We start from the raw sequence: 112,274 nt of genomic DNA on the forward strand, positions 1-112,274 counted from the left end.
CTGTAGAAGGTAAATTAACTACTAGAAGTTACCAAGATAAAGAAGGAACTAAAAAGTATAGTACAGAAGTTGTAGTAAATGAATTGTTAATGCTAGGTAAAAATAAAAGTGCTTAGGTATTAATTTTAAAAGAGTATGTATTAAAAACAAAAACTAAGACTTTTTAACTGGTCTTAGTTTTTGTTTTTTTATAGTTATGTAAAATTACGTTTAGGGTATTTTCTCTTAAATTAAAACACCAAACCTAATCTTAGAATTACTCTTCTTTATTTTCTTCTATAGATTTTTTCGTTTTTTTTATTTTAATTGTTAACTCTTGCTTTTCTTCATCTAAATCCATAAAAATAGAGTCATTTTCTTTAAGTTTAGCATTTACAATTTCTTCTGCAAGAGCATCTTCAATATATTTTTGAATGGCTCTTTTTAAAGGTCTTGCACCATATTGACGATCAAAACCTTTATCAGCAATATAATCTTTTGCTTTTTCACTTAAAGTAAGGTGATACCCTAAACCATCTATACGATTTAATAATTTTTCTAATTCAATATCAATAATGGCATGAATATCTTTTTTTTCTAAAGCATTAAATACAATTACATCGTCAATTCTATTTAAAAATTCAGGAGCAAAACTTTTCTTTAAAGCGTTTTCTATTACACTTTTAGCATTTGCATCTGCTTGTTGTTTTTTAGAAGCTGTACCAAAACCAACACCAGTACCAAAATCTTTTAATTGACGAGCTCCAATATTAGAGGTCATAATTATAATGGTATGTCTAAAATCAATTTTACGACCTAAACTATCTGTAATATAACCATCATCTAAAATTTGCAATAGCATATTAAATACATCAGGATGAGCCTTTTCAATCTCGTCTAGCAATACTACAGCATAAGGTTTACGACGTATTTTTTCAGTCAATTGTCCGCCTTCTTCATAACCAACATATCCTGGAGGTGCACCAATTAATCTAGAAATTGCAAATTTCTCCATGTATTCACTCATATCAATCCGTACTAAAGCATCTGGAGAGTCAAACAATTCTCTCGCTAAAACTTTAGCCAATTGCGTTTTACCAACACCTGTTTGTCCTAAAAAGATAAAAGAACCAATTGGTTTATTGGGGTCTTTTAATCCAACTCTATTTCTTTGAATAGCTTTAACTACTTTAGAAACAGCTTCGTCTTGTCCAATTACTTTACCTTTAATTAAGTTGGGTAAATCAGCCAATCTTGCACTTTCGGCTTCAGCAATTCTATTTACAGGTATTCCTGTCATCATAGAAACTACTTCAGCAACATTATCTTCAGTTACAGTTTCTTTATGTAATTTTGATTGTTCTTCCCATTCTTTTTGAGCAATTTCTAACTCTTTTTCTATACGTTTTTCATCATCGCGTAAGCGTGCAGCCTCTTCGTATTTTTGACTTTTTACAACGCTATTTTTTAGCTCTCTAACTTCTTCTAGTTGTCTTTCTAATTCAAGTACTTGTTTTGGTACAACTATATTGGTAATATGTATTCTAGAACCAGCTTCATCCAAGGCGTCAATTGCTTTGTCTGGTAAAAACCGATCTGTCATATACCTATTTGTTAAGGTAACACAAGCTTCAATAGCTTCGTCAGTAAATACTACATTATGATGATTTTCGTATCTATCTTTGATATTGTTTAATATTTGAATGGTTTCTTCAACAGAAGTAGGTTCAACCATTACTTTTTGGAAACGACGTTCTAAAGCACCATCTTTTTCAATATTTTGTCTAAACTCATCAAGAGTTGTAGCACCAATACATTGAATTTCACCTCTGGCTAACGCAGGTTTAAACATGTTAGATGCATCTAAAGAGCCCGTTGCACCACCGGCACCAACAATGGTATGTATTTCGTCTATAAATAGAATAATATCATCATTTTTCTCTAATTCATTCATTAGAGCTTTCATGCGTTCTTCAAACTGACCTCTATATTTTGTGCCCGCAACTAAGCTAGCTAAATCTAAAGATACAATACGTTTGTGAAATAAAATACGTGAAACCTTACGTTGAATGATACGCAATGCTAACCCCTCAGCAATGGCAGATTTACCAACGCCAGGTTCTCCAATTAATATTGGGTTGTTCTTTTTTCTACGACTTAATATTTGAGAAATTCGTTCAATTTCTTTTTTTCGTCCAACTACCGGATCTAGTTTTCCTTCCTCGGCCAATGCGGTTAAATCACGACCAAAATTATCTAATACAGGAGTTTTAGATTTAATATTAGATTTAGTAGGTTTGGCACCGCCAGTACTTCCAAACGGATTTTGTTTAGGTTCGTCAAAATCATCTCCTTTATCAGTTTCAGCAGTTGGTGTTTCAGTGACATCAACATCTTCTGTAAATAATTGTGTAAATAGTGTTTTTACTTCGTTGTAGTCAATGTCAAACTTATTTAACAATTTAGTTGTAGGGTCGTTTTCATTACGCAATACACATAATAATAAATGAGCTGTGCTTACCGCATTGCTTTTGAATAATTTAGCTTCTAAAAAAGTTGTTTTTAACGCTTTTTCAGCTTGTTTTGTTAAATGTAAACTTTTTTTATTGTTACCTGTCGTATTGTCAGTATTTGCTGGACTCAAACTTTCAATTTTTTTTCGCAGCATAGCTAAATCAATATCCAACGCATTTAGTATATCAATTGCATCACCGTTCGCTTTACGTAATAAGCCAAGCATTAAATGTTCCGTACCAATAAAATCATGTCCTAGTCGTAATGCTTCTTCTTTGCTATACGCTATTACATCTTTAACTTTAGGTGAAAAATTATCGTCCATTTTTTATATTTTATAAGGTAAAATTACTGGATTTTTTTGAATAATAATTGCAAAAGTTGTACCGAACTTTTAACATGTCAGTAAATTTATGAAAAACAGTATGTTTACTAGTGTTAATTGTTAATAAATAATGATAATAAATACAAAATTATATAACTTTAAAAAATCAGATTTGTTGTATATTGCTCTCTTAAATTTAAAACAAAAAATAGATAAAGTTTTATGGAAGAAGGTGAAAAATTAATCCCAATTAATATTGAGGATGAAATGAAATCGTCTTACATTGATTATTCAATGTCAGTGATTGTATCTAGAGCGTTACCTGATGTCAGAGATGGTTTAAAACCAGTACACAGAAGGGTATTGTATGGGATGCATGAATTAGGAATTAAAGCAACTGGGGCACATAAAAAATCTGCTAGAGTAGTAGGTGAAGTTTTAGGTAAATATCATCCACATGGTGATACATCTGTTTATGATACCATGGTGCGTATGGCTCAAGATTGGAGCATGCGTTATCAAATGGTTGATGGTCAAGGTAACTTTGGTTCTGCTGATGGTGATAGTCCTGCAGCAATGCGTTATACCGAGGTGAGAATGAAAAAGATATCAGAAGATATGCTTGCTGATATTGAAAAAGATACCGTTGAGCATCGTCTAAATTTTGATGATACCTTACAAGAACCTACTGTTTTACCAACTCGTATACCTAATTTATTAGTAAATGGTGCTTCTGGTATTGCCGTAGGTATGGCTACTAATATGGCTCCTCACAACCTTACGGAAGTAATAAATGGTATTGTAGCTTATATTGATGATAAAGATATTGATGTTGATGGATTGATGCAATATATTAAAGCTCCTGACTTTCCTACTGGAGGTACAATTTTTGGTTATGATGGTGTAAAAGATGCTTTTCATACAGGACGTGGACGTATAGTTATGCGTGCAAAAACTGTATTTGAAGAAGTAAATGGTAGAGAATGTATTGTGGTTACCGAATTGCCATATCAAGTTAATGGTGCCGATTTAATGAAAAAAACGGCAGAATTAGTTAATGAAAAGAAAATTGAAGGTATTGCTTCTGTACGTGATGAGACTAGTAGAAAAGGACGTCGTTTGGTATATGTATTAAAAAAAGATGCTATTCCTAATATCGTTTTAAATAAACTATTCAAATATACTGCATTACAAACTTCATTTAGCATTAATAATATTGCTTTAGTTAATGGTAGACCAGAATTATTAAACTTAAAAGATTTAATAAAACATTTTGTAAATCATAGACATGATGTTGTAACTCGTAGAACTCAGTTTGAATTAAATAAAGCAGAAGCTCGTGCTCATATTTTAGAAGGATTAATTATAGCTTCTGATAATATTGATGAAGTAATACGTATTATTAGAGCTTCTAAAAATGCTGACGAAGCAAGAGCGAATTTAATAGAAAAATTTGAACTTACTGAAATTCAAGCTAAAGCAATTGTTGAAATGAGATTGCGTCAGCTTACTGGATTAGAGCAAGACAAATTAAGAGCTGAATATGAAGAGATAATGAAATTAATTGAAGACTTAAAGGATATTTTAGCCAATGAGTCTAGAAGGATGAACATTATTAAAGATGAGTTAATTGAAATAAAAGAGAAATATGGTGATGAGCGTCGTTCATTAATTGAATATGCAGGTGGAGATGTTAGTATTGAAGATATGATTCCAGATACGCAAGTTGTTGTTACAATTTCAAATGCAGGGTATGTAAAACGTACTAATTTAGATGAGTACAAAGTTCAAAATAGAGGAGGACGTGGACAAAAAGGTGTAGCTACTAGAAATGAAGATTTCTTAGAACACTTATTTGTGGCAACAAATCATCAATATATGCTGTTCTTTACTCAAAAAGGTAAAGTATTTTGGATGCGAGTTTATGAAATTCCAGAAGGTAGTAAAACCTCTAAAGGAAGAGCCATTCAAAACTTGGTAAATATTGATCCTGACGATACGGTAAAAGCATTTATATGTACTCAAGACCTTAAAAATGAAGAGTATGTAAATAGCAATTACATTATTATGGTTACCAAAAATGGTCAAACCAAGAAAACGCTACTAGAACAGTACTCAAGACCAAGATCTAATGGTATTAATGCAATCACTATTAAAGATGATGATGAATTGTTAGAAGCTAAACTTACTGATGGTAACAGTCATATTATGATTGCTGTTAAATCTGGTAAAGCAATCCGTTTTGAAGAAAGTAAAACAAGACCAATGGGTAGAAATGCTTCTGGTGTAAGAGGTATTCGATTACAAGATGAGAATGATGAAGTTGTTGGAATGATTTCATTAAATGATATGGAGAGCGATGTGTTGGTTGTTTCTGAAAAAGGATATGGTAAACGTTCTAAATTGGATGATTATAGAATTACCAATAGAGGAGGAAAAGGAGTAAAAACCATTAATCTTACAGAAAAAACTGGTAAATTAGTTGCTATAAAAAATGTTACTGACGAAGATGATCTAATGATTATTAATAAATCAGGTATTACTATTAGAATGGCAGTGTCTGATTTACGTGTAATGGGTAGAGCAACACAAGGTGTTAAGTTAATTAATATTAAAGGTGATGATTCTATTGCGGCTGTGGCTAAAGTAGTACGTGAGGATGAGGATGAAGACGAAGTTCAAGAGCTTGGCACGGATATTGAAAATAACCAAACCGATCAAACTAGTGATCAAGAAGAATAAAAGAAAAGTGAACACTAAATTTTAAACAAAGATGAAAAAAGTAGTATTATCGATGTTGGCAGTTTCTATGAGTTTGTCAATATTCGCTCAAAAAGATGAATTAAAGAGTGCGGAAAAAGCATTAAAAAAGGATGATTTAGCTACAGCTAAAGCTGCCGTTGATCAAGCCGAAGGATTAATTGCTAATGCTGATGAAAAATTAAAAGCAAAATTTTATTTTTTAAAGGCTAAAACATATTATGATATAGGTAAAAAGAAACCTACTTTAGATGCTAATGCTTATGATGTAGCAGCTAATACATTTACTGAACTTCTAGATTATGAAAAGAAAATAGGTAAAGCAAAATATACTGAAGAAGCTCAACCTTTATTAAATGCTTTAATAAGTGATGTTTCTAACAAAGGTATTAAACAGTATCAAGATAAAGATTATGGTGCGGCTAAGAAAACACTTTTTCAAACTTATGAATTAAGTAAAAAAGATACAGTTTTCTTAGAGTATGCTGCAACAGCTGCTTATTTAGATAAAGATTTTGATACTTCTTTAAAATATTTTGGACAATTAAAAGAATTAGGATATACTGGTATTGCTACTACATATTCAGCTACCAATGTTGAAACTAAAGAAGTTGAGAATTTTGGCTCTAAAGCACAAATGGACTTAATGGTTAAAAGTGGTAAATATAAAGATCCTAAATCAGAAACTTCAAAATCTAAAAAAGCTGATATTGTTAAAAATATTGCTCTAATTCTAGTAGAAAAAGGAGAAACTGAAAATGCTATTACAGCTGTTAAAGAAGCTAGAAAAGTAAATCCTGATGATTCTGATTTAATTTTTACAGAAGCTAATATTCAATTAAAATTAGGAAATAAAGATGAATTTGCAGCTTTAATGAAAGAAGCTATTAAAAACGACCCTACAAATCCTAGTTTACATTTTAATGTTGGTGTAATTAATCAAGAACAAGGTAGATTAGAAGAAGCTCAAGCTAATTATGAAAAAGCTATTGAGTTAGATCCTAATTATGCTGATGCATATTTAAATATGGGAGCTTTAGTTTTAGAGGAAGATAAAGTTTTAGTTGAAGAAATGAATAAAAACTTAAGTAACTTTAAAAAATACGACGAAATTAAGTTAAAACAAATGGATTTGTATAAAAAAGCATTGCCATTTTTTGAAAAAGCACATAGTCTTAATAAAGATAATATAGATGTGGTTAGAACATTAATGAGTATGTATGAGAATCTGGAAATGACAGATAAATACAAAGAAATGAAAGCTATTTGGGATGCTTCTAAATAATTAATAGTATTTAATTAGAGTATAAAAAATGCCCTCTGATTTCAGAGGGCATTTTTTTGTTTATAGCTAAACACTTTTGCGTTTAAAAAATTTTCTTAATAACTCGTAACTTGTGTGTATGTTTTCTTAATTCTTTATTATAAATCCCACTGTGATCTAACAAATCAATTCTAACTTTTCCACTACAGTGAATTATATGATGATTGGCTAAAATAATACCTACATGTGTAATTTCACCTTCACTATCATCAAAAAAAGCTAAATCTCCAGGTTCTGATTCTTCAATAAAACTTAAAACTTCACCCTGAGAGGCTTGTTCAGCAGCCTTACGCTTTAAAAAATAGCCATTTAAACGATAAATCATTTGAGTAAAACCAGAACTGTCAATGCCAAAAGGTGTTTTGCCTCCCCATAAAAAAGGAGTGTTTGCATATAAAAAGGCTGAATTAACTATAGATTGTTTAGAGCGTTTATTGGAGGTTACATTTCCTTCAAATCTAAAAGATTTATCTAGTATGTTAAAAGACTCATTATTGTAAAATGGCAAGCGAGACCCTAAAACAACTGAAGTCAATTGGTGATTTTCATCTTCAATAAAATCAACTAAATTATTAGAAACAACAAAGTCTGAATTGTTTAAATCATCAAAATAATCTTTAGAAATTTCAGTATGTTGTTTATTTTCTATCCAACCTTCACACTGATCAATTTCCAATCTAACTTTTACCCACTCTTTATTTTCTTGTATTACTTTATAATGATCGCCAAAGAGCAATTGAGAAATCATTTCGCTAGTATGATCAGAAATCATGCGAAGTGGTATCGTACTTAAGTTGCAAATGCCGTATTTCATTAAGAATGCTTAGTTGTTTTCAATTACTATTGCACTTGCACCACCACCACCGTTACAAATAGCTGCAGCACCAAACTTACCATTATTTTGTTTTAAAACATTAATAAGAGTAACTACAATTCTTGCTCCAGAACACCCTAATGGATGCCCTAAAGAAACGGCACCTCCATTTACATTTACTTTTTCACTATCTAAGCCTAAAATTTTAGTGTTTGCTAAGCCAACAACAGAAAAAGCTTCATTAAATTCAAAAAAATCAACATCTTTTAATGTTATATTGGCTTTTGCTATTGCTTTAGGTAATGCTTTTGCAGGAGCAATAGTAAACCATTCAGGCTCAACAGATGCATCAGCATATCCTTTAATTGTAGCCAATGGAGTTAAATTTAATTCCGTAGCTTTTTCTTTACTCATTAATATTAAAGCAGCAGCACCATCATTTAATGTAGAAGCATTGGCAGCAGTTACTGTACCTTCTTTACTAAATACTGGTCGTAAATTTGGAATTTTATCCATCATTACGTTTTTATACTCTTCATCTTCATTAATAACTAAAGGATCTCCTTTACGTTGAGTAACCTCAACAGGTACAACCTCATCTTTAAATTTACCTTCTTGCCATGCCTTAGCAGATCTTTTATAAGAGGTAATAGCAAAATTATCTTGGTCTTCTCTAGAGAAGTTATGTTCAGTTGCACATAAATCGCCACAAGTACCCATGTGCTTGCCGTCATAAACATTAGTTAATCCATCTTTTAAAAGGCCATCTTCCATTGCAATGTTGCCCATTTTTTTTCCAGTTCTTCCATTGAGATAATGTGGTACCATTGACATATTTTCCATACCTCCAGCTACAACAATTTCAGCATCACCAAGTTTAATTGCTTGAGCGGCTTGCATAATCGTTTTCATACCAGATGCACAAACTTTATTAACTGTAGTACAAGGAACCGTATTTGGAATGCCGGCATAAAGTGCAGCTTGTTTTGCTGGGGCTTGACCTAAATTGGCTTGCAAAACAGAACCCATTAAAACTTCATCAACCATTTCTGGCTTTAAATTAATTTTATCTAAAGCACCTTTTATAGCGGTAGCACCCAATTTAGTGGCAGTAATACTAGATAAACTTCCTAAAAAACTTCCAATAGGAGTTCGAACTGCTGAAACTATAACAACTTCTTTCATATTTAAAAATAGATTTATATATCTGTATCTCTTTTTATAAATAAAGTAAAGAAACCAATTTCTTTATACTTTAGTTCTTAATAAAGGATTGATTTTGCGAATTTAGTTATTTTTACAGTTATTATTAAATAAATGCAGTACTTTGTAAATTATTATAATTACTAATTTAGTTTTAAATTGCAGTAGAAGATAAACTAATGAAAAAATTCAACTTCAAAAATTTTTTAAATACTTTATATCAAAATCATGCTTTAGCTTATAAAATAGTTTTATTTATAGTAACTACAGTTGCTATTGTATATCTATTTCCAAAAGGTGGTCATTTTAAATACGAATTCCATAATGGAAAACCTTGGCAATACGAAAATTTATATGCTCCTTTTGATTTTGCCATTCAAAAATCTGAACAAAAAATTGAAGAAGAGCGTAAAAGTATTACTTCAAATAAGAAACTTTACTTTACGTATAAAGAAGAAATAAGCAATAAAGTAAAAAAAGAAATAGAAAATAAAATAACTAATAACACACAAGACTCAATCCTTAAAAGTTATTCTAACAAACAGGTACTTAATTTTGTAAATAATATAGTTGATATTATTTATAAAAAGGGATATATAAATGAAAACGATGTTAATAGGGTAACGGAAAAACAACTTGTAGCTTTAAGAAAAGGCAATGTTATTTCTGATGTTGTTTTTGATAATTTTTTTACTTCAAAAGAAAAAGCACAGTTTATTAACGATTATATTGAAAAATCGAAGTATAAAACTTTAGATACTTATTTAACACCATTACTTGTTCAATATTTAGAACCAAATATTTTTTTTGATGAAGAATTGACGGATAAAATTTTACAAGATCAGTTGAATAAAATATCATTAACAGAAGGGTTAGTTAGAGAAAAAGAACGAATTATTTCTAAAGGTGATGTGGTAGAAGGACTTAAGTTTAGAATACTTACTTCGTTAGAGAAAGAATATATTTCTCAAGTATGGAATCAATCAAATTATAATTGGATTGTTTTTGGTTATGCGTTATTGGTAGCTCTTAACTTATTAATGTTATTGCTTTTTTTACAAAAATACAGGTCTTTTATTTTTGAAGATAATACAAAAGTTACTTTTATATTTTTTAATATCGTGTTAATGATACTCCTTGTAACTTTGGTAGTTAAGTATAAAGTAGATTATTTATATGTGGTTCCATTACCAATTTTGCCTATTGTTATTAAGGCCTTTTTTGATGCAAGATTGGGATTATTTACACATGTATTAACGGTTTTACTGCTAGGTTTTATTGTACCTAATAGCTTCGAATTTATCTTTTTACAAATTATTGCTGGTATTATAACCATTTTAACTGTGTCTGAATTACATAGAAGAGCTAATTTATTTATATCTATTAGCCAAATTACGTTGGTTTATATGGTTGCCTATTTTGCTTTTTCTATAATTCAAGAAGGTAATATGTTAAAGATAAATTGGGAGTATTTTATTCTTTTTGCTTTAAATGGAGTATTGTCTTTTATGGCTCTATTTCTAATCTTAATTTACGAAAAGGCTTTTGGGTTGGTTTCAGATGTGTCGTTGTTAGAACTTTCCAATACAAATTCTAAATTATTAAGAGAATTGGGAGAAAAAGCCCCAGGTACTTTTCAACATTCTATACAAGTAGCAAATTTGGCAGAAGCATCTGCAAATGAAATTGGTGCAAATGCAATGTTAGTTCGAACAGGAGCTTTGTATCATGATATAGGAAAAATGGTAAATCCTAAGTATTTTACAGAAAATCAAACCACTAGTGTAAATCCTCATAACGATTTAACTCCAAAAGATAGTGCTAAAATAATTATAGATCATGTTATTGATGGGGTAGAAATTGCAAAAAAATATCGATTACCTGAAAGAATAATAGATTTTATCAGAACACATCATGGTACTTCATTAGTGTATTATTTTTACAAGCAACAAGAAAAGGAAAATCCTGAAGATTTAAAAATTGAAGACTTTTCTTACAAGGGACCTATTCCTTTTTCAAAAGAAACAGCCATTTTAATGATGTGTGACGCTTCAGAAGCAGCGTCAAAAAGTTTAAAAGAACCTACTGCACAATTAATTGACGACCTTATAGAAAAAATTGTCGATAGCCAAATGGCCAATGGTCAATTTATGAATGCTGATATTACTTTTAAAGAAATACAAACCATAAAAAAAGTAATTAAAAAGAAATTAAATAACATTTATCATTTGCGTATCGAGTATCCTGAGTAGGCTTTTAAAGTTAAAAAAATGTAACTTTTTAAGAGATTGTTCTAATTTTATGAAAGACTAACGCATCAATTGTTGTATCTTTAAAGATAGTCTTGAATATATATTATATGCTAACCCTTTTATTTGTTGTTTATTTTGTAATTGCCTTTATTGCTGTAGGTAGTATAATTCTATATGGTTCTAATCCGTCAAGATCTTTAGGATGGATATTGGTAATTATTTTTATTCCATTTGCGGGTGCTATAGCTTATTTACTGTTTGGTGTTAATAGAAGAGAATTTAAAATTTTTACATTAAAACGTACTGTTCAGAGAAAGTTATACGACAAAAAACATTTAAAACACAATTTGTCAAAGAATAAAGTTTTATTTGAATCATTAGAACATAGAAAACTAGCTGAATTATTAGAAAATAGTTCAAAATTTCCGGCAATAGAAGGTAATAAAGTTACAGTACTTAATAATGGTGCTGATGCTTATAGAACTATGTTTCAAAAACTAGAAACTGCTAAAAAGTTTATTCATATTCAATTCTATATTTTTGAAGATGGAGATGTTTTAGAGAAAATTTATCAAATTTTTAAAAAAAAGATTGCAGAAGGGGTAGAAATTAGAATGATTTATGATGCTATTGGAAGTTTTGGTTTAAAAAGAAAATCAATAAAAAAATTTAAAGAAATAGGAGTAGAGGCTTATCCAGTTATGCCTATTAAATTTGGTTCTATACTTTTTGCTATTAATTTTAGAAATCATCGAAAAATTATAGTTATAGATGGTGATATTGGATTTACAGGAGGCGTGAATATTAGTGATAAATACGTTAGTTCTCAATCAGAATTAGGTATTTGGGATGATGAACATTTGTGTATTGAGGGACCTGCAGTAGAAAGTTTACAAAACATTTTTATTAAAGATTATTATTTTGCTTCAAATAATGAAGAATTATTAGAAGACAAATATCATCCCGTAATTGAAAATAAAGGAGATTCAGTTGTACAAATTGTTGCAAGTGGACCAGATTCTAATTATCCTACAATTTTGTATCAATATATTGGGCTAATTGATATTGCTAAGGAGTCAATCTATATTGCAAATCCCTACTTTATGCCAAGTAGACCTTTACTAGAAGGTATTAAAATGGCCGCTTTAAGTGGTGTGCAAATTAAGTTATTAGTACCTCAAAAATCTGATTCTATATTGGCCAAATATAGTATGCAGTCTTACTTTAAAGAGTTGTTAAATGTTGGTGTGAAAATTTATAGAAGTAGTAATTTTTTACATAGTAAAATTATTATTTCAGACAATGAAATTGTATCTGTAGGCTCGGGTAATTTTGACCATAGAAGTTTTGAGCAAAATTTTGAAACTAATGCTTTGATATATGATAAAAAAGTAGCTAAAGAGATCTCTAAAAACTTTTTAAGTGATTGTGATAAGAGTAGTCTATTAACATTAAAAGAGCATAACAATCGAGCGTTTTATAATAAAATTTTGGAAGGGTTTGCAAGGTTGTTTAGCCCATTGTTATAATAAAAAAAGGATAAGCATCCTATATAAATGACTTATCCCTTCAAATTAAAATCAACACTACAAAATTAATGCTAATTGATAATTTTTTCGTAACTTTTGTTACAGAGTTCAAATGTTTGTTTTGCTATTTCAATCTCTTCATTAGTTGGTACTACTAAAATTTTAACTCTTGAAGATTCTGTATTAATTGCTCTCAATTCCTTTGACCTAATTTCATTTTTAGCAGAGTCTAAGTTTATACCAAAATAATCCATATTGTTACAAATCATTCCTCTTAAAATACTTGAATTTTCTCCAATGCCAGCAGTAAAAGCAATGGCATCTAATCCGTTCATAGCAGCAGTATACGCTCCAATATATTTTTTAACACGATACGCATTCATTTCTAAGGCTAATAAACATTCTTCATTTCCTTTTTCAGCTTGAGCTTCAATTTCCCTTAAATCGCTATAACCTGTTAGCCCTAGCATACCACTTTTCTCTGTTAAAATTTTACTTACTTCATTTAAACTATAACCTAAATGATTTACTAAATGAAAAATAATAGAATGATCAATATCGCCACTTCTAGAGCCCATTATTAATCCATTACCAGGAGCAAAACCTAAACTATGGTCAATACTTTTTCCATTTTTTACAGCTGTTATACTACAACCATTACCTAAATGAATAACAATTAATTTAGAATTCTTTTTATTAAGATAAGATAAGGATTTTTGAGTTACATATTTATGACTAATTCCATGAAAACCATATAGTTGAATTTTATTTTCTTTGTAAAAAGAATTATTAATAGCATATTTTTTTGCTTTTAAAGGTATGGTTTGATGGAAAGCGGTATCAAAAACAGCAATCTGTTTTGCACTAGGAAAAATTTGTTCTGTAAGTAAAATGCCTTCTAAATTATGAGGGTTATGCAAAGGAGCTAAAGCGTTTAATGATTTTATTTTATTTTTAATTTCAGATGTAATTAATGTAGTATCAGAAAAATCATTTCCTCCATGAACAACTCTATGACCTATAGCATCAATATCCTCGGTATTATAGATTACGCCTTTCTCAGAATCTAATAAATAATCAGCAATTTTATGTAAACCTACTTTATGCGAGGATATTTTTTCGACAATACGCAAATCATCTTTATCTGTTTTAAAGTTAAAAATAGAATCTTGTTGACCGATGCGTTCCACAAGACCTTGACAGAGTACCTTTTGAATTGGCATATCAATCAATTGAAATTTTATAGAAGAGCTCCCCGCATTAATAATTAGTATTTTCATAGTTATTGTTAGTTTGAGTTATTCATCATTAATCATAACTAAAATGATTAATAGTAGAATGAATATATTTTAACGTTAATAATTTACTCTTTATTTTTTTTCAGAAATAAGTTTAATTCTCTTAACGAATTAAAACTCTTGAGCCTGTATGGCTGTAATAATTACGGTATTATAAATGTCGTCTACAGTACAACCTCTACTTAAATCATTTACAGGCCTGTTTAAACCTTGCAATACTGGACCAATGGCTAAAGCTTTTGTTTCTCGTTGTACAGCTTTATAGGTATTGTTTCCTGTATTTAAATCTGGGAATATAAATACAGTTGCTTGTCCTGCTACTTCTGAATTTGGTAATTTGCTTTTGGCTACATTCATATCTACAGCAGCATCGTATTGAATAGGACCTTCAATTTTTAATTCAGGACGCATTTCTTTTACTATTTCTGTAGCCTTTCTTACTCGATCTACATCTTCGCCAAAGCCCGAATTTCCTGAAGAATAGGACAACATGGCAATTTTAGGTTCAATACCAAATGCCATACTTGTTTCAGCAGATGAAATAGCAATAGCAGCTAATTGTTCTGACGTAGGGTTAGGATTAATAGCACAATCTCCATAAACAGTAACTCTATCTTCTAAACACATAAAGAAGACCGAAGAAACTACGGATAATCCAGGTTTTGTTTTTATAAATTGTAAAGCAGGTCTAATAGTATGTTGTGTAGTGTGTACAGCTCCAGAAACCATTCCATCAGCATCTCCTTTATACACCATCATACTTCCAAAATAAGAAACATCAGCCATTAAATCTTTAGCCATAGCTAAATTTACGTTCTTATGTTTTCTTAACTCATAAAGGGTTTGAGAATAATCTTCAAAATACTCAGATTCAATAGGGTTTATAATTGAAATTTTATTTAAATCTAAAGGAATGTCTAAGTGAGTTAATTTATTTTCTATTTCTGCACGATCTCCTAATAATGTAATGTCTACAGCATTTGTATCCATTAATTGTTTAGTTGCTAAAAGTACTCTATCATCATTACCTTCTGGCAATACAATATGTTTTTTATTAGACAAAGCTCTTTTTAACATGTTGTACTGAAACATTCTAGGCGTAATACCACTAGCTTTAAAAGTTATTAATCTTTCCGCTAATTCATCAACAGGAATGTGTTTTTCAAATTCTTGTATAGAACCAGTTATTTTATTAACATTTTCAGCATAAATTTTTGGCTGAATGGCTCCAATTTTATTGGTAATAGAGTAGGTACCTCCTTTAACAGAAACTATAGGAACAACATCGGATAAACCTTCAATTAGTTTTATAATAGGCTCTTCTGGTAATAATCCTCCAGTTAAAATAACTCCTGAAATTGGTGGATAATTGGCTGATATATTAGCTTGTAATGCTCCTAAAATTACATCAGCTCTATCTCCAGGAGTAATAACTAAACTGTTTTCTTTTAAATGTGTAAGATAATTTCTTAATTGCATAGCACCTACACTAAAAGCCCCTGCTTCATTATTAATGTGTTCTTTTCCAAATAAAACAGTTCCTTTTAGTTCTTCAATAATTTCTTTTACTGTAGGGTTAGCTAAAGTGCTATTTTTAGGAATTACACCAGTTAATACATTTTCAGGAAGCTTTTTTTCTAATGCATTTTTAACTAAGGAAACATTTTCTGGTTGTATTTTATTAGCAGTTACCATTAATACTTCCACACCATTATCTTTAAAGGAATCATAGGCCATATAAAGATTATTGATTAACTCTTCTAAAGATTTTCCAACACCTGTTGTAATTAAAATTGTAGGAATACCTAAATTTTTAGCAACATGGACATTAATATCCCATTCAACAATTGCTCCTTCTCTAGAAAAATCTGATCCTTCAACTAAGATAAAATCGAAACGATCTTCAATAGATTTATATTTTTCAATTATTTTAGTAATAATTTCATCACCCTTATTTTCATTGTTTTTACGAATAATTTCACTTCTGGTAAAACCATAGGTGTCTTCGTAATCCATTTGAATGTCAAAATAACTTAAAATAGTGTTTATATGATTGTCTTTTTCACCCTCAGGATAACCATCAATAATAGGTCTAAAATAACCTACTTTAGCAGTTTTTCCTAATAACATTTGCATTAAACCTATGGAAATAATTGATTTACCACTTTTCGCTTCGGTAGTGGCAATGTATACGGCTTTATTCATTAGAGTTTTTGTAAAAATTTGAGGTTGTAAATTTACAAAATTAACTACTTATTTATGCCATAAATGGACTACTAAATACGTGTTTTTATCATTTTTTTTGAGTTTTTTATAAATAGAAACTCAAGACTTATTAAAGGATAAATTTACTGAATTACTAACGTGAATCTTGTTTATTTTGTGAGATATTGTATTATTATAATTAGTATATAATTTTAAGTTCATTTATTTAATTACTTCAATTTCCATGTATACATCTTCTAAGGGCCATTCATCTCTACCAGTTTTTACTTTTGCTATTTTATTTAACACATTAGTTCCTTTAATTATTTCACCAAAAACAGTATGCTCTCCATCAATATGGTGTGCACCATTTTTTGCTTGTATGAAATAAAATTCAAAAGGGTCAGATTTTTTACTAATATTATTTTCCCAATCTCTAGCAGCAGCTAAAGCTCCAAATTTATGTTTACGATGATTCCGAAATTCAGGAGGAATTGTGTAATTTTCGTATTTATTTTTAATGCTCATGGTTTTGTAGCTTTCTGAATTTCCGCCCTGAACAATAAAGTTTGGTACCACACGATGAAAACAAGTGGTATTAAAATAGCCTACATTTACCAAAAAAAGAAAACTAGCTCTATGCAAAGGGGTATCATCATATAATTTCACTATCATGTCTCCTAATCTGGTTTTTATACGTACTTTATTCTCCTTATGTAATTTGCCATAAGCAATTAAAAAATCAACAGCATTTTTATGATTTATAGTATCTAAAGCTATGGGGTTGTCTTTTTTATTTGTTTGAGCCTCTGTGTTCATTTTTTCTTGCTTTTTTGGAGGATTTTCAGGTAAACTTTTGGTTGTTGTTTCTTTTTTACAACTAAAAATCAATACTATTAATAAAATTAAGGAAAAGAATAATTTAAAATTCATAAATGCTGTAAGTTTTAAGTACTTCAAAATTACTAAAAAGATAATGATTATAATTTGTAACTTTGCATGAATTCTATATTTATGGCTGAAGAACAAGTAATTTTAGTAAATGAAAATGATGAGCAAATTGGCACTATGGCCAAGATGGAAGCTCATGAAAAAGCACTGTTACATAGAGCATTTTCTGTATTTATATTTAATAAAAACAACGAGTTGTTATTGCAACAACGTGCTGCTAAGAAATACCACTCTCCATTATTATGGACAAACACATGCTGCAGTCATCAACGGGTTGGCGAAACCAATATAGAAGCCGGTAAAAGACGTTTGCAAGAAGAAATGGGCTTTACTACAGAGTTAAAAAATGTATTGTCTTTTATTTATAAGGCACCATTTGATAATGGATTAACAGAACATGAACTTGACCATATTCTAATTGGTAATTTCGATGAAGACCCTAAAATTAATGCAGAAGAAGTTCAGGATTTTAAATGGATGACTTTAGAGAAAGTAAAAGCCGATATTAAAAAACAACCTGAAATTTATACAGAGTGGTTTAAAATTATTTTTGATAGATTTTACTCACATATTAATAAATCATAAAATATGAAGGTAACTGTAAATAGAAAAGCTCATTTTAATGCAGCACATCGTTTATACAAACCAGAGTGGTCTGATGAAAAAAATTTTTCTGTTTTTGGAAAATGTAGTAATCCTAAATATCATGGTCATAATTATGAATTAACAGTATCGGTTACTGGTAAAGTTGATCCAGAAACTGGATTTGTAATGGATATGAAAGTCTTAAAAGACTTAATTAGAAAAGATGTAGAAGAAGTCTTTGATCATAAAAATTTAAATGAAGAAGTTCCTGAATTTAATAATGTTGATGGATTAAATCCCACTGCTGAAAATATTGTTATTGTGATTTGGAATAAATTAAGACCACATATTAATCCTAATCATAAACTTTCTGTTACTTTATATGAAACCCCTAGAAATTTCGTAAGTTTTAATGGTGATTAAATAGATTTTTATAGTTTTAAGTAACGATTTATGAGAATTTGTTCGTTTAATTAATCTTGTAAAGCTTGTTTTAAATCATTAATAATATCTATTGGGTTTTCAACACCAATAGAAAGTCTAATTAAAGTATCTGTAATGCCCATTTTTTTTCTATGCTCAGCATCTACACCCGCATGAGTCATGGTAATTGGATGCTCAGCTAAACTTTCTGTACCTCCTAAACTTACAGCCAATTTAATTAATTTTAGTTTGTTTAAAAATTTAAAGGCTTCTTTTTCAGACCCTTTAATGTCAAAAGAAATCATTGCTCCTGGAGCTGTACATTGTTTTTTATAAATTTTATAAGCTTCCGTATTTTTGTCTAATAGACCTAAATAATTAACCTTTTCTATTGCAGAATGTTCCTTTAAAAATTGTGCAACTTGTTGAGCATTTTTAGTTTGTTGATCCATTCGTACTTTTAAAGTTTCTAAACTACGCATTAACAACCATGCCGTATTAGGATTTAACATATTTCCTAAAAATGTGCGTAAAGTTTTTATACGAATCATTAAGTCTGAATTACCTAAAACAGCACCTGCTATTAAATCACTATGACCACCAATATATTTTGTTGCGGAATAGATAATTAAATCTGCACCGAATTGTAATGGATGTTGCCATAATGGTCCCATATAAGTATTATCTACAGTACATAGCACTTTTTTTTCATTAGAAGAAAAATGAGTGGCGATACTGCTATAAGTTTCAATATCAACAATTTCATTGGTTGGATTGGCAGGGGTTTCTAGATAAATTAAAGCCAATTTATCAGCTTTTCCTGATGCATTGATTAATTCAATTATTTTTTCTTTAGACTCATCAGGATGGACACCTAAAGTGTGTATTCCCATTTTTGGTAAAAATGTATTAATAAAATGGTCTGTGCCTCCATAAACAGGATTGCTATATACTAATAAATCGCCTGGGTTTAAAAATTCTAATAAAACGGTACTAATTGCAGCCATTCCACTTTCAAAGACAGCACAATCTTCTGTTTTATCCCAAAGACTTAATCTTTTTTCTAAAATTTTTAAGTTTGGATTGTCTATACGACTATAAATATATCCTAAATTTTCATTTGATAATTTTTCTCTTAATCCGTATGCAATTTCAAAAAAAGCTTTTCCTTCTTCAGCTGTTTTAAATGTAAAAGTAGAAGTTTGAAATATAGGACATTTTACAGCTCTTTCAAATGATTCTGAATTATAACCATAGCTCATCATTAAACTTTCTGGATGCATTTTTCAGATTTTTAAGGGATTAAACTTATATCTCAAAATTAACACAAATAGTTTATATTACTATTAAAAAGATTATATTTAGAATATAATTCTATATATTTACCTTTTAATAATTTTAAAATCTATTTAGATCATTGTAAAATGATTTTTTTAGAATAAAATACTACTCGAAAATGATAGATTCCGTTGATAAATCAATACTTAAATTATTACAATCTGATGCTAAGTTGACTATAAAAGAAATAGGCAATAAATTAAACTTAAGTGCCACACCAATTTTCGAAAGAATTAAACGATTAGAGCGTTCGGGTTATATTACTTCTTATAAAGCTTTAATTGATAGAAAAAAAGTTGGTTTATCTTTAATGGTATTTTGCGATATTTCTCTAAATCAGCATCACGCTTCTCATATTGCAAAATTTGAAAAAGACATTCAACAATTTAATGAGGTTATAGCGTGTTATCACATTGGAGGATCATTTGATTATTTAATCAAGGTTGTAGCTAAAGATATGGATGAGTATCAAAACTTTGTATCTAAAAAATTAGCTTCAATAGATAATATTAGAAAGGTGCAAAGCTCGTTTGTAATGCGTGAAGTAAAAACTCCTATTGGACTTCCAATAAATTAATTGTCAATTTTTTTTACAATTTTAGCGGGGTTTCCTCCCACTAATACGTCATTAGGAACATTTTTGGTAACAACAGCTCCAGCTCCAATAACAGCACGATCACCAATATTAACACCTGGGCAAATGATAGCACCTCCTCCAATCCAAACATCATTGCCTATTGAAATAGGTTTAGCAAATTCTAACCAAGAATTTCTAGTTTTGGCATCGAGTGGGTGAGTGGCTGTATAAATTTGAACATTAGGTCCAAACATTACTCTATCGCCTATAGTTACTTCTGCAACATCTAAAATGCAACAGTTATAATTCATAAATACCTGATTTCCTAGTTTTATATTGTAGCCATAGTCGCAATAAAAAGGAGGTTCTATAAAAAGTCCTTTTCCTGTTTTTCCAAATAGTTGACGAAATAGGGAGATGATTAGTTTTGTGTCATTAGTTGATATTTGATTTATTTTTCTAAAAAGTAATCTTGCATTATGGCGTTCTTCTAATAGAGTCTTATCATTAGGGTTGTATAATTCCCCTGCTAACATTTTTTCTTTTTCAGTTTTCATACTATGATGTATAATAAATGATATTGTAAAAATAATTATATAAAAGTTTAGAACAATAAATAACTAGAAAGGGTAAGGTATAAAATAAAAAAAAAGCCTATCAACTGATAGGCTTTGTAAGTAAAAAAATTAAAAGATATATATTTAAATCACTTTTACATTTACTGCGTTTAGTCCTTTTCTACCTTCCTGTAAATCGAATTCAACTTCATCACCTTCACGTACTTCGTCGATTAATCCAGAAATGTGTACAAAATGTTCTTTGTTAGAGTCTTCTTCAGTTATAAAACCAAATCCTTTTGATTCATTGAAGAATTTTACTGTTCCTTTACTCATGTTTTAAAATTATAAATTAATATTAGGTACAAATATAATCTTTTTTATTGAATAATAGGAATTTAACATTTTATTTTATTGTTTTTTAAAATTTACCTCAAAAATTTAAAAGCTTTACAATTTACAAATTGTCTAATTTTAGATTTGCATTTTTGTAGGATTCACAGGTTTCTAAGAGCTCGTTGTGTAGCCTTTCTATTAATTTATTTTGAGCTTCTTCTTTTGTAATATTAGGATTCTCTTCTAAAATATTTTCAATTTCTTTAGAGGCCATTTTACTGTAGTTTACAAAATTATCTCTAAGGCAATCTCCAATTTCAAGTTTTAGAGATTCTTTATTAGAGGATTCAATATTATCAATACAATTACAAGAATTGAGAAGATATTCGTCTTTTGTTATTGATTTACAATTTGTAAGAATTAGTGCAATAACAAGTATACCTAGCTTTTTCATTTAAATAAAATCTTTAATCTTTAAAAACACGTGTTTTCTTCAAATCAATAATTAATGAATCGTCTATATTTAAAACGCGTTTGGTACGTAGGTATCTATCGTAATTATATTGATCAAAGTCAGGTGAGTTTTTATCAAAAGTACTAATATGTACACGACCAGCAGAATGTATAAATTGATTATTTCCTATCCACATACCAACATGAATAATTCGTTCTTTTGATGTTTCAGTTGCCGGTTTACCAAAATAAAGCAAATCTCCAGGTTGCATATTATCAAAACTTTTATCGTCATCAATTAATTCACCAGCTTGTATTTGTTGAGATGCATCTCTTGGCAATACCAATCCATTTAAAAAATATATGGTTTTAGTAAAACCACTACAATCTACTCCTTTTGCTGATGTTCCTCCCCATAGATAAGGTAAGCCCATTAACGATTTAGCAGTACTTACTAATGATTCTTGAGTTGGGTTTAAGCTTTTTAGCCAATCATTGTAATTCATAGCTTTGTTTTTTTCAATATAAGCCATTCTGCCATCTGGATATTTCACTTTGTAAAACAACCCTGTTTCTTCAACCAACTCAAAAACATTACCTGCTACTACGTCAGAAACAATAGTACTATGCTTTGCCATAGAATCAAAAGACTGTCCGTATGTACTTAAAAATATAATTTTATCTGCTAATTTCCATGAAGCAAATTCATCATCATTCATTAACTGAATTCCTCCACTATCAACCCAAGCTAGGTATTTATCTGGAGTCTGAATTAAATACCAATTACTTTTTTTTGTATAAACATTTAAAGGAGTGCCCAATGTTGCTTGTGTAGACAATTCAGCAGAATGTTTAGGGTTGCTGCGTAAATTGGCGACTGAAATTTTTACTATAGCTTTTGTTTTACCTTCTAAAATGGCATCAGGATACATTTGAATGCTATCGATAAATGCTATTTCTTTATTTTTTAAGTTTTCTTTTAACTTGTTAACGGCTTCAGGTAAATTTGATGTTCCTTTAAGTATAATTTGATTGCCTTGTTTTGAAGAACTAATGTCAAATAGAGCGACACGTTTATCTGGAGCAAATTGTTCTTTGACAATAGAAATTTGATCTTTTAAAGGATTGTTATCTGTTTCTTTAATTACACTTTCACAAGAAGAAGTAAAAACAAATATGCTTATTGTGATAATAAAGAGAAATTGGTTTTTTAATCTCATATTGATGGTTTTATAATTTTCTTTTTGAAGCAATTGCAGCACCTACTATACCTGCTTCGTTTTCAAATTGTGAGGCTACAACAGGAACATCTACAGTCAATTGTTCTTCAAACTTATGTAGTTTTTTACTGGCTCCACCTCCTAAAATAATTAAATCAGGAGAAGCTAAATATTTAACAAAGTTTAGAAATTCATTAAATCGTTTGCCCCATTTTTTATAAGATAGTTCTTCGCGTTTACGAACAGAATCTGCTGCATACTGTTCAAAAGTCATATTTTTTCTAAATGGTGCTGTTCCTAATTCTATATTCGGAATAAGGGTACCGTCATAAAACATTCCTGAGCCTAATCCTGTACCAATAGTAATCATTATTACCAATCCTTTTTTGTCTTTTCCAGCTCCAAAAGTCATGGCCGCTAAACCTGCAGCGTCAGCATCATTAACAATATGAAATTCTAGGCCTGTACGTTTAGAAAATAATTCATCAGCATGTATCATTTTCCAACTGTCGTCAATATTTGTGGCAGTTAATACCTGTCCGTGATTTATAATGGCAGGAAATCCACAGCCAACTTCACCTTTCCAATTAAAATGTTGTACAATTTTGGCTACGACATCGGCCATGTCATCGGGTTTGGCTCCTTTTGGTGTTGGTATTCGATACCTTTTAGTTACAAGTTCACCTGTTTCTACATTTACTATTGCTCCTTTTATGCCAGTACCACCAACATCAATACCTAATATTTCCATTTATTGGTTTTTTTCAATTAAAATCGTATTTCAAAATGAGCTCATAAAATTGCTAATAATTGTTGAATTACACAAGCTTGTATTTCAAAAACCTTTTTAACTTTGTTGCATGATAAATATAGTTTTTGCCACACACAACCAAAATAAGCTTAAAGAAGTTCAACAATTAGTGCCAGAAAATATTAATTTGTTAAGCCTGGATGATATAAATTGTAATGAAGATATTTTAGAAACGGCAGATACGTTATTAGGTAATGCACAGCTGAAAGCGAATTATATTACCAATAATTATGGTTATGATTGTTTTGCTGACGACACCGGATTAGAAGTTAAAGCCTTAAATAATGAACCTGGTGTTTATTCTGCAAGGTATGCTGGGCCTTCTAATGATGCTACAGCAAATATGTCTAAATTATTAACGAATTTAGAAGGTGAAACGGATAAATCAGCTCAATTTAAAACCGTTGTGGTTTTAAACTTAAAAGGCGAACAGTATATTTTTGAAGGAATTTGCAAAGGTGAAATATTAAATAAGCCACAAGGTACTGAAGGATTTGGGTATGATCCTATATTTAAACCTTCTGGATTTGATAAGTCTTTTGCAGAAATGTCTTTAGAAGAAAAAGGTAAAATTAGCCATAGGGGAAAGGCAATTCAGAAATTAGTAACATTTTTGAAATCTGTTTTTTAGAGGTTTATATTTAATAAAAAAGCAACAAAGTGACAGAAAATTCACTCTATTGCTTTTTTATTATTAATTGTATTTTAATTGAGTTTAAAATGATATGGTTTTTTACTTATCCATAACCAAATGTTCAATAAAAAATTCCATCATCCTTGCTCTATTCACAGCAGTGTGACCTTGGTCAGGACCAACTTGAACTTCAAAACTTTTACCAGCTTTTTGTAATGCTTTTATCAACTGTAAAGAGTTAGCTGGATGAACATTATTGTCATTTGTACCAAAAAATATCATCAATTCCCCTTTTAAATTTGGAGCGTAAGTCATTAAACTAGCAGCATCATAACCAGCTTTATTATCTTCAAGGGTATTCATATAACGTTCTGTATAAATATTATCATAATTTCTCCAATCGGTAACCGCTGAGTTTGCTACAGCAGCATGATAAACATCTGGAAAACGCAATAAACTAGCGGCGGCAGTTGTACCTCCATAAGATGTACCAAAAACTCCAACACGGGTTTTGTCAAAATAGGGTCTGTCATATAAAGATTTAATACCTTCTGCAAAGTCATCTTGTTCTACAATAGTTAAATTACCATAAAGCTGATCTAATAATTTTTTACCACGACCTTTTACATTTCTACCATCAATATTAGCCACTAAGAATCCAAATTCAGTTAATTCATCTGGAGTTCTAAATGTTTCTCTAAATGCATTGGTTGCCGGTCCTCCATAATTACTTAATAGTAATGGATATTTTTTATTTGGGTCAAAATTAGAAGGGAAGTGTAACATTCCATGTAATTCAGTTTTTCCATCAGCAGAAGTAAACGTAAAAACTTCTACTTTTTTTAGACCTAATTTTTCGAAATTAGTCATATCACTTTTATACAACTTCTTAATTAATTTACCTTTTATATTCAAAATATTGGTAAATGGAGGAATATTATGAGTCTGAGAGACATCAATAATATATTTGAAATTAGGTGAAATACTTACATTATGATGGTATTTAGGATCTGTTAGACGTACATCACCTTTACCATTTAATTTAACTTTGTGCAATTGCATTTTCATGTGATTTTCACCACTTCTAGCCATATAGTATAAAACACCTCGTTTTTCGTCAACATCTACTATTCCAGAAACTTCAAAATTATGATTTGTTAAGGTATTTATTAATTTTCCATTAAAATCATACAAGTAATAATTGTTAAATCCATTACGTTCTGATGCCCAAATAAATCTTTTGCCATCTTTTAAAATATGCATTTCTGGAGAATTTTCAGTAAAGCTAAGGAGCCATTCTTCTCTAACAACTGTACGGCTTTTTCCCGTAACAGGGTCAGCGGCTCTTAACTCCATTATATTTTGTTTTCTATTGGTACTATGATAAAGCAATTCTTTACCATCTGGAGTCCAAGAAATATCATATAAATAAGTGCCTAATTCCCCATCCACAAAAGGTTTACCATCGCGAGTGTCTAATGTAATCATCTTTTTTGTTTCCAAATCATACATCATTAAATCTACTGGTAAATTTTTTGCACCCACTTTAGGGTATGCTTCAATCTCTACTGAATCTTGAATTTTAGTTTGATTGTATAGCACATAGTATTTTTTAGCTTCTTTTTCATCAAAACGATAAAATGCTATTTTTTTACTATCTGGTGACCACCACATAGCGGTATTTTGACTCAATTCTTCACCATAAACCCAAGTGGCAATTCCATATTTTATTTGGTTTTCTTCATTGCCTTCAGTAGTTATAGCTATAGTATTATTACCATCTATATCACTTAAATACATATTCCTGTCCTTGGTAAATGCTGTAAGCTTTCCATCAGGAGAGTCGGCAGAAGCATATTGGCGTCCGCGTTGAGGTCTGTTTGCCCATCTTGCTCGCCAATCTGGATAAACTGCATCACCAATTTCATTTTTTTCATGAATTGATATGTCGTATAAAAATCGCTTTCCGTCTTTGTTATACTCAAAAGAATTTCCATTTGGATGCCATTCTGCATCAATTGCCCCGCTTTTAACAGAACCTCTAATTTGAGGAGCAATTTTTGAATATCGCTCATAACCAGGCATACTTTTTAATTTGTCTTGAGCAAAAAGAACGTTAACACTTAAAACAACTGTTAATAGGAATAGATTTTTTAAATAATTTGAAAATTGCATAAAAAAAAGATTAGTAGATAAATAAAATTTTAAAGAGCTGTAAAAATAGTTAATTATTTATAGTTGAAACAACCCTTTAGGAATTGCATGAAAACCTAATTTTTTTACTACGTTTTGAATGGCTTCTATTTCAACTACTTTAGTGGTATGTACAGTAAATTCTAAGGGGTGTTTTTCTATGTCAAAGAGAAAACATTTTATTCCTTCAATTTCAAGAATAGCTTTTCTCATTTTATTTAAATCAACACTACTTTTAGCATCGGTTCCAAAAACTTTTCCATGATTTCCAGGAATTACATTATCTGATAAAAAACTCATATTTAATTTGTTTAATTATTAAAAGTAGTAATTTCAAATGGTGATTCAAAATTATCAGGAAATTAGTTTTCTTTATTTTTCTTACTTTTACAAGAATACTAGAATAACCAATGCTAACCTAATTACATAGAAATTTACTAATCACTATAAACGATCCAAATGATGAAAAACAGAACTATTTATAAACTTTTTTTTGTTTTCTATATTTTTATAGAAAGTCTTTCTTTACATGCACAAAATAGTGAAAATAATCCTTATAAAGAATTAGAACAAATTTCCATAATTGATCAAAAAGTTATGATGCCTATGCGTGATGGAATTCGTTTGGCAACAGATATTTATCGTCCTAAAGGAGAAGGTAAATATCCAATTATTTTTTCTAGAACACCTTATAATTTTAATAGATGGGTAAATGGAAAAGAAAGAACAAGAACTGCGAAACAAGCGTTAGAAGCTGTAAAAAGAGGTTATGCGTATGTGGTTCAAAACGAAAGAGGTAGATATTTTTCTGAAGGTGAATGGGATATTTTAGGTGTACCTTTAACAGATGGATATGATGCGTTTACTTGGATGAAAAAGCAAGAATGGTCTAACGGTAAAATAGGCACAATTGGTTGTTCTTCAACAGCGGAATGGCAAATGGCTGTTGCAGCATTAGATCATCCATCACATGCCGCTATGGTACCACAAGGTTATGGAGCAGGAGTTGGAAAAGTGGGGCCATATAATGAACAGGGAAATTGGTATAGAGGAGGCGTAGAGCAAATGCTATTTTTTTCATGGTTATACGGTGTAGAACATGATAAATTTAAACCAAGAATCCCTGCAGGGGCAACACAAGAAGATTTAATCAGAATTTCTCGTTTTTATGATTTAGCTCCTAAAAATCCTGCTGTTGATATGACGGAGGCATTAAAACACTTGCCTCTTCAAGATATATTGAAAAATATAAACGGAAAAGAAGAAATTTTTGATAAAATGATTAGAAGAACACCTAATCATGAAGATTGGTTTAAAGGAGGACTCTATCATGCAGATGATAATTTTGGTGTACCAAGTTTCTGGTTTGCTTCATGGTACGATGTTTCTGTTGGACCAAATGTGGCTCTGTTTAATCATGTAAGAGCTCACGGGAAAGATGCTGAAGTGAGAGATAATCAATACTTAGTAATTGCACCAACATTACATTGTGGTTATACCAGAGCTACTGAAAATACTGTAGTAGGAGAGCGTTCTGTTGGAGATGCTCGATTAAATTATGAAGAGCAAATTTATGCTTGGTTTGATTTATGGTTAAAAGGAGAAAAAAATGATTTTAAAGAAAAAACACCACGTGTTCAATATTACACAATGGGTAGTAACAAATGGCAGTATTCTGAAACCTTTCCACCAAAAGAAGCTAAATTTTTTACTTATTATTTAAATAGTAATGGTAATGCCAATACCTTAAATGGAGATGGAACTCTATCTACAAAAAGACCTGGTAAAGATAATCCAGATTCATATATGTATGACCCTATGAATCCAGTTACTTCATATGGAGGTAATGTTTGTTGTACAGGTAATGCTGTAAAAGGAGGTGCGTTTGATCAGAGTGAAATGGAAAAAAGAGAAGATATTTTGGTTTATACTTCAGAACCTTTAAAGAAAGGGATAGAAGTTACTGGTTTTATAGAATCTACACTTTATGTATCTTCAGATGTTAAAGATACTGATATTACCATTAAAATTATTGATGTTTATCCTGATGGAAAAGCATATAATTTAGATGAAACTATACAGCGTGCCAGATATAGAGAGGGGTATGATAAAGAAGTGTTTATGGAAAAAGATAACGTTTATAAAATTCAGTTAAGTCCAATGACAACAAGTAACTATTTTGAAAAAGGACATCGTATTCGTATAGAAATTTCGAGTAGTAATTTTCCACGTTTTGCAAGAAATTTAAATACAGGTGGTAAAAATTATGATGAAAAAGAAAGTGTAATAGCTCACAACAAAATACACCATTCAAAAAAGTACCCATCACATATTAAATTACCAATTGTTTTAAAATAGTTGCTTTTATGCAAAAGAATGACCCCTATGCGGCATTGCGTTTTAGAGAATTTAATATTTTTTTAATAATGCGTTTTGCCATGGTATTTGCATGGTCTATGCAATTTGTAGTAATTGAGTGGGAAGTTTATAGTATTACTAAAGATCCATTATCTTTAGGTATAATTGGTTTAATGGAGGTAATACCTGCTGTTTCTTTGGCACTTTTTGCAGGTCATATTGTAGATCAAAATGAGAAAAAAGGACTACTTATTAAGTGCCTTTTAGCATTTTCTGTAATTAGTTTTGGCCTGTTTTTATTAACCTGGCCAGAAGTTGTTTCAAATTGGTCTTCTGATTTAATTTTATATTCCATTTATTTTTTAGTTTTTTTAGGTGGATTTATTAGAGCTTTTTTAGGACCAACTATTTTTTCTTTATTTGCTTTAATTGTTCCTAAAAAAATATATCCTAATGCAGCAACATGGAGTAGTTCCGTTTGGCAAATGGGAGTTGTACTTGGTCCTGCATTAGCTGGATTTGCAATCAATTGGATAGGTGTACATTGGTCGTTGTGCTTAGTTTTTGCTTTTTCTCTTATAGCTCTTATAAGTCTTTCTTTTATTTCTAAAAAGCCAATACTAAACCCTAAAATTGGTGAAAATGTTTTTAAAAGTTTAAAAGAAGGGATAAAATTTGTATATTCTACAAAAGTAATTTTAGGGGCAATTACCTTAGATATGATAGCTGTTTTATTTGGAGGAGCAGTAGCTTTACTACCAGTATTTGCTCAAGATATATTACATGTTGGGTCAGAAGGATTTGGTATTTTAAGAGCTTCTCCTGCAGTTGGTGCTTTATTGATAATGTTTACTTCGGCTTATTTTCCTTTAAATAAAAATGCAGGTATGAAATTGTTAGCTGCAATTTTTGGATTTGGAATATGTATCATTGTATTTGGTTTGTCTTCTTGGTTTTGGATATCAGTAGTGGCACTATTTTTAAGTGGAGTAACAGATGGTATTTCTATGATTATTAGACAAACTATTTTACAATTAAAAACTCCTGATCATATGAGAGGTAGAGTGGCCTCTGTAAACTCTATGTTTGTTGGTTCTAGTAATGAATTAGGTGCTTTTGAAAGTGGACTCACTGCTAAACTTATGGGAACTGTAAGAGCTGTTGTTTTTGGTGGAGTAATGACTTTAATTACCGTCTTGATGACAGGAACTTTCTTTCCTAAATTAAGAAAATTAGATCTTCGTAAAGATATAGAAGAACATGAAAAAAAATGAAAGGATAGTAATTATTCTATTCATTTAAAATTAGATTAAAAAAATACCTATAAAAATTACATATATCAGTACATTTGGCATCCTTATTTTTAGTGATGTTAGCAGTAAATAAATTCTCTATTATAAATCCTAAAAAAGTACCATTCTTTTATGGATATGTAGTATTGTTTATAGGAACATTAGGTATTTGGGCAAGTATTCCAGGACAAACTGTTGGTGTTTCGGTTTTTACAGATCCGGTAAAAGATGCCTTGGGCCTGACTAGAAATCAGTTTAGTAATGCATATATGATTGGAACTTTTATAAGTTCTTTTTTTGTGCCTAAAGCAGGATTTTTATTTGATAAATATGGAGCCAGATATGTAGCTTTTTTTGCTGCCATTCTTTTATCTTTATCTTTATTATTTGCTTCATTATCAGCCTCAATAAGTGAGTTTTTTAAGCAAATACTCAATACAACTTCTTGGGTAGTTCCATTTTTTGTGATAACCATTTTATTTTTCTTTATCCGATTTAGTGGACAAGGCGTATTAACGATGGCTTCACGGAATATGATTATGATTTGGTTTGATAAAAATAGAGGAAAAGTTAATGCCATCAGTGGTATTGCTGTTTCATTAGGTTTTTCAAGTTCGCCCTTATTTTTAAATCATATTATAGATACTAATGGATGGCAATTAAGTTGGCAGCTCATAGCTCTTTGTTTGCTAATATTTAGTATTTTAATTTTGCAATTTTATAGAAATAACCCTGAAGATTTCAATATGAAACCTGATGGCTTTGTTAAAAAAAACTAATAAAATTAAAATTAAAAAAAATGAACATCATTTTACATTAGATGAAGCAAAAAGTACTAGAGCGTTTTGGATGTTTGCTTTAATATTAGCATTTAATAGTTTTTTTATTACAGGATTCACTTTTCATGTGGTATCTATCTTTTCTAGTCAAGGTTATCCCAAAAGTGAAGCCATTTCGATTTTCTTGCCAATATCAATTATTGCGATTTCAGTAGGTACATTGTTTAATATTCTGAGTGATTACGTACGTCAAAAATTACTATTATACCTGATGTTATTTAGTGGTTTATTGGCTTCTGCTGGATTATTAATGTTGTCTAATAAAATAGGTATTTATTTTTTGATTATAGGACTTGGATGTTTAGGAGGCTTATTTTCAGTTGTAAATGCGGTTACTTGGCCTAGGTATTACGGAAGAAAACATTTAGGTTCTATTACAGGTAAAACGATGAGTTTTTTAGTTATCGCAAGTGCTATTGCTCCAAGTTTATTTAGCTATTGTTATACTAACTTGGGTTCTTATACTTATATAGGTTATCTAAATATTATTTTTCTCGCAGTGCTTATTATAGCATCTATAAAAGCAAAAAATCCTCAGTAATTCTCTAAAAAATAATTATTTATCCTATATTTAACAACATAATCAACAACCTAAAGTTATATCAATAACCATTGTTAATTATTATATTAAAATGACAATGTGTAGTTTGGTATTTTTTACTAAAAAATATATTTACAAAAAATGAAATCATTTACAATTGAAGAAATAAATACTATTCTGGGCGGAGAACTTGTAGGTTCTACTACACTTAAGATTACTGGACCTGAACAACTCGATAAAGCAGAACCACATCATATTAGTTTTATAGGTAGTACAAAATATATTAAATACTGGAATAACTCTAAGGCTTCAGCCGCTATAGTTAATGAAAACTTGACTGTAGATTTAGAAGAAAACAGAGCTTTAATTAAAGTTAAAAATGCTGATTTGGCTATGGCTAAATTATTAGAGGTTTTTAACCCACAACCACCTGTTTTTGATCATGAGATACATCCTACTGCTATAATTCATGACTCGGCAATTATAGGTAAAGGATGTAAGATTGGTGCAGGTTGTTATATAGGTAAAGATGTTGTATTGGCAGAAGGTGTAATTTTATACCCTAATGTAACTATTATGGACGAAACCACTATTGGTTCTCATACTATTGTTTGGTCAGGAACAGTAATTCGTGAAAGAACCGAAATAGGAGCTTACTGTATTTTTCATACTAATGTAAGTATAGGGGCAGATGGGTTTGGATACAGGCCTAGTGAAGATGGTAGGGGATTGGTAAAAATTCCACAAATAGGCAATGTAATTATTGGTAATGGAGTAGAAATTGGTGCCAATAGTTGTGTTGATCGAGGCAAATTTAGTTCAACTATAATTGGTGATGGTTGTAAAATAGATAATTTGGTTCAAATTGCTCATAATTGTGAGCTGGGCAGATCATGTATAATGGCTGGTCATAGTGGTTTGGCGGGTTCTGTTACATTAGGCGATGGCGTTATTATTGGAGGAAGTGCGTCTATAAAAGATCATACAACAATTCATTCTGGTGCAACAATAGGGGCGGGATCAGGAGTAATGGGTGATGTAGAAGCAGGAAAAACAATGCTAGGGTATCCGGCTACTGAATCTAGAGAAATGCTAAAACAATGGGTAGCTTTACGAAAACTAGCAAAGCAATAATAATGGGTATAAAAGGTGTAAATTTATTTCTAAAAAGCTAATAAATTGAATTGTATTTCACCATCTATAAAGTAATAAAAACAAATTAACAAATTAAAATCCCCTTAAAATCACTACCTTTGTAGGATAACCGCTTGAAAAAGCACTAAAACAGTTTTAAGATAAAGAATGGCAAGAGCACAAGAAACCTTTGGTAAAAAAGAAAGAGAAAAGAAAAGATTAAAAAAACGTGAAGAAAAAAGGAAACGTAAAGAGGCTCGTAAAGCGGGTGAAAAAAATGATACGTTTATTTATGTAGATCAATTTGGACAATTGACTGACACCCCTCCAGATCCATCTCAAAAAGTAAAGATTGATGCTGAAGATATAGTAGTAGGAGTACCTAAAAAAGAAGATTATGAAGAAGAAGATCCTATCAGAAAAGGAAAAGTTAATTTCTATGATGATAAAAAAGGTTTCGGATTTATTATAGATTTGGAAAACAATGAAAAATATTTTTGTCATGTAAGTGGATTGCTTGATGAAATTCAAGAAAATGACAAAGTAACTTTCGAACTAGAAAAAGGCCAAAAAGGATTAAATGCTGTTAGAGTTAAAAAGCAGTAGATAGATTATATAATAATTAACTAATAAAAAAGCCTGATGATTTAAATCATCAGGCTTTTTTATACTTATAAATAGATAGAATTATTATTTTTCAGCCATTAAAGCAAAGAATTTATCAATATTTGGTAAAATAACGATACGTGTTCTTCTGTTTTTAGCTCTATTTTCTTTAGTATCATTATCTACTAAAGGTTGGTAGCTACTTCTACCTGAAGCTATTAATCTAGAAGGATCTACACCAAATTTATCTTGCATTCTTCTTACAATAGAAGTAGCACGTAAAACACTTAAATCCCAGTTGTCAGCAACACGAGCGTTACTAATAGTTCTTGAATCTGTGTGTCCTTCAACCATTAAATCTAAACTAGGTTCAGATTTTAATAAGTCAGCTATTTTTTGTAATACACCATCAGCTTTGTTACTCATTCTATAGCTAGCTGTTTTAAATAGTAAATTATCAGCAATCGTAATCATTACAACAGTTTCATTAATGTTGATATCAACTTCACCGTTAGAATCTTCACTTAATTCACTTCCTGCCATAGTTTGCTTTAAATTATATGAAACTGCTAAATTCATAGAGTCTTTTAAGGTTTTTGCACCTTTAACTGCCTCTGGATCCATTTTAGAAATAGTAGCTCTCATTTGTTTTTTAGCATCATTAGAAATTACACTACCATCTGAAGTGGTTAATTTTGCATCATTTTCTTCTTTAAGAGCATTAATTTTGGCATTGTAGGCATCAACTTTAGCTTCAATTGCAGCAAACTTAGCTTCTAATTCGTCTTTTTCAATTGCCGTTTTATGTAATTCTCCTTTAATTTGGTCTCTGTCCTGTTCTAGTGCAACATATTTCTTTTTTGATACACATGCAGACAATAAAACCATTGTCAATACTAATACTGATACTTTTCTCATAATTTAGTGTTTTTAATTTAATTTAGAATTTAACTTGTGTTTTTTGTAGTTGCAAATTTATAATAAACTATCTATTAAACAATTATAAATTAGTACATTTATTAAAAACCTTCCTTTTCTTAAGTTGTTAATTTTTAAAGAGTTGTTTGTTATTTAGTTGATAACAAGAATAATACATACTGCAATAGTTGTAATTATTATACTAGCAGAGATTGTAGTTTACACATGATAAAGTTTAGAAATAATAATTTTTATTGATTAGCTTAAAGATGCATTGATATCAAATTATTGTATAATTTTGGCAACTATTTTAAAGCGAATGAGTCAACAACCTAAAACAATTCTTGTAGTATTAGCATTTTTCTCTATATATGTTATTTGGGGATCTACTTATTTAATGAATAAGATTGCTGTTACGGAACTTCCTCCTTTTAAATTAGCAGCTATTCGTTTCTTAAGTGCTAGTTTCCTCATTTTTATTATATCTAAAATAATGGGTATTTCAATAAAAATTACACGTAAACAATTTAAAAATACAATAATTGCTGGTTTTCTATTTTTAACTTTTGGAAATGGTGTTGTGGTTTGGGCTCTAAAGTATGTAGATAGTGGTTTCGCAGCTCTTGAAATTTCTGCTCAGCCTTTAGTAGTTTTACTGTTGATGAGAATTTTTCAACGAAAAAAAATTCAACCAATGTCTTTAGTTGGTGTTTTTTTAGGTATGATTGGAATTTATCTTTTGGTAAGTCAACAACATTTAATAAGTAATGAGAACTCAATTATTGGTTTGACTATGATATTCGCTTGTATGATAAGTTGGGGGTGTGGTAGTATATTTGTAGGTAAAGCGGATTTGCCTTCTAATTATTTTATTAATACAGGGTATCAAATGTTAATGGGTGGTATCATGTTACTTATTGCAAGTACTGTATTTGGTGAAAACTGGATAAATCCGATGGAATGGAGCTATGAAGTCCAACTCTCTATGATTTTATTAATCACTTTTGGAAGTATTATCGCTTTTACGTCATTTAATTATCTATTAAAATTTGTTTCACCTGAAAAAGTAGCTACTTCTACCTATGTAAATCCTATTATTGCCTTGATATTAGGATGGTATTTTTTAGAAGAACAAATTACAACACAGTCAATTGTAGCGGCTGTAATTCTTCTTACTGGAGTGTATTTTATTAATACAGCAAAAAAAATAACACTACATTCTAGATTTAAAAAGTAATTGAATTATTTATTAGAATAAAAAGTAGTAGACTGCTCCAAAACATTATTAAATAATTTCAATCAAGGTTCCTTGAATATTAACAACATCTCCTTGTACTAATTTGTTTCTAACTCGTGTCTCAATAAGGTTATTTACAAGTACTTCTTCATTTTGGATGATGAGTTTTGCATGTCCTCCAGTTTGGGCATAGCCTAATACCTGCAATAACTTATTTAAAGGGATATATGCTTGGTCTGATCTTAATTCGAATTTTTTTTCAATCATTTTCTTTCCTTTGAATTTGAGCTGTTTAGTGTTCTTTAATTAATAAATCAGTTTAAGGCAAACCTATAATCAATCTTCTGCCTATTCTTAATGTAGTATTTCTTTTTATACCATTTGCTTTACATATAGCAGAAATTGATACTCCGTATTTGTTTGCAATTCCAGAAAGTGTATCTCCCTTTCTTATTTTATGTGTTTTAACTGGGGCTACTTTTTGAAGTTCAGCTTCTTCAAATGAATTGGCAATAACAATTTTACTTTGTCTTCTAGAGCTATGTAAATGTGGACTTGTCCATTTGTTAGTTACCCATAATTCCTTATTTCTAATTCTATTTTTATTTCCAAAATCAAATAAATAATCAGGGTTTATATAGTTTCCTTTATAAATAGCTTCAAGATGTAAATGGCTGCCTCTAGCGTTTCCCGTTGTACCACCTAAGCCTATAGGTTGTCCTTTAAAAACCAATTGATTTTCTTTAACTAATTGTTTAGATAAGTGAGCGTAAACTAACTCTAATCCATTACTATGTCTTACAATTACAGTTTTGCCATGTCCTCTGCTATATTTTACATAACGTACTTTTCCATCTAACATTGATGTTACTGTATCTCCTGTTACTAAATCAATATCTATCCCTTTATGGGGTCTTCTATGTCTCCATCCAAATCTTGATGTAATTACTTTTCTATCTGTTGGTATAGGAGAAACATATAAACTGTCTCTAAATAATAGTTGAAAATGAATGTTTTTTATTGGAATAGGGAAAGGATTGTAACGACTATTGTCCCAATATTCATTTAAATTAGGGTTTTCACTAGAATAATTAACTATTAAATCTAAACTTTCTTTGCTAAGAAAATTTATATGTGTGTTTATTTTTTTTTCTAGATTTTTTATAAACAATGGGTCAATAGCTTTATTTTGACCATATGATGTATAACTAAATATTGTAAGAAAAACTAAGGGGAAAAATCTTTTCATATAATGGAATAATTCATAACTTAAAAAATAGTTGCGTAGATGTTGATGTTTTATACATATAATCACAAAACCTTTTTTACAAAAGTAGTATTTTTAATTATATAGAAAATTAGGAATAAATTATTACAACTTTTTTTACATTTAATATGCAGTATGTTAATAGTTTATGTGTTATTATTTAACTAATAATTAACGGATTTCTAACAATTTTTTTTATCATTATCCATGTTTATATTTGTTCCAAGTATGTCTATAATTGAGAATAATTTATTCTAATTTTTATTTATGATAGGTATTGATTGAAAGTGTTTAATTGTCAATTATATCTTTTTCCATATCTTTACAATACTTAAAAAAAATCTACTTTTTATGAAACTTATTTTAAAAATTTTATTGCTTTCTATAGTGGTTACATCTTGTCAAAAAAATCAAAAAGATACTTTATCAAATATGAATACAGAAACAAACCCTTTGTTGTCAGAAAGCAATTTGCCATATTTTGCTCCTGATTTTAATTCTATTAAAAATAAACATTTTAAACCAGCTTTATTAGAAGGAATTAAACAGCAAAAGCTAGCTGTAGAAAAAATAGCAAATTCAAATGAAACACCTACTTTTGATAATACAATATTGGCATTAGAAAAGAGTGGAGCTTTACTAGATAGGGTGTCTAATGTTTTTTATGCACTTACTAGTGCCCATACTAATGATTCTATAAAAATTATACAAGAAGAGATTGCTCCAAAGCTGTCGGAATTAAATGATGCTATTTATTTAAATGGAGAATTGTTTAATCGTGTTAAAGAATTATATAATAAAAAAGATAGCTTAAAATTAGATTCAGAATCTTTAAAGTTGTTGGAAAACTATTTTGAAAATTTTGAAATTGCAGGAGCTAATTTATCGCCTGATAAAAAGGAGATTTTAAAGAAGTATAATACAGAATTAGCAACTCTCACAACTAAGTTTAATCAGACATTATTAGAAGCAAATAATGCGGGAGCTATTTTAATTACTAATCAAGAGGAACTTGAAGGATTGTCAGATTCTCAATTAAAATCATTAAAAGATACTGCTAAAGGTGGCTGGGTAATTCCATTACAAAATACTACGCAACAGCCTTTATTACAATCATTAACAAATAGAAAAACTAGAGAAAAGATTTTTATGTCTTCATGGAAAAGAGCGGATGGTACTGAAAATGACACAAAAAATATTATTAAAGAAATTGCTAAAATTAGGGCTTCTAAGGCTGCTTTATTGGGTTTTAATAATTATGCCGAGTGGAGTTTGCAAAAGACTATGGCAAAAAAACCAGAGAATGTATTTAATATGTTTAAAGGGCTAATCCCTGCAGCAACAAAGAAAGCACAGAATGAGTCTGATGAAATACAAAAGATGATTACGGCAAAAGGAGAAGATTTTACTCTTGAGCCTTGGGATTGGAATTACTATGCAGAAATGGTTCGTAAAGCTAAATATGATTTAGATGAAGAACAGATAAAACCATATTTTCAATTAAAAACTGTATTGGAAAAAGGAGTTTTTTATGCTGCAGAAAAACTTTATGGAATTACATTTAAACAAAGAACAGATATTCCGGTATATCATGAAGATGTGTTGGTATATGAACTTTTTGAAGAAAATGGAGATCAATTAGGGTTGTTTTATGGCGACTTTTTTGCTCGTTCTAGTAAACGAGGAGGAGCATGGATGAGTAATTTTGTAACTCAATCTAAACTTTATAATAAAAAACCTGTAATTTATAATGTGTGTAATTTTTCTAAACCTATTCAAGGAGAACCTGAATTATTGACATTTGATGACGTGATGACGATGTTTCATGAGTTTGGGCATGCATTGCATGGCTTTTTTGCAAATCAGCAATATCCTTCTTTGTCAGGAACATCTGTAGCTAGAGACTTTGTGGAATTTCCATCTCAATTCAACGAAAATTGGGCCTTACATCCTGATATTTTAAAAAATTATGCTTTACATTACGATTCAGGACAATCAATACCACAGTCACTTATAGATAAAATTAAAAAATCAGGTACATTTAATCAGGGGTATAGTTTAACAGAGAATTTAGCAGCTTCTAACTTAGACATGCAATGGCATACGATTAACGCAGATGATGATATTAGTGATGCTAATGATTTTGAAAAGGAAGCATTGCGTACTACTAAATTAGATGTTGTGCATGCGGTACCACCTCGTTATCGTTCTACTTATTTTTCACATATTTTTGGTAGTGGTTATGCCGCAGGATACTATTCTTATTTGTGGACAGAAATGCTTCACCATGATGCTTATAATTGGTTTGAAAATAATGGTGGTTTAACTCGTGAAAACGGACAGCGTTTTAGGAATATGATTCTTTCTCGTGGAAATACTATTAATTTAGATCAAATGTATAGAGATTGGCGAGGTGGAGACCCAAAAATAGAACCAATGTTAAAGGCAAGAGGATTACAATAAATTGATATATTTTAGTGATAATGTGTTGATATTGCTTTTATTGTTTTTTAATTAGTTTCGGCATGTTTTTTGTGCTTATTAATTTGATTATATAGCATCATTTTAAAATTACAATCTAAATATTCACGTCGTAATTAAATAGCAATAAAATGAGAACAGTTTATTTTTACTTAATGTTGATGCTTGGACTCTTGAGTAGCTGTGCAAGTACAAAGAGTGTGAATACAGATCAAATTAAAAATATTGTAGAAAAGCAATATTTTAATATAGAATCGGACATAGCTCAACCTTCTGCATCAGTTGGTATGGCTAACTTACAAAATTCAGGACTGTTAGGTATTGGTAATTCAGCTAGCAATATTAATTTAATAGGAAATAGTAATTTTTTAGAAGTAAAAGGAGATTCTATTACATCATATTTACCGTATTACGGAGAAAGATATTCTAATGTGGGTTATGGAAGTGATAATGGAGGAATAGAATTGGAAGGAGATGTTAAAAATTATGTTGTTGTATGGAATGATAAAAAACAACATTATACAATTACTTTTCAGGCAAAGAGTAAAAATTCCAATGAATTATTTGATGCTAGGTTGGTATTGTATCCGAATTTAAAAAGCTATTTAACTTTAAGTAGTCCTTCTAGAACAAGCATAACATATATTGGAAAAGTAAAGGAAATCTATGATAAAACGTCTAGCTAGTTTTTCCGAGTATAATAAATTTTTTTACTTAAATTATTAATAGATATCACTGGCTTTAATTATTTTTTTATCAGAATATTGTATTTTTTAATATTTAACTCCACCATACTACAAAAAATTTATTAGTAATTCCATTTGGAAATTTTACCCAACACAAAGGAGAGGTGTTTCCTTTTAGTATAGGAGTAACTTTTTTAGAAAATATGCTAAATGGTAACCAATCAATTTGTATTTGAATTTCAGAAAGCCAATTTTGTTTAGATGGGATGTGAAATTTACAATCTTTTAGCTGTTCAATTTCAGATAATTTAATGTAGAATCCATATAAACAATCTTTGTTTAATAATTTAAAGGTGGGAATTTCTTCGTTATAAGGGATAAATAATTGAGCTTTAAAATAAACCTGTTGTTTTATTTGTTCTGCATTTAAGTTCAACTTGTCTAAAATTGGTTTAGTATATTCTGAATACAGTAAAGGAAGTTGTTTTTCTTTTAATTTCGTTAATTTTTTAAGTAAATTATCATTTCTATTCGGTCCAATCCAATGGTCTATTTCTTTTAATCCTACACGATTATCGTATAAATAGAATTTATAAACTACTTCTAAGTGAATAGGAATTTTATTATAAGTTAAAATACAATCAAGCTCTCCAATAGTTCGTTTATTAACCTGTATTTGCTTATTTTCTAAAACTATTTTAACATTATTTATTTGTTGTAAATCGTAACTTAGAAATTGCTCTACACGTTTTCCTAATCGTAAATTATTTGGAAGTAGTTTATTAAAAGTAACCTGTTGTTGTTTTGGCATTTGAAATTGCTTAAGCCCTAAAACGGTATGATTTATCCATAATTGAGGAGTTTTAGTGTAGCCTTGGTATTGATTTAATATATAACTATTGAAGGGGCTCATACCGGCTAAATTAAATCAAATTTATAAATAACCTTTAGAAATTTAGAAAAGATCATTTTTAGGTTAAAGAACGGTACTAAAATAGTAATTTCAACAAATTTAAATACTATTTTCCACTCAATATGTTGTAAACTAATTCTTTTGTTAGTTTTTTGTCGCCGGCTCTTCTTCTTATTTCATTAAAAGGAAATTTAAAATCGCACCCTAATTTATAATTACTACAGCCATAAGCTTCTTTTCCTTTTATAATGGTTCCTTTTTTACATTTAGGACAAATTAATTGGTCTAAAGTTGATTTTTTTCCTGTCTTTTTTTCTTCAAGAACAAGGTTAAATTGCTCATCAAAACGGATTAAACCTTCTACAGTGCCGTTTTCTGTTTTAAAACCTTTTAAGTTAACAGTAGATTCTTTCTTAAGCAATCGGATAAATTGTTTTTCTGAAATTTTTTTCCCCATAAATTTAAATGGAAGTATAAAATTACATCCATTTTTATAATTACTACAGCCGTAAGCACTTTTACCTTTTAAAAGTAATCCTTTTTTACATTTAGGGCATGTTTCTGCTGTAATTCTTGAAACCTTTTTGGTTTGTTTTTTCTTTTCAAGGTTTTGAATAATTGTGGCTTGTGAAATGTTAGCACGTTTTGTTTCACTTCGTACTTCATAGACCAATTGATCTACCATACGTTTCATATTTTTTATAAAAGTACCTGCACTATATTCACCTTTTTCAATATCTTTTAGTTGTTTTTCCCATTTACCAGTCAATTCAGCAGATTTTAATAACTCATTTTGAATGGTATCAATTAATTTTATTCCTGTAATAGTGGGTAAAATCTGTTTTTTATTACGCTTAATGTATTGTCTTCTAAATAAAGTTTCAATAATATTTGCTCTTGTTGAAGGTCTTCCTATTCCATTATCTTTCATTAAATCACGCAATTCTTCGTCATCTACTTGCTTTCCTGCAGTTTCCATAGCACGTAGGAGGGAGGCTTCTGTAAATTGATTGGGAGGTTTTGTTTGTTTTTCTAAAAAAGAGGGTTCATGGGGTCCTTTTTCTCCTTTAACAAAGTTAGGTAATATCCCTGTTTCTTTTGATGTCTTGGACTCATTCTTATTTTCAAAAACTACTCGCCATCCTTTTTTTATAATTTCTTTACCTGTAGTTTTAAAATTGACATCTGCCGCTTTTCCAATTACTGTTGTGTTTGAAACTTCGCAATCTTCATAAAATACGGCAATAAAATGTTTTGTAATAATATCATATACCTTCTGTGGGTTTTCATGTAAGGGTATTTGTACACCTGTAGGTATAATAGCATGGTGGTCTGTTACTTTTTTATCGTTAAAAACTCTACTAGATTTCTTAATTTTTTTTCCTAATAGAGGTTGGGTTAATGCTGCATATTTAGTCAAATTTTTTAGAATTCCAGGTACTTTCGGATAGATATCATTAGGTAAAAAAGTGGTATCAACTCTAGGGTAGGTAACTACTTTTTGTTCATATAATTTTTGAACTATTTTCAATGTGTCATCAGCTGAAAATCCAAATTTTTTATTACAATAAACTTGTAATCCTGTTAAATCAAATAGTTTAGGAGCATAATCTTTTCCTTTCTTTTTTTTAGCAGATACAATTTCAAATTCATGTTCTTTAACTTTATCAGCTAAAACTTGACCATCTTCCATTTTTAAAAACCGACCTTCTTCATAACTAAATAAGGTATTACGATATAAGGTTTGCAGTTCCCAATAGGGTTGTGGTTTAAAATTTTCAATTTCCTTAAAACGATTTACAACCATTGCTAATGTTGGCGTTTGTACTCTGCCAACGGAAAGTACTTGTTTATAACCGCCATGTTTTACAGTGTATAATCGAGTAGCATTCATACCAAGCAACCAATCACCAATAGCACGTGAAAAGCCCGCATAATAGAGATTATTATATTCCTCAGCTGGTTTTAGGTTATTAAATCCTTCTTTTATCGCTTCTGTAGTTAATGAAGAAATCCATAAGCGTTGTACTTTTCCTTTGTAATTAGCCTGATCTAAAACCCATCGCTGAATCAGTTCTCCTTCTTGGCCAGCATCACCACAATTAATTACAACTTCTGCTTTATCAAATAATTGCTTAACAATATTGAATTGTTTTTTTATACCTGAATCATCAACCACTTTGGTTTTAAACTTTTCAGGGAGCATAGGTAAGTTGTTTAAATCCCAACTTTTCCAATGTGGTTTATAATCGTTAGGTTCCATTAATGTACATAAATGACCAAAAGTATAGGTGACTGCATAGCCATTACCTTCAAAATAACCATCGTGCTTGGTTTTGGCACCCAATACATTGGCTATTTCTCTAGCTACACTTGGTTTCTCCGCAATACAGACCTTCATTTATTAGCACTTTTTAGGGTCGCAAATTAGTGATAAAAAAGTGTTGTAACAAGAGTTATTTTATAGAGTTTGTAATATTTTAAAGAGATTTATAATTTCTATAACTTTTAATTTTTTGAAAAAATAAGTGCGGTTTTTATATTTGCTTCCATAAAATTTATAAGTATCTGAATAACCCAAATTTTTTAATTGTAATGAAAAAATATGTTGTAGCTTTTTTACTAACTATTTGCTCTTTTTCTTTGTTTTCACAAAATATTTCACCTGATGATATTAAAGAAGGCTCTGAATTTAAAATAGGAAAACCACTTGTTGAGTCTTATAAACATATCAATTTTCCAAAACCAAATTTTATTATTAAACGTGGAGGAATTGTAAACTACAAAAATATTGAAGGAAGTTCTGTTTTAGTAACAGACATTAAAGAAAAGAAAAATGGGACTACTATAGCTAAAATAAAACGTAAAGATGGAAAACGATTTTTTGGTAGTTATAAAGTAGTAACCGTAGATATTGATAATGCATTGACTTCTGGAGAGTTAATTGCAGATTGATTTAAAGTCATATTCTACTTAAATCAACAAAAGATTGATTTTTTTTTTAAGTAGGGTTAATCATTCTTTGTTTAATAAGTTAGTTGTTAACTTCGCTCAATATTTAATGTAAACGTAAATTTTTTAATAAAAGCAATGTTTTAAAGCTATTTACTATTGTTATTCTAAAACTTTGCTTAAAACTTCCCAAACATTTTTAGCCACAATTTTATGTCCTTCTACTGTTGGGTGTATACCATCTGGCTGATTCAATTCAACCACACCTCCAACATCTTTTAAAATAAAAGGAATAAATGGAAGTTTATTTTCTTTGGCTAAATCCACAAAAATAGTTCGAAACTCTGTGGTGTATTCAGGCCCCATATTGGGAGGAAGTTCCATGCCTGCTAAAATGATAGTAGCTTTTGGTATTTTTTTTCTTACAATATCAATAATAGACTGAAGGTTTTCTTTAGTTTCTTTTAATGGAATACCTCGTAAGCCATCATTAGCACCTAGTTCTAAAACAAAAATGTCTATATTTTGTTTTAGTATCCATTCAATACGACTTTTTCCACCAGCACTAGTTTCACCACTAAGTCCAGAATTAATTACTGTATAGTTTAATCCTAAAGAATCTATTGTCGATTGAATTAGGCTTGGAAATGCATCATTAGAGTCTTCTAATCCATAACCTGCGGTTAGGCTATCTCCAAAAAATAGAATTTTTTTAGTATTGGAAATTGAAGTAGTATTTTGTTCTGTATTATTAGTATCAATAGGTGTTGTAGTGTTTTTATATTTAGATGCATCACCACGGCAAGCAATAAGCATTAGGGCTACAATAAAATAACAAAACTTTAAGAGAATCGGATGAGATTTTGTATATAGATTAGAAATCATTTGTTTATTTTGCGGCTTATGCATTATGCGAGAAATTAATTATTAGTTATGTCAAAGATATTAAAGATTCATGAGCTTGAGAAAACTTATAGTAGTGGTTCTAAAAAAATAACTGTTTTACATAATATTTCTTTTGAAATTGAGAAAGGAGCAGTTTTTTCTATTGTAGGTCCTTCAGGAAGTGGAAAAACAACATTACTTGGTCTTTGTGCTGGGTTAGATAGTCCTAATTCAGGCTCGGTTGAATTGTGTGGACATAAAATTACAGAATTAAATGAAGATGAACGAGCTCAACTACGAAATAGGGAAGTAGGTTTTATTTTTCAAAATTTTCAATTGCTTCCAACGCTAACCGCATTAGAAAATGTAATTGTACCGTTAGAATTGCAAGGTTCAAAAAATGCAATTAAAATTGGTATGGAATTATTAGATAAAGTAGGTCTTTCAGACAGATTTCATCATTATCCTTCTCAATTATCGGGAGGCGAACAACAACGTGTTGCTTTGGCTAGAGCATTTTCGAATAAACCTACAATTTTATTTGCTGATGAGCCAACTGGAAATCTGGATGAAGAAACTGGAGAAAAAGTAATTCAGCTTTTGTTTGAATTAAATAAAGAAGCAGGAACTACACTCGTAATTATTACTCATGATTTAGATTTAGCCAAAAGAACGCAACAAATTTTGAGATTAAAGGGAGGGAAAATTATGTCTAATGAAAGAACAGCTACTGTTTAAATGAAAAATGCTCAATCAAAAGCAACGTTAGCGTGGTTATTTAAAATGGCCTGGCGAGATGGTAAAGCTAGTAGCTCTAGACTATTACTATTTATGGCTTCTATTATTTTAGGTATTGCAGCTGTAGTTTCAATCCAGTTGTTTAGCGAGAATTTAAAAGAAAATATAAAAATACAATCTAAGGCTATGATGGGGGCAGATTTTGTCATAGATAGTAGGCAAGATCCAACCCCCAAGGTAAAAGCAATAGTAGATTCATTAGTACCATCAGCCTCTGAAGTAAATTTTTCTTCTATGGCATTATTTCCTAAAAATGGGGAGTCTAAATTAATAAAAGTAAGAGCTATAGAAGGGAGATTTCCATTTTATGGAACCTTAGAAACAGAACCTGTAACTGCTGCTGCTACATATCAAGAATTAGGAGGAGCATTAGTTGATGCTACCTTGATGTTGCAATATAACTTAAATAAAGGTGACTCTATTAAAATAGGAAAACTCAGTTTACCTATTATAGGTACTTTAAATTCTATTCCTGGATCAACGGCTATTTCAGCTTCTGTAGCTCCAACAGTACTTATTCCATATCGTTTTGTTAACAAAACGGAATTGTTACAATTTGGAAGCCGTAAAGAATATCAATTTTTCTTTACGGCTCCTTCAACAATGAATTTAGAGCAATTAAGTAAAAAGTTAAATCCCATTTTAAAAAGTGAAAATGCTGATATAGATACACATATTAATGAAAGTAAACGCTTGGGTAGGCGTTCTGAAAATGTAGGAAAATTTTTGAATTTAGCCGCTTTTATAGCTTTATTACTTGGTAGTATTGGTATAGCAAGTTCTGTTCATATTTATATTAAAGAAAAATTAAGACATGTAGCTGTTTTAAAATGTTTAGGAGCATCTCGAAAACAAAGTTTTTCTATTTTTTTAATTCAAATAGCATTCATAGGATTGCTTGGGGGTATTTTAGGTACTCTTCTAGGAATAGGACTCCAGCAGGCATTTCCTTTGCTTTTACAGGAATTTTTACCGTTTGATGTTGAAATATTTATTACGCCTCAACCAATAATTATGGGAATTTTACTTGGGGTTTTAATGTCTGTTTTGTTTGCTTTATTACCATTACTTGGTACATGGTATGTTTCCCCATTAGAAGTATTACGAGTTTCTCAACAAAATGATGGTAAACCTAGAAAAGCAAGAATAGTAACTTTGGCTGCCATTATAATATTTATTTATTTGTTTTCTTATTGGTTATTAAATGATTGGCTATTTGCTTTTGCATTTGTAATAGGAGTAGCGATAACATTTTCAATATTAGCAGGCAGTGCAGTCTTATTTATGAGAGCAGTTAAAAAATATTTTCCCGAAAATTGGGGGTTTACAGCTAGACAAAGTTTATTAAACCTATATCGACCTAACAATCAAACAATGGTGTTAATTTTAGCTATTGGGTTGGGTACTTTTTTAATTAGTACATTGTATTTTACAAAGGACATTTTATTAGCAAAAACAGCATTAGAAAAAAATGAGAATAACCCAAATATTATTTTATTAGATGTACAGCCTTCACAACGAGACGAAGTTGCTAATGCTATTGTAGATAATGGTTTTAAAGTGCTTGATAATATCTCTTTAATTACAATGAGAATACATAGTATTAAAGGAAAATTAGCCAATGATTTAAGAAAGGATAGTATTTTAAAAGTAGATAAATGGGTGTTAAATCATGAGTTTAGAACAACATTTCGTGATTCTTTAATTGCTTCTGAAGAGCTGGTAAAAGGGGAGTGGGTGCCCGAAATTAAAGCAGGGGAGCCTATAGTGGTTTCACTTTCAGAAGATCTTGCAGAACGAGCAAAAGTTGATGTTGGTGATAACATAGTTTTTAACGTGCAAGGAGTATTAATGGAAACTACAGTAGGAAGTCTTAGAAAAGTTGATTGGGCCAAAATGCAAATGAACTTTACTGTTGTTTTTCCTAAAGGTGTACTAGAAAACGCACCTCAATTTCATGTGTTAGCTACACATGTACCTGATAATGAGAGTGCGGCGTTATTGCAACGTAACTTGGTAAAAGCATTTCCAACCATTTCAGTAATAGATTTAAGACAAATGTATACGGTTGTGGAAAGTATTTTAGATAAAATTTCTTGGGTAATTAACTTTATGGCATTTTTTAGTATTCTAACAGGAATTATTGTGTTGATTGGATCTGTACGGACAAGTAAATACCAACGGATAAAAGAAAGTGTGCTCTTACGTACTATGGGAGCTAAAAGTAACCAAATATTAAAAATTACTGCATTAGAATACTTATACCTAGGTTTGTTAGGTAGTTTTATAGGAATTTTATTGTCTTTTATTGGAAGTCAGATTTTGGCAACGGTACTTTTTAAAGAACCTTTTGTGCCTTCAGCTATTCCGTTTTTAGTATTCTTACCAGGAATTACAGCCTTGGTATTGTTAATTGGCTTAAGTAATATTAGAAGTGTGTTAAGTAGTCCGCCATTAGAAGTGTTACGGAAAGAAGGGTAGAAACGTTACTCTAACTTTTGATATTTTTAAAATTTTGCAAACTCTCAAGAGTTATTCAATATTTACGCGAATAGTTTTCGGTACTAATTTTTTTGTACTTCAAAATTCACTACCGAACTGAAGAGATGGATTAGATGCTGATCAAATAATTTTTCTGATATATTTTTTCATACACATCTTTGCTGAACATATATAACTGGGCTGGTTTTTTTGAAACACCAACTTGTTTTTCATTCAACGGAACAATATATTTTTTATTGATTAATTTTCTTCTAAAATTACGGTTGTCAATCTTTATTTCGAGGATAGATTCATATAAATCTTGTACATCGTTTATCGTAAATTTATCGGGAAGCAATTCAAAAACAATAGGTTCAGACAGGCATTTTACTTTTAAATCCTCATGGGCTTCCTTTATAATTTCCTTATGGTCAAACCCTATTTCAGGTAGTTGCTTTAAAGGAAACCATTTTGCATAATGTGTATTGTTTTCTAAATCAATATCTTCTGTATTGATTAAAAAATAATACGCAATGGTTATTGTTCGTGAATTAAACGCTTCACTTTTAATCCAGACAAGATCTTTTGGATTGGTTAATCGATCTGGATTTCCAAAAGCTTTAAATTGTTTTTTGTATTGATTTGTTAAACCCGTAAATTCTTTTAGTACACGTGAAGCTGATTCGTCCAACGTTTCGTCTTCATAAACGTGATATCCGGTTAATACATAATCATCAACCAAAATATCATTAGAATCTTTCGATTCTAAATAACGGTTTATCAATAAAACATTGAGTGATTTTGTAGTGGTGTCAAACCCAAAAACAACACAATCAACAGATATATTCGGAATTTTTTTTGGTTTCATAGCATAATATAGTCTTTATTATAATCCTAATATATTGCAATTAAACGTCAAATATACATTAAATAGTTGGTAAATGCACAAAGATAGTTAGTGTGAGAATTATTAATTTACTATATAAAAAAGATAAAATAAAATATATTTTTTGTGAAATATTGAGTTTTTTCAAATGTTTATTACTACATTTGAATAATAAACGTAAATATAACGTTTATTAATTTTTGATTATTATTTATTTAATCATGAACACTTTAATACTTGATTCAAAAAAAAATAATAAATCAGTGTTACAACTAGTATCCATTACTGCAGTTGTGCTATACAAATTCAGTTTGGTTCTAAAAATTAGTATGCAGGTTATTGCAAAAAAACTCTAATAAAACCTAATTTAAAAAATTTAGATCATGGACACGACCAATGAATTCCAGCAATTCAAAAATGTTGAAGAAGAACAATTGCCCATTGCCAAACATAAATTGCATAATTGGACTCATTTTGCAGGATTGTACGCTGCCGAGCACGTTGCGGCTACCGAGTTTGTTATTGGAGCTACTTTTGTGGCTTTAGGAGCAAGCACAAAAGATATTTTGTTAGGTTTGTTAATAGGTAATATTTTGGCAGTTTTAAGCTGGAGATTCATTACGTCACCCATTGCAGTAGATACTCGACTAAGCTTATATACCTATCTCAATAAAATAGCTGGAGATTCAATGACTAAACTTTACAATTGGGCCAATGTCATTATTTTTACCGTGATTTCCGCAGCCATGATTACGGTTTCCGCAACAGCCGTTCGTTTTGCATTCGATATTCCGGCACAGCTCAATTGGTATCCAACCAATGTGTGGTTTGTATTGATTGTTTTAGGTGTGGGCACGGTTGTGGTGTCTATTGCAATTTACGGTTTTAAAGCTGTCTCAGAGTTTTCTGGAATCTGTGCACCATGGTTATTTGTAATGTTTACTTGTGGGGCTTTTGTACTTTTGCCAGCTCTATCACTAGAAGTATTGGGAAAAACAATACCAGCGGGATGGAACGATTTTATTGCTTTGGGAGACCAATCTATTTGGACAGGTATTGACAGTAATGGTAAGGCTGGCATCGGGTTAGTTGAAGTTATCGGATTTGCATGGGCCGCAAATACAATTACCCATTTTGGACTTATTGATATGGCTTTGCTACGTTTTGCAAAAAAAAAATCGTACGGGTTGGCCACAAGTACAGGAATGATGTTCGGTCATTACGTGGCTTGGATTTCTGCTGGAATTATGGGAGCTGGAGCAGCCGTAATTTTAGGAAAATCCATTGTAGAACTTGATCCAGGAGATGTTGCCTATTATGCATTAGGCTGGTCTGGTTTTGTCATTGTAATTGTAGCGGGTTGGACTACTGCTATTGCTAATCTTTATCGAGCAGGATTGGCCGCACAGGCTATTTTCTTCAATCAATCACGAAAAAAAACAACACTATTAGTTGGTATAGTAACAATGATGGTTGCATGCTTCCCTTTCGTATTTTCTCAAATACTTCCATTACTTACCTATGCCGGATTATTAGTAGTACCGGTAGGCGGTATCGTATTTGCGGAACATCAAATTTTTCCTAGAATTGGTTATACCCGCTATTGGTCGCACTATCGCCAGCTTACATTTAGTACTCCGGCCATAGCTTCTTGGGCATTGGGTCTTGTATTTGGTTTTGGCTTAAATGCTCTTAATGTAATGTCTTTCTTTTATTTATTTATACCCACTTGGATGTTTACCATATTGGTTTATACATTTTTAGCTGGAAGATACGGTGCTAAAAGCAAATACCCAGAGGAAGAAGAAAAGGAAAAAAATCGTAATAAAAACATCGAAAGGTTTCAAGAGTATAAAGCCGAACAGGAAAGCATACATTTAAAAGATACAACTGTTTTTACAAAAGTATTAAGAGCTATTTCAATACTTGTATTGTTAATCACGCTAATTTTAGCTTGTATTGTTTTATGGGATAGTTCAACAGAAACCATGTACTTGGAACATCGAGAAACATTTTATCAATATGCTTTTATATGCACGTTAATATACTTTATAACAGCATATTGGGCATTAAACCGTAAAAAATCTATTAAAATTTAAATATTATGGCAAATATAATTAAACTTAATCAAGAGAATTTGACAGAAATTGCCAAGCGAATACCTTGTCCAACCTATAACAGAAACAATATTAAAACAGGTATTGTACATGTAGGTATTGGTGGCTTTCATCGAGCTCATGAAGCTTTTTATACTGATCAATTATTACACGACGAATCAATAACAGATTGGGGAATTTGCGGTGTTGCCTTATTGGATTTCGATACCAAAATATACAAAACCTTAAAGAAGCAAGATGGACTTTATACCTTAATTATAAAAGAGCTGGATGGTTCTCTTACCAAGCGGGTTATTGGATCTATTGTAGAATGTTTGTTCGCTCCTGAAAACCCAACAATGGTATTAGAAAAAATGGCGAGCCCAGATGTTAAAATCATTACATTGACCATTACCGAAGGCGGTTATAATTATAATGAAGCCACCCGTAGTTTTGATTTTACCAATCCTCAAATACAATATGATTTGAATCATCCAAAAACACCTAAAACGATATTTGGTTATTTAACACAAGCACTTAAACTTAGAAAAGAAAGAGGGGTAAAAGGGTGTACGATACAATCTTGCGATAATATTCAAGGTAATGGGCATATGACTAAAAAAATGTTATTGAGTTATGTACAAAAAGCGGAGCCGGAATTAACATCGTGGATTGAATTGAATGTATCTTTTCCCAATAGTATGGTCGATAGAATTACTCCGGCCACATCAACAACCGATATTTCAAATTTAAAAGAAATTTCAGGTATTGAAGATGCATGGCCAGTGGTTTGTGAACCCTTTAAACAATGGGTAATTGAAGATAATTTCAGTGCGGGTAGGCCTGCTTGGCAAACCGTGGGAGCTCAATTTGTTCAAGATGTGGTTCCTTATGAAAAAATGAAACTAAGTTTATTAAATGCTGGTCATACCGTATTAGGTATTTTGGGAGCTTTAATGGGATATGATACTATTGACCAATCTGTTCACAATCCACAAATAAGTGAATTTTTAAAAAATTATATGGACGTAGAGGTAACACCGACCTTAGGGCATTTAGAAGGTGTAGATCTGGATAGTTATAAACAATCCTTACTACAAAGGTTTGGAAATATATATATTAAAGATCAAATTGATAGAATTTGTTCAGAAAGCTCTGCAAAATTCCCAATTTTTGTATTGCCTACGGTATATTCACAATTGAAAAAAAACGGCTCCTTAGCATTTGCATCATTGGTAATTGCAGCTTGGGCAATTTATAGTTTAGGAAAAGATGAACATGGAAAACCGTTAACCATTAAAGATGCCATGGAAACTACCTTGAACAAAAAAGCAATTGAATCTAAAGAAAACCCTAGGGCTTTTTTAGAAATTGAAACAATATTTGGTAAACTAAAAGATGAGGAAACTTTTGTGAATGCCTTTACAAATGCCTATAAGAAAATTGAAAATAATGGCATTGAAAAGTGTGTTATTGAGCTGAATAATAAGTCTTTTAAGAATAAGTAAGATGAAAAATATTGTTTGTTTTGGAGAGGTGCTGTGGGATGTTTTTCCTACGCATAAAAAAATAGGAGGAGCCCCTTTAAATGTAGCGTTAAGATTAAATTCATTTGAAAATAATGTTTCTATAATTACAAGAATAGGCAATGACGAAGCAGGTGAGCAAATTGTTACTTTTGCTAAAAAGCATGGTGTAAATGTAGATTATATTCAGGTTGATGAAAAATTTAAAACAGGAGCAGTAAAAGTAACGTTGAATGACAAAGGTTCGGCTTCTTATGATATTAATTTTCCTAGGGCTTGGAATAATATTCAACTTACAGAAAAAGTAAAAAAAATAACTAAGAACTCAGATGCATTTATTTTTGGTAGTTTGGTGGCGAGAGGAGAAACCTCTAGAAACACTTTATACGGACTTTTAAGACTGGCTACATATAAAATATTTGATATAAATTTAAGAGCCCCACATTATTCATATGATGTTTTGTTTCATTTGATGAAACAAGCGGATTTTATCAAATTTAATGATGATGAAATATTTGAAATTGCAGCAGCATTAGGTGCCAAATCAAAATCATTAGAACAAATTATCTTATTTATTGCGGAACAAACAGCTACAAAATCCATTTGTGTTACTAAAGGCCGTCATGGAGCCATTCTATATCATAATGAAACTTTTTATTACAATAGTGGATACCAAATAGTAGTTGCAGATACCGTTGGTGCTGGAGATTCTTTTTTGGCTTCTTTAATGGATAAGTTGTTAAAAAATGTACCACCACAAAATGCAATAGATTTTGCCTGTGCTATTGGAGCTATTGTGGCTAGTAGGGAAGGAGCCAACCCTGAAATTTATAATAAAGATATTGATAGCTTGATTAACATGTAATAAATTTTTAAAGAGTAATGTCGTTTTGTAAATAGGTTACAATAATCGCTCTGCAATTTCGTGCCAACTTGAAACACGGGTGTATCCAGTGTCATGCACATTGTGTGGAGAGTTAAAGAGTAAAGTTTGACCTCTGAATTTTTCTAGATTATAGACTCTATCATCAATAAGTAAGTCTCCCTTTAAAATAAATTTATGGCCACACATAATACGATGTTGCCATGTTATAAAAGGAAAATATTCATCTAACCAATCACTTTTTTCTTTTAATGAATTTGGGAATTGAGTAGCGGCAGTAGCAATATAAACTTCATGTTTGTCACATAAAGATTCCATAACTATTTGGCTATCTTTAATAGGTTTTAAATCTCTAAAGAAACCTGGTTGCAAGGCATGTGACCGAATACTATCTTGATGAATTTCTGGAACATTTTGCCAAACTTCACCAGCGGAAATGTCATTTAATTGAAGTTGTGTTTTATGTTCTTTATTGTATAATTCTATGTGTTTACCATAAGTATCTGCCAACACATCATCCATATCTACAAAAATTGTCATAGCTCTGTAATTTTTGTACGAATTACTAAATAATTCATTATAAAATCAAGGAGCATTTACATATTTAATGGAACCTTAACATTAGTAATAAAATTTGTATGTTTTTAAAGACTGGGCTAAGTTTATAAATTCTATTTAACATAATATAAATTATAGTACAAATATAGTAATTTGCGGATAGCCGTATTTCAGGATATTTGACATAATTATAGATATGACGCCTTTAGGCTCATATCGTTAATAATTATGTTAAAGCAAATTACGGCTCGTTAAAAACAGAACTTATATATTTGTGGATAGCGTAGCTATTTGACATAAAACCAGTTCTGGGACTTTAGTACCAGAACGTCAGGTTTTATGTTAAAGTAAATTACGGCTAGTTTAGTTCTGCATAACATTAGATCCTATAATTCCCAGCCAGATCATCTTTCTCAAAAACAAAAAGGTTTATTAGACCTTTCCGTTTTATGAAATTTAAAATATCCCAGGATATAATAAACCTTTCTACTTTGGTTATTAAATATTCGTGTTTTTTATTATCGCTTAATTTTAATATTCTGTACAATCATACAAGATTTTTTAAATACTCGATTTTAAGCGATTAACATTCCGTTACACAAATGTCCCATAATTTGTCATTATGTAAAATTGCCGTCTACAATCACTAGATTGCTTTATAAAATCAAATTATTTTCACAATTTATTTTATATGCAGTTGTATTCTATTTAACATAATATCTTTATAATTTATCCTTATCTTTTAAAATAATATAAAAGACGTTATTAGAAGAAATTTAAATAAAGAACAAAAAGTATATTTAATAATACATTCTAAAATCAAGCATTTTACAGAGATTATAGTGTCTCTGATGTAGTTCTTCAACCACATCAAACATATCATCTTTATTTTTAAACAAACTAAAAAATGCTTTATCAAGTAGTAAACTTGGTAGTATAGTTTGGTCTACTCCATAACCAGAAATTCCTTGGGCTCCTGTAACTGCTAAAAAATATTGTGCTTCCTCTGCTTCTAAATCTAAGACTTTTGCATTTGAAAAATGTAAAATTTTACCTTGTAATTTTCCTTCAAAAAGTTCTGCTATTTCTTGTAAACTATAAAAATAGTTATTGATGCAAATATTATTTTCTTCACCTTCAAAAACAAAGTAAATGATTTCGTAGTTTTTAAAATTATGGTCATCGTATACCAATGCATTTAAACTTTCTAGTAAACCTTCAATGGTATCGCAGGTTTTATGGATACTATTTACACCATACCGCATCGCCAAATGTTCTAAGTTTTCTAGTACCTTGGTGTCGGTATTGCTATCTACATCTGGAACTGCTTCTAAACAGAAAATAAAATGATCTGGATCTTCAAAATTTTCTTGTGGTAACTGTCGTTCTGCTAACAAATTTTAATTTTTAAATGATAATGCGTTCTTTAAAGTCAAATGTATATATTTTCACCAAACCCATATATTTACGTAATGTTAAAATTAGAATAGGCTCTTCCCTCCTATTTTCTGCTTGTTTTAAAAACACAATTAAGATTTGCTGTTGGCTTTAATAATTTTTGATATTCTCGTATTTATAATTTCTGAAAGATTCCAATTGTATAGTTTAGAGTCGGTTGTACTGTAAAATGTAATAATAACGGCATCACTATCTTTATAATAATTTGCAAAACTTTGATAGCCAGGTACCCAACCGCCATGTTCAAACTTATAAATGGAAGAATAAATTTCTTTTTCTCCAGGTTCAAAAATTGAACCATCATTTAATGCTCTTAAAAATATACCTACATCTTCTGCTGTTGCTAGCATACCATGTTCGTCTTCTTTTAAATCAAAGGGATGCCCTACATGATAGCCACTCATCACTTCGTTTATATTTACTTCTTTAAGCGAACTAAAGGTGTTTTTTAGATGAAGTGGTTTTAAAATTTTTTCTTGTTTATATTTAAAATTGTTATACCCTAATACGTTATCCATAATTTTGTTAATTAACAGATAGTTGGTATTGCAATATTCATAGTCTTCACCAGGTTTAAAATTGGCTGGTTTATCTACTATCAATGCAAGGCTTTCTTCATAAGTTTCTGTTGGAGCTTCCCAAAATTTTGGAGCATCAGTAAAATTAGGAATACCACTTTTATGTTGAATCATTAAGCTCAACGTAATTTTATCTGCATTTTCTATTCTTCCTTTAAGTTCTGGTAAATAATCAGCAAGGGTTTTATCTAAAGAAAGTTTACCTTCACTTACCAATTTAGTAACAGCTACCACATCATACAACTTGCTAATGCTTGCTATTTTAAATAAAGCCTGTGGATTGGCAGGAATTTTTAATTCTTTATTGTGCCAGCCTGAAGCATAAAACTGAGGGGGATGGTTGGTTTGATTTATATAAACCACGACACCATCAAATCCGTGTTTAACCGCTTCATCTAATTGCTCTTGCACTGTATCTGGTAGTGGAAGTATCCATGCCTTTACAAGGAGCCAAGGCACAAAAAACATAGAGATTATAGTGCCAAAGAATAATACAAATCTAATTATAATGGTTTTTTGCTTGCTCATACCATTTATTTTTAATGTGTTTAAGATTATGATTATAGTGTTTGCAAAATTCCATGTATTTGTTAGCTATTGAAATTTTTAATAACCGAAATGTTGAATAAATAGGATGAAATGTAAAAAAATTAATTGAGGTATTAAAATTACCTTTAGAGAACATTTATTATTATATGTCTAAGGAATAGGCATTTGTTTGAATCATTTTCGCTCCTCTTGTTTTAGATAAATTGAAGTATGTGATTAAAAAACCGTAAAGTTGATGAAACGGAAGTCTCTTCAACTTTACGGTTTATAAACTATTTAAGAAATGTTAACTAGGCTTCTCCTCTAGCGGGATAATCTAATAATGTTTTTATATTTTTATCTGTTTTTAAATTTTTTACACTTTACTTTATAATCTAATTTTTAATGCTATCATCATTAAAAATAAATGTTCGTGATTAGTATAAGTAAAATTTTACTTATTAGCTATTGCTAATATTTCTAAATCTTCTGCGTCTAAATTTAGTTTTGGAGCATCAAATAATGTTTGTAATTGACTTTGACTAGTCGCACTAACAATTGGTGCGGCAATGTGCGGTTGTGCCATTAACCAAGCCAGTGAGACCGTTGCTGGTGTTGTGTTGTATTTTTCTGAAATGATATCTAAAGCATTAATAATTCTCAACCCTTTTGCGTTTAAATATTGCTTTACACTATTGCCGCGAACACTTTTATTTAAATCATCTTCAGTACGGTATTTGCCCGTTAAAAATCCGCTGGCCAAAGAAAAATATGTCATAACACTTAAGCTATATTCTTCAACAATATTGGCATATTTAGTCTCATAATCATCTCGCTCTAACAAGTTATAATGCGGTTGCAAAGCCACATATTTTGGAAGGTTATTTTCTTTAGAAACTTTAAAAGACTCTATTAATCTTTCAGGCGATATGTTTGATGCTGCGATATAGCGAACTTTACCGGCTTTAATGATTTCATCATAAGCGGATAAGGTTTCTTCTACAGGTGTAATATCATCATCAAAATGGGTGTAATATAAATCTATATGGTCGGTTTGAAGACGTTGTAGTGACTCGTCTACTGATTTTAAAATATGTTTTTTACTAATATCTTTTGGATGTTCTTTGGTTTCAGAACCTACCTTGGTTGCTAGTACAATCTGATCTCTGTTACCTCTAGCCTTTATCCATTTACCAATAATGGTTTCCGATTGTCCACCAACACCATTGACCCACCAGCTGTAGGTATCTGCAGTATCAATAAAATTGAAACCAGCTTCTACAAAAGCATCTAAGATTTCAAAAGATTGTTTTTCATCTAATGTCCAACCAAATACATTTCCTCCAAAATTAATACGAGAAACTTCTAAATCAGTATGACTTATATTTATTTTTTCCATTATTTTAATTTTTTATTTAAGCTTTCTTTGTAATTAGATTACCATCTCTGTCATTTTATGAACTACAAATTCTTTTAACTTCCCTTCGGAAGCTTTTTTAAATTGCATATAATGTTTGCTCTGACTGTGTTTTTTTAATGCTTCAGTATTTGTCCATTGTTCAAATACAAAAAATTCATTAGGATTGTCGTTATCAGTGTGAAGTATATAATCTATATTACCTTCTTCAGTTTTACTTTTACTTACCAATTGTTTAAGTTCTGATAGCATAGAGGTTTTATCAGTTTCATTAACCTCAATTTTAGCTACTACAGTTAAATATGATTTCTTCATTTTAAATTGAAAATTTAATTAGTTATGGTAAAATTACCATTACTATGTGTATGTGGTGGAGAAGAAAATGCTTTTTTTGAATTTTATTAAAAATCCTGCTGGTTCGTTTTAGGTACGATCACCTCACAGGTTTCCTGCCGCTGAACTTTTATCTCCACGTAAGGGATTTAACCAACCCCATTCCACTTGGTATGCAGTTACCAACTCGTTTTGGTACTTTTTGGATCCGTTGTCTGTCTGAGTATTTGCAAAAGTACCTGCTATTATTACTTATGTTAAAAAAATATTTTTTTCATTTTTACTATCTAGTCAATTGTACCTAAAATCCTTCTAGAACAATTTTACCTTTAGCTTTTCCTGTTTCTAAAAATGCATGTGCTTTTCTAAGATTTTTAGCATTTATTGTTCCGAAGTTTTCGCCTAAAGTGGTTCTAATTGTTCCATTGTCTATTAATTCAGACACTTTGTTTAAAATGTTATGTTGCTCTATCATATCATCAGTCTCAAACATAGAACGTGTAAACATTAACTCAATGTGCGTAGAAACTGCTTTTCCTTTAAAAGGCATTACGTTTAACGATTTAGGGTCGTCGATAAATCCGAATTTACCTTGTGGTTTTATTAGTTTTGCAATTTCATCCACGTGATGTTCTGTGGCATTTAAACTCACTACATATTCAGGAGCTGGTAAGTTGTATTTTTCAAACTCTTCGCTTAATTTATTTCTGTGGTTGATAACCGTATCTGCACCTAATTCTTTTAACCAATCGGTAGTTTCTTTGCGAGAAGCAGTACCAATAATATTTAATTTTGTTAGCTTTTTAGCCAATTGCACCATAATAGACCCCACACCTCCAGCAGCACCGATGACCAAAATGGATTTGTTGGCATCATCTTTTGACACTTGCAACCTATCAAACAACATTTCGTAGGCTGTAAGGGTTGTTAAGGGTAAAGCCGCAGCCTCGGCGTAGGATAAACTTTGAGGTTTTTTGCCTACAATACGTTCGTCAACAATTTGATATTGAGCATAACTTCCTTGACGGGTAAAATCACCTGCATACCAAACTTTATCACCTATATTAAAAAGAGTAACATCTTCGCCCACTTGCTTTACAATTCCAGTAGCGTCCCAACCAATTACTTTCCAATTATTACCTTCTACTGGCATATTGGCTCGTACTTTATAGTCTGCGGGATTAACAGAAATGGCTTTAATTTCAACTAAAATGTCCCTTCCTGTTGCTTTTGGCGTGTCTAATTCTATATCTTGAAGAGAATTTACATTAGCAATTGGTAAATTCTCTTTGTATCCTATTGCTTTCATTTGGTTTAAAAGTTTTTGAAATTATATTACAGTGAAAATTTCGCTTTCAGGTAATCTAGATTTTGGTGTTTTATCTGTAGAATTAAAATCGGACTCTGCTCTATATCCTAAAGAAACAGCTACTAAAGAAGTATATCCTTTTTCTCTTAATCCAAATTCTTCATCTAAAGCTTTCACATCTATACCTTCCATTGGTGTTGCGTCAATACCTAAACTTGCAACTCCTAATAAAAAGTTTCCAATGTTAAGATATACTTGCTTTTCCATCCAGTGTTGTAAATCTTTTAAGTCGTATTTGTGAATACCAGTAAAAGCTTTAACAGCACCTAAAAATCCGTTTTTAATATCTTCACTAGGGAACCTTCCACTTTTATCTTCCGTATCTGCAATATGCTGGTAGTATGTATCATCTGCATCTGTTTTTGCACAAAATAATACAACAGCTGAAGCATTAGTTACTTTTGGCTCGTTAAAACTATAAAAGCCTTGTGTTCCTTTTGCAATTCTAGCTTTACCTTCGGTAGTTTCGGCAACTATAAAATGCCAAGGTTGTAAATTTACACTAGAAGGACTCATTCTCAATAAATTTTTGATTTCCTTCATATCCGAATCGGATAATTTTTTACTAGGGTCAAATTCTTTTGTGGTGTATCTCCAGTTTAAAGTTTCTTGTAATTTCATTATATATTATATTACTATCATTTTTATAGTGGCAAAAGTATATATAGTATTTTAATCTCACAATAACGGTCAAAAAGTATAGTGAGTTAAAATGATGTAATATATTTAATAACAGTTGTTTATTTTGTTGTTTTATGTAAAAAAGTTAAGACTTGTACTAGTTTAAGATAAATTAGACTAGACCATATTTGTATTTCGGAAATTAATTAAATTTAAAATTATAGAATGCTTCGAGTAATTATAGACGTAAAAAGTAAAATGGAATAGTTTATAATATTTGATATATTACTTTTAACCATTCTATTTTATAATTGTATTACATTAAAATATTACTCACAATTTAATTTTTTTATTTATATTTTTGTATATAAATATTTATGTTGCTATCTAAATGTAGATATTATAGTGTGATGCTTTTGTTATGATTAATAAAAAGTTATGGAAATAGAACATAAAAAAAGATTAATAAAATACAATGACAAATTGTTTTCTTGTACAACAAGTATTGCAATGGAGTTAATTGGAGGAAAATGGAAAAGTGTTATTTTAATCTATCTTATTGATGGTAAGAAACGTTATAATGAATTGTATAAATTAATTTCAACCATTACCGAGAGAACTTTAAGTTTACAGCTTAAGCAATTAGAGAAAGATGGTTTAATTACGCGTAAAGTATATACTAAAAAACCACCCTTAAAAGTTGAATACGAATTAACACCTTTTGGAAAAACTTTGGCTCCTGTATTAACTTCAATTGCAAATTGGGGAAAAATTGTTGCAGATAAAAAAGGTGAAATTATAGAGTAGGTATTTATTGTTTTAACTGTTTTCTTTAATACTATTATTCTTGTTAGCGATGAGTGATTTTAATACTGGTCAGCTAATAAAAGTTTTAATAAATTCTATGTTAACAATAGAATTACACTTAATTTTACAATTATTTTATAACCAAACATTTTTTATCCATGAAAACAAAAATAGCCCTACTATTAATTTTAAGTCTGCTCATTCAATCATGTAAAAATGAATCAAAAGAAAGTACAACAGAAAAAACACGTATGGAACGTGTAATTGCTGTTCATGATGAATTAATGCCTAAAATGAACGATATTGGTAAGTTAACTACTGCTTTAGAAGCCAAAATAGATAGTACTGAAACTGGGCAAACTTATAAAGTAGCCAAGGATAGTCTTGTTGCAGCCTATGATTTTATGATGGACTGGATGAAAGGTTTTGGTGATAAATTTGATTCGGAAGAAATATTAGAAGGTAAAGCTCTTAGTGCAGAAAAAGAAGCGTTACTTATTGAAGAAGAAGAGAGAGTAAATAAGATGAAAAAAATGATGTTAGGTAGTATTGCTAATGCAGAAGCTTTATTGTCAGAAGATAAATAGTTTTCCCCTAGAGTTTATTAGTTATACCTATATTAAAGCTGTTTTATTTTAGAATTAGACTAGTTAATTATTCTAAAATAAAACAGCTTTAAAGTTTGAATTTTATAAAACCCTATCATTTTTTATTTGCTTCTTTTATATCTTCTTTAATTCAATGAGGCAGTTTTTGTAACAATAAAAGAAGATACATATCCATTCTATAATGTCCTTAAAATTTTATGCCAATTAAGACCTGAATTGGTTAGTTTTGTAGTGCTAAAACCATAAATTAAGTATTTATTTAAACATTTAAGTAAATAAATATAACCTTTTAATTTTTAGTAAAGTAAACTGTTGTTAAGTGTTTGTAATTAATGTAAACTACTTTTACATTCTTAACTTGTACATTTATTGTTTCTATTATCAAAGTTATTATTTTTTACTTTTTTAAGTTTGCGTAAATGGTGAACATGTATAACACAAAATATTGCCCCAGAAATTACTAATGGTCCTGATTCTAATAATATTCCATAAATAACATAGAAAAAACTAGAAATTAAATGCCAAAATCTAAAGCCACTCATTTCTTTTTTGCTTACAGCATAAAAACCTGCTGCAATTGCAATATATCCTAAAGTTTCTGCTAAAATGTTCATTTTATTTTTAATAATACACGTTGTTTGTAATCTAATTCTTTTACTTTTAGTTCTATTTTACTCAATTCTTCTAATATATTTGGACTATCTTCGAATATTTCTTCAATAACTCTAATGCCGGCATTCCAGTATACTTCATATTTTGGAATGTCTTGTAGTGCTTTTTGTGTTAATGACAATACTTGTTTTCGTTTGTCTTTGCTGTCTATTGCAGCAGTAATATAACCTTCAGCTTTCATTTTATTCACTATTTTTACTACTGCTGGATGAGAAAATTGTAAGGTTTCTGACATTTCCGTTATTGTCATCTCTCCTTTTTCTTGTAACAATCTGAAAATTAAATTCCAATTTGGTTCTATAATCAATCCTTCAGCTCTGTATAAGTCTTTAGTGCTATATAATAAAACGTCACTTAGTCGTTTTAATCTGCTTGTTATGCCTTCGTATTTTATTTGATTTAGAAAATCTGTCATATTTTATGTAACTGGTTACGCAAATGTATAATATTTTTATGTAACTGGTTACGTAGATTTGAAATTTTATTATAATATTTAGGCTTTATCTTGTATAAATCAAAAAATCAATAAGTTATATTCTTTAGCTTCGTTTATTAATGGATTGGTAAGTATTAGAATGTTTTAATAGTTCATGAGCTAAAAAAATAAATGATCTAACTTTAATTTAAAAATCTAAAAAAAGTACCTTTGTAGTAGTTTGAAATTTGTAATAATAAAGCTATAATTTCAATCTTTTTAAAAACAATTAAAATTTAAAATTATGAAACATTTAATAGCTGTAGCTTCAGCTTTAGTTGTAAGTTCAATGTCTTATGCTCAATTACAGTTTTCAGTTAGTTCTGGATATGCCATTAGTAGTGCAGGAATGAAATTAGGGGAAACTGTTAATGCTTCTGAACGTGAAAATGTATATGGAAGTTATGGTGAAGGTGCTAATATTCAAATAAGAGGAACGTATTTTTTTAATGAATCTCTTGGTGTCGATTTAGGATTAGGGTATTTGCATGGAGTAGATTTTACCAAATCTGAAGTTAATTTACCTAATTTAAATGTAGATGCTGTGGCTAGAGCCCGAGCCTTTGGTGCTTCAACCTCTTTGGTTTATAAATTTAATGATGCTGTATACGGACGTATTGGAGCTTTAGTTAAAGTTGGTGGTAAAACTGAAGCTGTAGTGTATCAAAAGTCTATTTTTACTGAACAAGAAGCAACTGCTTTTGGTGTACCAGTAGGATCCTATTCTGAGACAAATTACAAAGAAGATTTTCATGGTCATTTTCCACTAGGTTTTGTGGCCGCTTTAGGATATAAATATAATTTAACTGAGCATTTAGGTCTTTTTATTGAAGCTGAATATTATGGAATCAGTCTAAGAAGAAAAGATTCTGAAATTTCAGAATTTAATACAAATATTGTTTTACCTGATGGTACTGTTGCAGTAGATGGTTTTTATTCATTAGATAATTTACCCGATGGATACGTGAAAGAGACTACTTATGTAGATAACTTATCAAATACTAATACAGATACATCTAAAAAATTATCAGAGAAAGTACCTTATTCGTCTTTTGGAATTAATTTTGGTATTGTTTTCAATTTAAAGAGGAGAACTAAAAACAATTAACCTTTTTTATATTATAAATTGATAATTTAGATAACATTTAAAACCTGTTGAAAATAAGATTTTTAATAGGTTTTTTTTGTTTGAATATGTGACTTTGCTCCTCTTTTCTAAGAATATATTTTATCTGTAAATGTCATTTAAGTTTATAAAATGCATTCATAGCTCTCTCCTACTTTAATCGAAATTTATAAACTAGATTTTATTACTAAAAAGAACTTTTTTTGAAAGTCTAATTTTGTAAAACTAAAGTTGCGTTTAGAAGACATTATTACTCACTAATGTTTAATTTTGCAAGTATTATTAAGTATAAACTTATTGCTATAGATTAATATGAAGCTTTTTACTTCTTATTTAAAACAAATTACTTGGTTTACTTCATTTAAAACTACTTTTTTAAGCGATCCAAATCGATTATTGTCTATTAAAGCTACTTTTGTTATTGGAGTGCTTGTTGTTTTAATGGTAAGTTTAGGAGTGCCTTTTTATGGAGTTACATTAGGGTTAGGAGCTCTTGCAGGTGCACTTTCTGAAACTGACGATCATCCCAATGGTCGTTTGAAATCTATGGCATTAAAAGTTTTTAGCTTTGCTATATCAAGTTTCTCTGTTGAATTATTACAGCCTTATCCTATCCTTTTAGGAGTTGGACTAGTTGTATCAACTATTGTTTTTATTCTAATAGGAGGTTTAAGTGAACGTTTTAGAGGAGTAACATTTGGAGGTTTGTTAGTGGGAATTTATGCGATGATTGGTACTCATATCAGTCCAAACTGGTATATACAGCCTATTTTGCTTACTTCTGGAGCTCTTATTTATGGACTATTTTCTTATACATTATTACGAATAAAACCCTATAGCTTATTAGAAGAACAGCTAGCTAGAGGATTTTCTGCTCTTTCATTATATTTAAATGAGAAATCAAAACTTTTTCCGAGTGATAAAGACACTGAAAATGAAATTAGAACAAAATTAGCTCTATTAAATGTACAAACCGTTGAAGCATTAGATAAATGTAAAGAAGTTTTAAATAGTTATAGAGAATCATTAACCGATCAACAACCATTGCAACCTTATATGTATTATTTTATAGTGTTGCAAAGTTTACACGAACGAGCGGCATCTAGTCATGACAGCTATGATGTGTTAAGTACAGATCCTTCTAATAGTTATGCAATTGGCGGAATTCGTCAACTGTTACAAGAGCTTTCTAAAGCTACTCAAAAGTTTGCTAAAAGTTTACTCACAGGAGTTCAATACAAACACCCTACATCTCTAGATTGGTTAGTAAATGCAGTTCATAATTCTGTTAAAAATAATGAACTAACCCCATCACTTCCAATAAAATTATTGATTAGAAACTTAACAGAATCACATTATTCTTTAAAAAACATTTATAAAAATAGAAATTCTATTTTAATACCTAAATTAGAAAAAGATACACGTTCCTATTTTGAGCGATTTAAATCAGAACTCAGTATAAATCATCCTAAAATGCGTTATGCATTAAGGTTAAGTATTTCTTTTTTAATTGGGTATTTTGTATATCAATATTTTAATATAGAAAAAGGAGAATGGATAGTTTTAACTATATTATTTGTATTACAGCCAAGTTATAGTGAAACAAGAAAACGACTTTTTCATAGAATTTTAGGTACCTTAGTAGGAGTAATTAGTGGAATATTAGTAATCAATTTATTTTCATTTTACGGTCAATTAGTATTAATGATTACTTCAGCTTATTTATTTTTCTTTTGGGTAAAACGAAAATACTCTATAAGTACTATTTTTATTACCATTTTTGTATTATGTGCATTTAATATAATTGCTAATATTGGTGTTGATGTAATGGCTCCGCGATTGATAGATACTCTTATAGGTGCTTTTATAACGTTTACTGTGGTTCGATTTTTATGGCCAAATTGGCAATACAAAAAATTACCTAGTTTGTTAAGTGAGGTTATTCTAAAGAATACCGCCTATTTAAAAGCTATTTTAAGTGAATATAAGAACCCTAATACTGATGATGATTTGTCTTATAGAATAGCAAGAAGAGAAGCTCATAGAGCGGACAATGCTTTGGCTATGGCCTGGCAAAATATGCAATTAGACCCTCAAAAACATCAAAAACTAAAAAAAACAGCTTTTCAATTAACGTATTTAAATCATGCACTGCTTTCATATTTATCAGCTCTTGGTGCTCATAGAGGCAAACAAACACAAGATCCTTTAACTATTGTAATTTTTGAAAAAAATATTTTAAAATCACTAGAAGAAGCATTTGGTTGGTTAACCACGGAAACTAATAATACAGTTATTAATACTATTGAAGACGACTTAGAAGAGTTGCGTATTCAATTGCAATCTAAAAAAGAAGAAGAAATACGTATAGAATATAATTTGCTGTATAATATTACCGAAGTAACTATAAGAATACTTAAACAAGCAAAACTATTTAAACAAACAGAAAACAATAGTTAAAAGAATTGTTATAATGTTGTTAGTTAATCTCGTTTATTTCATTCATAATTTCTGCAAACAATTTATAAGATTTAATTCTGTCATTTACATCGTAAAGATGAGTAACAGCAATTAATTCATCTGCTTTGGTTTGCTTTAAAAACGTTTTTACTTGAGCTTTAACCTTTGCTTTGCTGCCTATAAAAGAATATTTTAGCATTTGGTGCACTTGTGGATGTTGCATAATTTCTTTTAAATCATCGGTCATTTCGGTTGGAGGTTGTACAAAATCACGGTTTCCAGTAAATATACCAATAATCATACGAATTAAGGAAGTTGATAAACGTTCTGCTTCTTTATCGGTATCTGCTACTATAATATTTACACCAGCAATAACATAAGGTTTTTTAAGACTTGCTGATGCTTTAAATTCATTACGATATACTTTTATTGCTTCAAACAAATGTGTGGTAGCAAAATGACTTGCAAACGCATAAGGTAATCCTTTTTTGGCTGCTAAATGTGCACTATCTGTACTTGAGCCTAAAATGTAAATAGGTATTTCTAAGCCTTCAGCTACAGTAGCTCGAATTTTAGAATTTGCATTGGCTTTAGAAAAGTAGGTTTGTATTTTTTCTAATTTATCAGGAAAAGAGTGGGCTGCTTGCATAAAATCAGATCGAATAGCTATTGCGGTAGCTCTATCTGTACCAGGAGCTCTGCCTAAACCTAAATCTATTCGATTCGGATATAAAGATTCTAAAGTACCAAATTGTTCGGCTATTATTAATGGGGAATGGTTTGGTAGCATTACTCCACCAGAACCAACCCGAATTGTTGTTGTACCTTCAGCTACATAACCAATTAAAACAGAAGTGGCACTACTCCCTATATTTTCTGCGTTGTGATGCTCGGCTAGCCAAAAACGAGTGTATCCAAAAGATTCAGAATGTTGAGCTAACTTTAAAACATCATTAAAAGTTTGATTAAGTGTATTTCCTTTAGAAACTAAAGCTAGGTCTAATATGGAGTAAGCAATTTGTTTTGTATTCATAAATCAGTACATTTCGTTCTTTAGATTCGTGTTTTTATAAATGCAAATCTATTTATTTTAGTTTTGAACTTCAAATTTACCATATCAGTAATAATTTATTAATAATTAACTAATAGTTGGAATTGTTAAGGATGTTGATAATGTTTTTTTAACTATAAAAAAAACCACCTTTGTTAAAAGGTGGTTCTATCCTCTATCTATGAAAAAATTGAATTTAAATTCTATGCTATAATTATAAGCCTGCTATGGCTTCACTTTCATTTATTGATAATGGTATTTTAACTCTTGTAGTATCCCAACCTAACACCATCTGAACATTTCTATTTTTATTTTTAAAACCAATTGAAAATGATTCTATTGGTTCTGCTTTGCTTACAGGAACTGTAATTCGAGCAATGTCGAATGATGGATCATATTGAAAAGCTCCTAAAACATCTAAATTAGTGCTTAAAATTACTTCCCACTCTTGTTCACCAGGTATGGTGTATAAAACATACGTTCCTTCAGGAATAGTTACACTACCAAAAACAACATCTTTATAAAATTTTACTTCAGTAGCTTCATTAGCTCCAGTTCTCCATATTTTGTTAAAAGGAACTTGTTCTCCAAAAACTTGTGGCTCTATTTTTTGTGGTCGTCCATAAACTACTTTAACAATTGGTTTAGTTACTTGGCTGGCTCTTAAATAAACAATATCATGAGGAGCTTCGTCTATCGGATCAAAGGACTGTGCATTTACAGATGTGTAGCCTAATAAAGCTAAAAATAAAAGTAAAACGGTTTGTTTAAGGATGTTTGTATTCATACTATAAAAATACTTTGTGTTGAGTTGTTGTGACTAGAATAATTATTTTCAGTATCACGATTTACATTTGCTACTATTACAACACTTAAGAATAAAAATTTCCTACCCTTTGTTTTGATTTTTTACCATAATAGTTAAATTTAGAAATGTCAAGTTTTTGTTTTTAGCCTTAAAATAGACAGTACAAATTTGTTCATCTAACAAATAAAAGGATGAATGATTTGTGTGAAATTTTAATTTAGATAAGTCAATTTAACTAATTTAATTATATTAAGTTAGTGTTAATTAATAAAATATGTATAATTGAAATTTTATAACAATTAATATTGAAAAAAATTACCTAATAATTTTCTTTAATTATTTTACCCTTGTGGTTGTAAGTTTTTTTGTTTCTGCAATAATAAGTAGCTTCTTGAGCATCATGTTTGGATGAATAACTAATAATAGCATCAGGAAAGGTGAAAATAATCTCATTTTTTTCATTGATTAACACAGTTTTATAAGAGTTATCAGATACACGAAGACCAACTGCAGCAGTACCTCCCATAAAATGGTTAGCTCTGGAATACATTGTTGGGATTATTAATTCTCCTTTTGGATTTATAAATCCATATTTTTTTGAAGTTTTATCACAAACTACAGCTAATCCATTTGAAAATGATTTTACTATACTGTAGGAAGATAAATCTATATCTAATTGCTTTGTTTTTCTGTTGATAAAAGCATATTCATACTCATTATTATTTCTATCTGCACTTTGTTCTACAAGTAATAAGTTCTCTTTGCTGAAATTTTCGTTATCTGGCAGATCATTGTATGATTTTTTATTTATTTTTTTACCATTAACATCATAAATATCATAATAATTATGGTAGTATTTTCGAACTCCAGACCTCATACTACTCATGTATCCTCCATTTGGTTTTTCATTTAATTCTACGGCGTATTCAACGATTATATTATCATTGTCTAAAATTACGTTTTCAAATTCTCCTTCAAGGACCTTTTTATTGTCAGAAAAACGGAATACTTCATAAAAAGAAGGTTTGTTACCTTCATGATAAATAATTGACATAAAAAAAGTGTTATTAGCATCTAAGCTTCTTTTCTTAGGAGGTAGAATTATTTCTGAAGTTTTTAAGTCGACCAATCCCTTTTCTATGTTACTATATGGGCTAGAAGAAATTTCAAGATAACGATTTCCGTAAATATTTTCTGTCATAATAAAATATGGAACGGGTTTTAGTGTTTTGTTTTTCGCATTAAATAAGTGTAACGTTTTTGTGTCATTATGAGAAATGGTATAGTAATTATCAATAAAACTTCCTGAAATATACTCATATTTTGGTGCTATTACCCAATATCCATTTTTATCAATTAAACCATATTTGTCATTTTTTATAGCAATTTCTAGCCCGTTTTTATATTGTGTATTTGTTGAGATGTAAAATGTTTTACTTTTATCAATTATAATAGGGTTTATGTAAATATTAATACTCTCAATGTTACCAGCGTAAGTATTAAAATGAGTAACCATAGAAATTTCTTTAGGTTCTAATTTAACAGGCTGATTCTTGTACATATAATTAATTAATTCTTCTTTGTTTTTAATCTTTTTACTTTCAATTTGTTTTATTGATTGCTCTGCAAAAGCTTTTAACTCTTCTAAAAATTTCTCTTGTTGAGCGTCGCTATTTGTAGTAGATTTAAATTTGCTTTTTACTCTTAAAGCCTTACCTGTACTGTCAATGGCTTCTATATATAATAATTTTGAATTTAATGAAGAGTCAATTTTAAATTCAACTTCATCATTATATATATAAGATAATGTAATTTTGCCGTCATCAGATTTTTTGACTTTTTTATTTAAAGTAATTTTATCATAATCTTTTAAATATTGATATGAGTATGTTATAGATACGCTATCAATTTTTTTTAATTCTTCTATAATAAACTCGTCTTCTTTAGAATTAATTTCTTTCTTTTTGCCATCAAAAAAATAAAGTGTATTTATGGTAAATTCGGGTTTTTTTAAATCTATATCGGCATATGATTCTGGGTAATAATTTAATTTATAATATAAATGGACATCTACTTCAGAAGTTTCATCTATAACTTGTTGATCAAAACTAATATTATCTTTAAAGGTGTTAAACCTTTTTATAACATCATCATCTCCTTTTGTCATCGAAAAATTAGTAATATATTTTGATTCAATATCAAGTATTGGTCCACCAGAAATTCTTAAATTCGACACTGATTGTGCTGCTTCTATTTTGCTTTTAAGTTCTGTAAGTTCTTCTTTTATTTCTTGTAAGTTTTTGTCTTTATACGATTCTGAAATGTCTTTTTTACTCCTTTTCTGAGCGTATAAAATACTATTAGTAAATAAGAAAAAAAGTAACAAAAAAATTGAAATAGAATTGATGTTTATAGTTGTGCTTGTCGAGTCAGATTTAAAATTTTTCATTGTTTTAGAAATAGTTTATTTTTTTAGCAATTTTAATTAGAACAATTATAGTTAAAATATATAAAAAAAAACACACACTTAAACAGTGTGTGTGTTTTTTCTGCCCAAAGCAGATAATGCTTGTTGTATTACATTTTTTTAGTTGAAATTATAACCATTCTAGGAAATAGTCCATCATTTCTTCTTTTAATTCATAATGCATTTTTAAGAATGTTCTCATATCTTCACGTAATGTACTTTTGTTGAATTGTTGTGTTATGTCAATATTTTCGTCAGAATCTTCAGATTTAATTTTTTTTATTTTTGATTTGCATCTGTGCTTCAGTTTAGAAATTGCATCTTTTTCTAATAATATTCTATTTTGAAAATTTTCTAAAGGAACTAAAGCTTTGTTATTAAATTCTCTAGAAGCTATATCTTCAAGTCTTTGTTCAAAAATATCCATTTCGTTAGCATGAAATTTTAGTTCTCTTCTCCAGGTTTCTAAGTTAAACTTTAAATCGCTTAAATGCAATATTTTAGTTTCCATAATCTTTTTTTTAGTTGATAATTTATTGTTTTACTAATTGTTGTTGTACATTACTTGGAACAGGTTGGTATGCGGAAAACTTAGAGTTAAAAGTTGCTCTTCCTTGAGTTAATGACCTTAAGCTAGTAGAATAACCAAATAATTCTGCTGCTGGAGTAATACATTTTAGTACTTGATAGTTGCCTTTACTTTCTATTCCTAAAATTATCGAACGTCTTGATTGTAAATCGGTCATTACACTTCCTATCATTTCTTCAGGAACTTTTACAGTTAATTCTTGTGTGGGTTCTAATAATTTTGGATTCGCATTTAAAAAGGCTTCTTTAAATGCATGTGCTGCTGCAATTTTAAATGAGATATCATTAGAATCAACGGAATGCATTTTGCCATCATATACCATTACCCGAACATCTCTAATATATGAATTTGTTAAAGGTCCAGATTCCATTACCTCTAAAATACCTTTCATTATGGCAGGTAAATATCGAGAATCAATAACACCACCAACAATACAGTTGTAAAACAGAAGTTTTCCTCCCCATGGCAATTCAACTTCTTCTTTTCCTCTAATATTAAAGCCTTCAGGCTCGGGCATCCCCTCTTCCCATGGTTCTATTTTTAAATGTACTTGTGCAAATTGTCCCGCACCTCCTGATTGTTTTTTATGTTTATAATTTGCAGTTGAAGAACGTTGTATAGTTTCTCTATAAGAGATTTTTGGTTTGCCATATTTTGCTTTTATACCATATTCATTTTCTAATAACCAATTGACAATAGCTAAATGTAATTCTCCTTGACATCCTAAAATTAATTGTTTAGATTCTTTAGCATAATTTATTGTAACTGTGGGGTCTTGATTGTGAATTTTTTTTAGAGCTTCACTTAACTTTTCATCATCTTTTTTATTTTCAGCTACAATAGATTTTCTTAGTCTTGGTTCAGGATATTTTATTGGATTAATAGATATTGGTTTTCCTTCTTCGTGTAATGTGTCATTAGTTTTAGTATATTTTAATTTTAATGTAGCTCCTATGTCACCAACCGTTAATTTAGATACAGCAGCACGTTTTTTACCATCCATTATAAATAATTGATTGATAGTTTCAGATGCTCCATTTGTGGCATTAATAAGCTTATCATTAATTTTAATCTCACCTGATTTTACTTTAAAATAAGTTATCTGACCTAGGTTTGGTTCATTTAAGGTTTTAAAAACAAATAAACTTGTGGGGGCATCTTTTTTTAGTGTTAATTCTTTTCCGCTAACTGTAGATTCTGATTTCAAATCAGTTGCAGAGGGAGCTACATTGTCTATAAAACCCATTAGTCTGCCTGTACCCATGTCGTTTAAAGCAGATACGCAAAAAACAGGAAATAGTTCTTGATTTAACATTCCTGCTTTTATCCCTTTTCTCATCTCATCTTCATTTAAAGTTCCTTTTTCGAAAAATAGTTCCAAAAGTTCATCATCGTTCTCTGCTGCTTTTTCGACAAGTTCATTATGTAATTTAGTTGCCAGTTCTTTTTGGTCTTCTGGAATGGCTAATTTTTCAGGCTTCCCTCCTGTTGGCTTAAATTTATAAACTTTCATTTTTAGGACATCTACAATGCATTGTTCTCCATCAATTGTTATAGGATATTGAATTTTCACTGCATTTTTACCTACTAAAGATGATATGCTTTTGAAGCTTTCTTCAAAGTGAGCATTTAAATGATCAATTTGATTGATTACGAATAATGTAGGTTTACTAAATTTATCCACATAATTCCATATTAATTCAGTACCAATTTCTACACCATATTGTGCGTTTAAAACAGTAACTATGGTATCAGCTACTTTAATAGAGGAAATAATTTCACCAATAAAATCATCTAAACCAGGTGTGTCTATGATGTTTATTTTATAATTTCTCCATTCTGTATGTAATGGTGTTGCAAAAACGGTATCTCCCCGCTCTTGTTCTACTTCATGAAAATCAGATACTGTATTTTTAGATTCTACAGTACCTCTCCTATTGATTAGACCAGCTTCATAAAGCATTGTTTCTGAAAGTGTAGTCTTTCCACTGTCATGAGCTCCTACAAAAACTACATTTTTGATGTGTTTGTCATCATATATTTGCATAATTATAGATTTAGGGATTAATTAGAACCCTAAAGCTACGAACAATAAAGTATTTAAAACATGATATTTATTAGGTTTTGTCAATTATGTAAAATAATAATAAATTATCAATTTTACTATTTGGATTCTTAAGCCCAAAAAAAATACTGAATAGGTAAATCCACCTTGTTTTTGATTCTTAGGTTTTTCAGAACAATTAACTATTAGAATTAAACTAAAGATAAAAGCTGTTTTTTTATAAAATTTCTTTTTGTAATTCTGATTGGTTCAATTATACTAAATTGATAGACTATATTTGTTTGTCAGTCAATTTTAGATGTATGAAAAATAAAATTAAAAGGGTTGTAATTGTTTGTTTAAGTTTGTTTATTACTATCGCCATAAATGCACAATCTAAAAACTTATTGATATTTTCTAAAACTGAAGGTTTTCGTCATAAGTCTATTGAAAAAGGAGTTAAAGCAATTAAAAAGTTAGGTAAAGAGAATTTATTTTTGGTTACAGCTACAGAAAATGCTGATTATTTTAATAAAGATTCTCTTAATAAATTTGATGCTATAATTTTTTTAAATACAACAGGAGATGTTTTAAATAAAGATCAACAAATTGCTTTTGAATCTTTTATAAAATCTGGTAAAGGGCTTGTAGGAATCCACTCTGCTTCTGATACTGAATATGATTGGCCATGGTATGGTAAACTGATAGGTGCTTATTTTGATTCGCATCCCAAACAACAAAATGCTATAATTAATATTGTAGATAAAAATCATTTGTCAACAAAAAATCTTCCATTAAAATGGGAGCATTTTGATGAATGGTATAATTTTAAAGAAATTAGTTCTAAAATTCATGTTTTAGCGAGGTTGGATGAAACTAGCTATGTAGGAGGGAAAAATGGGGATAATCACCCAATATCTTGGTGTCAAGAATTTGATGGGGGTAAAATGTTTTATACTGGGTTAGGACATACAAAAGCAGCTTATAAGGATTCTAAATTTTTAAAGCATTTACTTGGTGGTATTCAATATGTATTAGAATGATGTTAATGCTAATTAGTTTAATAGTCAATAAGTTCGTTTATTTCTTTAGCTAATCTATTTTTACCTAAATATTGTTTTTCTAGATTAGGTTCAAAAGGTATTGGTGTTTCTATGCTTGCTACACGTTTTACTGGAGCGTCTAAATATTCAAAACAATTTTCGTGAATTAAAGATGAAATATCACTTGCTATTCCTCCAAATAAAGAGTCTTCTTGTATAACAATAACTTTTCCTGTTTTTTTAACAGAGCTATATATAGTGTCAGTATCTAAAGGTAGTAGAGTGCGAAGATCTATTACATCGGCCGAGATTGTTGAGTTTTCTTCTAAAAATTCTAAAACCCAATGTAGTGCATATCCGAATGAAATAATAGTAAGGTTATTTCCTTTGTTTAGTAATTTTGCTTTTCCTAATGGGAGGGTATAGTAATCTTCAGGGACATCTTGACGAATGCTTCTATATAATGCTTTATGTTCAAAAAATAAAACAGGATTTGGGTCTTCAATGGCAGTGGTTAAAAGTCCTTTAGCATCATATGGAAATGCAGGATAAACTACTTTTAATCCAGGGGTTTTGGTAAACCATGCTTCATTGGTTTGGCTATGGAAAGGGCCTGCACCAACACCAGCACCGCATGGCATCCGAATAACTACATCGGCATTCTGATTCCATCTGTAATTTGATTTTGCTAATAAATTTACAATAGGATTAAACCCAGAACTTACAAAATCAGCAAATTGCATTTCTACAACAGATTTAAATCCATTTACAGATAATCCATAGGCTGTAGAAATAATAGCAGATTCGCATATTGGGGTGTTTCTTATACGTTCTTTACCAAATGTATCTACAAGACCTTCTGTAATTTTAAAAACACCACCATATTCTGCTATATCTTGACCCATAATTACCAAGTTACTGTGATGCTGCATAGCCAATCTTAATCCGTCTGAAATAGCATCTACAAATCGAATGTTTTTTGTTTTTTTTGTTGATTTAATTTCTTTATAATCAAAATATTGATAAACATCACTTAACTCTTTTTCTGTGTTTGGAGTAATTGGATTTTCGTTGAAAGCTAACTCTAAATTATCACTGATTTTATTTATAATTTTAGTTTTTAGTTCTACTTCTTTTTCTTCTGTTAAAATACCAGTGTTTTTAAGAAAAGCTTGGAAATTCTCTATAGGGTCTTTTGTGGCCCATTCTTCAAGTAGTTCTTTGGGGACATATTTAGTGCCACTAGCCTCTTCGTGACCACGCATTCTAAAAGTCATAAATTCTATAAATACAGGTCTTGGGTTTTTCCGAACGCTTTTAGCTATATCAGCAATTTTTTCATATACCTCAATTATGTTGTTACCATCGATTATATGGCTTTCCATGGCATAACCTTTAGCTCTATCTGAAAGTTGTTCGCATTTAAATTGCTCACTGCTAGGAGTTGAAAGCCCATAGCCATTGTTTTCAATACAAAACAGTACAGGTAGTTTCCAAACTGAAGCTACGTTTAAAGCTTCGTGGATATCTCCTTCACTAGTACCACCATCTCCTGTAAAAACAGCACATATTTTATTGTTTTTTTTAAGTAAATTTCCTAATGCAATGCCGTCAGCAACGCCAAATTGTGGTCCTAAATGTGAAATCATACCTACTATATTATACTCTTGCGTACCAAAATGAAAACTTCTATCTCTACCTTTTGTGAATCCATTTGGTTTACCTTGCCATTGAGAAAATAAGCGGTGTAATGGAATTTTTCTAGTAGTAAAAACTCCTAAATTTCGATGCATAGGTAAAATGTATTCATCATCTTCTAAGGCTGAAGTTACTCCAACAGCAATTGCTTCTTGACCAATACCGCTAAACCATTTTGATATTTTTCCTTGACGAAGTAAGATTAGCATTTTTTCTTCAATAAGTCTAGGTAGCAATAGAGCTTCGTATAATTCGATTAGCTTTTTATTAGATAGATTTTTTTTAAAAAACATAGTGATTAAGAAATTAAATAGATAAAAAAAACGCTTTCAAATGTATTGAAAGCGTTTTATAAATTAAAATAACTTACCTATTATATTTTATAAGCGTCAAAAATAGCATGCATTAAACGTTTTTTATCATTAATAACTTCTTCTAATGAAATAGAGGTTTCTGTTCTTTGTACACCTTTGATGCTATCAATTCTGAATATAATATCTTTAGCATGTTTGGTGTTTTCAGCTCTTATCTTACAAAAAACAGCAAATTTACCTGTAGTTAGATGTGCAACAGTTACTTCGGGAATTTTTTTCAGCTCTTCAATAACAGACTGGGTATAAGAAGACTTTTCAATATATAAACCTATGTAGGCTATAAATGCATAATTCATTTTGTCATAATCGACCGTAAGTGTAGAGCCTTTTATAACACCTTCTTCTTCCATTTTTTTTACCCTTACATGAATAGTTCCAGCAGATACTAATAGTTTTTTAGCAATATCTGTAAACGGAGTTCTCGCATTTTCGATGAGTACATCTAAAATTTGATGATCAATTTCGTCTAGTTTAAATTTTGGCATGTTATTATATTTACATTTAAAGTGCTAATTTCTTAAATTTTATCTAAAATAACTAAAAAAAAATAAACTAATTATTAAAAAGGTTGATTAGAGATGATTTTGTATTAAATATTTTATAATTTTTATCTATAGTACTATTTGCGTAATATTCTGATAGATTGCCAATTATTTCGATAGTGGGTTGAAAAATAATTTTACCATCTTTTAAGGTTTCTTTAAATAAAACTCCAATATCGGTCCTTTTGTTTTCGTCTTTTATCACTACATTTTTATAAATTACATCTAGATATTTTTTTTCGTTATTTGGAATCTCTAGATAGTCTTCATAGTTTAAAAAATTATTAGTATTAGCTATAAAATAAACTCCCGTTACAATACTTATAAAATTGTACTTTCTAACTATTTCCCTATCATAATCATCATTGTAATGTCCCGCTTCTATTAATATGGTGTTATATCCCATTTTTTGAAAATTATCACCAGTTGCAGTGGGGTAAAATTCGTCTGTGTATCTACCAATTTGTCCTGGTATTAATTCCTTTAAATTTTTATACATGAAACTAATAACAGACATGGTTATTTTTCTACCTTCAGTTATTTTTCTGGTTTGTTCTTCGGAAGGGGCTAAAAATGAAATGGTTGCAGGTTTGTTTCCTACGCTAAAAATTGTACGTTGATCGTGAAGGTTAAAGCAAAATTTTGGATTCTCTTCTTCTAGGATTTTTCGCAAAAGTTTACTTTCTGGAGCTATAACGTCAATAGCGTCACGATTTAAATCAATATGTTGTGCATTTACACGGGAGTAAACACTTGCTCCGTCAGGGTTTAGCATAGGAATAAATACTAATGTGCATTGTTTTAGAATGTTTTTAGCTGTTTCATTTTTGTTATTTAGCCATTTAAAAAAATCAAACAATGCTTTTGTTCCAGTACTTTCATTACCGTGCATTTGTGACCAAAATAGTATTTTAGTAGTTCCTTTTCCAATGCTAATTTTATAAATGGGTTTTCCTGTGTAGGAGTTTCCAATTTTTGTTTTTAAGAATGTATTGGGTAAGTTATTTAAAATAGGTTCAATATCTTCTATAGTTATATATCTGCCAAATAATCTATTCTCTTTATGATGAGTAGCCCAAATAAGTAATTGATTCAATTCTTCTTTATTCATTTTGCAAATTTAACTAAAGTAAAGTTTACAATTGTAAACTTAAATTAGGCGTTTGTTGTCTTGCTAGCATGCGTTTATTTACATTTGTAAACATTAAAAAATAGGGTTTGATTAAGTCTTTGTTAATCATATTTTTATCAATAATTTATTAAAGTATTAATAAAGATTAATTGTAAGTTATCTATAATGTTTTTTATGTTTATTAAAAAATAATTATTTACATTTGTTACCTAATAATTTTAGGTTTGATAAATAATTTAGAGTTTTCGAAACGATTGCAGATGGTGATGGATTATTATCAATTGTCTGCCGCTGCTTTTGCTGATAAAATACAAGTGCAACGTTCTAGTATTTCGCATTTACTGTCTGGTAGAAATAAACCGAGTTTAGATTTTGTACTTAAAGTTTTAGATAACTTTAAGGATGTAGAATTGTACTGGTTGTTAAATGGTAAGGGTTCTTTTCCTGCTGATAAAAAAGTTGACTCCTCCTCTAGTGAAAATAATATTTCTTTAGAGGATGTAGAATTTAATAATAACAATAAGCAAAAAGAAATTGAAAGAGTTATTATCTTTTATAAAGACGGAAGCTTTAAAGATTATAAAAATGGGCTGTAAAAGGTTTGAGTAAAAACAAAAGATTTATTGTTGTGACAGAAGATATGTTTTCTATCTAATTGTAGTAAACGTTTTAAATGTTTTTATTAATTAAAAAAGCCTCACATTTTAATTTTGTGAGGCTTTTTAATTTATTTTATAATTTTTTTAGGTTAATCTATCTCAGAAATTCCTTTTTTAACAATGTTAATTAATTCTTCTTTGTTAGTTGAGCTTAACTGTTGCTTTGCTGCTTGAACTTGCTGTAACATTTGTTTTATAATGTCGTCTGCACCATATTGTTTGTATTGTTTAGCTTTTGCTACAAAATCATCAACCATAATGGTTGTTGCTTCTAGGTTATCACTGGTTGCAATCCATTGAAAAGCTTGACCGTAAATTGCTTGAACTTCAGGGTCTTGATTGAAAAATAAACCGGATATAATTTTGTCGGCAATAAATGGCATTTCTTGTGTTAATCGTTCTTTTACATAAACTTCTAACAATCCATTCGCCATACCTTTCTTTTCAAGAGGATCGTGAATGGAAATGGCTTTATCTATAGCACTTCTTTTGTCAATTTTATAAAGGGCTGCTATGGCATTAGATTTAACAGAGTATGATTTGCTTTCTAATGCATTCTTAAAAATAGACGCATATTTAAAATTACTTAAACCTCCTAGTACATTAATGGCCTTCGCTCTTACTAATGTTTTTTCGTCAGATGTAGCCAGTTTTTCAACTATTTTTAAAACATTTTTGTCTTTGTTAACGTCTATTTTATCTAACGCTAGTATTCTTAAACCATAATATTTATCATTTAAGGCTTTGGTTAGAGTTTTGTAAGCTTCTTTATTTTCTTGATCTGTAGCTAGCATTTCTATAGCATACCTTCTGTCTAAATAATTGGCTTTTTTATTGTTGTATTGATAAATGTAATTGTCGATAGATTTTTCATCTTTAATTTCGGCAACTAATATTTTATCAGCATCAATATTTATTAATTGAGGCTTGGTATTATACTTGATTGTAAACTTCTCCTCTTTGTTTTTTATGTTGATATTATAGCGATTAACTTTATCATTTTCATAAACATCTATATCTAGTGGGAATTCAAAAGTTTTGTCAGTAGTTTGTTTTATTAATACAGTAACTGATTTACCTTCTTCGTTGTAGATATAGCTAACATTTAATTTGGGGTGTCCAGAATCAAAAAACCATTGATTAAAGAAAGGGTTTAAGTCTTTGCCACTAATTTCCTCTAAAGCAAGTCGTAATTGATGAGCTTCGCCAGTCTTATATTTGTTAGTTACTAAATAGTTGTTTAATCCGGCAAAGAAAGCTTTGTCTCCTAAATAATTTCTTAACATATGTAAAATTGCACCTCCTTTATTGTAAGAAACTGCGTCAAACATGTCTTCTCTGCTACCGTAATGAAAACGAATTAATTTTTTCTTTTCATTACCTCCCATAAAATAACCCTTTAGATCATCGTATCGGTGAGCGTCGGCATAATCTTTTCCATATTTGTATTCTTGCCAAAGATATTCGCTGTAATTAGCAAAAGATTCATTCATACTTAGGTTACTCCAGCTTTCTGCTGTAACTAAGTCTCCAAACCAATGATGAAATAACTCATGGGCAATGGTGTTTTCCCAACTGTTTTTGTCTATTAATTGTCCTGAAGTTTGATTTGCATTTTCAGCATGTATTACAGCTGTTGTATTTTCCATGGCTCCACTTACATAATCTCTACATATAATTTGTGCATATTTTTGCCAGGGATATTCAACACCAGTTAATTCTGAAAAAAAAGTTAACATTTCTGGAGTGTTTCCAAAAATTTCTTTGGCGTAAGGCTCATAATCTTTTTCAACATAGTAGTCTACTGCAATATCTTTCCATGTATCTTTTACAATGGCAAAATCTCCAACGGCCATAAAAAATAAATATGGAGCGTGTGGCTTATCAAAATTCCAATAATCTGTTCTTGTGCCATCGCCATTATCAGTTTGACTTTCTAATAATCCATTAGATAAGGTTACATATTTGTCTGGTACCGTCATGTATATTTCTTGGGTAGTTTTTTGATTTGGACTGTCAATTGTAGGAAACCAACAGCTATTAGATTCGGTTTCGCCTTGAGTCCATATTTGGGTAGGTTTGTTAGGGTCGGTATCTAAAGGATCTATAAAATATAATCCTTTTGCACTAGAAATAGCTTCACTACCTTCTTGTGTTACTTCTTCAGGTCTTGCTGTGTAAGAGATGTATAAGGTGTATTCTTCATCTTTTATAAATAAGTTATCTAATTTAATAGTTAGTTGTTTGCCATCATAATCATATTTTAAATCTTTTCCATTTCGGCTTATTTTATGAATTAGCATTGCTTTCGCATCTAATGTTACAGTTTGAACTGGGTAAAAATGAGGTTTTAAGGTGATCCAAGCTTCCCCAGACATTTGGCTTTTTTTGTAATCAAAAGAGACTTTTAATTTAGTGTGAACCAGAGTGTTAACTTTTTCTCTTTCGGCTCTGTAATTTTTTTCTACACTGATAGTGTCTTGTTCGCTTTGGGTAAATGCATAATTTATTGACAATAATGTCAATAAAACTAGTAGGGTTAATTTTCTCATTTATAATGTTTTGATTATGGTACAAATATAATCTTTTATAAATAGTTAATCAATAAGATTTCTAATGGTGTAAGCTGATTTTTAAAAAGAATGTGATATGTAAATTGCATTTATTTTAAGGGTAAAAAAAATCCTAAATATTCTAATATTTAGGATTTTTAATTGTTTCTCAGAGATATGCTTAACTCCTTTATTTTTTAGTTGATGTTTTTAGCTAAATCTTTTAATTCTTTAAAACTGTCTCCATCAATATCTCCTATTTCATTTACCATTTTTAGTATTTTTCCAGGCTCCATGTTATCTCCTAAAACTCTTATTAAAGCAAAGCCTTTTGATTTGTCATTTGCGTAAACTACAAGTTCGTTAAGGCTAGTATCTGATTCACTACCTTCGTATTTGATAACAAAATTTCTTCCTTTGTTTTTAACTCGGATAAGTTCAATGTATTTATCAGCTTTTATTATGGTATTTACCTTTTTATTTTCTAAGGCATATTGAGCTTCATTTGCATTATTTTTTACAAAAGCCAAAACATTTAGTTTTTTTATTGACTCTAAGGCTTTTTTTGCTTCTGGAGAGGCATTTTCTTTTAAAGTAACCAAACTTGCAGGTAGGTCTAAAGATATAAAATTCTCATCATCCTGATTGTCAATATAATATTTCTGAAGGGAAGGAGTGCTTGCACAAGAAACTGCTAAAAGCATTACTATAGCAATAGCGAAAAATTTAGTTATAGTTTTCATTTATTTATTATTAAATAATTAATTTTTCTTTTTAACATTCTTCAGATGTTCTCCTCCTTGTATGTTCATTTGTTTTGTAAGTTCAGAGATTTTATTTAAATCTATATCTCCTGTAATAGATACAATTACAGCTTCTGCTTTACGATCAGAACCTCCTAAATCTGCACTAATACCATCTACAAACATAAATAGTTCTTTAACGTGATCCGCATCCTTACCTTCTCTTATGTATATTTTTACATTTCCTTCTTGGTCTTTAACGCTCATTAATTCAGATAGTTTAGCTGATTTTAAGTAACCCGATACTTTAGATTTCATGTCAGCGGCAATTGCTTTATTTTCAGTAGCTAAAACTCTTAAGTTGTTAAGACCTTTAACCAAATCTATATACTCTTTAGCGTCTTCAGTTTCTCCTGCAACTTTTCCCATTAACTCAAACATTTTTTTATTTACTGTTACTACAGATACATCATCCATATCTGCAAATTTGTCAAAAGTAGATTGAGCAAAAATCAATAAAGGTGTAACCATTAGGGTTAAGGCTAAAATTAATGTTCTCATTTTATAAGTTGTATTTCTGTTGTTTTTAAATTTTTGATTTTCATTTTGAAAATTCATCTTTTTAATAATATATAGTGTTTTCATAATTTCTATTCGTTTGTTTTAAATACTTTGTTATGTGTGTTTTGAAACTTTTGAAGTCCTGCAATAGCTACACTTTCTCCTTTGTTTAGATTTTGAGAAATTAGTTGGAAAGCTTCCTGAGTTTCTTTGTAGGCTTTTTCAGCCTCTATACGTTCTGCATTGGTAATAGCCATCTTTTTTGAATTACTATTAAATGTATAAACGCTTACTAAAAGTAAAACAGCAGCGGCAACTGAAGCCCATTTCCAATGCGGTTTTTTAGTTTTTAATGGTATGGTCTTGGTAAAACGTTCTGCTCTACTCTCATCAAAATAACTAAACATTGCTTTATACTCAAGCAAATGAACAGGTACTTTGTTTTGTTGAAAATACTTTTTTAATAATTTTTCTTCTTGTAAAGAAGTTTCAGCATTTTCATATTTTTCTATTAATTTTTCTATGTTACTTAATTCCATAGTTGTGTTGTTTTAATAACTGTTGTCGTATAGTTTTTCTTGCTCTTGATAATCCTACTCTCACTGCAGAAGGTTTTATATCAAGAATTTTACCAATTTCTTCAAACTCAAAATTTTCAATATCTCTTAATTGGATAATTAATTTTTGTTTTTCAGGTAAACTATCTATAAGTTCATGAACTTTACTAACACTATCTTTAATTTCTAAATCATGTTCTAATGAAACATTACTATCTTTATAATTACTATGTACTAATTTTAAATTATTTGAACGTTTTGCTTTAAGCTGATCTAAACAATAATTTTTTGTCATAGTCATTGCAAAGGCTTCTAAACTTTTATATTTACTTAATTTGTTTTTGTTTTTCCATAATTTAAAAAACAGTTCTTGAGTAGCATCTTCAGCTTCATCAACAGAAACTAAAAGTCTTTTAGCTAATCTAAAAACCTTATCTTTTAAGGGTAAAACTGTATTTAAAAATTCAGCCTGTTGCATTTTGGTTTAGTTATTGATAGGTTTTTTAGTGCAATACAAACTTAAGACGAAGTACTTATACTTTTGTTACATGACATTGAATTATTGTAATAATTTTTTAATAAATTGCGAAGAAATTTAAAAATAACATATGAGAAAAATTGTATTATCTACAGTAACTATCCTTACCCTATTATTTATTAGTTGTGATAAAAACAAAGATGAACCACAAGAACCGGAAGTAGAAGTTGAATTAAATAATAAAATTAATGATTTTGTTTGGCGTGGTATGAATACGCATTATTATTGGCAACAAGAAATAGCAGATTTGGCTGATACTAAAAATGATGATACCAATGAGTATTATACATATCTGAATGGATATAGTAATCCTAAAGATTTATTCGAATCTCTTATATTTGATAAAGGTAATACAGATAGAAATTCAGTATTTATTGAAGATTATAGAGCTTCAGATGCATCTCGTAGAGGTGTAAATGATACTTATGGTTTTGAATTTGGGTTATCTTATGTAAGTGAAGGAAGTGATAAAGTTATTGGTTATGTAAAGTATGTTGTACCTAACTCTCCTGCCGATGAAGCTGGTGTTAAAAGAGGAGATGTTTTTAACAGTGTTAATGGAACTGAAATGACTGATAGTAATTATTCATTATTTATTGATGCTTATTATAATCAAACTACAATGTCTTTAGGCTTTGCTAAATTTGAAAATGGAGAATTTGTTTCTAATGGTGTTGATGTTGATTTAACTATTACTGAAATTGTTGAGAATCCTGTATATTATTCAAGTGTTATAAATCATGGTGGAACTAAAGTTGGCTATTTAGTATACAATTCATTTAAATATACTTTTCATAAAGAATTAAATGATGTTTTTGGAACGTTTAAGTCTGAAGGTATTCAAGAATTGGTGCTAGATTTACGTTATAATGGTGGTGGAACGGGTTTAACTTCTGCTTACCTTTGTAGTATGATTTATGGTAATGCTTCTGAAAATGAAGTCTTAGCTAAGGTTATTCATAATAGTAAAAATAGTGATGATAATTATTATTATCCGTTTTTTGATACAGGTAGAATATATAACATTGATGGAGAATATAATGGTGAAGATGTGTCTCTAAATCGATTAACCTCATTAAATAAGTTGTATGTAATAGTTTCTGGAGATACAGCTTCTGCTAGTGAGTTATTAATAAATGGATTACGACCTTATTTTGGAGATTCAAATGTTATTTTAATTGGTACTACTACTTATGGTAAAAATGTCGGGTCTTTCACAATTTACGATTCTCCTGATTTTGGTCCTGATAATATTAATCCTGACCATTATAATGCAATACAACCTATTTCGTTGAAGATTTTTAATAAATTAGATCAAAGTGATTACACAAATGGTTTTGATCCTGATATAGAAGAAACAGAATATATATTAGAAATGCAACCTTTTGGAGATGTAAATGAGCCGTTATTAAAACTAGCTTTAGATGATATTTCTGGTGTTGGAGCAAAAACTAATAATTTAAAAAGACTTCAAATTGGACTGAAAGGAATAAGCAGTTCTTTTGATAAAAAACCTGTTTCTAGAGAGTTATATTTCTTACCAGATGAATTAAAATAATTAATTAACAATCTAAAAAAGCTCAATTAATTATTTAATTGAGCTTTTTTTTATCAATACAACATGCGAATAGATAAATACTTATGGGCAACTCGCTATTATAAAACACGAAGCAAAGCAACAGAAGCTTGTAAAAAAGGTCATGTAAAAATAAACACTGCTAATTGTAAACCTTCTAAAGAGGTTTTTGTTGGCGAGAAAATCATAGTTAGAAAAAATCAAATTAATTACGAATTAGAAATCTTAGATTTACCTCCTAATCGAGTTGGTGCTAAATTGGTTGATTTATATCGAAGAGATACTACTCCAAAAGAAGCATTCGATAAAATAGAAATACTAAAATATTCAAAAGAATATTATCGTAAAAGAGGTACTGGTCGTCCTACAAAAAAAGACAGAAGAGATATTGAAGATTATACCCAAGATGATTAGTTATATTAATTTTGATTTTCAAATTTTATAAAAATAAAGAAATATTTTTTTCTAAAAGAAACCTTGTAAGATTTTGAAAAACAAAGGTTTGAATTTGTTATATTTTAATAACGATTTAATGGTTTAAGATAAATTTTAAAATTTTAATAATTTCTATCAATTTATTTGGTTTTAAATTATCAAATTTTATTACATTTGCACTCGCATTCAAAAATAATGCAGTTCATTAAAGTATTGGAGAGGTGCCGGAGTGGTCGATCGGGGCTCCCTGCTAAGGAGTTGTACTCGTAAGGGTACCGGGGGTTCGAATCCCTTCCTCTCCGCAATTAAATAAAGATGCATGTAAAATTTTAAAAAAAGTGCTAAGGTACTATTGCATATTTATTTATAGAATGTGGAAAAAAGGGAATAGTATTATTTTCCTTTACCTTAATAAAAAAAGCATCATTTGATGTTTGAAATATTGTTTTACAGTGATAACTGTTTTTTTCGGGGTGTAGCGTAGCCCGGTTATCGCGCCGCGTTTGGGACGCGGAGGTCGCAGGTTCGAATCCTGCCACCCCGACGAACCTAATATAGGTCAACCTAAAACACTGTTAATCGTATGATTATCAGTGTTTTTTTTGTTTTTAAGGGTGTTCACAATAGCATTTAAATGTGCACATTAAAAATTATCTATTTACAAGCGTACTACTTCGTTTAAATATTCTTTTTCTTCAGGTGTAATTTGATCATATGCTGTAGAGCCTAAAAATAGAATTGCAATTCTTGAAATTTTACATCTTGTTTTCATTTTTTAACATGCCTATATTGATATTTGACTTGATTGTGTTGTTAATGTTGTAGTTTCATTAAGTAACTATTTTTTGTGTCTTTTTTTTAGAATTTTTATAATCGTTTTTTATAGTAACTGCATTTTGCCCAAATTGATACTAAAACCTTATCATTAAGATGTTGTAATCTCATTTTCGTAATGCCTCTAGTATTGGTATCAATATTTTCAAGAGACATGGTGTATTGTGCATTTACCATCAATGACGTAAATAAAAATGCTGTTATAAATGAAATATTTTTCATCATCTCTAGGTTCTAATTATTTTACCATGGTTCGGCATCTTTTCTCCAGAAATAACCTTCAAATTTTATCAATTGGTTGTCTTTATCTAGGACCTCTCCTTTTAAATATCCAATGATATTGTAAGTATCGGTTTCTACAATTTCAACTTTTCCTGTTGCATTTTTAAGCTCGTTAAAATTGCTGCCCGTAAACCATACTTCAGGGTAAATATTGTTAATTTTACTACTGTTCTCTAATTTAAACCTTATGGGATTTAATTGGTGTTCTTTACCTATTACATCTTTTTTGTTGGTGTTTTCAGGTAAATTAAAGCGTATCCAAAATGAACCTTCACTATTACCACCCCTAACTTGTCTCCAATACTTCTTGTTTAGCAATGTTCCTTTGGCCCAACCCAAAACAACATTACCAGATAATAATTCTGTTTTTCCACTAGGGTCGGTAAATTTTAAATTATTACCTTGAGGAGTGTTGGGAACAAAGTTACTCATCCCCATACCTTTTGAAGGATCATCATCGTTACTACAAGCTAATAAAGTACCTGCTAGCATTAAAATTATAAACTTTTTCATTTTTTTATCTTTTTTAAATTATTAATTGGTCGCTTTTTAAGGCTTTAAATGATAGCTTTTTTGTTGATTTGGAATCCCAAATATATCCAATTATAAAAGGTCTACTTTCGCCTTCATTTGTAAAATCTTCTTGTTTATATACAAGCTCGGCATCAATGGATAAACTATACGGAATTGCTCCAATACTGGTATTTTGTTTACCCTCTACTGTAGCTTGTAATCGGGCGTGTTTAAAATCTATGTTTAGTTTACCTTCCGCCCATGATCCCAAAGATTGGATGTATATCTTTATTATACTGTCTTTTTCGATGATAAGATTGATATTTATATCATTGGAATTTGAAACATTTATTTTTCCTGCGAAAGATGCTGCAGGGTAATTTTGTAATGATATATTGATTTTTGTTGAACCTGCACTATTTTTGGCAATAATTGGCACTTGTATTGTGCCAATGTCAAGGTTTTTTCCCCAACTCAATTGACCATCAGTTGCATTGATACTTAACGCTTCTATTTCTTTTTCTAAGAAAATAGTTCCGGTTTGTCCCCCCCAATCCAACTTATTAGGATATACATTACCTTCTTTAAAGAACTCAGATTCAATTTTTTCATAACTGATAGTTGGTGCTTTATAATCTGGATGGTCATTTTTGTTACATGCCGTAATCATCAATCCTATAAAAATATATGCTGTATAAATTCTCTTTTTTATCATTTTTGTATTTTTTATTCACAATTCAGTTTGTTAATTTCTACTCGTGTATCTTCTAATGCTTTTTCCCAATCAGCTTTACTAACCGTGGTTACACAGGGTTCTACTTTTTTTAAAGCATCTATATAGGTGTTTCCGGTTTTCTTTATAGCATTGCAGTTTTCGCTAGTTGGGTCGGTTCCATAATTGCTTAGAGCGTTATTGTAATCATTAGCACTTTCTTGCACTTCAGTTGACCAATGACCGTCACAATTGTTATCAGGTTTCAGATTATCTGTTGGATTACAGTTACTTAATGTAAATCCGATAACCAGATAGATGCCTATCAACATCAATTTGTTACTTAATTTTATTTTTAGTATTCTCATAGTATTCATTTTTTTAAGTTAACGTTTATTGTTCCTTCAATAGGGTAAATAGTTTTGGAATCACTCATTGGTCTTCCTTCCCCGGTAAATTCTACAATTAGATGATTATCATTAAAACTCACTTTTACCTGACCTTTACGAAAAGTAATTACTTCTTTATCTTTTTTAGTCATTGTAAAAATTAAAGTGATTGGTAAAAAACCGGGCCTATGTACATCAGGAATTTCAAAAATTTCTTGTCCGTCAGCTAATGATTTTTTTATATCCGGAAACATGAACTGCACTATAGGAAATCCTTCTTGACGAATGGAAAGCTTTACATTTTCTTTATTGATAATCTTGCTTTTTCGCCAATCAATGTTGTCATAGATATAGGTTTTACCATCCAGAGATAATGATATAGTCCCTTCTGTGGTTTTCACAGTTCTTTTTACTTTAGTTGTTACTATTTGTTTTGATTGTTCTTTTTTACATGCGATACAAAGTAAAAAGCAAAAAAGTAAGGTTATGTTTTTCATGGTTTTAATTTTATGAGGTGGTTTTATAAATTTTATTTTTGAATTATTTGAAAGTGTAAGCCCCATACCATTTTAATTTATTTCCATCCTTATCAATCCGCCATGCATTTTCTTCAAACTTTAATTGTGTATTAGATATTTCTACGTTTTTAAAGGTTTCAACTGTACCTTTTGGCTGATCCCATATAAGCTCTATCTCGTTATTTTTAAGGGTCCATAGCCAAGTGTTAGATTCTTTTGTTGTTCCCGATATAGCCATTCCAGTTCCGTCAGCTTTAAAAGTTAGCGTTACACCTTTTGCAGATTCGGCTGCCAATTCTTCAATTTCTTCATCGGTAATTGTAAAACCAGTGCGATCTATAACCGCTATTAGTTTATAATCATGATAAGTCCATGGGCTGTTTTCGACCAAAATATCAAAACGATTATCTGTTTCGATGTCATTTCGATCCTTTGAGCAAGAAAAAATAATTGAAATCCAAATTATTATTAATGTTAAAATTCTAATTTTCATTTTTACTTGATTTTATATTATTGTAAATCTAATTCATCTATTATTGACTTTACCTTTTGATATATTGTTATCAGAAATAAGTGCACTTACAACAGTTAATTTTTTTTGTTGATAGTGTATTTGCTTAACCAAATTGTTCTCTGCTATTTTTAGCATAGCCATTATTATGTTAAGCATAAAGTTTAAATTTTTTATTTTAAATTTAAATACATTCAAAACTATAGTAGGAAGTATTAACTTTTTTGTGAAATTTTACAGTTAGTAATAAATACTGTATTAATACAGTTTTAATGTGTATTTAGGACTATACCCCATCTATATAGTATTTTATCATTTAAATAATAGTTATTGTTGCTCTAGGTTGTAGAATTCTACCATTTGGGTGTAGGTATTTGGATCTACCTATTGCGTTGTGAATTTTGCTTTAATTTAAAATGACTATTACACTCAAAAAAAACGTCACTCTTGGGACTAATCTAGCAACTGACTAATCACAAACAATATTTATTTATCTAGAGTAATAATTAAAGCATATTATATTTTAAGACACTTGTTTAATTTCTTAATTTTTAGCTCTTTAAGTGTTTTTTTTGAGTTAAGTTAAGTAAAGCAATGAAAAAGTGGTAAAAAATCTTTTACTTTTGTAAGAATTAACATAATAACCCAATTTATGAAATTTAAAGTTATCCTCCTTTTTGTAGCCCTATTTTCTAGTAGTTTTTTATTTGCAAATGATAGTATATCAAAATATCTCCTGTTTTCTCCTAGGAAAATAAATATTAAAAGTAAAGACATTTCAATACATCAATCGCAAGTAAAGAAATTTAAAGATTTTTTAGAATTGAGTATTGATCAATCGTCAGCAGGCAAATGGAAGTTAAATACAACAACTGGTAATATTTATATTGATTTTGGAATAGATGCAAGTTTTACTGAAAATGACCAATATAAGTTAGAATTAAGTAAATCTGAAATTAAACTAAGTGCAAAAAATCTTAATGGATTACGTTATGGAAAACAAACATTACTTTATTTATTGGAATATGTAAAATCAGAAAATAAACCACTTCAAGAGATTGAAATTGATGATTGGGCTACTTTTGAACGAAGAGGCTATATGCTTGATGTCAGCAGAGATAAGGTACCAACAATGGCTAGTTTATTTATGTTGATAGACCAGCTATCAGATTGGCGTATTAATGAATTACAACTTTATACAGAGCATACCTTTGCTTACAGAAATCATCGTGTAGTTTGGGAAAATGCTAGTCCTTTAACTGCTGAAGAAATACAACAGCTTAATGTTTATTGCCTAAAGAAAGGTATTGATTTGGTTCCAAATCAAAATTCATTTGGTCATATGGAAAATTGGCTAAAACACGATGAGTATTTAGATTTATGTGAATGTGAAACCGACTGTAATACTATTTGGGGCAAACGAAAAAGAACTTCACTAGCACCTACCTATCCAAAATCTTTTGAATTAATGCAAGAATTATATGCAGAATTGTTACCAAATTTTACAAGTAAATATGCAAATATTGGTGGTGATGAAACTGTAGAATTAGGACTAGGTAAATCAAAATCTCTAAGTGAAAAAATAGGTAAAGGAAAAGTATATCTTGATTTTTTAAAAAAATTGAATGATGAAATAATTAAGAATGGAAAACAAACTATGTTCTGGGGAGATATTGTTTTAAATCATTCTGAGTTAATTAAAGACATTCCGAAAAATATGATTGCCCTAGTTTGGGGTTATGATGCTAGTTATCCTTTTGATAAAAATCTTGCAAAATTCCATCAGGCAAATTTAGATTTTTATGTATGCCCCGGAACATCTACATGGAGGTCTGAAATAGGTAGAAATCACAATGCCTTTCAAAATCTTAAAAATGCAGCAATTCAAGGTGAAAAATATGAAGCTAAAGGATATTTAATTACCGATTGGGGTGATTATGGACATTTTCAACCTAAATCTGTTAGCTATCCCACATTGGTTTTAGGGTCAAATTATGCATGGAATTATTCTGATAAAACATTAGATAATTTATCTTTTTTAATGAATAAATATGTTTTTCAAGATAATACTGGTAATACAGCAAAAGCTTTACTTACCCTGGGTAATGCTTATTTAAAAGCAGATATACCCGCAGGTAATGCAAATGCTTTTCATTTAATGCTTCGTAGATATGAATGGACTATAAAAGGTCATTATCAAACTAAACATTTAAACAAAACAGGATTATTGGCGGCAGAAAAAGAAATTATGTTCGGGTTAGAACTTTTAAATAAAGCAAAGCCTACTGCAGCAGATGCAGAAATTATAGTAAAAGAAGTTGAGCAAGCTGCAAATCTAGCGTTATTTGGTATACATCTTGGTTTGGAGCGTTTAAAGGCAAAAGGAATGGAAACGAAAAATATTTCTAAAAAAAGGAAACAAAAGCTTGCGTTGGAATTAGAGAATTTAATAAAAAACCATAAGGAAATATGGACGGTTAGAAATCGTGAAGGTGGTCTCAATGATTCTGTAAGTAAGTTAGAAGATTTGTTAAATTATTTAAAAAAATAGCAAAAAGGCATAAATGATTTGACTTTTAATGAGTTAAATTCAAGTATTTTTTATTTTTAAAAATAATGAGATAAATAAAATATTTAAATCATTGTTTTTTTCATTGGAAGTTTTATATTTGCACCGCTTTAATAATTAAAGATGGTGGCATAGCTCAGCTGGATAGAGCACCTGCCTTCTAAGCAGGCGGTCCTAGGTTCGAATCCTAGTGCCATCACTTAAAAGTCTTACATTTAGTTGTAAGACTTTTTTGTTTTATAAATTATCTATTCTGTTTTTTATTTTCTTAATAGTACAGCTTATACTTTATTATTAGTTTTAAATCAAACGACTAAATAGTCATAACAATAAAGAGTTTGATTTTAGAGGCTTAAATTAATTATCTATATTTACACAAAAAATTATATACTTTGGATATAACCAATCCGTTGGTCTACGGAGGACCCGCATTTATCGCTTTTATTTTATTAGAACTCGTTTACAGTAAAACTCATGATAATGATGAGTTGTACGAGTGGAAAGACTTATTTGCTAGTGGTGCAATGGGCATTGGCTCTGCTATTATTGCTCCATTGGTAAAAGTTGTTTTTATGGCTGTACTATTCAGTTATGTATACGAGCTTTTTAATCCTTTAGTTGATGGTGTACGTACTAATATTATGGGATGGAAATCTTTTGGATGGGCATGGTACATATGGATTATATGTCAAGTTTTAGATGATTTTGCATATTATTGGTTTCATCGTGCAAACCATGAAATTAGATTTTTTTGGGCGGCTCATATTGTTCATCATTCTTCTGACAATTTTAATTTAGGAACAGCTGTACGTAATGGATGGTTTACGGTAATGTATAAACCCTTTTTCTATATGTGGATTCCTGCATTAGGCTTTCATTATGAAATGCTTATAATATGTATGGCTATAGAGTCGTTATGGCAATTTCAACTACATACTAAATATGTACCTAAACTTGGTTTTTTAGAAAAATTTTTAAATCTACATACTCAACATCAAGTACATCATTCCAGAAATATTGAATATATGGATAAAAATCACGGAGGTTATTTAAATATTTTCGATAAGATGTTTGGTACTTGGAAAGAATATGATGAAAATATCGATATAGAATTTGGAGTTACTACTCCCCCATCTTCTTATAATCCTCTTGTTATTTTAACACACGAATATGGTGATATTTGGAGAGATGTTAAAAAAGCAAAATCTTTTAAAGAAGGTTTTATGTATGTTTTTGGACCTCCTGGTTGGAGCCCAGATGGCAGTACTTTAACTGTGAAACAACAGCAAAGACTTATAAAACAGGAAAAATTGAGAATTCAAGAAATGGCAGTAGATAAATAATTTCTATCAGCCTATTAGCAAAAAATATTCTGTTAATCTTATAGGTATCACTATTGATTTTATAAATAACTTATGTATAAGAAAAGGAGATGTAATACTATGTATGCATTTCCATAATTTTTGTAATATTATCTTTTATTAATTTAGTTTCAAGATGGAACAGTACTTTGTATTTATAATTATATTTATTGTAGCTCTATTACTTGGTGCTTTTATCGGTAAATTGTTATCCAATGTAGCATCAGAAAAAGAAAAATCGGCACTTATTGAACGTAATAATGTGTTGAATACTATTAAAGAAAATTCAGAAAAAACCATTTCTGAATTACAATTAGAATGTAAAAAATTACAATTGGAAAAAGAAGATGTTGTTAGAAGCAACATTCAACAAGATGCTGTTATCAACAATCTAAAAGAAAAGTTAGAGAATCAAAAAAATGAATTGGAAAATGTTCATGAAAAATTCACTAAGGAGTTTGAAAATCTAGCGAACAAAATTCTTGAGGAAAAATCTTCAAAATTTACCGAGCAAAATAAAGAGAATTTAAAAACAATTTTAAATCCTTTAAATGAAAAGATTAAACTCTTTGAAGATAAAGTAGATAAAACTCATAAAGAAAGTATTGATTATCATGCCGCTTTAAGGCAACAAATTATTGGGCTAAAAGAGTTAAATGAACAGATGAGTAAAGAAGCTGTAAACCTTACCAAAGCCTTAAAAGGAGATAGTAAAACTCAAGGTAATTGGGGAGAGCTTATTTTAGAAAGAGTATTAGAAAAGTCTGGTCTAGAAAAAGATAGGGAGTTTTTTTTAGAGAAAAGCTTTAATACTAATTTAGAAAATAAAACAAGAGTAAGACCAGACGTTATTATCAATTTGCCAGATAATAAAAAGATGATAATTGATTCAAAAGTCTCTTTAACAGATTATGAGCGTTATGTAAATGCTGAAGATGAGATAGAAAAGGAATCCTTTTTAAAAGATCATATCAATTCTATAAATAGGCATGTGAATCAATTGTCTGAAAAAAAATATGAAGATATTTATGAAATAGAATCTCCTGATTTTGTTCTTCTATTTATTCCTATTGAGCCAGCCTTTGCGATAGCTATTAATGCAGATAACTTATTATACAATAAGGCTTTTGAAAAAAATATTGTTATTGTTACCCCTTCTACCCTATTAGCAACGTTAAGAACAATTGATACCATGTGGCAGAACGAAAAACAACAACGAAATGCCATAGAAATTGCTCGTCAAGCTGGTGCTTTATACGATAAATTTGAAGGGTTGGTAACAGATTTAACCAAAGTTGGGAAAAAAATGGATGAAGCTAAGAATGAATACAAAGGTGCTATGAATAAATTAGTTGAAGGAAGAGGTAACTTGGTTAAAAGTGTAGAGAAAATTAAAAAATTAGGAGCAAAAGCTAAAAAATCTTTACCTCAAAAAATAATTGAAAGAGCTAATGAAGACTAAAATATTTTTTATAAACAAGTGTAACATTGAGGTTTAAAAACAGACTAAAGAATAAAATTAACTTAAATAATTAAAAATGAAAATTAACAGTAAAACACTTTTGTTAATGAGCTTAGCCGGAGTTTTTTCTTTTACATCATGTAAAAAGGAAGAAAAAGATATGGCTGAAGTAACAAAAGAAGCTATACCTGGTATTGTATTGGAAAATATGGATACAACGGTTAGCCCTAAAGAAGATTTTTATAACTACGTTAATGGTAGTTGGATGAAAAACACTAAAATTCCAGATGATAGAACATCTTGGGGTGGTTTTGGAGTTTTAAGAAAAAAAACAGATAAAGATGTTTTAGATATTTTGGCTAAAGCTAAAGAAAGTGGAACTTATGATGCAAGCACAGATCAAGCTAAAGCGATTTACATTTTTGACTCTAAATTGGATACTGTAACTAGAGATTCATTAGGTATAAAACCATTACAACCTGCGTTAGATGCTATTGCAGGGATAAAAAATTTAAATGATTTACAGACTGTATTGGCCACAAATACCACCGTTTCTGCTCCTTTTCTAGGATTTTCAGTTTTTCCAAATCTTTCAAATAGTGATATTAACGCAGGGTATATTTCTACTGGAGGTTTGGGGTTGCCTGATCGTGATTTTTATTTAGAGCAAGATTCTAAATCTAAAGAAATAAGAAGTCAATATGTAGATTTTATTATTAAAATGTTACAGTATGTTGGTGATAATGAAGAGAGTGCAACAAAACAAGCTGAAACTATTCTTGCTCTAGAAACAAGATTAGCAAAGCCACGACTAGATAAGGTGGAAAGTAGAGATGCTAGAAACTTCAATAATCCAAGAACAATTGCTGAATTGCAAGAAATGGTACCTTCATTAGATTGGAAAAAAATGATAGCTGACATTGGAGTGAAAAAAGAAGTAGATACTGTTATTGTTATGCAATTAAAATATATGGAAGAGCTTGAAAAGGTTTTTAGTGATACAAATATTGAAGATCTTAAAACTTTAATGAAATGGTCAACTTTAAATTCAGCAGCAGGGCAATTATCTACTGATATTGAAAAAACTAATTGGGATTTCTATTCTAAAACATTACGAGGGGCCGTAAAGCAACGTCCAGCTAAAGAAAGAGCTTTGGCTGTGGTAAACGGAACTGTAGGAGAAGCTTTAGGTCAATTATATGTTGATGCAATGTTTCCTCCAGAAGCTAAAGCTAAAGCAGAATTAATGATAGCAAATGTTATTGACGCTTATAAAATGAGAATTAAAGCTTTAGATTGGATGAGTGAAGAAACTAAAAAACAGGCAATTAAAAAACTTGATAATTTTACTGTAAAGATTGGCTATCCGGATAAATGGGAGGATTATTCTAATTTGGAAGTTACTCCTGATAATTCTTATTATGAAAACATGACTGCAGTAAGTAAATGGTCTTTAGAGAAAAATTTATCTGAATTAGGAGAACCTGTAGATAAAACTAAATGGGGAATGTCACCACAAACAGTTAATGCCTATTTTAATCCTTTAGCTAATGAAATAGTATTTCCTGCAGCTATTTTACAACCTCCATTTTATAATTATACTGCAGATGAAGCTGTAAATTATGGAGGTATTGGTGCGGTAATTGGCCATGAAATTTCTCATGCTTTTGATGATAGCGGTGCTAGATTTGATGCAGATGGTAATTTAAAAAATTGGTGGACCGAAGAAGATTTAAAAGCATTTACAGAACGAGGAAACGCGTTAGCGAAACAATATGATAATATAGAAGTTCTTGATAGTGTTTTTGTAAATGGTAAATTTACTTTAGGCGAAAATATTGGAGATTTAGGTGGTGTGTTAGGAGCTTATGATGGACTTCAAAAGTTTTATGCCGAAAATGGTAGACCTGAAAATATTGATGGTTTTACTCCAGAACAACGTTTCTTTATGTCATGGGCAACTGTATGGCGTACGTTAGTTAGAGATGAAGCATTACGTAATCAAATAAAAACAGACGCTCATTCTCCAGGAAAAGTAAGAGCTATTCAGCCTTTACTAAATGTTGATGCATTTTATGACGCTTTTGATATAAAAGAAGGTGATCCTATGTATTTAGCTCCAGAAGAAAGGGTTAGGATTTGGTAATTGAAATAAATTGAGACATAAAAAAAAGCGAGCTAAATGCTCGCTTTTTTATTTAAAAATATTTAACTAAGCGTTAAAAAGTGGTCTTTCACTCATCATTTCATTAACTTTTTCTGCTACAGATTCCAATACAGTTTCATCTTGATGGTTTTTAATTACTTCATCAATAAAATCAACAATAGTTGGCATATCATCTTCTTTTAATCCACGAGTAGTAACCGCTGCAGCACCAATTCTTATACCTGACGTAACAAATGGGGACTGAGTATCAAATGGAACCATATTTTTATTTACTGTTATATCTGCTTTTACCAACGCGTTTTCAGCTTCTTTCCCTGTAATATTTTTATTTCTTAAGTCTATCAACATCATATGATTATCTGTTCCTCCAGAAATTATATGATAATCTTTGGCAACAAAAGCTTTCGCTAATGCAGCTGCATTTTTTTTAACTTGTAATTGATAGTGTAAAAACTCATCACTTAAAGCCTCGCCAAAAGCAATCGCTTTTGCCGCAATTATATGTTCTAAAGGACCACCCTGATTTCCTGGAAAAACTGCTGAGTTTAAATAAGATGACATCATTTTTGGTTTTCCACTTTTTAAAGTGACACCCCAAGGATTTTCAAAATCTTTCCCCATCATTATCATTCCTCCTCGTGGTCCACGCAATGTTTTGTGTGTAGTGGTAGTTACTACATGGCAATGAGGTATAGGGTCATTTAATATTCCTTTAGCAATTAAACCAGCCGGGTGAGAAATATCTGCAACTAAAAATGCTCCAATACTATCAGCAATCTCTCTAAATTTCTTAAAATCAATATCTCTAGAATAAGCCGATGCACCAGCAATAATCAATTTTGGTTTTTCTTTGTTGGCAGTTTCTTGAATCTTATCATAATTTAAAACACCAGTTTCTTTTTCAACACCATAAAAAGATGTTTGGTAAAGTGTACCTGAAAAATTTACAGGAGAACCATGAGTTAAATGGCCACCATGTGATAAATCAAAACCTAAAATTTTGTCACCTGGCTTTAATAATGCAAAAAATACAGCTGAGTTTGCCTGAGAACCAGAATGAGGCTGCACATTTACATACTCAGCTCCAAATAGAGCTTTTGCCCTATCAATAGCAATTTGTTCTACAATATCTACTACCTCACAACCTCCATAATAACGTTTACCCGGATAACCTTCGGCATATTTATTTGTTAAAACAGAACCTGCAGCTTCCATAACTTGGTCACTTACAAAGTTTTCAGAAGCAATAAGTTCTAAGCCATTGAGCTGTCTTTGCTTTTCTTCTTGAATTAAATCAAAAATTTGTTGATCACGTTGCATTATAATTAATTTTGAAGAACAGATTAAAACTTTTTCAATTGACCAATAAATTACTACTTTCGCTTCAATTAAATTAGTAAAAATCCATTCATTGTTAAAATGATGCCAAAAGTACTAATTTCATTTTGCAAAAACACAGAAACTTATATATTTGAATAAAAATAACTCAATTTTGATATAATGAAGATAATAGCTAATGATCCAAATAGAAAAACATGGTTAAAAGTAGACAAGAATTCTGATTTTCCAATACAAAATATTCCTTTTGGTGTATTTTTAACAAGAGATGATATTATTACAATTGGTACAAGAATTGGTGATTATGCCATTGATTTAGGTGCATTACATCAATTGGGTTATTTTAAAGATATTCCTTTAACTGATGATATGTTTTTGCAAGATACTTTAAATGATTTTATTGCTGATGGTAGAATTACTTGGCGTTTGGTAAGAAATAGAATTGCGGAAATATTTGACGAAAATAATACTGTTTTAAAGGATAATATAGAACATAGGAACCGTATTATTTTCACGATGGATGAGGTTGAAATGCAATTACCTATAACCATAGGTGATTATACAGATTTTTACTCTAGTAAAGAACATGCTACTAATGTAGGAAGTATTTTTAGAGGTTCAGAAAATGCATTGATGCCTAACTGGTTACATATACCTATTGGATATCATGGAAGAAGTTCTTCTATTATTACTTCAGGTACTCCAATAAGAAGGCCAAAAGGTCAAATGAAACCTAAAGGATCTGTTGAACCAATCTTTGGCCCTTCAAAATTGGTTGATTTTGAGCTGGAGATGGCTTTTATAACCACAGATGTCAATAAATTAGGAGAAACCATAAAATTAGAAGAAGCCGAAGATTATATTTTTGGAATGGTTCTTTTAAATGATTGGAGTGCGAGAGATATTCAAGGATGGGAATATGCTCCATTAGGTCCTTTTTTAGGTAAAAGTTTTGCGTCTACAATTTCTCCATGGATTGTAACTATGGACGCTTTGGAACCTTTTAGGACAAAAAGCCCTATTCAAGAGCCTACTCCACTTCCCTATTTAAAACAAGTAGGAGATAGAAGTTTTGATATTAATTTACAAGTAATTGTTCAACCTGAAAATGGTGAAGAAAATATAGTGGCAAAATCTAATTTTAAATATATGTATTGGACTATGGCTCAACAATTAACACATCATACGAGTAATGGATGTAATGTTAGAGCTGGAGATATGATGGGGTCAGGAACCCTTTCTGGTCCTACAAAAGAAAGCTATGGCTCTATGCTAGAATTAACTTGGGGTGGAAAAAACCCCATAAAACTAAAAGATGGTTCAGAACGAAAATTTATTAATGATAATGATACTGTAACATTAAGAGGTTATTGTGAAAATGAGAATGTTAGAATTGGTTTTGGTGATTGTAGTGGTAGATTAATTGAAAATTATTAATTGTTTTATATTTAGTAGATTATACGTTGTTATTTAATTAAATAATTATACAAAAAAACCATCACATTTTTTATTTTTTATTTGTGATGGTTTTTTATTGTTATAAGTATATTTAACTAAGCACTTCTTTTATGCTTAAAGACAATATTATAAATTGCTTTAAAGAAATACTTAATATCAGTAGTATAAGGATTTCTAAGTTTTTCTTCTAAATATTCTTTTTCTGCTTGTAGAACGCTATCCACAGCACCTTTTCTATCTAAAGCTACATAAGGAGGAACACATCCTGGCTTTTGAGCTAATCTTAATTTTTGCAAATCTTCAGGAATATCATTAAAATATCTTTGAGATACAGGTCTAGCTCCAACAAGTTTTAATTCTCCTTTAAATACATTAATTAGTTGAGGCAATTCGTCTATCCAATAACGTCTTAATACTTTTCCCCAAGGTACCAATCTAAAATCATCTGCAGGCTTACCAGTTTCGGCATATCCATTTTGTTTTAAAACATAATCTTGTAAGTATTCAGAATAAGGATGCATAGTTCTTAATTTGTATACACCAATAATTTTACCATTTTTACCTACACGTCTCATTTTAAATAATGGACCATAACTTGGATTCATATCATAATAAGGTTCTTTTACTTTTTTAGCTACAAAGTAATGAATTCCGTCAATCTCTTTTAAATCTACAATATCAAAACCACAAGAAACTAATCTACCTAAAGCTTCTGCTTTTGAAAGTAATCTGTTTTTCCCTTTAGTAGTGAAAAAATACAATTTTTTTAATACTGGCATTTTAGGAAAAACACGTTTAAATAAAAATTCAAAGCCAAAATATACTCTACTTAAATAAGGAATTTTATTTATAGGATGTTTGGCCGCTCTAGCGTTAAAAGTTTCAAAATTCCCTAATAAAATACCATTTAAAGGTAATTTTGCATTTACTTCTTCAAATTGTTTATTTATAAGTCTAAAATTATTTACTTTATTGAGTAAAATAATATTCTCTACACCTTTAAAATCACTGTAAGTTGATAACACCTTGTTTTTAGATATTACCAAATTTTTTATAGAAGATAAATTTACATGTTCTTTATAAAAGTTGTAAGCTTCTTCACCTATTTCTTCAACAATTAATTCTTTATTGTTAGAAGTTAAAGCTTTTTGAAGAACATTGATTTCAGAATATTTGTTAAAGGCTTCTAAAAACTCAAATTTCCATTCTGAAAATGTTCTAGTAGAAATTCCTTCCTTTTTGCAAATTTCTTTTTCACTAAGGTCTCCAATAAAACTATCAACTACAATTCTAATTCTTTCAAGAGAAGAAAAATCAGAAGTTTGTTTATTTCTAACAAGTTTATTCGTTATTAATCGAAGTTTAGACCGATCCTCTTTCTTAGAAAGAGATTCAGATTCTTCGTTTTGTCGATCAAATATATCCTTTTTAAATTGGACATAACTATCAAACATCCTTTCGGATTCAAGTGTATTAGTTGAGTAATTTCTAATCATAGCAAATGTAGTTTTAATTAAACTCTAATCTTTAAAGCACTAATAGGCAAACACGTATTGGACATACCAAAATGCATGCCAAAAAATAATTTAGTTAAAGAAAAATAGTTGAAAGAAAAACTAACTAGAAAAGCAGTAAAACGATTGAATTTAACGCCAATTTTTTTTAAAATAAAAGACAATTTAAGGTAACCGTTTACAATATACTTATAAGTTGTAAGTATCATTTTTTAGGGGATTTTCTTTTTTATAGCTGGTGCAAATATATGAAAATTATTGTAAACAAACTAAAAAAATGTTAAAAACTGTTAAAATATTTTAACTTCATAAAGGTTTGATTGATAGTTTTTTACATTAAGTATTTAAAAATGTTACTTCTTTACGAAGAAAGTTTTTTTAATAATATTCTTAATATTTTGCATAATTAACTCTTTTGTCCACTTAAAAATTTCATCATTCCATCGTTGCGGATGAAAGGTGAACATTATTTGATTTGGTAATTCACCATTCTTTAGATTAAGAATTATATCATTGGTTGCGTGAAAAGTTAAATTAAAATTAGAATCTACTTTATCTCGTACACTAACTTTATGCCCATCCCATCTTCTTCCAGTATCTGTAAGATAAAAAACTTCTTTAAAATTAACATCAAAATAAGGTTCTCCTATTATATCAAAATCTCTATAATTATAGACCTTCCACAAATCTTTTGAATCGAATTTTGAAGCCGGACTTCCATGCATACATATTGTAGATACAGGAGCCAATTTTCTTAAATCAATTAAATTTTTTTCAAAATCAGCTATTCCTTTTTTTAGATCACCATTACAAGTAGTTAAGCACTCGTAATGATAACCGATTTCATGTCCTAGGTCTGCAATTTTTTTAATAACCTTTTCATCCCAACTTTCAGGAACTGCTCTAAAATAATAAACGCCTTTTACATTATTCTCAGCTTGAATTTCAGCAAATCTCAATGAATTATATGGCAATAAATCTACATCATGTCTCAAAATGACACTTTTAGAATTGGGAGCTTTTATAAATTCTTCAAAAGTTTGAAAAGTGTAACCTGCTTTTATTAAGGCTTGAAGTAATTCTTTATATTTTTTTACGGTAAAGTCCATTTTTAATCAATTAAATTTGATATTGTTTTATAGAATTGATCATTTAACGTATTGACCATTGTATTCTTAAAATTAGCATTTTCTCTATTCTTAATGGAATTAACAGCTTCCAAAAAACTATTGGGAGTTGAATAGACAATACTATTATTATCGTTATTTAAAAATAGTTCTAAACTTCCATAATTGGTTGTAACAACAGGGCAACCACAAGCTCTAGCTTCTAATACAGAAAGAGGCATTCCAATAGAACTATTTTCTTTAACTACAGGGAAAATATAAATATCAGAAAGTTGATATACCTCTTCAATATTTTCTATAAACCTGTCTATTATAATTATTCCTTGTTTTTCTAGAGTTTCTTTTAAATCTGATTGTTCTTTAGCATCTTCTGGTGTTGAGCTACTCGCTACTACTACTACTTGATGACCAAACTTTTGCAATGGGATTAAAGACTTTAAATTTCTACCTTGATTTAAATGTCCCATATGAGAAATTATAAATGCATCAGATGGTAAGTTATACTTTAACCTTAAATCTTTTTTTTGGTTTGTATCAGCTAAAGGTTTAAAAATACTCAAATTTGTTAATAATGGTATTTGTTTAGCATCAATTCCGTTTTTATCCCAAAATTTCTTTAAGGTTGGAGATGGAGTTAATGCTATTTTAGGCTTTAAATATTTTACTAAGTTCTGTTGCCAAGATTTTAATTGTTTAGGTTGTAATGCAATAAAAATTGAATTAGAATTTTTGGAGTAATTAGATAAAATCTTAAGTCTTAAGTAACTAGCAAATGTGCTAGATTGAAACGGAAAATAAATTAATGTGTCGGGGTTAAAATGGGTTATTATCCTTTTTATTTCTTTGGCAAAAAAGAGTTTATTTGTCTCAACAATATGAATGTTCTCTTGCTTAAAACCATACCTACAAATAGCTTGAACCTCATATTTTTTATCTAGATTAATAAAAAGGTTATAAACCGTTTTTTTTATACCCTCATCATAAGGCGGGTTTAAATATTCTGAAACTAAAAGTACTTTCTTTTTATTCATTTAAATAACTATTTATTATTCTTATTATTTAACTCCTTGGCTTCAGAGAGATTAATTTGATTGTTAAAATATGATGGCACTAATTTTTTTTTATCAACCAATACTACTATAGTATCAGTAAAGTCTGTTTTTTCTTGGCAATCTTTTGGAGAATCACTAATAATTACATCTAAAGGAATTCCTTTAAAATCAGCTCGTTTTCGCTCAAACACAGCAAAACAAATCGCTTTTAAAGCATTTAAAAAACCAGATTTACGTACAACATTAACATCTATATCAGAATATTTATTCATACTTCCTCTTATAATTCCACCTGAAGAAACTGAAAAATCAAACCATTTTTTTTCTTCTAAGTTCTTTTTAATAGAGAATAAGTGATTAAATAATGCTTCTTTATTTGTTTTTAAATATTTCATTCGATGTATCAGAATAACCGAAATGTTACAATTAAGTAACCAATTTACCGTGTGACCAATAATAATTGCTAAAAATAGATTTAACCACGAAAAATTAACAGATAGGATAATTAATAATGCAACAATTACAGTAAACGAAATTTTATATATCTTTTCAGAAAAGTCTGCTTGAGGAATTCCTTGATATACCCAATTTGTAAATAGTAATAACCACCTTAGAGATTTATTCTCTAAAATAATTTGTTTTAATGAATTCATATTTTTAAATAATTTTTGATATCCTCATAGACAGTTTGATAATCTTTATTATTATCTATAATTTTAATATTTAAATCTTCACCTAATTTGTTATAGACTTTAAGTTTAAAAGATAATTGCTCATCATACAATGTATCCTTTTTTCTTTGTCTAATAATATCTTCTTTTACCATTAAAATAATTACATTATTTCTGTTAGGTAAGAAATTTAAAAACTTTTTACCAATATAACTTCTATGTAACTCTAAATTCTTAGTATCAACCATTAAGTCAGCCAGGGTATCAATATTAAACCTGTCAAATAATAGAATTGTATTTTTTGGTATTTTCTTTTGTATTAGATACCATTTTAACTTAAAATCTATGAATTGCAAATATGGAAATATTTTTGATACAAATTTGGATTTATAAAAATGATGAGCCCCATACTTTTCACCATCAATAATTTTATATTTAGTTAAACCAACCAATCGACAATAGGCCATTAAAGGCTTTGATGTGATTTTTGGAGATCTTAACCAGACCGATGTTGTTTTAATATTTTTGCTTTTAAGCTCTTTTTGAAGTTTCTTAATAAAAGTTGTTTTTCCAGAACCATCAGAACCCGTCAAGTAATAATACGACATCATTTTGTAGAATTATTTATAGTGTTAACTAAAACTTCAACATTAGTTTTAGAGAATTTATTCTGGATTATTTCTTTATTTTTTCGCCCCATATCTTCCCATTTCTCAGGATTATCTAATAGGTATTTAAGAGCGTCTTTTAACCCATCTACATCTCTTTCTTCAACCAATAGTTGTTCTATCAATTCTGGATTTCCAGCATGTCTTGTAGCAATTACTGGTTTTCCCCATGCCATTGCTTCCATCAGGGCCACAGGAATCCCTTCCCTTTCAGAAGGATTACCGTCTTCATAATAATCTGTATAAGAAGGTAGGCAAAATATATCGCATGCTTCAAATAATATATCCAATATAGGAGATCCTTGTCTTCCCAAAACAGCAACTTTATCTTTTATTTTATATTTATCTATTAAATCATTTACATCAATTGCATCAACATCATAGTTTGAACCACCAACTACCCATACTACAAAATCTTTTCTTTCTAATTTCTTAACGGCATTAAATAAAATGTCATATCCTTTTTTCTCTACCCAATTGGCCACAATTAAGATTTTCTTTTTATCCTTCACATAATTTAAGGTATCTATGTCTGGAAATAACCTCATTATTTCCACTTTAGATTCTTTTACTCCTAACTTATCTTTTATAATTTCTCTATTAAATTCGGAAATGGTAAGAACTTTGTCACAAGAAGCAAAAAGTGTTTTAATTTGGTCATTTTTATCATAAACTTCTCTTTGATACAATTCATGTGCGTGAACAGTAACAGTTAAAGGTATATTAAATAGTTTTTTCAAGAAATAACCTGTGTATAATTTTTTATCACCCATTTGGCAATGAATTAAATCTACTTTTTTACCTTTTAAATCTTTATAGAAACTTAAAGCGATAAAAAAATAAGAAAGAACTTTTTTGTTTTTTGCTTCAATAAAGTAACTAATAGTATTTTTTGGTTGGACTAATAATAGCTTAATAAATTGTAAAATGGCCGTTATCCTTTTTGCCGTAATTGTATTCCAATTTTTATCTGGCATACAAGGTCCATCTTTTAATTGGGTCAAACATAAATAAAAGTTAATCCCTTTTTGCTTCAACAATTTTAATTCATTGTAAGTAAACCGATGTAAACCAACTTTAGCAGAAGTTATATATACAATATTTTTCATTATTTTATCTTTAAATATTTCTCCTCTTCTTTTTTATAAATTGGAAGTTCTTTTAAATTTATTTTGGTAATCTGGTTTTTCCTTCATTATGGAATCACTCTGTGGATAATTACACAGAAACCATGTTAAAAATGCAGAAACATCAATTTTATCTGTCAATAATCTTTTTCTTTTTTCAGCCCATTGAACTTTTATATGGTCTTGTAAATATTCTTCAGCTTTTTTTAAGGCTAAGTCAAAATTATCAGTACGAATACCTAACCCATAATTATCTTCCTGATCATTTAAATATCCTAAAGGTTTGTCTCTTAAAGCTATCCAGGGAACACCTAAAACTCCAGCTTCAGATGCTGTAGTAGTACCCTCGCCAATATATAAGGAGCAAAAGGATAATAAATGTACGTATTGAGAAGGTTCTATCATTAATTTATAATCATCGAATCTTTCATCTAAATTACGTTCAGTTACTGAAATAAATACTTTCGCTTTATATTCAACTTCTATTTTTTTTATAAACTTTAAAATTTTGGTATCATTACTTTCAACTTCAGATTTCAAACCGATATCATGCATAGCATTTAAAGCTGAAAATCTCATAAGTACTATTTTATCATTTTTAGTTAGCCCTAATGTTTTTAAAATAGTAGAATTAGCTTTAAAAACACTTGGATGTAAGTACGCTAATTCTTTATAGCCATTAAATCTAATAATGTTATTTCCTGGAAGTTCTTTATAAAATGATTTTGTCAGCAATAATGTATCTATTCTTTTATGAGAATATTTAAAATTAAAAGTTGCTGTTTCTGTATCTTCCCAACAAATTAATGGAATTTTTGAAAATTTTAATGCAATACTAGAATAGGGACCCGCTGGCGAAAAAACCAAATCAGGTTTAAATTTTTTGACAATCTTATTAATTTTAATTGATAATGATATTACATTGAATAGTTTACCTATAAAAGAAGGTTTACTAACACCAATGGTTTGATTATTAAATTTATAATCATCAATAATTTTTTTTATAATACCTTCTTTTTCAATAATTCCATAAAATACCTCTCCTCCGTTTTCTTCAATTCTCTTTGCTGTTTCAAATGTAATATATGGATCAACAGGATGATAGACTAAAAATAATACCTTCATTTCTTAAATTTTATAATTTTTGTAAAATTGAGAGGCCAAACATGGCAATTTTATAAAGTATTGGATTAAGTTCTCTCATATATCGACCATGTTCTACTAGTTCACCACCAAATTGAGCTTTAAATTTTCGAACACCATAATCTTCTCCTTTTATACCAGCACCCATAAAATCAAAGGTCGTTAGTTTGTTTTCAAAACCATATTTCATAACAGCCCAAGCGGCAACTGTACTAGGGTACTGATGTTTATAGTCTCTATCTAAACCTCCTCTATACCAATCATAAACCGTATGGTTGTCAAAAACCAAAAATCCGCCACCTATCACTTTACCTTCGTATATTAATGCTACAACATTACCATTACTAAACTGAGCTAAATTTTTAAAAAATTCATATTTTGGTAAAGGTTTTTTTACTTTATCATTATATATTTGATGAATAATATTATATACTCCTAAAATATTTTCATCTGAATTTTTATAAGAAATTTCTACACCTTCTCTAAAACTTCTTCTTATTTGACGTCTTTTTTCGGAAGTAAAGGCTCCAAACACCTCTTCTTCATCTTTTAATTTAATTTTAAAATTTTGGTAGGGTAAATATTTAAAATTATTTTCTTCAAAAACAGGTTTAAAATCACAGTAATTATTCGAGAGTCTAAATTCGCAATAAATTGCTTTTGATTTTAAGTTTTTTACTACTTTAGTAATCAATTCGTTAAAAACAACTTGTTTGTCGCAATTATTAGTTAAAACAGGACCTCCATATATAATGGCTCTTCTAGAAAAGTGTTTTTTTAAACCACTTCCGTTATATTGAACTACAACTAAACAAACAGCAACTAATTCATTATTAGTTGTATTTAAGGTGTAAATATAAGGAGTACATTCTTTTTGATTTTCCCAAAATTTATACATTTCTGGAGTTTGATAAATAGAACCTATATTAGATTCTTTGACCAAATCACTCCAGGAGTTTTTATTAATTTTACTATAGTTACATTCAAATATATATGCCAATTTCTTTTTCTTTAAATTAATTCGTTATACAACTTTTTTGTCTCATTAATCATTCTATCAATTGAAAAATTTGATTTTATTAACTCAGCTCCTTTATTACCAAAACTAACTCCTATATCAGGGTTGTTTAAAAGAAATAAAATTTTCTCTGCTAATAGCTTCGAATTTTCTGATTCAATATGATATCCAGTTTTATTATTTATTACCAATTCATTAGTTCCTCCTCCGCCTGTTGCAACCACAGGTTTTTCAAAAACCATATATTCCATAATTGAATTTGAAATACCTTCTGTAAATGTTGATAACACGCCAATATCAAATATATTAACGATTGATTCAACATCTTGTTGCCTCCCTAAAAACAGGAAGGACTCCTTGTTGTCTGGGTTAATTTTATTTTTAATTGTATTTAAATTAGGGCCAGATCCTATGGCAATAAAAACTACATTATTAAATTCTTTTAATATGATTTCACCTGCTTCAATAAACGTTTGATAATCTTTTTTTTCGGTAAATGAAGCTACCATTCCAACTACCTTTCTATTGTTAATTTGTAGTTCTTCTCTTACTTTTTCAGGCCTTTTACTAACTTTTTTACGACTAAAATCAAATCCGTTGTAAATAACTTTCCCTTTTTTTTGAGGTACACTGAAAGAATGTAGACCAGCTTTTGAGTTTGTAAGAATTACATCAGAAAACGGGTAACTTATAGCATTAAAAAAATATCTTTTAGATAATTTAGGTAATTTTGGTGGAGCTGTTGTTATCATTGAATTTACAAAAGGAATTCCTTTTATCTTACAAATTGGACCAAAATGAAATGCAGCTATATTGTCCCAACAATGCACTACATCAGGTTTAAAAGTATTTATTAACGTATTAAACTTAGTTAAGATTTTTATATCTTTTACAATATTTCTATTAAAAAAATGAATATTAATATCTAAATCAAATATTTCTTTATAATGTATTGATTTTGACATAATAATTAACTCTATCTCATAATTTGATTTTAATAATTCTTTTATTAATGAAAGTAATCTTCTTTCCTTACCACCTGAACGTAATGATTCTACTACAATCAAAATTTTCATAAATAAATGTTATTCTAAGTCCTTTTTAATTTGTTTACTGTACAATTCATATGTTTTATCAATCATTTTATTTAGATTAAATTCTTTTTCTATTCTCATTTTTCCTTTTTTTCCCATTTCTATCTTTATATGATTATTATCTAATAAATATTCTATTTTTTCAATTAGTTGTTCTTCATTATGACTTTCAATTAAAAAGCCTGTTTCATTATTATTTACTATTTCGTTAGTTCCTCCCCCTTTTGTTGCAATAACAGGTTTAGATAATGCCATATATTCCATTATAGAATTAGAGATGCCTTCACCATGACAATTTGTATTTGTTAATAATAAACCAATGTCGAAAATATTAACTATTGATTCAATATCTTTCTGTCGGCCTACAAACCTAAAATTATCCTTTACGTTATCATTTACTTGACTCTTAATGTTTTCAAATGTTGGACCATCTCCAATTGCTAAGAAGACAATATCTTTCCTATTTTTTAAAATTTTATTCCCAGCTTTTACAAATGTTATATAGTCTTTTCTATCATGAAAAGCAGCAGTCATTCCAACTATATATTTTTGCGTAATATTAAATTTACTCCTAATTTGTTCTGGTGATAATTTAATTTTTAATCTCTCAAAATTAAATCCATTATAAATATATTTCCCCTTTTTTTTTGAAACCCTGAAAGAATTTAAACCAGCTTTACAATTAGTTAATATTATATCACTAAAAGGGTAAGAAATTGCGTTGGACAAAAACCATTTTGAAAGTATTGGTAATTTTAGTGGAGCTGTCGATATCATTGAATTTATAAATGGAATTCTTTTTAGTTTACAGATAGGAGCAAAATGAAAAGCTGCTATATTATCCCAACAATGAACAACGTTGGGTTTAAATTCATTTATAATATTGTTAAATTTAGATAATATCCTTATGTCTTTTTTTATGTTCCTTTCAAGAAAACGAATATTTATATCTAAATTATTTATACCACTGTAATGAATGTTTTTAGAAAGAATTAATAATTCTATTTTAACATCCTTAGTTTCTAACAGACCTTTTATTAATGATACCATTCTTCGTTCTTTTCCACCAGCTTTTAAAGATTCTATGATAAATAATATTTTCATCGCAATAAGGTTTAATTAAATTAATACAAATCAATTAATTCTATTTACTAATAGAGATCTTTAATCTTTCTTTAATGTTATTTTATAAAGTATAACTCAATGATATTTTTAAAATATTCAATAAAAATTAATCTCACTTAACTAATGAAAAGTTGTTTTAATTCATCACTGTAGGAGGTATAATTAAATACTCTTTTTCCTAAGAGATAACCATTTTTACCAATTTCATTTGCTTGGTCAGGATATTCTATAACCAAATCAATTTTTTTAGAGAAATCTTCTATATCTTCAGCTTTTGCGATATAAGCATTTTGATTATCTTTAAAGTACTCTATAATAGCACCAGAGTTAGATGTTATAATTGGTCTTTTGGATGCTGTATATTCGCATATCTTAAAAGGAAACCTAGCGTCATCTTGTTTGTTATTGCCTATAGGAATTAAAAGTGCATTAGCCGATTTATACATTTGTATCAATTCTAAGTAAGGTAATTTTGATAATATAAATATATCATCTTGATATCCTTTCTCAATTATATGTTTTTTTAAGCTTTCTACTTGTTCCTTATCACCATTAACAACAAGTTTTAATTTAATATTATTTTTTCTAGCTGTAGATTTTATGTATGAATTAATTATAAATTCTACTAAATCACGATAAGCAATTGAACCACAAAATAAAAAGAAATTATTTGATTTATTTTCTATTTTAATATTGTCAAAATAATCAAAGTCAATTATAGGTGGTATTTTTATCATTTTAACATTAGGATCTAATTTGTTAACATGATTTTCTAAAAAATTACTGATAACAGTAACTTTATTTACATACTGTAAAAAGTTATAATCGAAACTATTGATTTTAGAAGTTTTTATGTCAGAACCTTCTCTATTCCCTAAAGAATCATAAAATTCAACATAATCATAAATTAATTCTATGTTTAAAAGTTTAGAGATTTTGCTATAATATTTAATGGTTTTTAATTGATGTGTTCTTAAAAAAATATATTTATACTTTTTGAAAATTCTCAAATAAAATATAACTATAACCTCATTAATGGCCCCTAGAATTTTAAAAAAAAATCGTTTTAAAACATTTTCTGATTTGTAAGGCAACAACGAAGAATAAAAGTATCTAATGCCTTCATAGTTTCCGAAAACCTTTATGTTTTCTCTTTTTGAAATGGATTTTAAATGAGAACATCTATTGTTTATAACATACACCTCAAAACCAGCATTAATTAGCGATTTTGCTAACTGTATTTGTCTTTGAATTGTTGCAGACCCAAACGGAAATCCCGTAGAGCCTAACATTAAAATTTTATTATTTCTTATTTTACTCAAGTTTCTTTATTATTTTACACGGGTTTCCGGCAGCAATAACATTTGCTGGAATATCTTTTACAACAACACTGTTGGCTCCAATAACTGAATTTTCACCAATAGTAACACCTTTTAGAATTACAGAATTTATACCTAGCCATACATTATCAGCTATTACAATAGGAGCATTTTTTACACCAATATTGGTATGACGTGTTTTAGGATCTATAGGATGCCAGTCAAAATCAGTAATTAAAACATTTGCTCCTGACAAAACATTATTTCCTATAGTGATAGAATTAGCAGCTCCAATCACAGTGCCACTAAATCCAGAATTTTTACCAATTTTAATTTTTGAATTTTCACCAAATGTTGAAATAATACATTTTCTATTTAAACCTATTAAATTGGAAGTTTTATCCGATCTAAATGTACAGTTGTCACCAATTGTTATTTTACTATTGTAAGATCTATTAAATATAGGTATTCCATAAAATTTACAATTTTTACCTAATGTTACATTTTTTAAATATAAAATCAAATAACTTGATATGGAACATATAAACGAATAAAATTTTAACCTTTTTGTTCTTAGTTTACCAAAAATAAAACCGGACAAATCAGTTGAAATTTTATTCTTTAACTTATCAAGCATACCTTAAATAATTATTATAAACAGATTCCAAACCGTTCTCTAAATCTATCTTAGGATACCAGTTTAAATTATTTAATTTTGAAACATCCATTAATTTTTGAAAAGTACCGTCTGGTTTATTCTTATCCCAATTTATTTCTCCTTTATATCCTACAATTTTTTTTACCATCAGAGCCAACTCTTCAATGCTTTGATCTTTACCACAGCCAATATTGATATGAGTATT

100 protein-coding genes, 3 tRNA genes and 1 pseudogene are annotated in these 112,274 nt (G+C 29.6%); 40 read left to right on the plus strand and 64 right to left on the minus strand.

Going from position 1 to position 112,274, the window contains the following annotated elements; all coding sequences use genetic code 11:
• A partial coding sequence (locus tag EGM88_RS07050) for a single-stranded DNA-binding protein (RefSeq protein ID WP_148084083.1) occupies positions 1-116 on the plus strand: 116 nt, incomplete at its 5' end.
• Positions 117-256: 140 nt separating this feature from the next.
• Here EGM88_RS07050 and EGM88_RS07055 read toward each other — a convergent pair.
• Positions 257-2,818, minus strand: a complete 2,562-nt coding sequence (locus EGM88_RS07055; protein WP_123897282.1) for an ATP-dependent Clp protease ATP-binding subunit — start codon at positions 2,816-2,818, stop codon at positions 257-259.
• Between the two features lie 222 nt (positions 2,819-3,040).
• Between EGM88_RS07055 and gyrA the strand changes: the two genes are divergently transcribed.
• Positions 3,041-5,560 (plus strand): DNA gyrase subunit A, encoded by a 2,520-nt coding sequence (gyrA, locus tag EGM88_RS07060; RefSeq protein WP_123897283.1) that lies wholly within the window; start codon positions 3,041-3,043, stop codon positions 5,558-5,560.
• A gap of 31 nt (positions 5,561-5,591) precedes the next feature.
• Complete coding sequence (locus tag EGM88_RS07065; RefSeq protein ID WP_123897284.1) at positions 5,592-6,863, plus strand: tetratricopeptide repeat protein; 1,272 nt, start codon at positions 5,592-5,594, stop codon at positions 6,861-6,863.
• A gap of 82 nt (positions 6,864-6,945) precedes the next feature.
• Here the strand turns inward: EGM88_RS07065 and EGM88_RS07070 are convergent, their stop codons facing one another.
• Entirely contained in the window at positions 6,946-7,716 is a 771-nt protein-coding gene (locus tag EGM88_RS07070; RefSeq protein WP_123897285.1) for a C40 family peptidase, read from the minus strand.
• Positions 7,717-7,725: 9 nt separating this feature from the next.
• Complete coding sequence (locus EGM88_RS07075; RefSeq protein WP_123897286.1) at positions 7,726-8,901, minus strand: acetyl-CoA C-acyltransferase; 1,176 nt, start codon at positions 8,899-8,901, stop codon at positions 7,726-7,728.
• A gap of 197 nt (positions 8,902-9,098) precedes the next feature.
• Between EGM88_RS07075 and EGM88_RS07080 the strand changes: the two genes are divergently transcribed.
• Complete coding sequence (locus EGM88_RS07080) at positions 9,099-11,171, plus strand: HD family phosphohydrolase (protein ID WP_123897287.1); 2,073 nt, start codon at positions 9,099-9,101, stop codon at positions 11,169-11,171.
• Between the two features lie 107 nt (positions 11,172-11,278).
• A complete protein-coding gene (gene cls / locus EGM88_RS07085) occupies positions 11,279-12,700 on the plus strand; it encodes a cardiolipin synthase (RefSeq protein ID WP_123897288.1) in 1,422 nt (473 codons plus the stop codon).
• Between the two features lie 71 nt (positions 12,701-12,771).
• On the opposite strand, the gene EGM88_RS07090 is transcribed toward cls, so the two are convergent.
• From EGM88_RS07090 to EGM88_RS07100, 3 genes are all read right to left on the minus strand, one after another.
• The gene (locus EGM88_RS07090; RefSeq protein ID WP_123897289.1) at positions 12,772-13,980 is read right to left on the minus strand and encodes an acetate/propionate family kinase; all 1,209 of its coding nucleotides are present in this window, start codon (positions 13,978-13,980) and stop codon (positions 12,772-12,774) included.
• Positions 13,981-14,109: 129 nt separating this feature from the next.
• Positions 14,110-16,203, minus strand: coding sequence for a phosphate acetyltransferase (gene pta, locus EGM88_RS07095; protein ID WP_123897290.1), 2,094 nt, complete (start codon positions 16,201-16,203; stop codon positions 14,110-14,112).
• 222 nt (positions 16,204-16,425) lie between these two features.
• Positions 16,426-17,136 (minus strand): peptidylprolyl isomerase, encoded by a 711-nt coding sequence (locus tag EGM88_RS07100; protein WP_123897291.1) that lies wholly within the window; start codon positions 17,134-17,136, stop codon positions 16,426-16,428.
• Between the two features lie 81 nt (positions 17,137-17,217).
• On the opposite strand from EGM88_RS07100, the gene idi reads away from it, so the two are divergent.
• Both idi and EGM88_RS07110 read left to right on the plus strand, forming a co-directional pair.
• Positions 17,218-17,739, plus strand: coding sequence for an isopentenyl-diphosphate Delta-isomerase (gene idi / locus EGM88_RS07105; RefSeq protein ID WP_123897372.1), 522 nt, complete (start codon positions 17,218-17,220; stop codon positions 17,737-17,739).
• Between the two features lie 3 nt (positions 17,740-17,742).
• Entirely contained in the window at positions 17,743-18,162 is a 420-nt protein-coding gene (locus EGM88_RS07110) for a 6-pyruvoyl trahydropterin synthase family protein (protein WP_123897292.1), read from the plus strand.
• 50 nt (positions 18,163-18,212) lie between these two features.
• Here EGM88_RS07110 and EGM88_RS07115 read toward each other — a convergent pair whose 3' ends face one another.
• On the minus strand, positions 18,213-19,445 hold the full coding sequence (locus tag EGM88_RS07115) for a cystathionine gamma-synthase family protein (protein ID WP_123897293.1): 1,233 nt from the start codon (positions 19,443-19,445) through the stop codon (positions 18,213-18,215).
• 173 nt (positions 19,446-19,618) lie between these two features.
• Here EGM88_RS07115 and EGM88_RS07120 point away from each other — a divergent pair, with 173 nt between their 5' ends.
• On the plus strand, positions 19,619-20,077 hold the full coding sequence (locus EGM88_RS07120; protein WP_123897294.1) for an Lrp/AsnC family transcriptional regulator: 459 nt from the start codon (positions 19,619-19,621) through the stop codon (positions 20,075-20,077).
• Here EGM88_RS07120 and EGM88_RS07125 read toward each other — a convergent pair.
• The 5 genes from EGM88_RS07125 to ppgK form a co-directional block, all read right to left on the minus strand.
• On the minus strand, positions 20,074-20,634 hold the full coding sequence (locus tag EGM88_RS07125) for a sugar O-acetyltransferase (RefSeq protein ID WP_123897295.1): 561 nt from the start codon (positions 20,632-20,634) through the stop codon (positions 20,074-20,076). The genes EGM88_RS07120 and EGM88_RS07125 overlap by 4 nt on opposite strands.
• A 144-nt stretch (positions 20,635-20,778) precedes the next feature.
• Positions 20,779-20,970: a cold-shock protein gene (locus tag EGM88_RS07130; RefSeq protein WP_123897296.1), complete on the minus strand. Its 192-nt coding sequence runs from the start codon at positions 20,968-20,970 to the stop codon at positions 20,779-20,781.
• A gap of 121 nt (positions 20,971-21,091) precedes the next feature.
• Positions 21,092-21,424: a hypothetical protein gene (locus EGM88_RS07135; RefSeq protein ID WP_123897297.1), complete on the minus strand. Its 333-nt coding sequence runs from the start codon at positions 21,422-21,424 to the stop codon at positions 21,092-21,094.
• 13 nt (positions 21,425-21,437) lie between these two features.
• Complete coding sequence (locus tag EGM88_RS07140; protein ID WP_123897298.1) at positions 21,438-22,643, minus strand: SH3 domain-containing C40 family peptidase; 1,206 nt, start codon at positions 22,641-22,643, stop codon at positions 21,438-21,440.
• A 10-nt stretch (positions 22,644-22,653) separates the two neighbouring features.
• Entirely contained in the window at positions 22,654-23,394 is a 741-nt protein-coding gene (ppgK, locus tag EGM88_RS07145; RefSeq protein WP_123897299.1) for a polyphosphate--glucose phosphotransferase, read from the minus strand.
• A gap of 112 nt (positions 23,395-23,506) precedes the next feature.
• On the opposite strand from ppgK, the gene EGM88_RS07150 reads away from it, so the two are divergent.
• Positions 23,507-24,085 carry a non-canonical purine NTP diphosphatase gene (locus EGM88_RS07150; protein ID WP_123897373.1) on the plus strand — a complete coding sequence of 193 codons (579 nt, stop codon included), beginning with the start codon at positions 23,507-23,509 and terminating at the stop codon, positions 24,083-24,085.
• A gap of 102 nt (positions 24,086-24,187) precedes the next feature.
• On the opposite strand, the gene EGM88_RS07155 is transcribed toward EGM88_RS07150, so the two are convergent.
• Both EGM88_RS07155 and EGM88_RS07160 read right to left on the minus strand, forming a co-directional pair.
• Complete coding sequence (locus EGM88_RS07155; protein ID WP_123897300.1) at positions 24,188-26,263, minus strand: S9 family peptidase; 2,076 nt, start codon at positions 26,261-26,263, stop codon at positions 24,188-24,190.
• A gap of 57 nt (positions 26,264-26,320) precedes the next feature.
• Positions 26,321-26,581: a heavy-metal-associated domain-containing protein gene (locus tag EGM88_RS07160; RefSeq protein WP_123897301.1), complete on the minus strand. Its 261-nt coding sequence runs from the start codon at positions 26,579-26,581 to the stop codon at positions 26,321-26,323.
• A 159-nt stretch (positions 26,582-26,740) separates the two neighbouring features.
• Here EGM88_RS07160 and EGM88_RS07165 point away from each other — a divergent pair, with 159 nt between their 5' ends.
• From EGM88_RS07165 to EGM88_RS07185, 6 genes are all read left to right on the plus strand, one after another.
• Complete coding sequence (locus EGM88_RS07165) at positions 26,741-28,639, plus strand: CocE/NonD family hydrolase (protein WP_238988401.1); 1,899 nt, start codon at positions 26,741-26,743, stop codon at positions 28,637-28,639.
• Between the two features lie 8 nt (positions 28,640-28,647).
• Positions 28,648-29,913: an MFS transporter gene (locus tag EGM88_RS07170; protein WP_123897302.1), complete on the plus strand. Its 1,266-nt coding sequence runs from the start codon at positions 28,648-28,650 to the stop codon at positions 29,911-29,913.
• Between the two features lie 74 nt (positions 29,914-29,987).
• Positions 29,988-30,710, plus strand: a complete 723-nt coding sequence (locus tag EGM88_RS16015) for an MFS transporter (RefSeq protein ID WP_238988402.1) — start codon at positions 29,988-29,990, stop codon at positions 30,708-30,710.
• Positions 30,688-31,311, plus strand: coding sequence for an MFS transporter (locus EGM88_RS16020; RefSeq protein WP_238988403.1), 624 nt, complete (start codon positions 30,688-30,690; stop codon positions 31,309-31,311). Before EGM88_RS16015 ends, EGM88_RS16020 begins: the two co-directional genes overlap by 23 nt.
• 141 nt (positions 31,312-31,452) lie before the next feature.
• On the plus strand, positions 31,453-32,445 hold the full coding sequence (gene lpxD / locus EGM88_RS07180) for a UDP-3-O-(3-hydroxymyristoyl)glucosamine N-acyltransferase (protein WP_123897303.1): 993 nt from the start codon (positions 31,453-31,455) through the stop codon (positions 32,443-32,445).
• 168 nt (positions 32,446-32,613) lie between these two features.
• A complete protein-coding gene (locus tag EGM88_RS07185; RefSeq protein ID WP_123897304.1) occupies positions 32,614-33,051 on the plus strand; it encodes a cold-shock protein in 438 nt (145 codons plus the stop codon).
• Between the two features lie 84 nt (positions 33,052-33,135).
• Here EGM88_RS07185 and EGM88_RS07190 read toward each other — a convergent pair whose 3' ends face one another.
• Positions 33,136-33,969 carry an OmpA/MotB family protein gene (locus tag EGM88_RS07190; RefSeq protein WP_123897305.1) on the minus strand — a complete coding sequence of 278 codons (834 nt, stop codon included), beginning with the start codon at positions 33,967-33,969 and terminating at the stop codon, positions 33,136-33,138.
• Positions 33,970-34,288: 319 nt separating this feature from the next.
• Between EGM88_RS07190 and EGM88_RS07195 the strand changes: the two genes are divergently transcribed.
• Positions 34,289-35,206: an EamA family transporter gene (locus EGM88_RS07195; RefSeq protein ID WP_123897375.1), complete on the plus strand. Its 918-nt coding sequence runs from the start codon at positions 34,289-34,291 to the stop codon at positions 35,204-35,206.
• Between the two features lie 48 nt (positions 35,207-35,254).
• Here the strand turns inward: EGM88_RS07195 and EGM88_RS07200 are convergent, their stop codons facing one another.
• Together EGM88_RS07200 and EGM88_RS07205 are read right to left on the minus strand one after the other, a co-directional pair.
• Positions 35,255-35,473 carry an RNA-binding S4 domain-containing protein gene (locus tag EGM88_RS07200; RefSeq protein ID WP_123897306.1) on the minus strand — a complete coding sequence of 73 codons (219 nt, stop codon included), beginning with the start codon at positions 35,471-35,473 and terminating at the stop codon, positions 35,255-35,257.
• Between the two features lie 52 nt (positions 35,474-35,525).
• Complete coding sequence (locus EGM88_RS07205; RefSeq protein WP_123897307.1) at positions 35,526-36,455, minus strand: peptidoglycan DD-metalloendopeptidase family protein; 930 nt, start codon at positions 36,453-36,455, stop codon at positions 35,526-35,528.
• Positions 36,456-36,824: 369 nt separating this feature from the next.
• On the opposite strand from EGM88_RS07205, the gene EGM88_RS07210 reads away from it, so the two are divergent.
• Both EGM88_RS07210 and EGM88_RS07215 read left to right on the plus strand, forming a co-directional pair.
• Complete coding sequence (locus EGM88_RS07210) at positions 36,825-38,936, plus strand: M3 family metallopeptidase (RefSeq protein WP_123897308.1); 2,112 nt, start codon at positions 36,825-36,827, stop codon at positions 38,934-38,936.
• Positions 38,937-39,085: 149 nt separating this feature from the next.
• Entirely contained in the window at positions 39,086-39,640 is a 555-nt protein-coding gene (locus EGM88_RS07215) for a DUF4251 domain-containing protein (protein ID WP_123897309.1), read from the plus strand.
• Positions 39,641-39,734: 94 nt separating this feature from the next.
• On the opposite strand, the gene EGM88_RS07220 is transcribed toward EGM88_RS07215, so the two are convergent.
• Entirely contained in the window at positions 39,735-40,553 is an 819-nt protein-coding gene (locus EGM88_RS07220; RefSeq protein WP_123897310.1) for a DUF1853 family protein, read from the minus strand.
• A gap of 106 nt (positions 40,554-40,659) precedes the next feature.
• Positions 40,660-42,954 (minus strand): type IA DNA topoisomerase, encoded by a 2,295-nt coding sequence (locus EGM88_RS07225; protein WP_123897311.1) that lies wholly within the window; start codon positions 42,952-42,954, stop codon positions 40,660-40,662.
• 194 nt (positions 42,955-43,148) lie between these two features.
• On the opposite strand from EGM88_RS07225, the gene EGM88_RS07230 reads away from it, so the two are divergent.
• The gene (locus EGM88_RS07230) at positions 43,149-43,508 is read left to right on the plus strand and encodes a hypothetical protein (RefSeq protein ID WP_123897312.1); all 360 of its coding nucleotides are present in this window, start codon (positions 43,149-43,151) and stop codon (positions 43,506-43,508) included.
• 159 nt (positions 43,509-43,667) lie between these two features.
• Here EGM88_RS07230 and EGM88_RS07235 read toward each other — a convergent pair whose 3' ends face one another.
• A complete protein-coding gene (locus tag EGM88_RS07235; RefSeq protein ID WP_238988404.1) occupies positions 43,668-44,390 on the minus strand; it encodes an arylesterase in 723 nt (240 codons plus the stop codon).
• 48 nt (positions 44,391-44,438) lie between these two features.
• Between EGM88_RS07235 and EGM88_RS07240 the strand changes: the two genes are divergently transcribed.
• Together EGM88_RS07240 and EGM88_RS07245 are read left to right on the plus strand one after the other, a co-directional pair.
• A complete protein-coding gene (locus tag EGM88_RS07240; RefSeq protein WP_123897314.1) occupies positions 44,439-45,128 on the plus strand; it encodes an ABC transporter ATP-binding protein in 690 nt (229 codons plus the stop codon).
• A 45-nt stretch (positions 45,129-45,173) separates the two neighbouring features.
• Positions 45,174-47,669, plus strand: coding sequence for an ABC transporter permease (locus tag EGM88_RS07245; protein ID WP_123897376.1), 2,496 nt, complete (start codon positions 45,174-45,176; stop codon positions 47,667-47,669).
• Between the two features lie 130 nt (positions 47,670-47,799).
• On the opposite strand, the gene EGM88_RS07250 is transcribed toward EGM88_RS07245, so the two are convergent.
• On the minus strand, positions 47,800-48,537 hold the full coding sequence (locus EGM88_RS07250; RefSeq protein WP_123897315.1) for an NUDIX hydrolase: 738 nt from the start codon (positions 48,535-48,537) through the stop codon (positions 47,800-47,802).
• A gap of 401 nt (positions 48,538-48,938) precedes the next feature.
• Here EGM88_RS07250 and EGM88_RS07255 point away from each other — a divergent pair, with 401 nt between their 5' ends.
• The 3 genes from EGM88_RS07255 to EGM88_RS07265 are packed head-to-tail and all read left to right on the plus strand — an operon-like array spanning position 48,939 to position 53,042.
• Positions 48,939-50,654: a purine-cytosine permease family protein gene (locus EGM88_RS07255; RefSeq protein WP_123897316.1), complete on the plus strand. Its 1,716-nt coding sequence runs from the start codon at positions 48,939-48,941 to the stop codon at positions 50,652-50,654.
• A 5-nt stretch (positions 50,655-50,659) separates the two neighbouring features.
• A complete protein-coding gene (locus EGM88_RS07260) occupies positions 50,660-52,159 on the plus strand; it encodes a mannitol dehydrogenase family protein (RefSeq protein ID WP_123897317.1) in 1,500 nt (499 codons plus the stop codon).
• A gap of 1 nt (position 52,160) precedes the next feature.
• A complete protein-coding gene (locus EGM88_RS07265) occupies positions 52,161-53,042 on the plus strand; it encodes a carbohydrate kinase family protein (RefSeq protein WP_123897318.1) in 882 nt (293 codons plus the stop codon).
• Between the two features lie 36 nt (positions 53,043-53,078).
• Here the strand turns inward: EGM88_RS07265 and EGM88_RS07270 are convergent, their stop codons facing one another.
• The 7 genes from EGM88_RS07270 to nfsB all read right to left on the minus strand — a co-directional run bounded on the left by EGM88_RS07270 (position 53,079) and on the right by nfsB (position 59,922).
• Positions 53,079-53,600 carry a 5' nucleotidase, NT5C type gene (locus EGM88_RS07270; RefSeq protein ID WP_123897319.1) on the minus strand — a complete coding sequence of 174 codons (522 nt, stop codon included), beginning with the start codon at positions 53,598-53,600 and terminating at the stop codon, positions 53,079-53,081.
• A gap of 818 nt (positions 53,601-54,418) precedes the next feature.
• Complete coding sequence (locus tag EGM88_RS07275; protein WP_123897320.1) at positions 54,419-55,015, minus strand: DUF6642 family protein; 597 nt, start codon at positions 55,013-55,015, stop codon at positions 54,419-54,421.
• 132 nt (positions 55,016-55,147) lie between these two features.
• A complete protein-coding gene (locus EGM88_RS07280; RefSeq protein ID WP_123897321.1) occupies positions 55,148-56,182 on the minus strand; it encodes a serine hydrolase domain-containing protein in 1,035 nt (344 codons plus the stop codon).
• 454 nt (positions 56,183-56,636) lie between these two features.
• Entirely contained in the window at positions 56,637-57,581 is a 945-nt protein-coding gene (locus EGM88_RS07285) for an aldo/keto reductase (RefSeq protein ID WP_123897322.1), read from the minus strand.
• 33 nt (positions 57,582-57,614) lie between these two features.
• Positions 57,615-57,914 carry a putative quinol monooxygenase gene (locus tag EGM88_RS07290; RefSeq protein ID WP_123897323.1) on the minus strand — a complete coding sequence of 100 codons (300 nt, stop codon included), beginning with the start codon at positions 57,912-57,914 and terminating at the stop codon, positions 57,615-57,617.
• 319 nt (positions 57,915-58,233) lie between these two features.
• Positions 58,234-59,241, minus strand: coding sequence for a zinc-binding alcohol dehydrogenase family protein (locus EGM88_RS07300; protein ID WP_123897324.1), 1,008 nt, complete (start codon positions 59,239-59,241; stop codon positions 58,234-58,236).
• A 21-nt stretch (positions 59,242-59,262) separates the two neighbouring features.
• Complete coding sequence (gene nfsB, locus EGM88_RS07305) at positions 59,263-59,922, minus strand: oxygen-insensitive NAD(P)H nitroreductase (RefSeq protein WP_123897325.1); 660 nt, start codon at positions 59,920-59,922, stop codon at positions 59,263-59,265.
• Between the two features lie 438 nt (positions 59,923-60,360).
• Here nfsB and EGM88_RS07310 point away from each other — a divergent pair, with 438 nt between their 5' ends.
• Together EGM88_RS07310 and EGM88_RS07315 are read left to right on the plus strand one after the other, a co-directional pair.
• Entirely contained in the window at positions 60,361-60,729 is a 369-nt protein-coding gene (locus EGM88_RS07310) for a winged helix-turn-helix transcriptional regulator (protein ID WP_123897326.1), read from the plus strand.
• Positions 60,730-60,887: 158 nt separating this feature from the next.
• Positions 60,888-61,316, plus strand: coding sequence for a hypothetical protein (locus EGM88_RS07315; protein ID WP_123897327.1), 429 nt, complete (start codon positions 60,888-60,890; stop codon positions 61,314-61,316).
• Between the two features lie 374 nt (positions 61,317-61,690).
• On the opposite strand, the gene EGM88_RS07320 is transcribed toward EGM88_RS07315, so the two are convergent.
• Together EGM88_RS07320 and EGM88_RS07325 are read right to left on the minus strand one after the other, a co-directional pair.
• Positions 61,691-61,951 (minus strand): YgjV family protein, encoded by a 261-nt coding sequence (locus EGM88_RS07320; RefSeq protein WP_123897328.1) that lies wholly within the window; start codon positions 61,949-61,951, stop codon positions 61,691-61,693.
• A complete protein-coding gene (locus EGM88_RS07325; protein WP_123897329.1) occupies positions 61,948-62,424 on the minus strand; it encodes a MarR family winged helix-turn-helix transcriptional regulator in 477 nt (158 codons plus the stop codon). The genes EGM88_RS07320 and EGM88_RS07325 overlap by 4 nt, the downstream gene beginning before the upstream one ends.
• 304 nt (positions 62,425-62,728) lie before the next feature.
• Between EGM88_RS07325 and EGM88_RS07330 the strand changes: the two genes are divergently transcribed.
• Positions 62,729-63,592 carry an outer membrane beta-barrel protein gene (locus EGM88_RS07330; RefSeq protein WP_123897330.1) on the plus strand — a complete coding sequence of 288 codons (864 nt, stop codon included), beginning with the start codon at positions 62,729-62,731 and terminating at the stop codon, positions 63,590-63,592.
• A 330-nt stretch (positions 63,593-63,922) separates the two neighbouring features.
• A complete protein-coding gene (gene yccS / locus EGM88_RS07335) occupies positions 63,923-66,070 on the plus strand; it encodes a YccS family putative transporter (protein WP_123897331.1) in 2,148 nt (715 codons plus the stop codon).
• Between the two features lie 19 nt (positions 66,071-66,089).
• Here the strand turns inward: yccS and EGM88_RS07340 are convergent, their stop codons facing one another.
• The 5 genes from EGM88_RS07340 to EGM88_RS07360 form a co-directional block, all read right to left on the minus strand.
• Positions 66,090-67,103 (minus strand): LLM class flavin-dependent oxidoreductase, encoded by a 1,014-nt coding sequence (locus tag EGM88_RS07340; protein WP_123897332.1) that lies wholly within the window; start codon positions 67,101-67,103, stop codon positions 66,090-66,092.
• 232 nt (positions 67,104-67,335) lie between these two features.
• On the minus strand, positions 67,336-67,908 hold the full coding sequence (locus tag EGM88_RS07345) for a DUF2911 domain-containing protein (protein ID WP_123897333.1): 573 nt from the start codon (positions 67,906-67,908) through the stop codon (positions 67,336-67,338).
• A 340-nt stretch (positions 67,909-68,248) separates the two neighbouring features.
• On the minus strand, positions 68,249-70,378 hold the full coding sequence (locus tag EGM88_RS07350; protein ID WP_123897334.1) for a WG repeat-containing protein: 2,130 nt from the start codon (positions 70,376-70,378) through the stop codon (positions 68,249-68,251).
• Between the two features lie 148 nt (positions 70,379-70,526).
• The gene (locus EGM88_RS07355; RefSeq protein ID WP_123897335.1) at positions 70,527-70,907 is read right to left on the minus strand and encodes a hypothetical protein; all 381 of its coding nucleotides are present in this window, start codon (positions 70,905-70,907) and stop codon (positions 70,527-70,529) included.
• Positions 70,908-70,929: 22 nt separating this feature from the next.
• Positions 70,930-73,032 (minus strand): elongation factor G, encoded by a 2,103-nt coding sequence (locus EGM88_RS07360; protein WP_123897336.1) that lies wholly within the window; start codon positions 73,030-73,032, stop codon positions 70,930-70,932.
• 320 nt (positions 73,033-73,352) lie between these two features.
• Between EGM88_RS07360 and EGM88_RS07365 the strand changes: the two genes are divergently transcribed.
• Positions 73,353-74,072: a ThuA domain-containing protein gene (locus EGM88_RS07365; protein WP_123897337.1), complete on the plus strand. Its 720-nt coding sequence runs from the start codon at positions 73,353-73,355 to the stop codon at positions 74,070-74,072.
• Positions 74,073-74,089: 17 nt separating this feature from the next.
• Here EGM88_RS07365 and EGM88_RS07370 read toward each other — a convergent pair whose 3' ends face one another.
• The 3 genes from EGM88_RS07370 to EGM88_RS07380 form a co-directional block, all read right to left on the minus strand.
• The gene (locus EGM88_RS07370; protein WP_123897338.1) at positions 74,090-76,063 is read right to left on the minus strand and encodes an alpha-ketoacid dehydrogenase subunit alpha/beta; all 1,974 of its coding nucleotides are present in this window, start codon (positions 76,061-76,063) and stop codon (positions 74,090-74,092) included.
• An 80-nt stretch (positions 76,064-76,143) separates the two neighbouring features.
• Positions 76,144-76,629, minus strand: a complete 486-nt coding sequence (locus tag EGM88_RS07375) for an Lrp/AsnC family transcriptional regulator (protein WP_123897339.1) — start codon at positions 76,627-76,629, stop codon at positions 76,144-76,146.
• Positions 76,630-76,696: 67 nt separating this feature from the next.
• Positions 76,697-77,797: a M14 family metallopeptidase gene (locus EGM88_RS07380; protein WP_123897340.1), complete on the minus strand. Its 1,101-nt coding sequence runs from the start codon at positions 77,795-77,797 to the stop codon at positions 76,697-76,699.
• Between the two features lie 245 nt (positions 77,798-78,042).
• On the opposite strand from EGM88_RS07380, the gene EGM88_RS07385 reads away from it, so the two are divergent.
• Entirely contained in the window at positions 78,043-78,414 is a 372-nt protein-coding gene (locus EGM88_RS07385; protein WP_123897341.1) for a helix-turn-helix domain-containing protein, read from the plus strand.
• A 152-nt stretch (positions 78,415-78,566) separates the two neighbouring features.
• Here the strand turns inward: EGM88_RS07385 and EGM88_RS07390 are convergent, their stop codons facing one another.
• The 5 genes from EGM88_RS07390 to EGM88_RS07410 form a co-directional block, all read right to left on the minus strand.
• On the minus strand, positions 78,567-81,029 hold the full coding sequence (locus EGM88_RS07390) for a M1 family aminopeptidase (RefSeq protein ID WP_123897342.1): 2,463 nt from the start codon (positions 81,027-81,029) through the stop codon (positions 78,567-78,569).
• 197 nt (positions 81,030-81,226) lie between these two features.
• Positions 81,227-81,772: a DUF4252 domain-containing protein gene (locus tag EGM88_RS07395; RefSeq protein ID WP_123897343.1), complete on the minus strand. Its 546-nt coding sequence runs from the start codon at positions 81,770-81,772 to the stop codon at positions 81,227-81,229.
• Positions 81,773-81,790: 18 nt separating this feature from the next.
• Positions 81,791-82,390 carry a DUF4252 domain-containing protein gene (locus tag EGM88_RS07400; RefSeq protein ID WP_238988405.1) on the minus strand — a complete coding sequence of 200 codons (600 nt, stop codon included), beginning with the start codon at positions 82,388-82,390 and terminating at the stop codon, positions 81,791-81,793.
• Between the two features lie 32 nt (positions 82,391-82,422).
• Positions 82,423-82,872: a hypothetical protein gene (locus tag EGM88_RS07405; RefSeq protein ID WP_123897344.1), complete on the minus strand. Its 450-nt coding sequence runs from the start codon at positions 82,870-82,872 to the stop codon at positions 82,423-82,425.
• Complete coding sequence (locus EGM88_RS07410; RefSeq protein ID WP_123897345.1) at positions 82,859-83,368, minus strand: RNA polymerase sigma factor; 510 nt, start codon at positions 83,366-83,368, stop codon at positions 82,859-82,861. Before EGM88_RS07410 ends, EGM88_RS07405 begins: the two co-directional genes overlap by 14 nt.
• A gap of 130 nt (positions 83,369-83,498) precedes the next feature.
• Between EGM88_RS07410 and EGM88_RS07415 the strand changes: the two genes are divergently transcribed.
• From EGM88_RS07415 to EGM88_RS07430, 4 genes are all read left to right on the plus strand, one after another.
• Complete coding sequence (locus tag EGM88_RS07415; RefSeq protein WP_123897346.1) at positions 83,499-84,986, plus strand: S41 family peptidase; 1,488 nt, start codon at positions 83,499-83,501, stop codon at positions 84,984-84,986.
• A gap of 63 nt (positions 84,987-85,049) precedes the next feature.
• Positions 85,050-85,418 carry an RNA-binding S4 domain-containing protein gene (locus EGM88_RS07420; RefSeq protein WP_123897347.1) on the plus strand — a complete coding sequence of 123 codons (369 nt, stop codon included), beginning with the start codon at positions 85,050-85,052 and terminating at the stop codon, positions 85,416-85,418.
• Between the two features lie 236 nt (positions 85,419-85,654).
• Positions 85,655-85,741 (plus strand) — tRNA-Ser (locus EGM88_RS07425).
• Between the two features lie 167 nt (positions 85,742-85,908).
• Positions 85,909-85,983 (plus strand) — tRNA-Pro (locus EGM88_RS07430).
• A 323-nt stretch (positions 85,984-86,306) separates the two neighbouring features.
• Here EGM88_RS07430 and EGM88_RS07435 read toward each other — a convergent pair.
• The 7 genes from EGM88_RS07435 to EGM88_RS15760 are packed head-to-tail and all read right to left on the minus strand — an operon-like array spanning position 86,307 to position 89,357.
• Positions 86,307-86,498: a hypothetical protein gene (locus EGM88_RS07435; RefSeq protein ID WP_123897348.1), complete on the minus strand. Its 192-nt coding sequence runs from the start codon at positions 86,496-86,498 to the stop codon at positions 86,307-86,309.
• An 18-nt stretch (positions 86,499-86,516) separates the two neighbouring features.
• On the minus strand, positions 86,517-87,068 hold the full coding sequence (locus EGM88_RS07440; RefSeq protein WP_123897349.1) for a hypothetical protein: 552 nt from the start codon (positions 87,066-87,068) through the stop codon (positions 86,517-86,519).
• 13 nt (positions 87,069-87,081) lie between these two features.
• Positions 87,082-87,783: a hypothetical protein gene (locus tag EGM88_RS07445; protein WP_123897350.1), complete on the minus strand. Its 702-nt coding sequence runs from the start codon at positions 87,781-87,783 to the stop codon at positions 87,082-87,084.
• 11 nt (positions 87,784-87,794) lie between these two features.
• Positions 87,795-88,148, minus strand: coding sequence for a hypothetical protein (locus EGM88_RS07450; protein WP_123897351.1), 354 nt, complete (start codon positions 88,146-88,148; stop codon positions 87,795-87,797).
• A 5-nt stretch (positions 88,149-88,153) separates the two neighbouring features.
• Positions 88,154-88,666, minus strand: a complete 513-nt coding sequence (locus EGM88_RS07455; RefSeq protein ID WP_123897352.1) for a hypothetical protein — start codon at positions 88,664-88,666, stop codon at positions 88,154-88,156.
• A 43-nt stretch (positions 88,667-88,709) separates the two neighbouring features.
• On the minus strand, positions 88,710-89,180 hold the full coding sequence (locus EGM88_RS07460) for a hypothetical protein (protein ID WP_123897353.1): 471 nt from the start codon (positions 89,178-89,180) through the stop codon (positions 88,710-88,712).
• A 33-nt stretch (positions 89,181-89,213) separates the two neighbouring features.
• Positions 89,214-89,357 (minus strand): hypothetical protein, encoded by a 144-nt coding sequence (locus EGM88_RS15760; protein WP_162497553.1) that lies wholly within the window; start codon positions 89,355-89,357, stop codon positions 89,214-89,216.
• Between the two features lie 493 nt (positions 89,358-89,850).
• Between EGM88_RS15760 and EGM88_RS07465 the strand changes: the two genes are divergently transcribed.
• The 5 genes from EGM88_RS07465 (at position 89,851) to EGM88_RS07485 (ending at position 96,736) form a co-directional block, all read left to right on the plus strand.
• Positions 89,851-91,749, plus strand: coding sequence for a beta-N-acetylhexosaminidase (locus EGM88_RS07465; RefSeq protein ID WP_123897354.1), 1,899 nt, complete (start codon positions 89,851-89,853; stop codon positions 91,747-91,749).
• Positions 91,750-91,892: 143 nt separating this feature from the next.
• Positions 91,893-91,966, plus strand: a tRNA-Arg gene (locus tag EGM88_RS07470).
• A 193-nt stretch (positions 91,967-92,159) separates the two neighbouring features.
• A complete protein-coding gene (locus EGM88_RS07475; protein ID WP_123897355.1) occupies positions 92,160-93,110 on the plus strand; it encodes a sterol desaturase family protein in 951 nt (316 codons plus the stop codon).
• 154 nt (positions 93,111-93,264) lie between these two features.
• Positions 93,265-94,590, plus strand: a complete 1,326-nt coding sequence (gene rmuC, locus EGM88_RS07480) for a DNA recombination protein RmuC (RefSeq protein ID WP_123897356.1) — start codon at positions 93,265-93,267, stop codon at positions 94,588-94,590.
• Between the two features lie 76 nt (positions 94,591-94,666).
• Entirely contained in the window at positions 94,667-96,736 is a 2,070-nt protein-coding gene (locus EGM88_RS07485) for a M13 family metallopeptidase (protein ID WP_123897357.1), read from the plus strand.
• Between the two features lie 66 nt (positions 96,737-96,802).
• Here EGM88_RS07485 and glyA read toward each other — a convergent pair whose 3' ends face one another.
• Positions 96,803-98,077, minus strand: a complete 1,275-nt coding sequence (glyA, locus tag EGM88_RS07490) for a serine hydroxymethyltransferase (RefSeq protein ID WP_123897358.1) — start codon at positions 98,075-98,077, stop codon at positions 96,803-96,805.
• Positions 98,078-98,257: 180 nt separating this feature from the next.
• Between glyA and fahA the strand changes: the two genes are divergently transcribed.
• Positions 98,258-99,532, plus strand: coding sequence for a fumarylacetoacetase (fahA, locus tag EGM88_RS07495; protein WP_123897359.1), 1,275 nt, complete (start codon positions 98,258-98,260; stop codon positions 99,530-99,532).
• Between the two features lie 116 nt (positions 99,533-99,648).
• On the opposite strand, the gene EGM88_RS07500 is transcribed toward fahA, so the two are convergent.
• The 13 genes and pseudogenes from EGM88_RS07500 to EGM88_RS15765 form a co-directional block, all read right to left on the minus strand.
• The gene (locus EGM88_RS07500; RefSeq protein WP_123897360.1) at positions 99,649-101,049 is read right to left on the minus strand and encodes a sugar transferase; all 1,401 of its coding nucleotides are present in this window, start codon (positions 101,047-101,049) and stop codon (positions 99,649-99,651) included.
• Between the two features lie 371 nt (positions 101,050-101,420).
• Complete coding sequence (locus EGM88_RS07505) at positions 101,421-102,176, minus strand: polysaccharide deacetylase family protein (RefSeq protein WP_123897361.1); 756 nt, start codon at positions 102,174-102,176, stop codon at positions 101,421-101,423.
• A gap of 2 nt (positions 102,177-102,178) precedes the next feature.
• The gene (locus EGM88_RS07510) at positions 102,179-103,225 is read right to left on the minus strand and encodes a glycosyltransferase (protein WP_123897362.1); all 1,047 of its coding nucleotides are present in this window, start codon (positions 103,223-103,225) and stop codon (positions 102,179-102,181) included.
• An 8-nt stretch (positions 103,226-103,233) separates the two neighbouring features.
• A complete protein-coding gene (locus EGM88_RS07515; RefSeq protein ID WP_123897363.1) occupies positions 103,234-103,899 on the minus strand; it encodes a hypothetical protein in 666 nt (221 codons plus the stop codon).
• Entirely contained in the window at positions 103,896-104,528 is a 633-nt protein-coding gene (locus EGM88_RS07520; RefSeq protein ID WP_148084084.1) for a P-loop NTPase fold protein, read from the minus strand. The genes EGM88_RS07515 and EGM88_RS07520 overlap by 4 nt, the downstream gene beginning before the upstream one ends.
• Positions 104,525-105,694 carry a glycosyltransferase family 4 protein gene (locus tag EGM88_RS07525; RefSeq protein WP_123897365.1) on the minus strand — a complete coding sequence of 390 codons (1,170 nt, stop codon included), beginning with the start codon at positions 105,692-105,694 and terminating at the stop codon, positions 104,525-104,527. The genes EGM88_RS07520 and EGM88_RS07525 overlap by 4 nt, the downstream gene beginning before the upstream one ends.
• A 33-nt stretch (positions 105,695-105,727) precedes the next feature.
• A complete protein-coding gene (locus EGM88_RS07530; protein ID WP_123897366.1) occupies positions 105,728-106,837 on the minus strand; it encodes a DUF354 domain-containing protein in 1,110 nt (369 codons plus the stop codon).
• A 10-nt stretch (positions 106,838-106,847) separates the two neighbouring features.
• Positions 106,848-107,855, minus strand: coding sequence for a lipid II:glycine glycyltransferase FemX (locus tag EGM88_RS07535; RefSeq protein ID WP_123897367.1), 1,008 nt, complete (start codon positions 107,853-107,855; stop codon positions 106,848-106,850).
• A gap of 11 nt (positions 107,856-107,866) precedes the next feature.
• Positions 107,867-108,949, minus strand: a complete 1,083-nt coding sequence (locus EGM88_RS07540) for a glycosyltransferase (protein ID WP_123897368.1) — start codon at positions 108,947-108,949, stop codon at positions 107,867-107,869.
• A 9-nt stretch (positions 108,950-108,958) separates the two neighbouring features.
• Complete coding sequence (locus tag EGM88_RS07545) at positions 108,959-110,071, minus strand: glycosyltransferase (protein ID WP_123897369.1); 1,113 nt, start codon at positions 110,069-110,071, stop codon at positions 108,959-108,961.
• Between the two features lie 137 nt (positions 110,072-110,208).
• On the minus strand, positions 110,209-111,414 hold the full coding sequence (locus tag EGM88_RS07550; RefSeq protein ID WP_123897370.1) for a glycosyltransferase: 1,206 nt from the start codon (positions 111,412-111,414) through the stop codon (positions 110,209-110,211).
• Positions 111,407-111,934, minus strand: a complete 528-nt coding sequence (locus EGM88_RS07555; RefSeq protein ID WP_238988406.1) for an acyltransferase — start codon at positions 111,932-111,934, stop codon at positions 111,407-111,409. Before EGM88_RS07555 ends, EGM88_RS07550 begins: the two co-directional genes overlap by 8 nt.
• Positions 111,935-112,040: 106 nt before the next feature.
• Positions 112,041-112,274, minus strand: a pseudogene (locus EGM88_RS15765) (GDP-L-fucose synthase); the annotation flags it as partial.

Source organism: Aureibaculum marinum (genome assembly GCF_003813905.1).
GTDB classification, from domain to species: Bacteria; Bacteroidota; Bacteroidia; order Flavobacteriales; family Flavobacteriaceae; genus Aureibaculum; species Aureibaculum marinum.

What these genes read in the sequence shown, in the direction of transcription:
- pta (WP_123897290.1), bottom strand. Translation starts at nt 16,203, where the DNA reads ATGAATAAAGCCGTATACATTGCCACTACCGAAGCGAAAAGTGGTAAA.
- EGM88_RS07355 (WP_123897335.1), bottom strand. Translation starts at nt 70,907, where the DNA reads ATGGAAACTAAAATATTGCATTTAAGCGATTTAAAGTTTAACTTAGAA.
- EGM88_RS07445 (WP_123897350.1), bottom strand. Translation starts at nt 87,783, where the DNA reads ATGATAAAAAAGAGAATTTATACAGCATATATTTTTATAGGATTGATG.
- EGM88_RS07440 (WP_123897349.1), bottom strand. Translation starts at nt 87,068, where the DNA reads ATGAAAAAGTTTATAATTTTAATGCTAGCAGGTACTTTATTAGCTTGT.
- EGM88_RS07315 (WP_123897327.1), top strand. Translation starts at nt 60,888, where the DNA reads ATGAAAACAAAAATAGCCCTACTATTAATTTTAAGTCTGCTCATTCAA.
- EGM88_RS07340 (WP_123897332.1), bottom strand. Translation starts at nt 67,103, where the DNA reads ATGAATACAAAACAAATTGCTTACTCCATATTAGACCTAGCTTTAGTT.
- EGM88_RS07185 (WP_123897304.1), top strand. Translation starts at nt 32,614, where the DNA reads ATGGCAAGAGCACAAGAAACCTTTGGTAAAAAAGAAAGAGAAAAGAAA.
- EGM88_RS07395 (WP_123897343.1), bottom strand. Translation starts at nt 81,772, where the DNA reads ATGAAAACTATAACTAAATTTTTCGCTATTGCTATAGTAATGCTTTTA.
- ppgK (WP_123897299.1), bottom strand. Translation starts at nt 23,394, where the DNA reads ATGGAAATATTAGGTATTGATGTTGGTGGTACTGGCATAAAAGGAGCA.
- EGM88_RS07245 (WP_123897376.1), top strand. Translation starts at nt 45,174, where the DNA reads ATGGCCTGGCGAGATGGTAAAGCTAGTAGCTCTAGACTATTACTATTT.
- EGM88_RS07420 (WP_123897347.1), top strand. Translation starts at nt 85,050, where the DNA reads ATGCGAATAGATAAATACTTATGGGCAACTCGCTATTATAAAACACGA.
- EGM88_RS07325 (WP_123897329.1), bottom strand. Translation starts at nt 62,424, where the DNA reads ATGACAGATTTTCTAAATCAAATAAAATACGAAGGCATAACAAGCAGA.
- EGM88_RS07140 (WP_123897298.1), bottom strand. Translation starts at nt 22,643, where the DNA reads ATGAGATTAAAAAACCAATTTCTCTTTATTATCACAATAAGCATATTT.
- rmuC (WP_123897356.1), top strand. Translation starts at nt 93,265, where the DNA reads ATGGAACAGTACTTTGTATTTATAATTATATTTATTGTAGCTCTATTA.
- EGM88_RS07360 (WP_123897336.1), bottom strand. Translation starts at nt 73,032, where the DNA reads ATGCAAATATATGATGACAAACACATCAAAAATGTAGTTTTTGTAGGA.
- EGM88_RS07510 (WP_123897362.1), bottom strand. Translation starts at nt 103,225, where the DNA reads ATGAATAAAAAGAAAGTACTTTTAGTTTCAGAATATTTAAACCCGCCT.
- EGM88_RS15760 (WP_162497553.1), bottom strand. Translation starts at nt 89,357, where the DNA reads ATGCTTAACATAATAATGGCTATGCTAAAAATAGCAGAGAACAATTTG.
- EGM88_RS07190 (WP_123897305.1), bottom strand. Translation starts at nt 33,969, where the DNA reads ATGAGAAAAGTATCAGTATTAGTATTGACAATGGTTTTATTGTCTGCA.
- EGM88_RS07240 (WP_123897314.1), top strand. Translation starts at nt 44,439, where the DNA reads ATGTCAAAGATATTAAAGATTCATGAGCTTGAGAAAACTTATAGTAGT.
- EGM88_RS07530 (WP_123897366.1), bottom strand. Translation starts at nt 106,837, where the DNA reads ATGAAGGTATTATTTTTAGTCTATCATCCTGTTGATCCATATATTACA.
- gyrA (WP_123897283.1), top strand. Translation starts at nt 3,041, where the DNA reads ATGGAAGAAGGTGAAAAATTAATCCCAATTAATATTGAGGATGAAATG.
- EGM88_RS07120 (WP_123897294.1), top strand. Translation starts at nt 19,619, where the DNA reads ATGATAGATTCCGTTGATAAATCAATACTTAAATTATTACAATCTGAT.
- EGM88_RS07415 (WP_123897346.1), top strand. Translation starts at nt 83,499, where the DNA reads ATGAGAAAAATTGTATTATCTACAGTAACTATCCTTACCCTATTATTT.
- EGM88_RS07485 (WP_123897357.1), top strand. Translation starts at nt 94,667, where the DNA reads ATGAAAATTAACAGTAAAACACTTTTGTTAATGAGCTTAGCCGGAGTT.
- cls (WP_123897288.1), top strand. Translation starts at nt 11,279, where the DNA reads ATGCTAACCCTTTTATTTGTTGTTTATTTTGTAATTGCCTTTATTGCT.
- EGM88_RS07235 (WP_238988404.1), bottom strand. Translation starts at nt 44,390, where the DNA reads ATGATTTCTAATCTATATACAAAATCTCATCCGATTCTCTTAAAGTTT.
- EGM88_RS07055 (WP_123897282.1), bottom strand. Translation starts at nt 2,818, where the DNA reads ATGGACGATAATTTTTCACCTAAAGTTAAAGATGTAATAGCGTATAGC.
- EGM88_RS07310 (WP_123897326.1), top strand. Translation starts at nt 60,361, where the DNA reads ATGGAAATAGAACATAAAAAAAGATTAATAAAATACAATGACAAATTG.
- EGM88_RS07200 (WP_123897306.1), bottom strand. Translation starts at nt 35,473, where the DNA reads ATGATTGAAAAAAAATTCGAATTAAGATCAGACCAAGCATATATCCCT.
- EGM88_RS07160 (WP_123897301.1), bottom strand. Translation starts at nt 26,581, where the DNA reads ATGAGTTTTTTATCAGATAATGTAATTCCTGGAAATCATGGAAAAGTT.
- EGM88_RS07250 (WP_123897315.1), bottom strand. Translation starts at nt 48,537, where the DNA reads ATGAAACCAAAAAAAATTCCGAATATATCTGTTGATTGTGTTGTTTTT.
- yccS (WP_123897331.1), top strand. Translation starts at nt 63,923, where the DNA reads ATGAAGCTTTTTACTTCTTATTTAAAACAAATTACTTGGTTTACTTCA.
- EGM88_RS07345 (WP_123897333.1), bottom strand. Translation starts at nt 67,908, where the DNA reads ATGAATACAAACATCCTTAAACAAACCGTTTTACTTTTATTTTTAGCT.
- EGM88_RS07070 (WP_123897285.1), bottom strand. Translation starts at nt 7,716, where the DNA reads ATGAAATACGGCATTTGCAACTTAAGTACGATACCACTTCGCATGATT.
- EGM88_RS07205 (WP_123897307.1), bottom strand. Translation starts at nt 36,455, where the DNA reads ATGAAAAGATTTTTCCCCTTAGTTTTTCTTACAATATTTAGTTATACA.
- EGM88_RS07365 (WP_123897337.1), top strand. Translation starts at nt 73,353, where the DNA reads ATGAAAAATAAAATTAAAAGGGTTGTAATTGTTTGTTTAAGTTTGTTT.
- EGM88_RS07370 (WP_123897338.1), bottom strand. Translation starts at nt 76,063, where the DNA reads ATGTTTTTTAAAAAAAATCTATCTAATAAAAAGCTAATCGAATTATAC.
- EGM88_RS07435 (WP_123897348.1), bottom strand. Translation starts at nt 86,498, where the DNA reads ATGATGAAAAATATTTCATTTATAACAGCATTTTTATTTACGTCATTG.
- EGM88_RS07110 (WP_123897292.1), top strand. Translation starts at nt 17,743, where the DNA reads ATGAAGGTAACTGTAAATAGAAAAGCTCATTTTAATGCAGCACATCGT.
- EGM88_RS07130 (WP_123897296.1), bottom strand. Translation starts at nt 20,970, where the DNA reads ATGAGTAAAGGAACAGTAAAATTCTTCAATGAATCAAAAGGATTTGGT.
- EGM88_RS07515 (WP_123897363.1), bottom strand. Translation starts at nt 103,899, where the DNA reads ATGAATTCATTAAAACAAATTATTTTAGAGAATAAATCTCTAAGGTGG.
- lpxD (WP_123897303.1), top strand. Translation starts at nt 31,453, where the DNA reads ATGAAATCATTTACAATTGAAGAAATAAATACTATTCTGGGCGGAGAA.
- EGM88_RS07210 (WP_123897308.1), top strand. Translation starts at nt 36,825, where the DNA reads ATGAAACTTATTTTAAAAATTTTATTGCTTTCTATAGTGGTTACATCT.
- EGM88_RS07165 (WP_238988401.1), top strand. Translation starts at nt 26,741, where the DNA reads ATGATGAAAAACAGAACTATTTATAAACTTTTTTTTGTTTTCTATATT.
- EGM88_RS07405 (WP_123897344.1), bottom strand. Translation starts at nt 82,872, where the DNA reads ATGGAATTAAGTAACATAGAAAAATTAATAGAAAAATATGAAAATGCT.
- EGM88_RS07090 (WP_123897289.1), bottom strand. Translation starts at nt 13,980, where the DNA reads ATGAAAATACTAATTATTAATGCGGGGAGCTCTTCTATAAAATTTCAA.
- fahA (WP_123897359.1), top strand. Translation starts at nt 98,258, where the DNA reads ATGAAGATAATAGCTAATGATCCAAATAGAAAAACATGGTTAAAAGTA.
- EGM88_RS07195 (WP_123897375.1), top strand. Translation starts at nt 34,289, where the DNA reads ATGAGTCAACAACCTAAAACAATTCTTGTAGTATTAGCATTTTTCTCT.
- EGM88_RS07285 (WP_123897322.1), bottom strand. Translation starts at nt 57,581, where the DNA reads ATGGAAAAAATAAATATAAGTCATACTGATTTAGAAGTTTCTCGTATT.
- EGM88_RS16020 (WP_238988403.1), top strand. Translation starts at nt 30,688, where the DNA reads ATGGCTTTGTTAAAAAAAACTAATAAAATTAAAATTAAAAAAAATGAA.
- EGM88_RS07230 (WP_123897312.1), top strand. Translation starts at nt 43,149, where the DNA reads ATGAAAAAATATGTTGTAGCTTTTTTACTAACTATTTGCTCTTTTTCT.
- EGM88_RS07375 (WP_123897339.1), bottom strand. Translation starts at nt 76,629, where the DNA reads ATGCCAAAATTTAAACTAGACGAAATTGATCATCAAATTTTAGATGTA.
- EGM88_RS07500 (WP_123897360.1), bottom strand. Translation starts at nt 101,049, where the DNA reads ATGATTAGAAATTACTCAACTAATACACTTGAATCCGAAAGGATGTTT.
- EGM88_RS07505 (WP_123897361.1), bottom strand. Translation starts at nt 102,176, where the DNA reads ATGGACTTTACCGTAAAAAAATATAAAGAATTACTTCAAGCCTTAATA.
- EGM88_RS07075 (WP_123897286.1), bottom strand. Translation starts at nt 8,901, where the DNA reads ATGAAAGAAGTTGTTATAGTTTCAGCAGTTCGAACTCCTATTGGAAGT.
- EGM88_RS07330 (WP_123897330.1), top strand. Translation starts at nt 62,729, where the DNA reads ATGAAACATTTAATAGCTGTAGCTTCAGCTTTAGTTGTAAGTTCAATG.
- EGM88_RS07450 (WP_123897351.1), bottom strand. Translation starts at nt 88,148, where the DNA reads ATGAGAATACTAAAAATAAAATTAAGTAACAAATTGATGTTGATAGGC.
- EGM88_RS07460 (WP_123897353.1), bottom strand. Translation starts at nt 89,180, where the DNA reads ATGAAAATTAGAATTTTAACATTAATAATAATTTGGATTTCAATTATT.
- EGM88_RS07545 (WP_123897369.1), bottom strand. Translation starts at nt 110,071, where the DNA reads ATGAAAATATTATTTATCATAGAATCTTTAAAAGCTGGTGGAAAAGAA.
- EGM88_RS07455 (WP_123897352.1), bottom strand. Translation starts at nt 88,666, where the DNA reads ATGAAAAACATAACCTTACTTTTTTGCTTTTTACTTTGTATCGCATGT.
- EGM88_RS07155 (WP_123897300.1), bottom strand. Translation starts at nt 26,263, where the DNA reads ATGCAATTTTCAAATTATTTAAAAAATCTATTCCTATTAACAGTTGTT.
- EGM88_RS07410 (WP_123897345.1), bottom strand. Translation starts at nt 83,368, where the DNA reads ATGCAACAGGCTGAATTTTTAAATACAGTTTTACCCTTAAAAGATAAG.
- nfsB (WP_123897325.1), bottom strand. Translation starts at nt 59,922, where the DNA reads ATGAAATTACAAGAAACTTTAAACTGGAGATACACCACAAAAGAATTT.
- EGM88_RS07220 (WP_123897310.1), bottom strand. Translation starts at nt 40,553, where the DNA reads ATGAGCCCCTTCAATAGTTATATATTAAATCAATACCAAGGCTACACT.
- EGM88_RS07170 (WP_123897302.1), top strand. Translation starts at nt 28,648, where the DNA reads ATGCAAAAGAATGACCCCTATGCGGCATTGCGTTTTAGAGAATTTAAT.
- EGM88_RS07400 (WP_238988405.1), bottom strand. Translation starts at nt 82,390, where the DNA reads ATGAATTTTCAAAATGAAAATCAAAAATTTAAAAACAACAGAAATACA.
- EGM88_RS07525 (WP_123897365.1), bottom strand. Translation starts at nt 105,694, where the DNA reads ATGAAAAATATTGTATATATAACTTCTGCTAAAGTTGGTTTACATCGG.
- EGM88_RS07520 (WP_148084084.1), bottom strand. Translation starts at nt 104,528, where the DNA reads ATGATGTCGTATTATTACTTGACGGGTTCTGATGGTTCTGGAAAAACA.
- EGM88_RS07540 (WP_123897368.1), bottom strand. Translation starts at nt 108,949, where the DNA reads ATGAAAATTTTGATTGTAGTAGAATCATTACGTTCAGGTGGTAAGGAA.
- EGM88_RS07270 (WP_123897319.1), bottom strand. Translation starts at nt 53,600, where the DNA reads ATGACAATTTTTGTAGATATGGATGATGTGTTGGCAGATACTTATGGT.
- EGM88_RS07300 (WP_123897324.1), bottom strand. Translation starts at nt 59,241, where the DNA reads ATGAAAGCAATAGGATACAAAGAGAATTTACCAATTGCTAATGTAAAT.
- EGM88_RS07100 (WP_123897291.1), bottom strand. Translation starts at nt 17,136, where the DNA reads ATGAATTTTAAATTATTCTTTTCCTTAATTTTATTAATAGTATTGATT.
- EGM88_RS07115 (WP_123897293.1), bottom strand. Translation starts at nt 19,445, where the DNA reads ATGCATCCAGAAAGTTTAATGATGAGCTATGGTTATAATTCAGAATCA.
- EGM88_RS07380 (WP_123897340.1), bottom strand. Translation starts at nt 77,797, where the DNA reads ATGAATAAAGAAGAATTGAATCAATTACTTATTTGGGCTACTCATCAT.
- EGM88_RS07125 (WP_123897295.1), bottom strand. Translation starts at nt 20,634, where the DNA reads ATGAAAACTGAAAAAGAAAAAATGTTAGCAGGGGAATTATACAACCCT.
- EGM88_RS07265 (WP_123897318.1), top strand. Translation starts at nt 52,161, where the DNA reads ATGAAAAATATTGTTTGTTTTGGAGAGGTGCTGTGGGATGTTTTTCCT.
- EGM88_RS07135 (WP_123897297.1), bottom strand. Translation starts at nt 21,424, where the DNA reads ATGAAAAAGCTAGGTATACTTGTTATTGCACTAATTCTTACAAATTGT.
- EGM88_RS07290 (WP_123897323.1), bottom strand. Translation starts at nt 57,914, where the DNA reads ATGAAGAAATCATATTTAACTGTAGTAGCTAAAATTGAGGTTAATGAA.
- EGM88_RS07465 (WP_123897354.1), top strand. Translation starts at nt 89,851, where the DNA reads ATGAAATTTAAAGTTATCCTCCTTTTTGTAGCCCTATTTTCTAGTAGT.
- glyA (WP_123897358.1), bottom strand. Translation starts at nt 98,077, where the DNA reads ATGCAACGTGATCAACAAATTTTTGATTTAATTCAAGAAGAAAAGCAA.
- EGM88_RS07255 (WP_123897316.1), top strand. Translation starts at nt 48,939, where the DNA reads ATGGACACGACCAATGAATTCCAGCAATTCAAAAATGTTGAAGAAGAA.
- EGM88_RS07280 (WP_123897321.1), bottom strand. Translation starts at nt 56,182, where the DNA reads ATGAGCAAGCAAAAAACCATTATAATTAGATTTGTATTATTCTTTGGC.
- EGM88_RS07350 (WP_123897334.1), bottom strand. Translation starts at nt 70,378, where the DNA reads ATGAAAAATTTTAAATCTGACTCGACAAGCACAACTATAAACATCAAT.
- idi (WP_123897372.1), top strand. Translation starts at nt 17,218, where the DNA reads ATGGCTGAAGAACAAGTAATTTTAGTAAATGAAAATGATGAGCAAATT.
- EGM88_RS07065 (WP_123897284.1), top strand. Translation starts at nt 5,592, where the DNA reads ATGAAAAAAGTAGTATTATCGATGTTGGCAGTTTCTATGAGTTTGTCA.
- EGM88_RS07080 (WP_123897287.1), top strand. Translation starts at nt 9,099, where the DNA reads ATGAAAAAATTCAACTTCAAAAATTTTTTAAATACTTTATATCAAAAT.
- EGM88_RS07260 (WP_123897317.1), top strand. Translation starts at nt 50,660, where the DNA reads ATGGCAAATATAATTAAACTTAATCAAGAGAATTTGACAGAAATTGCC.
- EGM88_RS07225 (WP_123897311.1), bottom strand. Translation starts at nt 42,954, where the DNA reads ATGAAGGTCTGTATTGCGGAGAAACCAAGTGTAGCTAGAGAAATAGCC.
- EGM88_RS07320 (WP_123897328.1), bottom strand. Translation starts at nt 61,951, where the DNA reads ATGAACATTTTAGCAGAAACTTTAGGATATATTGCAATTGCAGCAGGT.
- EGM88_RS07215 (WP_123897309.1), top strand. Translation starts at nt 39,086, where the DNA reads ATGAGAACAGTTTATTTTTACTTAATGTTGATGCTTGGACTCTTGAGT.
- EGM88_RS07390 (WP_123897342.1), bottom strand. Translation starts at nt 81,029, where the DNA reads ATGAGAAAATTAACCCTACTAGTTTTATTGACATTATTGTCAATAAAT.